Annotated in this window: 128 protein-coding genes, 1 tRNA gene and 3 pseudogenes (2 of these 132 only partly in view); 85 read left to right on the forward strand and 47 right to left on the reverse strand. The window is 71.5% G+C overall.

The window, feature by feature from the left end:
- Positions 1-220: the 5' portion of a GlcG/HbpS family heme-binding protein gene (locus tag GPA10_RS24770; RefSeq protein ID WP_157167543.1), read on the reverse strand. 338 nt of this gene lie to the left of the window's left edge; the window shows 220 of its 558 coding nt (coding positions 1-220); the start codon lies at positions 218-220; the stop codon falls past the left edge of the window.
- A 381-nt stretch (positions 221-601) separates the two neighbouring features.
- Here GPA10_RS24770 and GPA10_RS44080 point away from each other — a divergent pair.
- The 6 genes and pseudogenes from GPA10_RS44080 to GPA10_RS24805 all read left to right on the forward strand — a co-directional run.
- A pseudogene (locus GPA10_RS44080) lies at positions 602-1,726 on the forward strand (sensor histidine kinase); the annotation flags it as partial.
- A 601-nt stretch (positions 1,727-2,327) separates the two neighbouring features.
- Positions 2,328-3,089: a response regulator gene (locus GPA10_RS24785; RefSeq protein ID WP_058846297.1), complete on the forward strand. Its 762-nt coding sequence runs from the start codon at positions 2,328-2,330 to the stop codon at positions 3,087-3,089.
- 49 nt (positions 3,090-3,138) lie between these two features.
- Positions 3,139-3,639, forward strand: a complete 501-nt coding sequence (locus GPA10_RS24790) for a hypothetical protein (protein ID WP_058846440.1) — start codon at positions 3,139-3,141, stop codon at positions 3,637-3,639.
- 134 nt (positions 3,640-3,773) lie between these two features.
- Positions 3,774-4,967 (forward strand): annotated as a pseudogene (locus tag GPA10_RS24795) (NAD(P)-binding protein); the annotation flags it as partial.
- Positions 4,968-5,333: 366 nt separating this feature from the next.
- Positions 5,334-6,425 carry a zinc-binding dehydrogenase gene (locus tag GPA10_RS24800; RefSeq protein ID WP_157167437.1) on the forward strand — a complete coding sequence of 364 codons (1,092 nt, stop codon included), beginning with the start codon at positions 5,334-5,336 and terminating at the stop codon, positions 6,423-6,425.
- Positions 6,426-6,639: 214 nt separating this feature from the next.
- On the forward strand, positions 6,640-8,046 hold the full coding sequence (locus GPA10_RS24805; protein ID WP_157167438.1) for a GNAT family N-acetyltransferase: 1,407 nt from the start codon (positions 6,640-6,642) through the stop codon (positions 8,044-8,046).
- Between the two features lie 49 nt (positions 8,047-8,095).
- Here GPA10_RS24805 and GPA10_RS24810 read toward each other — a convergent pair whose 3' ends face one another.
- A complete protein-coding gene (locus GPA10_RS24810) occupies positions 8,096-8,581 on the reverse strand; it encodes a GNAT family N-acetyltransferase (protein WP_058846300.1) in 486 nt (161 codons plus the stop codon).
- Between GPA10_RS24810 and GPA10_RS42730 the strand changes: the two genes are divergently transcribed.
- A complete protein-coding gene (locus tag GPA10_RS42730; RefSeq protein ID WP_198351694.1) occupies positions 8,540-9,877 on the forward strand; it encodes an endo alpha-1,4 polygalactosaminidase in 1,338 nt (445 codons plus the stop codon). The two genes, GPA10_RS24810 and GPA10_RS42730, sit on opposite strands and share 42 nt — an antisense overlap.
- Before the next feature lie 188 nt (positions 9,878-10,065).
- On the opposite strand, the gene GPA10_RS24820 is transcribed toward GPA10_RS42730, so the two are convergent.
- From GPA10_RS24820 to GPA10_RS24840, 5 genes are all read right to left on the reverse strand, one after another.
- Entirely contained in the window at positions 10,066-10,923 is an 858-nt protein-coding gene (locus GPA10_RS24820; protein ID WP_058846441.1) for an aminoglycoside phosphotransferase family protein, read from the reverse strand.
- Between the two features lie 247 nt (positions 10,924-11,170).
- Positions 11,171-12,001, reverse strand: coding sequence for a DsbA family protein (locus GPA10_RS24825; protein ID WP_343041293.1), 831 nt, complete (start codon positions 11,999-12,001; stop codon positions 11,171-11,173).
- A 235-nt stretch (positions 12,002-12,236) separates the two neighbouring features.
- The gene (locus GPA10_RS24830; protein ID WP_198351695.1) at positions 12,237-13,073 is read right to left on the reverse strand and encodes an endonuclease/exonuclease/phosphatase family protein; all 837 of its coding nucleotides are present in this window, start codon (positions 13,071-13,073) and stop codon (positions 12,237-12,239) included.
- Positions 13,061-13,618 carry a YceI family protein gene (locus GPA10_RS24835; protein ID WP_157167440.1) on the reverse strand — a complete coding sequence of 186 codons (558 nt, stop codon included), beginning with the start codon at positions 13,616-13,618 and terminating at the stop codon, positions 13,061-13,063. Before GPA10_RS24835 ends, GPA10_RS24830 begins: the two co-directional genes overlap by 13 nt.
- Positions 13,619-13,822: 204 nt before the next feature.
- The gene (locus GPA10_RS24840) at positions 13,823-14,296 is read right to left on the reverse strand and encodes a carboxymuconolactone decarboxylase family protein (RefSeq protein ID WP_157167441.1); all 474 of its coding nucleotides are present in this window, start codon (positions 14,294-14,296) and stop codon (positions 13,823-13,825) included.
- A 190-nt stretch (positions 14,297-14,486) separates the two neighbouring features.
- On the opposite strand from GPA10_RS24840, the gene sigJ reads away from it, so the two are divergent.
- Complete coding sequence (gene sigJ, locus GPA10_RS24845; protein ID WP_157167442.1) at positions 14,487-15,542, forward strand: RNA polymerase sigma factor SigJ; 1,056 nt, start codon at positions 14,487-14,489, stop codon at positions 15,540-15,542.
- Between the two features lie 207 nt (positions 15,543-15,749).
- On the opposite strand, the gene GPA10_RS24850 is transcribed toward sigJ, so the two are convergent.
- The 3 genes from GPA10_RS24850 to GPA10_RS24860 all read right to left on the reverse strand — a co-directional run bounded on the left by GPA10_RS24850 (position 15,750) and on the right by GPA10_RS24860 (position 18,163).
- The gene (locus GPA10_RS24850) at positions 15,750-17,066 is read right to left on the reverse strand and encodes a site-specific integrase (protein ID WP_157167443.1); all 1,317 of its coding nucleotides are present in this window, start codon (positions 17,064-17,066) and stop codon (positions 15,750-15,752) included.
- A 28-nt stretch (positions 17,067-17,094) separates the two neighbouring features.
- Positions 17,095-17,514, reverse strand: coding sequence for a hypothetical protein (locus tag GPA10_RS24855; RefSeq protein ID WP_157167444.1), 420 nt, complete (start codon positions 17,512-17,514; stop codon positions 17,095-17,097).
- 100 nt (positions 17,515-17,614) lie between these two features.
- The gene (locus tag GPA10_RS24860; protein ID WP_157167445.1) at positions 17,615-18,163 is read right to left on the reverse strand and encodes a helix-turn-helix domain-containing protein; all 549 of its coding nucleotides are present in this window, start codon (positions 18,161-18,163) and stop codon (positions 17,615-17,617) included.
- Positions 18,164-18,315: 152 nt separating this feature from the next.
- Between GPA10_RS24860 and GPA10_RS44085 the strand changes: the two genes are divergently transcribed.
- From GPA10_RS44085 to GPA10_RS25120, 54 genes and pseudogenes are all read left to right on the forward strand, one after another.
- Positions 18,316-18,573 (forward strand): helix-turn-helix domain-containing protein, encoded by a 258-nt coding sequence (locus GPA10_RS44085; RefSeq protein WP_425505812.1) that lies wholly within the window; start codon positions 18,316-18,318, stop codon positions 18,571-18,573.
- Positions 18,570-18,821, forward strand: coding sequence for a hypothetical protein (locus GPA10_RS24870; protein WP_157167447.1), 252 nt, complete (start codon positions 18,570-18,572; stop codon positions 18,819-18,821). The genes GPA10_RS44085 and GPA10_RS24870 overlap by 4 nt, the downstream gene beginning before the upstream one ends.
- 79 nt (positions 18,822-18,900) lie before the next feature.
- Positions 18,901-19,272 (forward strand): hypothetical protein, encoded by a 372-nt coding sequence (locus tag GPA10_RS24875; protein ID WP_157167448.1) that lies wholly within the window; start codon positions 18,901-18,903, stop codon positions 19,270-19,272.
- Complete coding sequence (locus GPA10_RS24880; RefSeq protein ID WP_157167449.1) at positions 19,269-19,688, forward strand: hypothetical protein; 420 nt, start codon at positions 19,269-19,271, stop codon at positions 19,686-19,688. Before GPA10_RS24875 ends, GPA10_RS24880 begins: the two co-directional genes overlap by 4 nt.
- On the forward strand, positions 19,685-19,954 hold the full coding sequence (locus GPA10_RS24885) for a hypothetical protein (RefSeq protein WP_157167450.1): 270 nt from the start codon (positions 19,685-19,687) through the stop codon (positions 19,952-19,954). The genes GPA10_RS24880 and GPA10_RS24885 overlap by 4 nt, the downstream gene beginning before the upstream one ends.
- Positions 19,947-20,180: a hypothetical protein gene (locus tag GPA10_RS24890; RefSeq protein ID WP_157167451.1), complete on the forward strand. Its 234-nt coding sequence runs from the start codon at positions 19,947-19,949 to the stop codon at positions 20,178-20,180. Before GPA10_RS24885 ends, GPA10_RS24890 begins: the two co-directional genes overlap by 8 nt.
- Positions 20,177-20,440 (forward strand): WhiB family transcriptional regulator, encoded by a 264-nt coding sequence (locus GPA10_RS24895; protein ID WP_157167452.1) that lies wholly within the window; start codon positions 20,177-20,179, stop codon positions 20,438-20,440. Before GPA10_RS24890 ends, GPA10_RS24895 begins: the two co-directional genes overlap by 4 nt.
- 88 nt (positions 20,441-20,528) lie before the next feature.
- On the forward strand, positions 20,529-20,780 hold the full coding sequence (locus GPA10_RS24900) for a hypothetical protein (protein WP_157167453.1): 252 nt from the start codon (positions 20,529-20,531) through the stop codon (positions 20,778-20,780).
- Between the two features lie 62 nt (positions 20,781-20,842).
- On the forward strand, positions 20,843-23,434 hold the full coding sequence (locus GPA10_RS24905) for a bifunctional DNA primase/polymerase (RefSeq protein WP_157167454.1): 2,592 nt from the start codon (positions 20,843-20,845) through the stop codon (positions 23,432-23,434).
- A 358-nt stretch (positions 23,435-23,792) separates the two neighbouring features.
- Positions 23,793-25,403: a DEAD/DEAH box helicase gene (locus GPA10_RS24910; RefSeq protein ID WP_157167455.1), complete on the forward strand. Its 1,611-nt coding sequence runs from the start codon at positions 23,793-23,795 to the stop codon at positions 25,401-25,403.
- 58 nt (positions 25,404-25,461) lie between these two features.
- Complete coding sequence (locus GPA10_RS24915) at positions 25,462-25,653, forward strand: hypothetical protein (protein WP_157167456.1); 192 nt, start codon at positions 25,462-25,464, stop codon at positions 25,651-25,653.
- Positions 25,650-25,955 (forward strand): hypothetical protein, encoded by a 306-nt coding sequence (locus GPA10_RS24920; protein WP_157167457.1) that lies wholly within the window; start codon positions 25,650-25,652, stop codon positions 25,953-25,955. Before GPA10_RS24915 ends, GPA10_RS24920 begins: the two co-directional genes overlap by 4 nt.
- Positions 25,952-26,215: a hypothetical protein gene (locus GPA10_RS24925; protein WP_157167458.1), complete on the forward strand. Its 264-nt coding sequence runs from the start codon at positions 25,952-25,954 to the stop codon at positions 26,213-26,215. Before GPA10_RS24920 ends, GPA10_RS24925 begins: the two co-directional genes overlap by 4 nt.
- Positions 26,212-26,838 (forward strand): hypothetical protein, encoded by a 627-nt coding sequence (locus tag GPA10_RS24930; protein ID WP_157167459.1) that lies wholly within the window; start codon positions 26,212-26,214, stop codon positions 26,836-26,838. The genes GPA10_RS24925 and GPA10_RS24930 overlap by 4 nt, the downstream gene beginning before the upstream one ends.
- A 41-nt stretch (positions 26,839-26,879) precedes the next feature.
- The gene (locus GPA10_RS24935) at positions 26,880-27,119 is read left to right on the forward strand and encodes a hypothetical protein (protein ID WP_157167460.1); all 240 of its coding nucleotides are present in this window, start codon (positions 26,880-26,882) and stop codon (positions 27,117-27,119) included.
- A 93-nt stretch (positions 27,120-27,212) separates the two neighbouring features.
- Positions 27,213-27,443: a hypothetical protein gene (locus GPA10_RS24940; RefSeq protein ID WP_157167461.1), complete on the forward strand. Its 231-nt coding sequence runs from the start codon at positions 27,213-27,215 to the stop codon at positions 27,441-27,443.
- Positions 27,440-28,558, forward strand: a complete 1,119-nt coding sequence (locus GPA10_RS24945; RefSeq protein WP_157167462.1) for a hypothetical protein — start codon at positions 27,440-27,442, stop codon at positions 28,556-28,558. The genes GPA10_RS24940 and GPA10_RS24945 overlap by 4 nt, the downstream gene beginning before the upstream one ends.
- Positions 28,555-28,731 (forward strand): hypothetical protein, encoded by a 177-nt coding sequence (locus GPA10_RS41780; RefSeq protein ID WP_198351696.1) that lies wholly within the window; start codon positions 28,555-28,557, stop codon positions 28,729-28,731. Before GPA10_RS24945 ends, GPA10_RS41780 begins: the two co-directional genes overlap by 4 nt.
- Positions 28,719-29,069 (forward strand): hypothetical protein, encoded by a 351-nt coding sequence (locus GPA10_RS24950; protein ID WP_246259689.1) that lies wholly within the window; start codon positions 28,719-28,721, stop codon positions 29,067-29,069. The genes GPA10_RS41780 and GPA10_RS24950 overlap by 13 nt, the downstream gene beginning before the upstream one ends.
- A 92-nt stretch (positions 29,070-29,161) precedes the next feature.
- Positions 29,162-29,329: a hypothetical protein gene (locus tag GPA10_RS24955; RefSeq protein ID WP_157167463.1), complete on the forward strand. Its 168-nt coding sequence runs from the start codon at positions 29,162-29,164 to the stop codon at positions 29,327-29,329.
- A gap of 14 nt (positions 29,330-29,343) precedes the next feature.
- Positions 29,344-29,574 carry a hypothetical protein gene (locus GPA10_RS24960; protein ID WP_157167464.1) on the forward strand — a complete coding sequence of 77 codons (231 nt, stop codon included), beginning with the start codon at positions 29,344-29,346 and terminating at the stop codon, positions 29,572-29,574.
- Positions 29,567-29,731 carry a hypothetical protein gene (locus tag GPA10_RS24965; RefSeq protein WP_157167465.1) on the forward strand — a complete coding sequence of 55 codons (165 nt, stop codon included), beginning with the start codon at positions 29,567-29,569 and terminating at the stop codon, positions 29,729-29,731. Before GPA10_RS24960 ends, GPA10_RS24965 begins: the two co-directional genes overlap by 8 nt.
- A gap of 24 nt (positions 29,732-29,755) precedes the next feature.
- Entirely contained in the window at positions 29,756-30,187 is a 432-nt protein-coding gene (locus GPA10_RS24970; protein ID WP_157167466.1) for an NUDIX domain-containing protein, read from the forward strand.
- Positions 30,188-30,274: 87 nt separating this feature from the next.
- Positions 30,275-32,395, forward strand: coding sequence for a cell division protein FtsK (locus tag GPA10_RS24975; RefSeq protein ID WP_157167467.1), 2,121 nt, complete (start codon positions 30,275-30,277; stop codon positions 32,393-32,395).
- A 165-nt stretch (positions 32,396-32,560) separates the two neighbouring features.
- Positions 32,561-32,773: a hypothetical protein gene (locus GPA10_RS24980; RefSeq protein ID WP_343041294.1), complete on the forward strand. Its 213-nt coding sequence runs from the start codon at positions 32,561-32,563 to the stop codon at positions 32,771-32,773.
- 29 nt (positions 32,774-32,802) lie between these two features.
- The gene (locus GPA10_RS24985) at positions 32,803-33,060 is read left to right on the forward strand and encodes a hypothetical protein (RefSeq protein WP_157167469.1); all 258 of its coding nucleotides are present in this window, start codon (positions 32,803-32,805) and stop codon (positions 33,058-33,060) included.
- Positions 33,061-33,075: 15 nt separating this feature from the next.
- A complete protein-coding gene (locus GPA10_RS24990) occupies positions 33,076-33,276 on the forward strand; it encodes a hypothetical protein (RefSeq protein WP_157167470.1) in 201 nt (66 codons plus the stop codon).
- 843 nt (positions 33,277-34,119) lie between these two features.
- A complete protein-coding gene (locus tag GPA10_RS24995) occupies positions 34,120-34,449 on the forward strand; it encodes a hypothetical protein (RefSeq protein ID WP_246259691.1) in 330 nt (109 codons plus the stop codon).
- Complete coding sequence (locus tag GPA10_RS25000; protein ID WP_343041295.1) at positions 34,433-36,070, forward strand: hypothetical protein; 1,638 nt, start codon at positions 34,433-34,435, stop codon at positions 36,068-36,070. Before GPA10_RS24995 ends, GPA10_RS25000 begins: the two co-directional genes overlap by 17 nt.
- Positions 36,071-36,081: 11 nt before the next feature.
- Positions 36,082-37,599, forward strand: coding sequence for a phage portal protein (locus tag GPA10_RS25005; RefSeq protein WP_343041296.1), 1,518 nt, complete (start codon positions 36,082-36,084; stop codon positions 37,597-37,599).
- The gene (locus GPA10_RS25010; protein ID WP_157167471.1) at positions 37,596-38,555 is read left to right on the forward strand and encodes a VG15 protein; all 960 of its coding nucleotides are present in this window, start codon (positions 37,596-37,598) and stop codon (positions 38,553-38,555) included. The genes GPA10_RS25005 and GPA10_RS25010 overlap by 4 nt, the downstream gene beginning before the upstream one ends.
- Positions 38,556-38,598: 43 nt before the next feature.
- Positions 38,599-39,357 carry a hypothetical protein gene (locus GPA10_RS25015; protein WP_157167472.1) on the forward strand — a complete coding sequence of 253 codons (759 nt, stop codon included), beginning with the start codon at positions 38,599-38,601 and terminating at the stop codon, positions 39,355-39,357.
- Between the two features lie 14 nt (positions 39,358-39,371).
- Positions 39,372-40,235 carry a major capsid protein gene (locus GPA10_RS25020; protein WP_157167473.1) on the forward strand — a complete coding sequence of 288 codons (864 nt, stop codon included), beginning with the start codon at positions 39,372-39,374 and terminating at the stop codon, positions 40,233-40,235.
- A 16-nt stretch (positions 40,236-40,251) separates the two neighbouring features.
- Positions 40,252-40,641: a hypothetical protein gene (locus GPA10_RS25025; protein ID WP_157167474.1), complete on the forward strand. Its 390-nt coding sequence runs from the start codon at positions 40,252-40,254 to the stop codon at positions 40,639-40,641.
- Between the two features lies 1 nt (position 40,642).
- On the forward strand, positions 40,643-41,161 hold the full coding sequence (locus tag GPA10_RS41785) for a hypothetical protein (protein ID WP_198351703.1): 519 nt from the start codon (positions 40,643-40,645) through the stop codon (positions 41,159-41,161).
- Positions 41,162-41,173: 12 nt separating this feature from the next.
- Positions 41,174-41,767, forward strand: coding sequence for a head-tail connector protein (locus GPA10_RS25035; RefSeq protein WP_343041297.1), 594 nt, complete (start codon positions 41,174-41,176; stop codon positions 41,765-41,767).
- Positions 41,764-42,096, forward strand: coding sequence for a head-tail adaptor protein (locus tag GPA10_RS25040; protein WP_343041298.1), 333 nt, complete (start codon positions 41,764-41,766; stop codon positions 42,094-42,096). Before GPA10_RS25035 ends, GPA10_RS25040 begins: the two co-directional genes overlap by 4 nt.
- A 12-nt stretch (positions 42,097-42,108) precedes the next feature.
- Positions 42,109-42,435 carry a hypothetical protein gene (locus tag GPA10_RS25045; RefSeq protein ID WP_157167475.1) on the forward strand — a complete coding sequence of 109 codons (327 nt, stop codon included), beginning with the start codon at positions 42,109-42,111 and terminating at the stop codon, positions 42,433-42,435.
- Entirely contained in the window at positions 42,435-42,812 is a 378-nt protein-coding gene (locus GPA10_RS25050) for an HK97-gp10 family putative phage morphogenesis protein (protein WP_157167476.1), read from the forward strand. The genes GPA10_RS25045 and GPA10_RS25050 overlap by 1 nt, the downstream gene beginning before the upstream one ends.
- Positions 42,809-42,937 (forward strand): hypothetical protein, encoded by a 129-nt coding sequence (locus GPA10_RS43450; protein ID WP_281364831.1) that lies wholly within the window; start codon positions 42,809-42,811, stop codon positions 42,935-42,937. The genes GPA10_RS25050 and GPA10_RS43450 overlap by 4 nt, the downstream gene beginning before the upstream one ends.
- A gap of 5 nt (positions 42,938-42,942) precedes the next feature.
- A complete protein-coding gene (locus GPA10_RS25055; protein WP_157167477.1) occupies positions 42,943-43,155 on the forward strand; it encodes a hypothetical protein in 213 nt (70 codons plus the stop codon).
- Entirely contained in the window at positions 43,152-43,553 is a 402-nt protein-coding gene (locus GPA10_RS25060; RefSeq protein ID WP_343041299.1) for a DUF3168 domain-containing protein, read from the forward strand. The genes GPA10_RS25055 and GPA10_RS25060 overlap by 4 nt, the downstream gene beginning before the upstream one ends.
- Positions 43,554-43,564: 11 nt before the next feature.
- The gene (locus GPA10_RS25065) at positions 43,565-43,987 is read left to right on the forward strand and encodes a phage tail tube protein (protein WP_157167478.1); all 423 of its coding nucleotides are present in this window, start codon (positions 43,565-43,567) and stop codon (positions 43,985-43,987) included.
- Positions 43,988-43,989: 2 nt separating this feature from the next.
- Positions 43,990-44,355 (forward strand): hypothetical protein, encoded by a 366-nt coding sequence (locus GPA10_RS25070; protein ID WP_157167479.1) that lies wholly within the window; start codon positions 43,990-43,992, stop codon positions 44,353-44,355.
- Between the two features lie 59 nt (positions 44,356-44,414).
- Positions 44,415-44,699, forward strand: coding sequence for a phage tail assembly protein T (locus tag GPA10_RS25075; protein WP_157167480.1), 285 nt, complete (start codon positions 44,415-44,417; stop codon positions 44,697-44,699).
- A 43-nt stretch (positions 44,700-44,742) separates the two neighbouring features.
- The gene (locus GPA10_RS25080; RefSeq protein ID WP_157167481.1) at positions 44,743-46,860 is read left to right on the forward strand and encodes a phage tail family protein; all 2,118 of its coding nucleotides are present in this window, start codon (positions 44,743-44,745) and stop codon (positions 46,858-46,860) included.
- Positions 46,861-46,870: 10 nt separating this feature from the next.
- Complete coding sequence (locus tag GPA10_RS25085; RefSeq protein WP_157167482.1) at positions 46,871-49,606, forward strand: hypothetical protein; 2,736 nt, start codon at positions 46,871-46,873, stop codon at positions 49,604-49,606.
- Between the two features lies 1 nt (position 49,607).
- Positions 49,608-50,828 carry a poly-gamma-glutamate hydrolase family protein gene (locus tag GPA10_RS25090; RefSeq protein WP_157167483.1) on the forward strand — a complete coding sequence of 407 codons (1,221 nt, stop codon included), beginning with the start codon at positions 49,608-49,610 and terminating at the stop codon, positions 50,826-50,828.
- A 10-nt stretch (positions 50,829-50,838) separates the two neighbouring features.
- Entirely contained in the window at positions 50,839-52,455 is a 1,617-nt protein-coding gene (locus tag GPA10_RS25095) for a right-handed parallel beta-helix repeat-containing protein (protein ID WP_157167484.1), read from the forward strand.
- 64 nt (positions 52,456-52,519) lie between these two features.
- A pseudogene (locus GPA10_RS25100) lies at positions 52,520-53,104 on the forward strand (N-acetylmuramoyl-L-alanine amidase); the annotation flags it as partial.
- Between the two features lie 172 nt (positions 53,105-53,276).
- Entirely contained in the window at positions 53,277-53,507 is a 231-nt protein-coding gene (locus GPA10_RS25105; protein ID WP_157167486.1) for a hypothetical protein, read from the forward strand.
- 2 nt (positions 53,508-53,509) lie between these two features.
- The gene (locus tag GPA10_RS25110) at positions 53,510-53,695 is read left to right on the forward strand and encodes a hypothetical protein (protein ID WP_157167487.1); all 186 of its coding nucleotides are present in this window, start codon (positions 53,510-53,512) and stop codon (positions 53,693-53,695) included.
- The gene (locus GPA10_RS25115; RefSeq protein ID WP_157167552.1) at positions 53,695-54,126 is read left to right on the forward strand and encodes a hypothetical protein; all 432 of its coding nucleotides are present in this window, start codon (positions 53,695-53,697) and stop codon (positions 54,124-54,126) included. The genes GPA10_RS25110 and GPA10_RS25115 overlap by 1 nt, the downstream gene beginning before the upstream one ends.
- Positions 54,126-54,395 carry a hypothetical protein gene (locus GPA10_RS25120; RefSeq protein WP_157167488.1) on the forward strand — a complete coding sequence of 90 codons (270 nt, stop codon included), beginning with the start codon at positions 54,126-54,128 and terminating at the stop codon, positions 54,393-54,395. Before GPA10_RS25115 ends, GPA10_RS25120 begins: the two co-directional genes overlap by 1 nt.
- A gap of 55 nt (positions 54,396-54,450) precedes the next feature.
- On the opposite strand, the gene GPA10_RS25125 is transcribed toward GPA10_RS25120, so the two are convergent.
- Positions 54,451-54,633 (reverse strand): hypothetical protein, encoded by a 183-nt coding sequence (locus GPA10_RS25125; protein ID WP_157167489.1) that lies wholly within the window; start codon positions 54,631-54,633, stop codon positions 54,451-54,453.
- A 108-nt stretch (positions 54,634-54,741) separates the two neighbouring features.
- Here GPA10_RS25125 and GPA10_RS25130 point away from each other — a divergent pair, with 108 nt between their 5' ends.
- The 4 genes from GPA10_RS25130 to GPA10_RS25145 all read left to right on the forward strand — a co-directional run bounded on the left by GPA10_RS25130 (position 54,742) and on the right by GPA10_RS25145 (position 57,206).
- Positions 54,742-56,001 (forward strand): helix-turn-helix domain-containing protein, encoded by a 1,260-nt coding sequence (locus tag GPA10_RS25130; protein ID WP_246259693.1) that lies wholly within the window; start codon positions 54,742-54,744, stop codon positions 55,999-56,001.
- 106 nt (positions 56,002-56,107) lie between these two features.
- On the forward strand, positions 56,108-56,569 hold the full coding sequence (locus GPA10_RS25135) for a hypothetical protein (RefSeq protein ID WP_157167490.1): 462 nt from the start codon (positions 56,108-56,110) through the stop codon (positions 56,567-56,569).
- Positions 56,566-56,760, forward strand: a complete 195-nt coding sequence (locus tag GPA10_RS25140; protein WP_157167491.1) for a hypothetical protein — start codon at positions 56,566-56,568, stop codon at positions 56,758-56,760. The genes GPA10_RS25135 and GPA10_RS25140 overlap by 4 nt, the downstream gene beginning before the upstream one ends.
- Positions 56,757-57,206: a hypothetical protein gene (locus GPA10_RS25145; protein ID WP_157167492.1), complete on the forward strand. Its 450-nt coding sequence runs from the start codon at positions 56,757-56,759 to the stop codon at positions 57,204-57,206. Before GPA10_RS25140 ends, GPA10_RS25145 begins: the two co-directional genes overlap by 4 nt.
- A 3-nt stretch (positions 57,207-57,209) precedes the next feature.
- On the opposite strand, the gene GPA10_RS42740 is transcribed toward GPA10_RS25145, so the two are convergent.
- Both GPA10_RS42740 and GPA10_RS25155 read right to left on the reverse strand, forming a co-directional pair.
- On the reverse strand, positions 57,210-57,416 hold the full coding sequence (locus GPA10_RS42740; RefSeq protein ID WP_343041300.1) for a helix-turn-helix domain-containing protein: 207 nt from the start codon (positions 57,414-57,416) through the stop codon (positions 57,210-57,212).
- A gap of 508 nt (positions 57,417-57,924) precedes the next feature.
- Positions 57,925-57,998: transfer RNA gene (locus GPA10_RS25155), tRNA-Thr, on the reverse strand.
- Between the two features lie 261 nt (positions 57,999-58,259).
- Here GPA10_RS25155 and GPA10_RS25160 point away from each other — a divergent pair.
- From GPA10_RS25160 to GPA10_RS25170, 3 genes are all read left to right on the forward strand, one after another.
- Positions 58,260-59,396 (forward strand): ABC transporter ATP-binding protein, encoded by a 1,137-nt coding sequence (locus GPA10_RS25160; protein ID WP_157167493.1) that lies wholly within the window; start codon positions 58,260-58,262, stop codon positions 59,394-59,396.
- A 448-nt stretch (positions 59,397-59,844) separates the two neighbouring features.
- Positions 59,845-60,306 carry a hypothetical protein gene (locus tag GPA10_RS25165; protein ID WP_058846307.1) on the forward strand — a complete coding sequence of 154 codons (462 nt, stop codon included), beginning with the start codon at positions 59,845-59,847 and terminating at the stop codon, positions 60,304-60,306.
- Between the two features lie 58 nt (positions 60,307-60,364).
- A complete protein-coding gene (locus tag GPA10_RS25170) occupies positions 60,365-61,099 on the forward strand; it encodes a nucleotidyltransferase family protein (RefSeq protein ID WP_058846308.1) in 735 nt (244 codons plus the stop codon).
- A 91-nt stretch (positions 61,100-61,190) separates the two neighbouring features.
- Here GPA10_RS25170 and GPA10_RS25175 read toward each other — a convergent pair whose 3' ends face one another.
- From GPA10_RS25175 to GPA10_RS25205, 7 genes are all read right to left on the reverse strand, one after another.
- On the reverse strand, positions 61,191-63,035 hold the full coding sequence (locus tag GPA10_RS25175) for a DoxX family membrane protein (RefSeq protein ID WP_343041316.1): 1,845 nt from the start codon (positions 63,033-63,035) through the stop codon (positions 61,191-61,193).
- A gap of 125 nt (positions 63,036-63,160) precedes the next feature.
- Positions 63,161-64,102, reverse strand: coding sequence for a 23S rRNA (guanosine(2251)-2'-O)-methyltransferase RlmB (gene rlmB, locus GPA10_RS25180; protein WP_058846310.1), 942 nt, complete (start codon positions 64,100-64,102; stop codon positions 63,161-63,163).
- A 176-nt stretch (positions 64,103-64,278) separates the two neighbouring features.
- A complete protein-coding gene (gene cysS / locus GPA10_RS25185) occupies positions 64,279-65,682 on the reverse strand; it encodes a cysteine--tRNA ligase (protein ID WP_058846311.1) in 1,404 nt (467 codons plus the stop codon).
- Positions 65,683-65,785: 103 nt separating this feature from the next.
- Positions 65,786-66,190 (reverse strand): PPOX class F420-dependent oxidoreductase, encoded by a 405-nt coding sequence (locus GPA10_RS25190; RefSeq protein ID WP_058846312.1) that lies wholly within the window; start codon positions 66,188-66,190, stop codon positions 65,786-65,788.
- 244 nt (positions 66,191-66,434) lie between these two features.
- The gene (ispF, locus tag GPA10_RS25195) at positions 66,435-66,977 is read right to left on the reverse strand and encodes a 2-C-methyl-D-erythritol 2,4-cyclodiphosphate synthase (RefSeq protein WP_079085995.1); all 543 of its coding nucleotides are present in this window, start codon (positions 66,975-66,977) and stop codon (positions 66,435-66,437) included.
- Complete coding sequence (ispD, locus tag GPA10_RS25200) at positions 66,967-67,851, reverse strand: 2-C-methyl-D-erythritol 4-phosphate cytidylyltransferase (RefSeq protein ID WP_157167496.1); 885 nt, start codon at positions 67,849-67,851, stop codon at positions 66,967-66,969. The genes ispF and ispD overlap by 11 nt, the downstream gene beginning before the upstream one ends.
- A gap of 431 nt (positions 67,852-68,282) precedes the next feature.
- Positions 68,283-68,765 carry a CarD family transcriptional regulator gene (locus tag GPA10_RS25205; protein WP_003953493.1) on the reverse strand — a complete coding sequence of 161 codons (483 nt, stop codon included), beginning with the start codon at positions 68,763-68,765 and terminating at the stop codon, positions 68,283-68,285.
- Between the two features lie 727 nt (positions 68,766-69,492).
- On the opposite strand from GPA10_RS25205, the gene GPA10_RS25215 reads away from it, so the two are divergent.
- Positions 69,493-70,281 carry a copper chaperone PCu(A)C domain-containing protein gene (locus GPA10_RS25215; RefSeq protein WP_343041301.1) on the forward strand — a complete coding sequence of 263 codons (789 nt, stop codon included), beginning with the start codon at positions 69,493-69,495 and terminating at the stop codon, positions 70,279-70,281.
- Positions 70,282-70,368: 87 nt separating this feature from the next.
- Here the strand turns inward: GPA10_RS25215 and phoP are convergent, their stop codons facing one another.
- Complete coding sequence (phoP, locus tag GPA10_RS25220) at positions 70,369-71,049, reverse strand: two-component system response regulator PhoP (RefSeq protein WP_030362171.1); 681 nt, start codon at positions 71,047-71,049, stop codon at positions 70,369-70,371.
- A complete protein-coding gene (gene phoR, locus GPA10_RS25225; RefSeq protein WP_058846315.1) occupies positions 71,046-72,311 on the reverse strand; it encodes a two-component system sensor histidine kinase PhoR in 1,266 nt (421 codons plus the stop codon). Before phoR ends, phoP begins: the two co-directional genes overlap by 4 nt.
- Before the next feature lie 349 nt (positions 72,312-72,660).
- Here phoR and phoU point away from each other — a divergent pair, with 349 nt between their 5' ends.
- Together phoU and GPA10_RS25235 are read left to right on the forward strand one after the other, a co-directional pair.
- Positions 72,661-73,341 carry a phosphate signaling complex protein PhoU gene (gene phoU / locus GPA10_RS25230; protein WP_058846316.1) on the forward strand — a complete coding sequence of 227 codons (681 nt, stop codon included), beginning with the start codon at positions 72,661-72,663 and terminating at the stop codon, positions 73,339-73,341.
- A 771-nt stretch (positions 73,342-74,112) separates the two neighbouring features.
- Complete coding sequence (locus GPA10_RS25235) at positions 74,113-74,742, forward strand: phage tail protein (RefSeq protein WP_157167497.1); 630 nt, start codon at positions 74,113-74,115, stop codon at positions 74,740-74,742.
- Positions 74,743-74,860: 118 nt separating this feature from the next.
- Here GPA10_RS25235 and GPA10_RS25240 read toward each other — a convergent pair whose 3' ends face one another.
- On the reverse strand, positions 74,861-75,622 hold the full coding sequence (locus GPA10_RS25240) for a phosphoglyceromutase (RefSeq protein ID WP_058846318.1): 762 nt from the start codon (positions 75,620-75,622) through the stop codon (positions 74,861-74,863).
- A 191-nt stretch (positions 75,623-75,813) separates the two neighbouring features.
- On the opposite strand from GPA10_RS25240, the gene GPA10_RS25245 reads away from it, so the two are divergent.
- From GPA10_RS25245 to GPA10_RS25255, 3 genes are all read left to right on the forward strand, one after another.
- On the forward strand, positions 75,814-77,298 hold the full coding sequence (locus GPA10_RS25245) for an MDR family MFS transporter (protein ID WP_157167498.1): 1,485 nt from the start codon (positions 75,814-75,816) through the stop codon (positions 77,296-77,298).
- Between the two features lie 7 nt (positions 77,299-77,305).
- Positions 77,306-77,554: a hypothetical protein gene (locus GPA10_RS25250; RefSeq protein WP_058846319.1), complete on the forward strand. Its 249-nt coding sequence runs from the start codon at positions 77,306-77,308 to the stop codon at positions 77,552-77,554.
- A 68-nt stretch (positions 77,555-77,622) separates the two neighbouring features.
- Positions 77,623-77,823 (forward strand): hypothetical protein, encoded by a 201-nt coding sequence (locus GPA10_RS25255; RefSeq protein WP_157167555.1) that lies wholly within the window; start codon positions 77,623-77,625, stop codon positions 77,821-77,823.
- A 111-nt stretch (positions 77,824-77,934) separates the two neighbouring features.
- Here the strand turns inward: GPA10_RS25255 and GPA10_RS25260 are convergent, their stop codons facing one another.
- The gene (locus tag GPA10_RS25260) at positions 77,935-78,438 is read right to left on the reverse strand and encodes a type III secretion system chaperone family protein (protein WP_157167499.1); all 504 of its coding nucleotides are present in this window, start codon (positions 78,436-78,438) and stop codon (positions 77,935-77,937) included.
- The gene (gene mshA / locus GPA10_RS25265) at positions 78,431-79,777 is read right to left on the reverse strand and encodes a D-inositol-3-phosphate glycosyltransferase (protein ID WP_343041302.1); all 1,347 of its coding nucleotides are present in this window, start codon (positions 79,775-79,777) and stop codon (positions 78,431-78,433) included. The genes GPA10_RS25260 and mshA overlap by 8 nt, the downstream gene beginning before the upstream one ends.
- Positions 79,778-79,934: 157 nt before the next feature.
- Between mshA and GPA10_RS25270 the strand changes: the two genes are divergently transcribed.
- The 3 genes from GPA10_RS25270 (at position 79,935) to GPA10_RS25280 (ending at position 84,003) form a co-directional block, all read left to right on the forward strand.
- On the forward strand, positions 79,935-80,741 hold the full coding sequence (locus GPA10_RS25270; protein WP_157167500.1) for a class I SAM-dependent methyltransferase: 807 nt from the start codon (positions 79,935-79,937) through the stop codon (positions 80,739-80,741).
- 209 nt (positions 80,742-80,950) lie between these two features.
- Complete coding sequence (locus GPA10_RS25275) at positions 80,951-82,018, forward strand: C40 family peptidase (RefSeq protein WP_343041303.1); 1,068 nt, start codon at positions 80,951-80,953, stop codon at positions 82,016-82,018.
- Positions 82,019-82,338: 320 nt separating this feature from the next.
- On the forward strand, positions 82,339-84,003 hold the full coding sequence (locus tag GPA10_RS25280; protein ID WP_246259696.1) for a PP2C family protein-serine/threonine phosphatase: 1,665 nt from the start codon (positions 82,339-82,341) through the stop codon (positions 84,001-84,003).
- A 22-nt stretch (positions 84,004-84,025) separates the two neighbouring features.
- Here GPA10_RS25280 and GPA10_RS25285 read toward each other — a convergent pair whose 3' ends face one another.
- From GPA10_RS25285 to GPA10_RS25315, 7 genes are all read right to left on the reverse strand, one after another.
- The gene (locus GPA10_RS25285; protein WP_241844819.1) at positions 84,026-84,376 is read right to left on the reverse strand and encodes a DUF2516 family protein; all 351 of its coding nucleotides are present in this window, start codon (positions 84,374-84,376) and stop codon (positions 84,026-84,028) included.
- A 137-nt stretch (positions 84,377-84,513) separates the two neighbouring features.
- Positions 84,514-85,245, reverse strand: a complete 732-nt coding sequence (locus GPA10_RS25290) for a hypothetical protein (RefSeq protein ID WP_157167502.1) — start codon at positions 85,243-85,245, stop codon at positions 84,514-84,516.
- 56 nt (positions 85,246-85,301) lie between these two features.
- Positions 85,302-85,934 (reverse strand): helix-turn-helix domain-containing protein, encoded by a 633-nt coding sequence (locus GPA10_RS42745; protein ID WP_246259698.1) that lies wholly within the window; start codon positions 85,932-85,934, stop codon positions 85,302-85,304.
- Between the two features lie 97 nt (positions 85,935-86,031).
- Entirely contained in the window at positions 86,032-86,835 is an 804-nt protein-coding gene (locus GPA10_RS25300) for an ABC transporter permease (RefSeq protein ID WP_058846324.1), read from the reverse strand.
- A complete protein-coding gene (locus GPA10_RS25305) occupies positions 86,832-87,869 on the reverse strand; it encodes an ATP-binding cassette domain-containing protein (protein WP_157167503.1) in 1,038 nt (345 codons plus the stop codon). Before GPA10_RS25305 ends, GPA10_RS25300 begins: the two co-directional genes overlap by 4 nt.
- Before the next feature lie 124 nt (positions 87,870-87,993).
- Positions 87,994-88,836 carry a DUF4097 family beta strand repeat-containing protein gene (locus GPA10_RS25310; protein WP_157167557.1) on the reverse strand — a complete coding sequence of 281 codons (843 nt, stop codon included), beginning with the start codon at positions 88,834-88,836 and terminating at the stop codon, positions 87,994-87,996.
- Between the two features lie 356 nt (positions 88,837-89,192).
- Entirely contained in the window at positions 89,193-89,789 is a 597-nt protein-coding gene (locus GPA10_RS25315) for a TetR/AcrR family transcriptional regulator (protein WP_343041304.1), read from the reverse strand.
- A gap of 250 nt (positions 89,790-90,039) precedes the next feature.
- Here GPA10_RS25315 and GPA10_RS25320 point away from each other — a divergent pair, with 250 nt between their 5' ends.
- Together GPA10_RS25320 and GPA10_RS42750 are read left to right on the forward strand one after the other, a co-directional pair.
- Complete coding sequence (locus GPA10_RS25320; protein ID WP_157167504.1) at positions 90,040-90,759, forward strand: peroxiredoxin-like family protein; 720 nt, start codon at positions 90,040-90,042, stop codon at positions 90,757-90,759.
- A gap of 29 nt (positions 90,760-90,788) precedes the next feature.
- Positions 90,789-92,051 (forward strand): pyridoxal-phosphate dependent enzyme, encoded by a 1,263-nt coding sequence (locus GPA10_RS42750; RefSeq protein ID WP_157167505.1) that lies wholly within the window; start codon positions 90,789-90,791, stop codon positions 92,049-92,051.
- A 217-nt stretch (positions 92,052-92,268) separates the two neighbouring features.
- Here the strand turns inward: GPA10_RS42750 and GPA10_RS25330 are convergent, their stop codons facing one another.
- Positions 92,269-94,326 (reverse strand): HelD family protein, encoded by a 2,058-nt coding sequence (locus tag GPA10_RS25330; RefSeq protein WP_157167506.1) that lies wholly within the window; start codon positions 94,324-94,326, stop codon positions 92,269-92,271.
- Positions 94,327-94,401: 75 nt separating this feature from the next.
- Between GPA10_RS25330 and GPA10_RS25335 the strand changes: the two genes are divergently transcribed.
- Positions 94,402-95,070: a TetR/AcrR family transcriptional regulator gene (locus tag GPA10_RS25335; protein WP_157167507.1), complete on the forward strand. Its 669-nt coding sequence runs from the start codon at positions 94,402-94,404 to the stop codon at positions 95,068-95,070.
- Here GPA10_RS25335 and GPA10_RS25340 read toward each other — a convergent pair.
- The 3 genes from GPA10_RS25340 to GPA10_RS25350 form a co-directional block, all read right to left on the reverse strand.
- Positions 95,051-95,266 (reverse strand): DUF397 domain-containing protein, encoded by a 216-nt coding sequence (locus tag GPA10_RS25340; RefSeq protein WP_157167508.1) that lies wholly within the window; start codon positions 95,264-95,266, stop codon positions 95,051-95,053. The genes GPA10_RS25335 and GPA10_RS25340 overlap by 20 nt on opposite strands.
- A complete protein-coding gene (locus tag GPA10_RS25345; RefSeq protein ID WP_157167509.1) occupies positions 95,259-96,056 on the reverse strand; it encodes a helix-turn-helix domain-containing protein in 798 nt (265 codons plus the stop codon). The genes GPA10_RS25340 and GPA10_RS25345 overlap by 8 nt, the downstream gene beginning before the upstream one ends.
- 105 nt (positions 96,057-96,161) lie before the next feature.
- Positions 96,162-97,259, reverse strand: coding sequence for an aminoglycoside phosphotransferase family protein (locus GPA10_RS25350; protein ID WP_157167510.1), 1,098 nt, complete (start codon positions 97,257-97,259; stop codon positions 96,162-96,164).
- A 223-nt stretch (positions 97,260-97,482) separates the two neighbouring features.
- On the opposite strand from GPA10_RS25350, the gene GPA10_RS25355 reads away from it, so the two are divergent.
- Positions 97,483-98,463: a hypothetical protein gene (locus GPA10_RS25355; protein ID WP_157167511.1), complete on the forward strand. Its 981-nt coding sequence runs from the start codon at positions 97,483-97,485 to the stop codon at positions 98,461-98,463.
- Positions 98,464-98,473: 10 nt separating this feature from the next.
- On the opposite strand, the gene GPA10_RS25360 is transcribed toward GPA10_RS25355, so the two are convergent.
- Together GPA10_RS25360 and GPA10_RS25365 are read right to left on the reverse strand one after the other, a co-directional pair.
- A complete protein-coding gene (locus GPA10_RS25360; protein WP_343041305.1) occupies positions 98,474-99,244 on the reverse strand; it encodes an HAD family hydrolase in 771 nt (256 codons plus the stop codon).
- Positions 99,245-100,183, reverse strand: a complete 939-nt coding sequence (locus GPA10_RS25365) for a winged helix-turn-helix domain-containing protein (RefSeq protein ID WP_157167560.1) — start codon at positions 100,181-100,183, stop codon at positions 99,245-99,247.
- Positions 100,184-100,318: 135 nt separating this feature from the next.
- Between GPA10_RS25365 and GPA10_RS25370 the strand changes: the two genes are divergently transcribed.
- The gene (locus tag GPA10_RS25370) at positions 100,319-100,507 is read left to right on the forward strand and encodes a hypothetical protein (protein WP_058846333.1); all 189 of its coding nucleotides are present in this window, start codon (positions 100,319-100,321) and stop codon (positions 100,505-100,507) included.
- 55 nt (positions 100,508-100,562) lie between these two features.
- On the opposite strand, the gene GPA10_RS25375 is transcribed toward GPA10_RS25370, so the two are convergent.
- Positions 100,563-101,477 (reverse strand): GntR family transcriptional regulator, encoded by a 915-nt coding sequence (locus GPA10_RS25375; protein WP_157167512.1) that lies wholly within the window; start codon positions 101,475-101,477, stop codon positions 100,563-100,565.
- Positions 101,478-101,703: 226 nt separating this feature from the next.
- Here GPA10_RS25375 and GPA10_RS25380 point away from each other — a divergent pair, with 226 nt between their 5' ends.
- On the forward strand, positions 101,704-101,889 hold the full coding sequence (locus tag GPA10_RS25380) for a hypothetical protein (protein ID WP_058846335.1): 186 nt from the start codon (positions 101,704-101,706) through the stop codon (positions 101,887-101,889).
- A gap of 356 nt (positions 101,890-102,245) precedes the next feature.
- On the opposite strand, the gene GPA10_RS25385 is transcribed toward GPA10_RS25380, so the two are convergent.
- Positions 102,246-103,229, reverse strand: a complete 984-nt coding sequence (locus GPA10_RS25385) for an asparaginase (protein ID WP_157167513.1) — start codon at positions 103,227-103,229, stop codon at positions 102,246-102,248.
- A gap of 337 nt (positions 103,230-103,566) precedes the next feature.
- Entirely contained in the window at positions 103,567-104,283 is a 717-nt protein-coding gene (locus GPA10_RS25390; RefSeq protein WP_425505815.1) for an RsiG family protein, read from the reverse strand.
- Between the two features lie 199 nt (positions 104,284-104,482).
- On the opposite strand from GPA10_RS25390, the gene dtd reads away from it, so the two are divergent.
- Positions 104,483-104,908 (forward strand): D-aminoacyl-tRNA deacylase, encoded by a 426-nt coding sequence (gene dtd / locus GPA10_RS25395; RefSeq protein ID WP_058846453.1) that lies wholly within the window; start codon positions 104,483-104,485, stop codon positions 104,906-104,908.
- A gap of 249 nt (positions 104,909-105,157) precedes the next feature.
- On the opposite strand, the gene ygfZ is transcribed toward dtd, so the two are convergent.
- The 6 genes from ygfZ to GPA10_RS25430 form a co-directional block, all read right to left on the reverse strand.
- A complete protein-coding gene (gene ygfZ, locus GPA10_RS25400) occupies positions 105,158-106,123 on the reverse strand; it encodes a CAF17-like 4Fe-4S cluster assembly/insertion protein YgfZ (protein ID WP_157167514.1) in 966 nt (321 codons plus the stop codon).
- Positions 106,124-106,157: 34 nt separating this feature from the next.
- Positions 106,158-106,631 (reverse strand): Fur family transcriptional regulator, encoded by a 474-nt coding sequence (locus GPA10_RS25405; RefSeq protein ID WP_058846338.1) that lies wholly within the window; start codon positions 106,629-106,631, stop codon positions 106,158-106,160.
- Positions 106,632-106,647: 16 nt separating this feature from the next.
- Complete coding sequence (locus tag GPA10_RS25410; protein WP_058846339.1) at positions 106,648-107,220, reverse strand: heme-binding beta-barrel domain-containing protein; 573 nt, start codon at positions 107,218-107,220, stop codon at positions 106,648-106,650.
- Positions 107,221-107,483: 263 nt separating this feature from the next.
- On the reverse strand, positions 107,484-107,741 hold the full coding sequence (locus tag GPA10_RS25420; protein WP_157167515.1) for a DUF3099 domain-containing protein: 258 nt from the start codon (positions 107,739-107,741) through the stop codon (positions 107,484-107,486).
- A gap of 119 nt (positions 107,742-107,860) precedes the next feature.
- Complete coding sequence (locus GPA10_RS25425; protein ID WP_030362227.1) at positions 107,861-108,148, reverse strand: DUF1416 domain-containing protein; 288 nt, start codon at positions 108,146-108,148, stop codon at positions 107,861-107,863.
- A gap of 43 nt (positions 108,149-108,191) precedes the next feature.
- Positions 108,192-108,432, reverse strand: the end of a protein-coding gene (locus GPA10_RS25430; RefSeq protein WP_058846341.1) for a sulfurtransferase. It continues 605 nt past the right edge of the window; 241 of the gene's 846 nt are visible here — the last part of the coding sequence; its start codon lies beyond the right edge, outside the window — the gene reads right to left on this strand; its stop codon occupies positions 108,192-108,194.

The following is a 108,432-nucleotide window of genomic DNA, read 5'->3' on the forward strand; positions in this document are numbered from 1 at the left end:
CGGCGTCCAGCGCAGCTTGGGCGGCCTTGGTCGCCGCGGCCACCGAGAGGTGCGTGGAGGCGGTGAGGTTCCGGCTGCCCGCGTCCGCGGTCACTGCGGCCTTGGCGGCAGCGTCCGGCGTACCCGCCGTGGCGGAGACCGTGCCGAACGTGGCCGCGCCTACCGTGGCAAGGGCGGCGGCCATGGTCACGAAACGGGCGCGCGGGGAGAACTGCTTCATCGACTTCATGTCCGTTGACTCCTGTACGAGTGCGCTCTGTCACGAGCAAGCGGCGAGCTGATCCCGCCACGCAATCCATCGTCCGGCCCTCGCCCGGCCCTTCCCGTCGGCGTTCCGGCTGCCTGCCGGGCGCGCTTCGGATGACGGCCGTGTCAACCGATTGGATGACCCGGTTGCGCGACGCCGAGGGCCAGAATGGAGGAGTCTTCCCAGTTCAAGCGCGTGTGTCCGCACGTTCGAGCAAGAGAGCGGGCCGGAAAGGAGGCCAGCATGGACCAGCACAACGGCAGCCCCGGATCCGTGGGCGGCTTCAGCTCCAAGGACACCCATGGCCGAGCTGACAGCCCCAGCAGCACGGCCGACCTCCGCGCCCACGCCCCCATGTCCCGCTGGCTCGGCACCGTCATGCACACGGCGTTCTTCCTCCTTCTCGGCGCCTCCCTCGCCCGTTTCCTCCTCCGTCACCCGGGCGAGCCCCGCACCCCTGGCATCATCGCCCTCTCCATCACCCTCGCCGTCCTCTATGTCCTGGCCCCGGCGCCCGGCGCCGCCCCCAGCACCCGGCGCCCTGTCTGGCTCGGCGCGGTGGTCGGTGCCTGGGTGGTCCTGGTCGTCCTCGCGCCAAGCTTCGCGTGGTGCGCGGTGCCCCTGTTCTATACGGGGCTGCGCACACTTCCGACACGAGCGGCGCTGGCCCTGGTCGCGGTCCTCACCGCCCTCGTCGTAGGCGCTCAGCTCAGACTCGCCGACAGCTTCGACCCGAACCTGGCCTTCGCGCCCCCCGCCGTCGCGGCTGTGGCGACCGCAGTGTTCATTCACATGCAGCGACAGACCGAGTACCAACGCGCCCTGATCGACGACCTGATCCGCACCCGCCGCGAACTGGCCGCCACCGAACGCCGCGAAGGCACGCTCGCCGAGCGACAGCGCCTGTCGATGGAGATCCACGACACCCTGGCCCAGGGCTTGTCCAGCCAGCAGATGCTGCTGCAGGCCGCCGACCGAGTGTGGGACGCCGATCCGGCGACGGCGCGTGCCCACGTCCGATCAGCGGTGTCGATCACTGAGCGCGGGTTGGTGGAAGCCCGCCGCTTCGTCCACGACCTGGCGCCCGCCGACCTGGCGGAAGCCGGCGCCGACGACGGTGAGGCCTTGCCGTCGGCCCTCAGCACGCTGGCGGAACGGGAGACGACGGCAAGGCTGGAGATCCGCTTCCACGCCGAAGGAAAGCCCGTGCCACTGCCCGGCAGAACGCAGTCGGCGCTGCTCCGCATCGCACAGGGCGCCCTGGCGAATGTCCGCGAACACGCGGATGCGAGCGCGGCGGCATTGACGCTGACGTACCTGGGCGACCAAGTGGTCCTCGACATCGCGGACGACGGGAAGGGCTTCGTCGTTACGGGAGAGGGACGAGGGATTGCCGCAGCACGGGGGGACCAGGATCCGACCGACGCTCGCAGCGAGGGAACGACGGGCACCGCCTCCGGGGAGGGTGCCCACGGCGATAGGGAAGAGGCCTACGCCGAGGAGGGTGCCTACGTCGGCAGGGAAGAGGCCTACGTCGAGGAGGGTGCCTATATCGGCAGGGAAGACACTCCCGTCGGGAGGGAGGAGGCTTCTCTCAGGACGGGGGAGGTTTTCAGGACGGAGGAGGTTGCCAGGGAGGCCTTCAGAACTCGGGAGGTCGAGGCGGGAGAGCGTGGCGGCGGGGCGCGTGGGCCCTCCGGTGGCGGCGACGGGTCTGTAAGGTCCGCCGCACACGACGGGCATGGAGCCGCCAGCCAGGTCCCGGCCAGCGCGGCTGCCAGCCGAGGTGCCGGCTCCGACGCTGACCTCCGCCTCATCACCGATGCCGGACGAAGACCGGCCACTGCACGCGACCTCGGCTCCGGGGTGCGGCGCGGGCACGGGCTGCCGGCGATACATGCTCGGGCCCGCCAACTCGGCGGGACGCTGACGGTGGAGTCGACACCCGGCGAGGGCACGGTGCTGTCGGTCCTCATCCCCCTGGCAGCCGAACCGTCTCGTCCGTCCAAGCCGTCACCGCCCGCTGCACCGCCTCAGTCCGCACCGTCGCCCGAAGGGTGGCCTCCGTCAGGGAGTACGCATGAGCAGTGAAAAGTCTCCGATTGGGCCGATTGAGTCGGTGCGGCTGGTGGTGTGTGACGACCATGTGGTGGTGCGGGCGGGGTTGATGGCGTTGCTGGCCAGTGCGCCGGGGATCGAGGTGATCGGGGAAGCCGGGTCGGGGGAGGAAGCGGTGGCGTTGGCGGGGAAGCTGGCGCCGGACGTGGTGCTGATGGATTTGCAGTTGGGGCCGGGTATCGACGGGGTGGAAGCGACTCGTCGGATCACGGGGTGGGGGCGCGAGGACGGTGGCGGCGGCAATGGCAGTGGCGGCGGTAGCGGAAGTGGTGGGGACGGTGGCAGTGGTGGGGGCGTAGGTGAGGAGGGTGATGGCCAGGGTGGTGGAGCGCCGCGGGTGCTGGTGCTCACTACGTATGACACGGATGCCGACATCACGAGGGCCATCGAGGCGGGGGCGACGGGGTATCTGCTGAAGGCCGAGCGGCCCGAGGAATTGTTTGCAGCGATTCATGCGGCGGCGCAAGGGCGTACGGCGTTGTCGCCGCCGGTCGCGTCCCGGGTGATGGCGCGGATGCGGGAGCCGCAGCCCACGCTCACGCCGCGGGAGCTGGACATTCTCGGGCGGCTTGCGCAGGGGATGGGGAATCGGGAGATCGCCAGGACGCTGTTCATCAGTGAGGCGACGGTGAAGACGCACCTGGGGCGGATGTACGAAAAATTGGGGGTGGATACGCGGGCGGGGGCGGTGGCTGTGGCCAAGGAGCGGCGGTTGCTTCCCTGAGGGCGTGCGGAGTGTGGTGGTGAGGGGAGGGCGTGGCACCATCGGGCGCGTGCTCGATATTGGTTATGCCCTTTCCCGCCGGTTTCCGGATCCGCCGCAGATGAACTATCGCGAAGCGGATGTGCGTGCGCTGCGGCACGACCTGTTCTGCGGGGACGTGTATCTCGCGGACACCAAGGCGGACCGGGAGGTGGGGACTGCCTGGGGGTGGGTGCCGGTGCTCGACTTCGCGTGGGCGCTGTGCGACATCGTGGAGCAGTTGGACACGGATCCGCTGGGGAGCAGGGCGTCGCGGCCGCAGTACGCGGAGTTGGACTTCACGGAGTCGACGGACCGGATGTTGTTCGCGCGGCGGTTCGGGTGGGTGGACATCGAGGCGGACTGGATGAGGGCGGAGGAGGAGCCGCTCACGTTCTCGCACGGGGAGTTGCGGAAGGAGGCGCGGGACTTTCTGCACGACCTGGTGGCGGACCTCATCGACCTGCATGAGGGGCTGGGGGCGAATCCGGTGATCTGGACGTTGCAGGCGCGGTATCCGCGGGTGGGTTGAGCAGGCCCTCCGGGCGGGGCAGTGGGCGCTGTTCGGAGGCGGGGCGGGATGGTGTCACGTTTGGTGGGGGGTGGCTCGTCGTATCGGTGAACGTGTTCCCGTGCCCGTGAGGGCCGACAGAGACGGAGGCCGCCATGGCCCGCGCCCAAGCCACCCGCGCACCCCACTCCTCCGGCCGTCCGCAACCGCACCTCACGGTGGTCGGCGGCGGCTTCGCCGGGCTGACTGCCGCGATCACGGCGGCGGAGGCCGGGGCGCGTGTGACGTTGTACGAGTCGCATCACACATTGGGTGGGCGGGCTCGTACGGCGGATGAGGAGTACCGGACCAATGAGGGGCCGCACGCGTTGTACAACGGTGGGCCGCACTGGACGTGGTTGAAGCAGCGGGGGCTCATCGGGGACCTCGCGCCGATCCCGCCGATGGAGGGCACACGGCTGCGTCTGCATCACCATGGGGCGTTGCGGCGTATGCCGCCGCTGGCGATGCTCAGGTTGTTGCGGAGGGCTCCGGAGCAGGCGCCCGTGGATGTGGACTTTGCGACCTGGGCGGGCGCGCTGGTGGGTGAAGAGGGCGCGCGGGCTGCGGCGCACTACTCGGCGGTGGCGTTGTTCCACCATGACCCCGGTTCGCTGTCGGCGCGGTTTGTGCACACGCGGTTGCGGAGGGCGGCGAAGTTGCCGCCGGAGGCGCACTATCCGGTGGGTGGTTGGGGGGCGGTCATCGATCGGATGGCGGCCATGGCGTGGAACCTGGGGGTGCGGGTGGAGACGCTCGCCAGGGTGGACGACGTCACGGAGTTCGCGGACCGGGGCCCGGTGGTGGTGGCGACGTCGCTCGACGCGGCGCGGCGGCTGTTGGGGGACGACACGTTGCGCTGGGAGAGCGGTCGTACGGCGCTGGTGGATGTGGCGTTGCGGACCCGGCGGGGTGATTTGTTCGCGTTGTCGGACCTGGATGCCACGGGGTGGGTCGAGCGGTTCACCGCTCAGGACCGCACGCTCGCCCCCGCAGGTGAGCAGCTCATTCAGGCGCAGATTCCCATCGGTCCCGAGGAGTCGAAGGCGGACGGGGTGGCGCGGGCCGAGTATCTGCTCGATCTCGGTTTCCGTGACTGGCGTGAGCGTGTGACGTGGCGGCGTGCGGCGGTGGCGAACGGCCGTACGGGGGCGCTCGACCGGCCCGGCACCACCTGGCGCGACCGGCCGTCCGTGAACCGTGGCGAGGGCGTGTATCTCGCGGGCGACCAGGTGGCGGCGCCAGGGTTGCTCTCGGAGGTGTCGTTCAACAGCGCCATCGAGGCGGTGACGCTGGCACTCACCTCGCGGGGTGGCTTCGGCGGCCTCGGCGGCTCCAACGACACCGACGACACCGGCGCCCACACCCGGACCGGCTCCCACACCCAGGCCGACTCCCGCGCCCCCGCCCACGCCCACGCCGCGGCCGACGCCAAGGCCGGGGCCGGGGCCGAGGCCGGGGCCGAGGCCGACGGCAAGGACGTGGCTGGGCGGTCGTCTGACGGAAAGCCCGCTCCATGGATTGACCTCAAGTCTGCTTGAGGTTGGAGAGTGGGTGCGGTCCCGAGCCGACTGGTCGGGCCCGCCGGCCGGTCGCGCCCACCCCGGTGCGCTCGACCGCGCCCGACCGCGTCCGACTGCGCTCGACCGCGCCCGCCCCACTCACAAGGAGCCCCCATGCACGCCATCCGCCTCCACGCCTTCGGCCCCGCCGAGAACCTCGTACACGAGACGGTCGAGGACCCGAAGCCGGAGGCGGGCCAGGTGCGGATCGCCGTCGCCGCGGCCGGGGTCCACCTCCTCGACACGGCGATACGCCAGGGCGACAAGGGCCCCGCACCGGAGCTGCCCGCGCTGCCGACGATCCCCGGCCGCGAGGTCGCCGGGACCGTCGAGTCCGTCGGCGCGGGCGTGGACGCCGACTGGCTGGGCAAGCGCGTCGTCGCGCACATCGGCTTCGCACCCGGTGGATACGCGGAGCTGACCGTGACGGACGTGGCCCGGCTGCACGAACTGCCCGAGGACCTGGACTTCGCGGAGGCGGTGGCGTTGATCGGGACGGGACGTACGACGATGGGCATCCTGCAGTTCGTGGAGCTCGACGGGCGCTCGGTGGTGGTGGTCCCGGCGGCGGCGGGCGGGATCGGGACGCTGCTGGTGCAGTACGCGAAGCACGCCGAGGCGACGGTCGTGGGGCTCGCGGGCGGGGAGGCGAAGGTGGCGCGGGTGCGGGCCGGAGGGGCGGACCTGGCGGTGGACTACACCGAGGCGGGGTGGCCGGAGGTGGTGCGTACGTTCCTCAAGGGACTTGAGGGGCCTACAGGGGTCAAGGAGCATGGGGGACCTGAGGGACCTGAGGGACCTGAGGGACCTGAGGGGCCTGAGGGGCTCGGTGCTGGCCAGCAGGTGTCAGCGACGCACGTGCTCGACGGGGTCGGCGGGGCGACGGGCCGGGCCGCCGTTGAGCTGCTGGGGGCAGGCGGCGTCCACGTGACGTTCGGCTGGTCGGCGAAGGAGGGACCCGTGGAACTCGGCGAGGAGGAGCGCGCGGCGCGCGGCATCACGCAGATCAACCCGCTGGGCCCGGCGATGCTGGCGAAGGCGGGCGGCGAGAACCCCATACGGGTCCTGGAACTCGCGGCGCTGCGGGCGTACGCCGGTGGGTACTTCACGCCCACCGTGCAACGCTTCCCGTTGGCCGAGGCGGCGTCCGCGCACCGGGCGCTGGAATCCCGGGGAACCTCCGGGAAGGTGGTCCTGATCCCTTGAGGAGGCAGGCACAGGGCGACACAAGGCGGCACAGGCCGAGCAAAGGGCAGGCGCAGGACCGGCGAAGGGCAGGCGCAGGACCGGCGAAGGGTGGGCGCAGGACGGGCGCAGGACGCCCCAGGGGGGGGCCGAAGGGCGGACCTGGCCGGGAACCGCCGCACGGCATGCAGAAAACCAGATGCCCGTGCGACATAAGCGAACTACCGTCCGTTATATGGACTCCGCCCACCCTGCACGCCCCGCACCCCCTGCCGGTTCCGTCACCGTCCGCCCCATCCCCGAAGCCGACATCGACCGCGCTCTCGATCTGGCGTACCTCGTCTTCCACGAGACGCCGGAGGAGGAGAAGCGCAAGCACCACCACGATCTGCTGCGCGACTGCGATCGTATCGGCGCGTACGACGGGGACGTCCTCGTCGGCCTGTTGGTCGCCCACCCGTTCACCGTCTCCGTGCCCGGCGGCGAACTCCGCTGCCCCGGCCTGACCTTCGTCTCCGTGGCGCCGACGCACCGGCGCCGCGGGGTGCTCTCCGGGATGATCGCGAAGCTGTACGAGCAGTGCGCGGCGGACGATGTCCCGGTGGCGGCGTTGTGGGCTTCCGAGGATGTGATCTACGGCCGGTTCGGCTTCGGCACGGCCACGCACGGGAACACGGTCGAGGTCCACACCGAGCGTCCGCTGGCGCTGCGCATCACTCCGGACGACGGTCTGCTGCGGCTCGTCGACCCGGCGGACGCCCCGGCCCTGATCGGCCCGTACTACGACCGTACGCGGGCCGAGCGCGGCGGGCGCATCGCCCGTGACCAGGCGTGGTGGAGCGAGGAGTGGCTGGTCACGGAGGACGAGGACGACGACGAGCTGTCGCCGCCACGCATCGTCGTCCTCGAACCACGGACCGACCGCCCACAGGCCGACGTCCGACACGCCGACACCGCCAACACCCAGCAGGGCATCACCGGCTACGCCGTCTACCGCACCAAGTCCCGTGACGACGCCCCCGGCCTCGTACGCCTCGACGAGTTGGAGGCCGACACCCCGCAGGCCGCCGCCACCCTGTGGCGCTACCTCGCGGACATCGACCTCACGGGCCTGATCCGGGCCTGGGGCCGCCCCCTGGACGACCCGCTGCTCCTGTTCGCCGCGGACCGCGATCAGGTCCGGGTGACAGGACAGTTCCCGGCGCTGTGGCTGCGGCTCGTCGACGTGGGGGCCGCGCTCCGTGCCCGTTCCTGGGCCGCGCCCGCCGACCTCGTCCTGGAGGTACGGGACGCGCACCTCCCGGCGAACGACGGCCGCTTCCGCCTGACGGTGCCACGGGCCGCCACGCCCAACACCCCGGCCGGCACATCCGTAGCCCCGGCCGACACAGCCGCAGCCCCTGTCGGCACAGCCGCAGCCCCGGCGGCCGACCCCGCCACCACGACGTACGAGCGCACCACCGCCCCCGCCGACCTCACCGTCGACGTACGCGACCTCGCCGCCGCCTATCTGGGCGGCACCACCCGGCTGACCTCGGTGGTCCGGGCGGGCCTGGCCACGGAGCACACCCCGGGCGCGGCGGCGGCCCTGGACGCGGCGCTGTGGACGGAGCGCCTTCCGCACACGGTGGACGAGTTCTGACGGCCGCCCGAACCCGCCACCGCGCGGCCGACGGACGGTCGGCGCGCCCTCACGCGCCCGGCTTCCGTCCGAGCTCCCCCAGCGCACCGTCCGTCAGCCGGTACACCGTCCACCCGTCCTGCGGGCGCGCCCCCAACGCCTCGTAGAACGCGATGGACGGAGCGTTCCAGTCCAGTACGGACCATTCGAGACGCTCGTATCCCCGCTCGACGCAGATCCGGGCCAGCTCCCGCAGCAGCGCCTTCCCGTGGCCGCCGCCGCGCGCCTCGGGGCGTACGTACAGGTCCTCCAGATAGATGCCGTGCACGCCGCGCCAGGTGGAGAAGTTCAGGAACCACAGGGCGAAACCGACTGCCCGGCCCGTCGCGTCGTCCACAGCGATGTGGGCGTACGCGGCGGGCCGCTCGCCGAACAGCGCGTCGTGCAGCTGCTCCTGGGTGGCGCGGGCCTCGTGCGGCTCCTTCTCGTACTCGGCGAGCTCACGGACCATGGTGTGGATGAGGGGGATGTCATCGGGAGTGGCGCTACGAATCATGAGCGCAGCAAGCCACAGGCCGCTGCGCCCGGTCAACCGCGCCACCGCAGCCCAACCCGTCCCACGACCTCCCGCCCCACCACCTCCCGCCCCACCGCCCCTCGTCCGACCTCCCCTCGCCCCACCGCCCCTCGTCCGACCTCCCCTCGCCCCACCACCCCTCGTCCGACCGCTCAACGTCCGACCGCCCCTCGTCCGACCGGCACGCGTCCCACCTCCCCCCGCCCGACAGTCGCCCGTCTCACCGCCGCCCTGCTCCTCCTGGCCGCACTCGCCACCCCCGGCTGCTCGACGGGAGACACCGCCCCCGACGCCCCTGCGGCGAACAGCACCTCCGCCGACCCCACCCCGGACACCCCCGCCGACTCCACCCCGGACAGTTCCACCGCCCCCACCCCGGACGACTCCACCGACCCCGCCTGGTGGGCCCCCGAGCCAGGAGAGATCACGGACTGGGACTGGCAGATCAGCGAGCCCTACGACCTCTCCGCGCACCGCCAGATGTACGACATCGACCTCTTCGACCTGGCGCCGGAGGGCTCCGAGCTCCGTTACGACGACGGCACGGTCATCGACGTACCCGCGGGACCGCTCGCCGGGAGGATCGACGAGTTGCACGCGCGCCGTCCGCGTCCGGTGGTGATCTGCTATGTCGACACGGGCGCGTACGAGCACTACCGCCCGGACGCGGCCCGCTTCCCCGGTCACGAGGAGCGGCGGGGCGCGATCCCGAACAGGCCGCACGCCCCGGCGGCGGGTTCCGTGGTCGGCTGGGACACCGGGTGGGAGGGCGAGCGGTGGCTGGACATCCGCAAGGGCTCGCGGGGCGCGTTCGCGGAGGCGGTGTGGGCGCGGTTCGACCTGGCGGAACGGATGGGCTGCGACGGGGTGGAACCGGACCAGAACAATCCGCGCGGCAACGACCCGGGCTTCCGGGTACCGCTCGCGGACCAGCTCTCCTGGTACCGCGAGGTCGCGCGGCAGGCACACGCGCGCGGGCTGTCCGTCGGCATGAAGAACGGCCACAACGAACCGGGGACGGCCGCGCGGCTGGTGGACTCCTTCGACTGGGCGCTGCCCGAGGAGTGCGTGGAGTTCGACGAGTGCGGTGAGCTGGAACCGTTCGTCGCGGCGGGCAAGGCGGTGTTCGCCGTCGACTACCGGGGGTCGGTGGGCAGTCCGGCGGCGGCGTGCCGTACGCAGGCGCGGCACGGACTCGACGGCCTGATCAAGGGCGAGCCGCCAACGGGTTCGTACCGCAGGGCGTGCGGCCAGAAGCCGCCCCGCACCCGCTAGAAGCCGCACACCCTAGGGACCGCACCCGCCAGAAACCTCCCCGCACCGCCCGAGCATCCGTACCGCGAAGCACGCGGCCCGAAGCAGCCCGCTCCGCCCAAGCATCCGTACCGCGGAACATGCGGCCCGAAGCCGCCCCTCACCGCCCGAGCATCCGTACCGCGGAACATGCGGCCCGAAGCCGCCCCTCACCGCCCGAGCAACCGCCGAGCCACCTCCACATGGTCCGCGGCCGGCGCCCGCCCGTCCTCGATGTCCCACAGGGCGTTCTGCAGCACCCGGCCGAGGGTCCAGGCCTTGGCCCGCTCCCGGTCCAGGCCGAGGATCTCGGTCATGGCGTCGAACCGCCAGCACACCTCGTCGGCGTCGAAGAGGTTGTCCAGGGCGGGCCACAGGTCGAAGCCGGGGTCGCCGGCGAGGGGTTTGGGATCGATGGCGAGCCACGGTTCGCGGTCGGACGCGAGGACGTTGTCGAAGTGCAGGTCCCAGTGGAGCATCCGGTCACCGGGTTCGCCGACGACCTCGCGGACGGCGTCGGCGCACCGCGCGATCAGGGCCCGCTCGGCCGGGTCGGTCAGGGCGCGCAGGGCGGCCGGGGTGTCGTCGAGCATCTGCCCGGCGATGTCACCGAGGGTGCGCATACCGGGTGGGGCGGGCACGGAGGTGAGACGGGCGAGGAGTTCGGCGAGGAGGACGACGGCCTTGCGGGTCTCGTCGCGTCCCGGCTCGGCGACCGTGGTCATCACCGCGCCGGGCAGCGCGCGTTCGAGGAGCATCGTGCCGGTGGCGTCGTCGTAGTCGAGCAGCCGGACCGCGCCGTCGCCGTTCCACACGCGCAGCGCGACGGGCTCGCCCTCCGTCTCCTCGTCGAGGATCTGGAACTTCACCACGGCGGGGCTCCCGTCGCCGCGCTCGACGGGCAGCACCAGCGCCGCCATGCCGTACATGGAGTCCCCGACGACCTTCAGCTCCCAGCGGTCGACGAACTCGGCGACGCGCGCGGGCAGTGCGGCGATGAACTCGCGGCCCGGTTCGCCCGCGTACATGTACTGCGACTTGATCAGCTCGTCCGGGATCTGGATGTCGATCACGCGGGCGACCCTATCCACGGGCCGCCGCCCGCACCTCCGATTAATTCCGGCCACGGGGCGGCGGGGCGCGTCCGCCACTCCGTACGTCGTCCGGCCACCGGGCGAGGGGCGACCGGCACCCCGTACGTCGTCCGGCCACCGGCCAGGGGCGCATCCGGGGCCCCGTACGTCGTCCCCTCCCCCTCCCCGGAACGGTCGAGGCCTAGGAGATCTCCGCCTCGTCGAGCACCTTCCCGAACGACGTCTCGCTGTACAGCGAGTCGCTCGGCGCCTTCTTGCCGTCGACGACGACGGTCGGCGTCCCGGAGATGCCGTCGGAGGTGAAGGCGTCCATGGCGGTGCGGACCCAGCTCTTGTACCTGTTGCCGTTGACCGCGTCCAGGAACGCGGTCTCGCGCAGACCGACCGTGTCGGCGATCTTCAGCAGGAAGGCGGGCGTGAACGCGTCCTCGCTCTCCTCCGGCTGGTTGGTGAAGACGGCGGAGTGGAAGGCCGCGAACTTGCCCGTGCCGACGGCGGCACGCAGGGCGTTCGCGGCGTTCGCCGAGCCGCTGCCGCCGAAGTTCCGGTCGAGGAACGAGGCGATCGTGTACTCGACCTTCACGTTCCCCGCGGCCAGCGGCCGCACGAGGGCCTGTGCGCCGCCCTCCTCGAACTTCTTGCAGAAGGGGCAGCGCGGGTCCTCGTACACCTTGACGGTGTGCTTCGCCCCCGCCTTGCCGAGCGTGATCACGCCGCCCCGCACCGACGCGGGCACCCCGGCGAGCAGGCCCACGGAGGCGGGCGGAGCCTTCGCTTCCGGTACGTCGGCGGGGTCCTGGGAGGGCGAAGGAGCCCCGGAACCGTCCGAGGAGCCGGAGGAACCCGAGGAGCCCGAAGACTCCCCCGGAGCGGCCCCGTCCACCGACGCCGACCCCTTCGGCAACCCCGTCCAGTCCTTGCCGTCGTCGCCGCCCCCACCGCACCCGGCCACCAGCGCTCCGAGCAGCACGACGGCCGCCGAGGCCGCGCCGCCCCGCCCGGTCCTGCTCACGGATACAGACCTGCGTACGGACCTGCGTACGGACCTACCTACAGACCTGCGTACGGACCTGCGTACGACCATGAACCGTCCTCCACACTTCCCGTCCCCCACCCGGCTTTCCGCCGCGTACAGCTCAAAGTAACGTCCGGCCCCATGAGCACAGGAAGCGGTGGGGGCACTCTCATCGGCGGCCGCTCGGGCCGCGGCGCCTGAAGCCCCGCGCACGGCCCCGGGCGACGGCGGCCTACCCGGCCGGAAGGGCCGGAAGCAGCCCCATCTCCAGGTCCACGACAACCCCGTAATGGTCGCTCGCCCACACCCCGTCGACGGGCTTGTCGAAGGCGGTCCCGGCGCCGCGCACCCGCGCGAAGGCCGTCGGGTGGGCGTGCGGGGAGCCGACGAAGACGTAGTCGATCCGGCGCCGGTGGCCGGGTTGGCGTACGAGCCGCTCGATGTCCTCGGCCGCGTTCGGGTTGTCGGCGGACCAGGTGTGCCCCGGCCCCTCGCCCGCGATCTCCCACGCGTCGTGGAAGTGCGTGCTGCGCCCCGACAGGGACTGCCTGCCGGTCAGATAGCGGATGCCGGCCGTGTCGGGGTCCGCGTTGAAGTCCCCGGCCATGATCGTGGGCAGGGCCGTCCGGTGCCGGGCGTCGAGGTCGCTCAGGGCGAGCACCTGCCGCTCCCGCTGTGCCTCCGCGTCGAGCCTGAACGATGTCGTGGGCGCGACGAACAGCACGTCGCCGAGGTCCGGCAGCGGCACGTGCACCGCCAGCGTGAGCCATGGGAGGTCGGGCGCGTCGACGCCCCGCTGGTCGAGGGCCTCGGCTACGCGGTGCGGCCACCGGGTCGCGACGGCCGTCCCGCCGTACCGGTCCTCGTACGGCGGCTGGGTCGCCGCCGTCTGCGCCTGGTGGGTGCCGTGCAGTCCGGTGCCGTCGAGCAGTTCGGGAAGCTGGTCGGGCAGGACTTCCTGGAGGGCGACGAGGTCGGGCTCGTACTGCCGCAGCCCTTCGTTGATCACCGCGGTCCGCGCGGCGGCGTCGCCGCGGCTGTTCCACACGTTCAGGGTCAGGACGCGCACGTGGCCCCCCGGATGGCGGTGACGTCGAACTCAAGGAGCACCTTCGAGGCGATCATGAGCGTGGTCGCGGCGTTCCAGTCCACGCCCCAGTCCTTGCGGTGGACGGTGACACCGCCCCTGAAGTCGACCCGCAGCCCGCCGTGCGCGTCGCTCTCGCTGCCGGTCAGCACGGCGTCCAGGGTGACCTGCCGGTTCACCTCGCGTACGGAGAGATCACCGGTGACTTTGTAGTGGGCGTCGTCGACCTGCGCCACCTCCGTCGAGGTGAAGCCGAGCGTGGGGTGCGCGTCCGTGTCGAGGAACTTGCCGCGCAGCAGTGCGTCGCGCTGCCGGTTGCCCGTCCGGATGCTCGCGGCCTGGACCGTGAGCCACACGTGGGACGCCGACGGCTGGTCGCCGTCCAGGTGGGCGCCGCCCGTGAACGCGTCGAACTGCCCGCGCACCCTGGTGGACAGGGTGTGCCGGGCGACGAACGCGATCCGGGTACGGGCGGTGTCGAAGACGTAGTCGCCGGTCAGCTCGCTGAGTCTGGAGGCGGTGGACATGGGGGTCACTCCTGGAGGGACGCGTGCAGACGAGAGCGGAGAGGGACAGAGAGGGATAGAGAGGGACAGGGGGCAAAGGGGGGCCAGAGGGGGGCCCGGGGGGGGCAAAGGGAGGCCCGAGGGGGGCGCGGAACTCCGTCGGGTGCCCGGGGCGGGCGGGCGGCCGCGGCACGCGGTCCCGCCCGCCCCGGGCCGGGGGGCCGGTCAGCCGAACTGGCCGGGCTGGTAGTCGCCCGCGGGCCGCTGTGTCATGACGTTCAAACGGTTGAAGGCGTTGAGGACGGCGATGGCCGTCACCAGGGCGCCGAGCTGGGTCTCGTCGTAGTGCTTGGCCGCGTCGGCCCAGACCTCGTCGGGGACGCCCCCGGCGGCGTCGGCGATGCGGGTGCCCTGCTCGGCGAGCGCCAGGGCGGCCCGCTCGGCGTCGGTGAAGACGGTGGCCTCGCGCCAGACGGCGACCAGGTTCAGGCGCTGCTGGTCCTCGCCGGCGTGCACGGCGTTCTTGGTGTGCATGTCGACGCAGTAGCCGCAGCCGTTGATCTGGCTGATGCGGAGGGCCGCGAGCTCCAGCGTGGCGGCGGGCACGGTGGACTCGGCGACCGTCCTGCCCGCCGCGGCGAGGTGCTTCAGGGCGCTGCCCGACACGGGACTGCTGGCGAAGTCGAGGCGGTGGTCCATGGCGATCTCCTTGCGGTGACGGTGAAAGTGGTGAATGCGGTGAAAGTGCTGAGAAACGCGCGTCTGGAAGGTCGACGAGACAGCCCGCCGGAATGTGAGGCGCCCCGCCCGCGGCCCGGCGACATCACATTCCGGCGGGCTGTCTCGTCGTACGGGTGACGGCAGCCGCAGCCAAGGGAGCACCCGCACCATGACCACCCCGAACCGGCCGGAACGAGCCGACGCCCCGAACCCGCCGCAGCAGACCGACGGCCACGAGGACCGGCCCCTGAGCCACCAGGACGGGCCCCTGAGCCGGGACCGGCCCCAAAGCCGCCAGGACCAGACCCTGAGCATCCTCAGGACCGAGCGGCCCCGGCTGATCGACCTCGCCTACCGCCTCCTCGGCTCCCTGGCCGACGCCGAGGACGTCGTACAGGAGGCCTATGTCCGCTGGTACGCCATGTCCCCGCAGGCGCGGCAGGCCATCGAGGTCCCCGGCGCCTGGCTGTCACGGGTGACCAGCCGCATCTGTCTCGACCAGCTCCGCTCGGCGCGGATGCGGCGCGAGAACTACGTGGGCGAGTGGCTCCCCGAGCCGCTGCCCGACCGCACGGAGTGGACCGGGGGGCGGCCGGGCGGCCGGTCCGTCGAACCGGCGGACCCGGCCGACCGCGTCACGCTCGACGAGTCGGTCAACATGGCGTTCCTCGTCGTCCTGGACTCGATGACCCCGGCCGAGCGGGTGGCGTTCATCCTGCACGACGTCTTCCGCTACTCGTTCGCCGAAGTGGGCGAGATCGTCGGCCGGACCCCGGCGGCCTGCCGTCAGCTCGCGTCGTCGGCCCGCCGCCGCATGCGCGCGTCCCACTCCCCGGCAGGTCCGGCGGCGCCCGCCGCCACGGCGTCCCGGCGCGCGGCCCTCGTCAGGGACTTCAAGCAGGCGTGGCAGGCCATGGACATCGAGGCCCTGATCGGTCTCCTCGACCCCGGGGCGACGGCGCTCGCGGACGGCGGGGGCCTGGCCGCCGCCGTGCCCCACCCCATCGAGGGCAGCACGGAGATCGTGCGCTACATGAGCGCGCTCGCCGCGAAGCTCAGCCACCAGAAGGTCCTGGAGCGCACGGTCAACGGCCAGCCCGGCCTGGTGATCCAGGAGGACGGCGTCACCGTGTCGGTGCTGGCGTTCGACTTCTCCGGCGAGAAGATCACCCGCCTCTGGGCGGTGCGGAACCCGGAGAAGCTCCGGACCTGGACGGCGGGCTGAGACAACCGGCGGCGTGGCGAACGCCGCGAACGCCAACAACACCGAAGGCCCTGTCGTCCGCACGGACGGCAGGGCCTTCGGTCGTGTACTGCTCCGAGCCCCCTGTCGGATTCGAACCGACGACCTTCGCTTTACAAGAGCGTGGCTACGGGGCCCTCTTCGTGTTCTCTACCTGGCAACTGCTCCGTGATCTCGGCTAACTGGAGATCATTTAGGAGCTATTTGGGAGATCGCGTCTGCCGGGTGCTTCTTCAGGTCCACGCGGCCCCACAGGGTCCGCCATCCCAGGGTACGCATCGCCCGCTCGTAGATCTCCTGCAATCCGTCGAGCCTTTCCTTGCGCATCTCCACGGTCGGATGCTGATAGATCCGTTTGATGCCCGGCCGCTTGTGGCCGGCCTGCTCGAACTCCAGCGCCGGGCGCACGCCGATCTGGTCCTGGTAGGTGTCGTGGCTGTGCCGCAGGGCCCGCATCGTCAGCCCGGTCTGGATCGGCTCCCACTTCTCCCGCGGGGCGTGCCCCCGCACGGCGGGCAGGGCGTCCCGCCCGTCAGCCGCGGGCCGCAGCTGGCGCCGGGAGAAGTTGCTGTTACGCCAGAACTTCCCGTCGGGCGTGGAGAAGACGAAGTCGTGCGGCCAGTCGTCCAGGTGCGCGCGCAGCAGCTCGGCGAGGAACGGCGGCACGTCGATGTCGCGCTCCCGGTATTCGTTCTTCGGCGGCTCGAGGCCGAGGACCTGGCCCAGCTTCGTCCCGTCGGGAGCCCGTTTGGTGTACTCGGCCAGCTCCTGCACCACGCGGATGACCGGGCACTCCCACGTCCCGCCCTCGTGCTCCTGGCGGCGCGTGAGCAGCACGTAGTCCCGGTGCAGTCCAGTGGACTCCCCCCAGTTGAGCCCGGTGAACGCCGTTGTCAGGACGTGCAGGCCGACGGCGGGCCCGAGTCGGTCGGCGACCCTCAAGACCACCTCGGCCCTGGCCCATTTCTCCTCGTCGGACCGCTGCGGCCTCGCGCTCGGGACCGTGACCGTGGGGCGTGTCCGGCGCCGCCCCGCCAGAGGGTTCATGACGAGGTACCTGGCATCGACTGCGCCCGTGAGGATCGTGCTCATCAGGGACACGCAGTGGCCCGCCTTGGTGCTGTCCTTGATGCCCATCTGCCAGGTGTCGACGTCGAACCAGGTGACGGTCATGAGCGGCGTGTGCTCCCACTTCGGGAAGATGTGCCCCTCGAGGAGATCCCACCGGGTGCCGTTCGTCCGGCCCCGCTTCTGCCGCGCGGCCATGAAGATCCTCGCGAACTCCCCGAACGGAGTCCGCATCTTCTTCGGATCGATCCAGACACCCGCCCGGATGGCCGCCTCTTGCTCGGCCCCCCACTCCTCCGCCGTTCGCTTCGTCGGAAAACCAGGCTCCGTCAGCCAGGCCGGAGTGTGACCGACTGGGGCTTTGTACTTGCACCGCCACGTGAACTGCTTGGTCTGCTTCCCGCCGCGGACCTTGTAGACCTTCTCTGCGTACGCCATGAGACCCCCCTCCGGCTACGCGTCGCTGTCAGCTGACCTTGGCGTGCACGACGTACCGTGCGGGCGTCCGCATCCAGTCCGGCGACCGCTCGGACTGGCTGCGCGTAATGACGTCCCCCGCGTGCTTCTTGATTAGATCGGCGCGCACAACGTACTGAATGCCGTCGGCCCGGTCGTTAACCACGATCGCTTCGCGCTCGTCGTCCATGTGCTCGCGCAGCTCCATGGTGATGGGGATGCGCGGGCCGCGTGGCGCGTCCGGCGGACGCGGCCGCCACCGACGAGCCTGCTGCGTAAGTGCGTCCGCGAACGCAGGCGCGCCCGCCTCCGTGATGTCTGTTTCGTGCATGTGGAACACGCACCCCGCCTCGACATCGTTGGCGAAGTCCGTGATGTACGGCGCGAAGTAGCGCCCGCCGTATCGTTTCACTTTGATCGTTAGTTCCATGCGTCGTACCCCGATCCGCCGTGCGGTGCCCCCCTCACGGTGACGGTCTGTGCATCGAACCACACGCACAGGATTTGCGCACGGGTCGTGCGCGAACTGCTTATAAGTCTGCAACCTCGTCAGCATCCGTGGCCACGACCTGAAGGTGCCGACGCACCCGGCGGTAACGCTCTGCTACGCGCTGCACCTCTTCAGGGGTGGCACCCTTCTTCCCCTGCAGAACCACGATGATGTGGCCATCGTCTTCGTCGGGGCCAAGATTGATCACCGTGGATTCGAGCGTCTCGCTGGACCGCAGCTCGTACTCGACGGTGGGCGACAAGCCAAGCCCCGCCCTCGGGCTCGCCTCTTCCTCAAGCAGGTCGCTTGCGGCCTGCTCGACTGAAGTCTGCTGTCCGCCGTCCACGGGCGTTGGATCCCCACCCGCCAAGACGCGCTCGTACGAGTCGTCGGTCCACCCCACGAAGCGCACGTACGCGCGCACTGTCGTGACGAAAACCTGTGCGGCATTGCCATTCTCGATCTTCTGAATGGTGCTGCGGCTGACACCCAAGGCCTCAGCGGCTCCTGGCTGCGAGACGCGCGGCCGCATGCGCTCGCGCGCTTCCTTCAGCTCGGCACCTAGCCGCACGAAGTCCTGTGTGGTCATAGCTCACCATCATGCCGCATGGGTTGCACGCCGGTAGCTCGGATTCAAGGCACTGACCTGCGACTCAACCCTCACATTACGGCCATCTGGTTGCACGTCGCCCCCTCCGTCACGGTACGTACGCTCACGCCTGCTTGCGAAACAAGCAGTAAATGCAAGCAGAGTGCTTGCACTGGTCCTCAAAGTGCGCTTGCATTGCAAGCGTGAGACCCAAAGGACAAGCAATTCGGGCCATTCGCGAGGCTCGCGGGATGAGCATCCGCGCCCTCCAGTCCGAGACCGGCCTCAACCGGGGCTACCTCTCCCGCCTGGAGAGGGGGCTCGTTCGCGAGCCCGGTGAGCAGCAGGTCCGACGGGTTGCCACAGCGCTACGCGTACCTGTCGACGTCATCACTGAGGAGACGCCGTGACCGCCAAGGCCACGAAGACGCCGCCCCCGAGGCGCCGCACCCACTCCGACATCGAGGCCGAAATGCGTCGGTGGTCGCCGGAGGAGGTCGTCGCAAAGAAGCTGCTGCCGTACACGAGCGCCCGCGTTCTGCGGCGGAAGTGCAACCAGCGCCAGATTTGGCACCACCTGGACGGCGGGCGCATCACGTTCACCGCCGACGACTTGCGCCGGGAGAACGAGCGCAACGCCGTCGCCCCCATCGCCTGACACGACGCGGGGCCGCGTCGGCTCCACCCGATCGCGACCCCTCGGCCCACCTCAACCAACCAGAGAGATCGAGGTCACCGTGAACGAACACACTACCCAGCCCGCCCGCAGCATCCCGCCGTTGAGCGAGCAGCGTCCCGCCGTCGAGGCCCTGGCCACGCTCGTCGAGATGTTCGGCTCCCTGCCCGGCGGCTACATCACGATCCACACCCGGCCGTTCGGCGGGCCCGTCCGCTTGGAGCTGCAGTTCGACTCCCCGCAGGACTTCGAGCAGTGGCGCACCTGCTTGCGCATCGCGCCCGCCGACGTGGTCCTCGTAGCATCCCCCGGGTACACGTGGCTGTCGGCCGTCGGCCGGTGCCGCGGTGTCGACGTCGAGATCACCGGCTTCGGTGTGCCGCTGACGTACAAGCAGGCCACCACGCAGCAGGTTGCCGGGGTGACCGCGTGAACACGCGCCTCGTGACCGCCGCGGCGGACGTCATCCACGCCGCGCAGACGGCCGGCACCCAGACCGCGACCGGCCTCGCCTGCGCCCTCGACGCCGCCCAGCTCCTCCAGTCGCCCTGCCCCGCCGCCCTGCCCGCGCCCGTCGGTGAGGGCAGGGAGCCGTTCTACGCGATGGTCGACGCCCTCGGCCCCGACGTGACGGCCGCCCTCGACCAGCGACTCGACACCTTCCGCGCCCTCGTGCTCGCCGAGGCGCAGGCCGAAGTCGTCGCCTGGCTCCGCCAGAAGGCGCGCGAGATCCGGGGCCTCGGCGGTACGGAGCGCTCGGACCAGGCGGACGTCGTCGAGGCCCTCGCCTCCACGGTCCAGCGCGGCGCAGTCCGGATCTTCGTCACCGGGAAGGACCGCCGCTCATGAGCGACTACGACGGCATGACCAACGCCGACGTCATGAGCGCCGACGAACTCGCCGAGTACGAGCGCGACGCCGAGCTGCGCCTGGACGCGGCCGACGAGGAGCGCGCCCTCGAGGAGGAGCGGGCCCGCGCGGCCGAGCACGGCGCCGACGAGGACGGCGACGGCGACTGCCACGCCGAGTTCATCGACGGCTCGTGGACCTACTGCGGCTGCCCGGACTGCGAGCAGCGCGAGGCCGACGACGCCGAGGAGGAACTCGATGCCTGAGCAGATCACCCGCCGCGGCTGGCTCCTCCTCGCCATACAGGGCGAGCCCGGCCCCATCTCCACCGGCCGCGCCGAGCAGCTCCTGGCCACCACGCCGTGGAGCTGCCACCGCAACACCGCGAGGAAGGACCTGCGCGCCTTGCACCGGCGCGGGCTCCTCCGCGCGGTCGAGGCCAACGGCCGCCGCACCTACACGCCCACGATCACCGGTGGTGGTGCGGGATGAAGACGACCGTGCGCGCCGGGGCTTCGGCCCCGGCCGCCGGGCCCCGCCCCGGCTGGCAGACCGACGCCCTGTGCGCCCAGACCGACCCCGACCTCTTCCACCCGGCCGTCGACAAGCCCGTTCGCGAAGCCAAGCGCATCTGCGCCGCCTGCCCCGTCCGTGACGACTGCCTCGCCTACGCCCTCGCGCGGCCCGACATCCAGGGCATCTGGGGCGGCACCACCGCCCGCGACCGCGGCCGCCTCCGCAAGCACGAGTAGCCCCTACGCACCGCCCGCCGCCGCGACGACTCCCGCGGCGGCGGGCGGACCACCTCACCACCCGTTCCGCGACAGAAAGGGCGCCACCGTGGCGGACGCCACCGACACCAGGCCCCTCGCCGCTCCTCGGGCCCGGGACACCCCGGGGCCCACAGCCGCGCCCCAGCAGATCGACGGCTTGTTGGTCGTCGACTTCGACAACCGCCGTGCCCGCTACGACTGCTATCGCACCGGCTGCCCCCAGCGCCGCGAGGGTCCCGTACACGACGGCGGCATCCCCGAGTTCGTCCGCACCATCAAGACCGAGCACCTCGCCCGGTACCACGGGGAGCAGCGTTGACCGACACACGGACTCCAGATCTCCGGGCGGCAGCCCGCGAGCTACACGACGCTGGCCTGTGCGTGCTGCCCATCAAGGCCGACGGCAGCAAGAAGCCGGCCCTGCCCTGGCTCCGGTACAAAGTCACCCGCAGCACCCCCGAAGAACACGACCAGTGGTTCGACGGCTCCCCCTCCCGCGGCATCGCCGTGGTCTACGGCGGCGTCTCCGGAGCCGTCGAGATGCTGGAGTTCGAGGGCCTCGCCGTTCGTGACGGCGTCCTCGACGAGGTCACCGAGATCATGGAGGGCTCCGGCCTCGGCGAGGTCTGGCAGAGCATCACCACCGGGTGGGCGAGCCAGTCTCCCTCCGGTGGTGTGCACTACCGGGTCCGCGTCGAGGGCGGTGTCGCCGGAAACAAGAAGCTGGCCAGTCGCCTCGCCCGCGAGGACGAGTACACCGCGGAAGAGCGGCAGCGCCTCGCCGAGAAGCCCAACTCGAAGATCGTGCGCGTCCTCATCGAGACGCGCGGCGAGGGCGGCTACGGACTGGTGGAGCCGTCGGGCGGCTCCGTCCACGCCTCCGGGCGCCCGTACGTCCGCCTGGCCGGTGGGCCCGAGAGCATCCCGACCATCAACGCCGAGATGCTCGAAGCGGTGCACGCCGTCTGTCACATGGTCGACGCGATGCCCCGCGAGGAGAAGGCGAAGACCGCACCCCGCCCGAAGCGCGAGCTTCCCGAGGGCGGCGTCCGGCCGGGCGATGACTACGAGGCCCGCACGGACTGGCCGGAGATCATCGGCGACGAGTTCGACCCGCTCTTCACGCGCGGCAACACGACGTACTGGCGCCGCAAGGGCAAGAACCAAGGAATCTCAGCGACGACCGGCCACGCCGCAGACCGCGACCGGCTGTACGTCTTCACCACCTCGACAACGTTCGAAGCAGAGACGCCCTACGACAAGTTCGCCGCGTACACCCACCTGACCCAGGGCGGCACCAGCGCCGAGCACTTCAAGCGGGCCGCCGCCGAGCTGCGCGGGCGCGGCTACGGCACCGAGGCTCCCCGCCGACGCCTGTCCTCCGTCCCCGCCCAGCACTTCGCCGACGGCTCCTCCGCGCTCGACGCCGAGCACGCGCCGGACACGCAGGAGGGGTTCGAGGGTGGACCGCAGCTGCGCTCTGTCTCCTCGCGCCCTGAGCTGGACATCACCAACGAGGCCGACGGCATCGACGGCGTCCTGCAGCTCATGAAGGACGGCCGCCTGCCCGACCTGTACAAGCGGTCCGGCGGCCCCTGCTGGGTCTACCGCGACGACAACGACGACCCCGTGGTGAAGCAGCTGGCCGCCGACAACCTGCGCGCCTACCTCGCCGACCACGTCACGTCGTTCGTCGTGAAGCGCAACCCGCTCACCGAGCGGGAGGAAGAGGAGCGGGAACTGCTCATGCCCAAGAGCTGCTCCACGATCCTCGGCCGCAAGGACTGGCCGTTGCCGGTACTGCGCGGCGTCGTCACCTCCCCTGTGATCCGCCCCGACGGAAGCCTGCTCGACTCCCTGGGCTACGACCGCGCGACGGGCCTCTACCTCGAGCCGCGCGTGCCCCTGCGGCGCCTCGCTCCGCAGGTCACGAAGGACAGTCTGGAGCGGGCAAAGAGCATCGTCCTCGAGCAGGTGCTGCAGGACTTCCCCTGGGTCGCCGCCAGCGACCGCGCTCACTACGTCGGCGCCCTGCTCACGCCCATCCTGCGGCCGTACTTCCACGGCCCCACCCCGATGTTCGTCATCACCGCCACGGCGGCCGGGTCTGGAAAGTCCCTGCTCAAAGACATCTTCCGACACTGCTACGGCATCGCCGACACCGCCTGGCCCGAGAACGACACCGAACTGCGCAAGAGCATCACGACCCAGTTGTACGGCACCGGCCAACCCGTCGTGGTCCTCGACAACCTGCCCAACGGCTCGGTCATCAAGTCCCCCGTGCTGAGCGCACTGCTCACCTCGGAGGTATGGGGCGACCGCGTCCTGGGCGCCACCTCCAAGGTCACCATGCCCAACGACCGGCTCTGGATCGTCACCGGCAACGCGCTGCGCACCGGCGGGGACAACAGGCGCCGCGTGATGTGGGTCCGTCTCGACCCCGACTGCCCTGACCCGGATCAGCGCGACGGGTTCACCGTCGGCGACCTCCGCCCGTGGCTGCGCCACAACGCCTCCACGCTGGTCGCCGCACTCGTCACCCTCGTCCGGTCCTGGATCGCGGCAGGCGCCCCCGCCGTCCGCGTCCGCAAGGGTGACTACAGCGAGTGGGCCAGCATCATCGCTGGGCTGCTCGGCTTCCTCGGCGTCGAGGGCTGGATGGCCGACCGCAACGAAGCCCTGGACCAGGACGACGAGCTGCAGGAGTGGGCTCTCTTCCTGGAGATGTGGCGCCAGACCTACGGCGCCGAACCCCTGGCCACCGGCGCACTCATCCAGGGCCTGCCCAACCACGTGCCGCGCAAGGGCGACGAGCTGCCGAGCGCCAACCAGCTCGGCATCTGGCTGAAGGCCCGCCAGGGCCGCTACTTCGGCACACACAAGGTCGTCATGGTCGTCGACAGCCACCGCAAGCAGAAGCTGTGGCGCGTCGACGTCCACGAGGACCGCGGCACCGGAAGGCACGAATCGTGACCGGGCCGTTTGCGGGGACTGCGGGGAGTCCGCGGGGACCTGTGCGGGGAGTCCCGCAGGTCCCCGCACCCGGGACCACCTGCGCTGATGCGGGGAGGCGGGGAGGTGCGGGCGGTCGCCTCTCCCCCACACATAGCGCGCGCCTCCCACGTGCATCGCGTGTCACATGCACCGCACGTCATCGCACGACGTTCCAGCAGTCCTCCGACATCAAGGGATTTCCAAAGTCCCCGCAAGTCCCCGCGTCCCCGCAAACCCGCTGATCAGCACCACCCCAAGACCGCTGGGAAGTCCCCGCAGGGCTCCCGCCAAGTCCCCGCACTCCCCGCAACAGCCCAGCAACCGAATCGAGGTGACCATGTCCTTCACGCCACGCCCCTACCAGCTCGAGGCCATCGAGGCGCTACGCCAGGGATGGGCGGACGGCCGGACCCGTCTGGCCGTCGTCCTGCCGACCGGCGCGGGCAAGACCGTCGTTTTCTCCCACCTGGCCCACCAGATGCTCGACAGCCTCGGCGGCCGCCGCGTGCTCGTCATCGCCCACCGCGAGGAGCTGATCGAGCAGGCCGCTTCCAAGCTGCTGGCCGTGGACCCGATGCTGCGCGTCGGCATCGTGAAGGCGCAGCGCGACCAGCACCATGACGCCGACGTGATCGTGGCCTCAGTGCAGACCCTGGCTGTGCCGCGCCGCCGCGAGGCCATCCGCGACGTTGGCCTGATCATCGTGGACGAGTGCCACCACGCCGCCGCCCGCTCCTACATGGACGTGCTCGCCCACTTCGGCGCCTGGGACGGCACCCCCGTCGCAGGCTTCACAGCGACCATGACGCGCACCGACGGCGGCCTCGCCGAGGTCTGGCAGGACGTCGTCTTCCGCCTCGACATCCTCGACATGATCAGCGACGGCTACCTGTGCGACGTCCGCGGCAAGGCCATCACCGTCGACACCCTCGACCTCAACAAGGTGCGCACCCGCGGCGGCGACCTCGTCGACGGCCAGCTGGGGAAAGCCCTCGAGGAGTCGGGCGCCCTCGACGCCATCGCCAAGGCCTACGTCGACCACGCCAGCGAGCGGCCCGGCGTCGTCTTCACCCCGACCGTCGCCACCGCGCAGGCCGCCGCCGAATCGCTGCGCACGGTCGGCATCACCGCCGCCCCCGTGTGGGGCGACATGGCCAAGGAGGGCCGCCGGGACACACTCGCCCGGTACCAAGCTGGCGAGATCCAGGTCCTTACGAACGCGATGCTCTTGACCGAGGGCTTCGACGCCCCGCACACCAGCTGCGTCGTGGTCGCTCGCCCCACCAAGTCGCCCGGCCTGTACGTGCAGATGGTCGGCCGTGGTCTGCGGCCGGCCCCCGGCAAGACGGACGCGCTGCTGCTCGACGTGATGGGCGCTGCGTCCCGCCACAAGCTGGCGTCGATGGTGGACCTCACCGCACGCGAGATCGGCCAGGCCGAGGAGGGCAAGACGCTCAAGCAGGTGGCCGAGGAGCACGTGGCCTCCGAGAAGCGCCGCGCGCTCGCCGCCCGAGTCGAGGCCGAGGAGATCAACCTGTTCGGCAGCAGCGCGATCCGGTGGCTGCGCACCGAGGACGGCACCTGGTTCATCCGTCTCACCGGCGCCATGTTCCTGTTCCTCGTCCGCGACCCCGGCACCCGCCTGTACCGGATGCGCCGGTGGACGCAGACGCACGGCGTGCACGGGCCGACGGAAGACGTGGCCCGGCCCCTGCCGGAGGCACTCGCGTGGCTGGAGCAGCAGGCCAAGGTCTTGGCGCCCCAGGCGTTCGTCGCGCGGGAGGCCCGGTGGAGGCGTAGCCAGCCCAGCGCGAAGCAACTCGGCCTATGTCGTCGCCTCGGCATCGCGGTGCCGCGCGGCAGCACGGCCGGGGACGTCGCCGATCTCATCGACCAGGGCCGCGTCGGCCAAGTCCTCGGCCAGCTCATCCTTCCTGCCGCCGCGTGACGGCCGGGCCTGTTGCTACCAGGACCGGCCCTCCACCCATCAGATCACGGAGGAACTCGTGAAGACCCGAACCCGCCGTTGCGTGCGCGGGCACTTCATCCCCGCCACCGCCGAGACCGACGCCTGCCGGTGCACGCTCTGGCCGCGCCGTCTGCGCAGGTACCGCTTCAGCAGCGACACCTACGGGCAGAGCCTCGCCATCCGCCGCAAGATCATCCGCACCGTCTGGCCTGTAGGGAGCTACCTGTGACCAGCCGCCGCTACGTCACCCTCTGCCGCGCCGCAGGCCTGCTCCTCGGCGCCGCCGCCATCCCCGTCCTCTTCACCCGCTACAGCCCGATGGCCGTACTCCTGGGCACCGCCAGCGCCTGCCTCTTCTGGCGGGCCCGCGAGGAAGCCGCCGCCGACCGGCGCGCCCGCGTCGCCGCCCGCCGCGCCGAGCTGGCCGCCCGCCCGTGCCCGCCCCCGCCGGACGGCCGCCCGCTCGACGCCCGCGAGCGCGCCGCCCTCGCCGACATCGCCGCCCACTACGACCACGGGACTGCAGCATGACCAACCGCATCCGCCTCGACGACCTGACCGACGACGCCCTCGACGCCCTGTACGACAACGCCACGCGGGGGTGGCGACGCGGGGACCGCTGGAAGGAGCGCGCGCTGGAGGCCGAGGCCGCCCTCGCGCGGGTGTACGAATGGGCCGACGAACTCGACGAGACCGCCCGACGGGTGCACCCGGACGCTGTGCACCCCGTGGCGGCAGGACTCCGGCACCGGATCAACTACGACCCGATCAAGGAGAGCACCCGCCGATGAGCGCCACCTGCGGCCTGTGCCAGCGCGACCTGGCCGACGGCTATCTGTGCCGCCGCCACACCGAGGAGCTGGCCGCGACGCTGCAGCAGTTGCCCGTCTTCCATGACGAGCTGCTGCAGTGCCTGGTGCCGCGCAGCCGCGGCTTCGGCGACATCGTGCCGACGCGGGGATCGGCCGGCCCCCGCTCGCCGCTCGACGAGGACGTCCTCGACGAGATCGTCACCGCGGGCATGGCGCAGGTCGTGCACCTGTGGCGGGTGGACGTGCAGCGCGTCCGCTGGCCGCACCACGGGCCGCCGCCTCCGGCCGATCTGGCGGCGGACTGCCGGTGGCTGGGCATGGAACTCGACTGGATCGCCGCCGAGTACGTCGCGGCCGGCGACCTGGCCCGCGAACTCCGCGAACTCGAGACGTCCGCGCGCTCCATCGTCGGCGACCCCAGGCCGCGCTCGCAGCGGCTCGGCACCTGCGTGGCCATCGACACCGCAGGCGTGGTGTGCGGGGCCGTCATCCGGCGGATGCCGGGCCAGACCCGGATCCAGTGCCGGTGGTGCGGCTACGCCTACGAGACTGCCCTCGACTGGGCGCGGCTCCAGCACTTCCAGCCCGACGAGGCGGCGTGAAGGCCTTGTGTCAAACCCCCCAGTTGGATACCGTGGTGGGGATGGACCCGAAGCCCTGGCGGGACCGGATCAGCGACGAGGACAGGCTGTTGGAGCAGCTCAACCAACTCGCATCCGCATCCGCCGACCGACGCGCACAAGCGCTTCTCGACGGCGTGAACGAACTCGGCACGATCGCCGACGTCGCCCGCGACCGTGGAGTGAGCTGGACTGCCGTCGATAAGTCGATCAAGAAGTACGAGCGCAAGAAGGCGTCCCAGAAGGACGCCACAACCGAATAGACGAGGGCCGGGACAGCAGCTCGGGTGTTGGAGCACCCGGCGCGCGCACCGCCCGACCCTCTACCGAACTACCTGATCAGAGCAGGAGTCGGCATGACCGATCATGTCGCGCGTCTCGACGCGCCCGCAAGTTCCCCCGTTCCTGACCCGAGCAATCTCGCCGTCGCCGCGAGCGTCGGCCAGCAGATGCTCAACACCTACGGCAACAGCAGCCGCGACGGCTTCACCTACCCCGAGGCCTACGGCGCGCTCCGCGAGTCCCTCCGCATCCTCCTGCGCGCCATCGGCACCGCAGCCGCGGTCCACGGGGGTGAGGCCCTGTGAGCACGCGTAAGGAACTCACCGGCCCCCAGAAGTGGATGCTCGCCTGCGCCGCCGCGCCGATGGCCGCCGTCGGCATCGCCGGAGGCTTCGGCACCTACAGCAACGTGATCGCCGAGTTCGGCCGGGCAGCGACCGCCATTGGCGTCGTCGCCGCAGGAGAGGGCCTCACCCTCGTCCTCGCCCTGACCATGCTCGCCCTCACCCTCCTCGGCCAGGCCACCCCCCGCGTCGTCCGCGCAGGGCTGTGGCTGGCCCCGGCCGCCGCCGCCCTGGTCGGCGTCGCCGTCGCCGACGGCCTCACCGAACAGATCGTGTACGCGGCCACCCCCCTCGCCATGTGCGGCGCCGCCGAGGGCCTCGGCCTCATCGCCCGCCGCATCGTCATCTACACCACCGGCGTCGACGCCGAAGCCCGCCGCCGTACCGCCACCGCCGTGCAGCGCCTCGCCTACCAGCGGGCGGTCGCCGACCGGCACCCCGACGAGGGCCGCCGCGAGGACGCGCTGCGCAAGTCCTGGAGGCTGGCCGAGCAGATCGGCGTCGACGACCCCGAGCTGGCCGCCGGCCTCATCGAGGACCAGCGCAAGCGGCTGCGGCAGGGCGCCGACGAAGCCCTGGCGGGCATGCTCACCGCGGCGCCGGAGCCTGCCCGCCCGGAGCCGGTGCCCGTGCGAACGGAGACCGCCGAGGAGATCCTGGCCCGCAAGCTCGCCGCCATGAGCCAAGACGATGCGGTACGCCTGGCAGCGGATGCGCACCCCGATGCGCACCCGGCCGAACTCGCCGCGATCCTCGGCCACTACGGCATCACCGTGGACGCCGTCCAGGTGGCCCTCATCCTCGCCCGGCAGCCCGAGCAACACGACGTGTATCGACCGGATACGGCAGATGCGCCCAAGGTCAGCGGCCTGCACCCGGTCACCGTCGAGGCCGCCGTCGTCGAGGCCGCATCCGCTCTGGGACCGGATGCGAAAGCCCGCGAGATCGCCGAGCATCTCGCCCGGCACCGGCGCCTGGTCGTCACCGAGCCGTACATCCGCACCGCTCTGTCCCGCGAGGCGAAGCGGCAGCAGGGCACGGCCCCGGCCACGCCGATGGAAGGCGGATACGCATGATGCGCTTCCTGTTCGGCGCCCTCCTCGGTCTCTTGGTCGCCGTCCCCACGCTCCTCGACCTGGTCCTCGGTATCGCCATCCTCGCCCTCGCGCAGCCCCCGCTCGTCGTCGCCGTCGGCGGTGTCCTCGCCTGGCCGCGGCTCACCCGCACCGTGCGGGGGTGGACGTTGTGAGCGAAGCCCTCGACAAGGCCGAGGCCGCGGCCCGCGAGGCCGCCCAGGACACCGACGTCCTGCGGATCGTGGCCGCCGTCCTCGCCACCCAGCAGGCCGCACAGCAGCAGGACCCCGCCCCGGCCGCGCAGCAGCCGATCAAGGCGCACCCGTGGGGCACCTACGCGGCGGCCGGATGCTTCGGCCTGCTCGCCCTCGTCCTGGTCGTCGTCCTGGTGATGTTCGTGGTGTTCGGCCTGACGATCCTCGCCGCCGTCCTCGGCCTGGTCGTCGTCGCCCTGACGATCTGCGTCCTCGTCCTGCGCGGCATGTGGCGCGACTACCAGAAGGGCCACTGACCGGCCCTTCCGTCCTCCGCAGCATCGTTCCAAATGGAACGTTGCCGTGGGGGTGCGGTGGGGCCGGAGAGACCGGCCCTGAAAGGAGCACCATGTCTGACCCGCAGAGCACCGTGGACGCGTCGAAGCTCGTCGCGCAGGCCATCGGCGATTACGGCCTGGAGTCCGATGAGGCCGTCGGCGCGATGGACGCCGCACTCGGCGCCGCCGAGCAGGCCCGCGCCAACGGCTACACCGCCGACGACATCCGCAACGGCTGACCCGGAGGGACACCATGGAGACCCCCGAGATCAAGCCCCGCAGCGAGTGCCAGGTACAGGCCGAGGAGTACATGTACCTGGCGGCCCGCCTGGCGCGCCGCGCCGAAATGATGAGCCAGCGCGAGGACCGCCACAAGGTCCCCGCGACGGCCGCCGTCGGCGCCCTGTACGCCGACATCGCCCGCACGTGGGCCACCCTCGCCGCCACCGCCCCGCAGGGCGACGAGGAGACCGACCGTGGCTGACCTCAAGTACACGGCCTGGGAAAGGGCGCAGATCGCCGCCGTCGAGGTGCGCAGCCTCAAGCGGGCCGCCGCGATCGGCTACGACGCCCACACCGAGCGCCTGCGGGCGCTGAAGCGCATCGAGGACAAGGCCCGCCGCCGGGCCAACCGTAAGTAGCCCCCCGACCAGGAAGAAGAGGACATGACCGAGACCGAGACGTTCGAGACCATCCGCTTCACCGCCGATGTGGTCGTGACCACGACGGACGGGTACGTCCTGCTGATCGAGCGCGGCTGGGACCCCCACCAGGGCCAGTGGGCCCTCCCGGGCGGGCACGTCGACCCGGGCGAGACGAGCCGCGCCGCCGCCGCCCGTGAACTGGCCGAAGAGGCAGGCGTGCACGCGGCACTGGAAGAGCTTGACCAGGTCGGCGTGTTCGACGCCCCCGACCGTGATCCCCGCGGCCGGTACGTCACCGTCGCCTACCAGCTGACCGTCCTCCCCGGAACGACCATCGAGCCGGGAGACGACGCCGTCCGCGCCCAGTGGTGGCCCCTGAGCGACTTGCCACCGCTCGCGTTCGACCACGCCGACATCATCCGCGCCGCCACGGAACCCACCGACCGCCCCTGAATACGCCCCGGGGGCGGCGCACCACGACCAAGAAGTAGAGCCGCCCCCGGGCCCCGGACCGCCCAACAGAACGACCGGAAGGCCAGCATGACCGACATCCTGATCAAGCCGCCACAGGACGCCCCCGAGGACGCGCAGGACGCGCAGGACGCGCAGGACGCGCAGGACGCGCACCAGGACGGCCAGGACGCCCCCGCCGTTCCGAGCGTCCCCGTCGACAACCCCAAGCTCCCCGCCCCCGGCGTCACCACCGAGAAGCGGCGGCCGGTCATCGCCCCATGGCTGCGCTCGAAGCGGGACTTCCTCGCCACCGTCGAGCGCGCGGCCGGCCACGCCGGATACGCCACCGCCTACCACGGCCTCCGCGCCCCCTGGTACGGCACACAGCTCACCCTCATGTCCCCACGCGGCACCGCCCGCCTGATCGCCTCCACCAACCGGTGGATCTGGGACCGCGAGGCCGCGCCCCTGCGGGACTACGCCGTCCGCACCGAGGACGCCGAGGAGTACATGCGCCTCTCCCGCCTGAGGGCCGGACGCGTGCGCCTGCGCGGCTTCGTCACCGTCATCGCCGCGGTGTTCGGCCTCGGCTTCGCCCTGTTCCTGTACGTCATGGCCCCCGCCTACCTGTGGGTGTTCGCCGCCGGAGGGGTCCTGACCCTCGGCTACTTCGGTCAGCAGCCCGACGCCCCGGTCATCGGCCCGGCCGTGGTGCGCACCGAGTTGCAGAAGCTCACCGGCACGATCGTGCTGCGTGCCCTGGACGCGATCGGCAACGCGAAGATCTCCGCCGCGGTGAAGAAGGGCGGCGACATGAACGGCATGCGCTTCACCAGCGAGATCACCCGCGACGGGCCCGGCTACAGGGCCGACCTGGACCTGCCCTACGGCGTGGTCCCGGAGGACGTGATGGAGGAGCGCCAGGCCCTCGCTTCCGGTCTGCGCCGCAAGCTGGGCTGCGTGTGGCCCTCCGGCGACCCGGAGGAGCACGAGGGCCGCCTGATCCTGTGGGTGGGCGACAAGCCGATGAACGAGACGACCAAGCCCCCGTGGCCGCTGCTGAAGGACGGGCAGGTCGACCTTTTCAAGCCCGTCGTGTTCGGTAACGACCAGCGCATGCGGGACATCGTCGTGTGCCTGATGTTCGTGTCCGTCGTCATCGGCTCCGTGCCCCGCATGGGCAAGACGTTCCTGCTCAGGCTGCTGCTGCTCATCGCCGCTCTCGACCCGCGGGCGTGGATCCTCGGCTTCGACTTCAAGGGCACCGGCGACCTCGGCCCGCTGGAGCCGGTCTGCCACCGCTACCGCTCCGGCGAGGAAGACGAGGACCTGCTGTACGTCCTGCACGCCATGCGGGAGCTGAAGGAGGAACTGCGCCGCCGGGCGAAGGTGATCCGTCACCTGCCCAAGTCCCGCTGCCCCGAGTCAAAGGTCACCCCGGCCCTGGCCAACGACAAGACCCTGGGACTGCACCCGATCGTGGTCGGCTTCGACGAGTGCCAGGTGCCGTTCGAGCACGAGAAGTACGGCGCTGAGCTGGAGTCCATCTGCACGGACATCGCCAAGCGCGGGCCCGCCCTCGGAATCATCGGGATCTTCGCCACCCAGCGCCCCGACGCCAAGAGCCTGCCGCCCGGCATCTCCGCGAACGCCATCCTGCGCTTCTGCCTGAAGGTGATGAACCACCAGGCCAACGACATGGTGCTGGGCACCGGCGCCTACAAGGCCGGCATCCGCGCCACCATGTTCTCCCGCTCCGACCGCGGCATCTGCTGGATGTCCGGCGAAGGCGACGATCCGGTCATCGCCGCGTCCGCGTTCGTCGACGGCCCCGCCGCAGAAGCCGTCGTCGTCCGCGCCCGCCAGCTGCGCGAGGACTACGGCAACATCACCGGCCACGCCCTCGGCCAAGGACCCTCCGCCACCGTCGGCATGGACCTGCTCGGCGACATCCTCAAGTCCGTCAGCGCCAGCGAAGAGCAGGTGTGGAACGAGCGCATCGCCGCCCGCCTCACCGAACTGCGTCCCGACGTCTACGGAGGATGGACCGCCGAGAACGTCACGGCCGCGCTCAAGCCCTGGGGCATCAAGGTCGGGCAGGTGTGGGGCACCGCCGACGACGGCGGAGGCAAGAACCGGCGCGGCATCAAGCGCGCCGACATCGTGGCCGCCGTCGCCCGCCGGGACGCCGACCGGGCCGCCGCGTAGCCCAGAACGGGCCGCTAGACCTAGCACCCCAACCCGCTAGGTCTAGCAGCCCCGCTAGCACCCGAAACGGCCCCTGAACAGGCACCTAGCGTCTAGCAGGGGCCCGCCCAGACCCCCGGAAACACCCCGGAACAGCGAGAGGACACCCACCCCATGCTGCTCGCTATGACTGCCCTGCCTGCCGTCCTCCTGGCCTACGCCGCGCTGTGCTGGGCCCGCCCTTTCGGGCCCTGCCGCAGATGCAAGGGCACCGGCAAGACCACGCGCTTCCGCAAGGAACGCCCCTGCCCGCGCTGCCGCGGCAAGAGGCTCCGGCTGCGCGTCGGCCGCCGCGCCCACAACGCCTGGCGACGCGCCCACGAAGCAGGCACCCGCTGACGCGCGGGCGCCTCACGGCAGGAGCAGACTTGAAGTTCCACAGAGAGGACGGCGCAATGGCAGATCACTGGAACGTGGACAGGTTCGACCAAGCGATCAGCACAGGAGACCGTGTTTGCTTTGCCTCCAGCGACTGCCTCGCGGACGGGCAGATCGTCTATCTGGCCTCTCCTGAGATCTCGGAGCTAGCCATTGAGAGCGAGGAGCACGGCCTCTGGGTCGTCAGGGGCGAAAGAGATCCCAGTGGGAAGGGAAGCCGTTACGCCGACGTCATCTTGCGCGAGTAGCCGCATCATGGGGGCATGGAGCCGCAGATCATCCGCCCCGGACAGCTCACCGCCGCCCAGACCCGCCACGTCCTCGGCATCACCGCCGGAGCCCTCCGCAACCTCGTCTACCGCGGCCAGCTCCGGCGCTCCGGCGGCACCGACCGGCACCCGTACTACGCCGTCACCGATGTCACCGCCCTCGCCGTCAAGCGCCAGCAGCGCGCCGCCGCTTGACCGCAGGTCAGACACTGTGTGACGATCCCGGTGTACAACTGTGCCCTCAACCGGCACACGCAGACACCCAAGGCCCCGCCCCGTGCGGGGCCTTTGTCGTACCCGGAGGCGCGTATGCCGCGTCGAGCGATGCAGATCTGCCCCACCCCTGGATGCCCCACCCTCACCCCTGCGGGGCGCTGTGAGACCTGCCAGACGCGCGCCGCACGCGCCCGTCCCAGTGCTGCGTCCAAGGGCTACGACGCACGATGGGCCCGCACGCGCGCGGCCTACCTGCGAGCACACCCCTACTGCGAATGCGATGAGTGCGAGGCTCTGTCTCCCCTGCTCAGGCCTAGGGCCACAGAGGTCAACCACAGGGATGGCCTAGGTCCATTGGGGCCAAGGGGCCACGACTGGGCGAACCTTCAGGCCATGACCAAGGCTCATCACTCGCGTGAGACAGCGAGGCATCAGCCCGGAGGCTGGAACGACCGGCCACCGTCACCGTGAGGCATACATGCAGGCCAGAGGCCCCATGGGATGTGAACGCGCAGGTCAGGGGATCGCGCGGGGGTGGGGGGTGACCCCTGCTGACTAGGGGTTCTGGAACGCCGGGGAGGGCTCTCGGAGGTCCGTCAGGTTCAGAAGGTCGTGACCGTCACGCAAGGTGACGGCGGTCGGTGCTGCGCAACGCAGCGGCGAGGAGTGATCGTTATGCCCCGTGGGGGAGCCCGTGTTGTCTCCGGTCCGCCGCCAGACCCCAACGCGCTGCGCCGCAACCGGCCTGCGGACAAGGCCGGATGGACCACGCTCCCCGCTGAGGGGCGCCAGGGTGATGCGCCGGCCTTTCCGCTGCAGCTGATGACGCCGCGCGAGGACGCGCTGTGGGCCGATCTGTGGTCGCGCCCCCAGGCGGTCGCGTGGGAGGCCCTCAACCAGGAGTACGAGGTGGCGCTGTTCGTGCGCACCCTGGCCCTGGTCGAGCAGCCCGAGGCCAAGACCGACCTGCAGCGCGTCGTGCGCGGCTACCTGGACAGCCTCGGCCTGTCCGTGCAGGGCATGCTGCGCAACCGGTGGAAGGTGGCCCCCGCCGACGAGGTCGAGGAGAGCTCGGCCCCGGCACCGGAGGCGCCGCGCCGTCGCAGCGCGCGCGACCGGCTCAAGGTCGTGCCCCGTGACGAAGGCGCCTGATCTCGGGTTCGTCGTCGATTTCCCGACCCTGTGGGTCGTCCCGGACTGGATCGAAGCGCACTGCCCGGTGCCCGACGGCTTCCGCGCCGGTGAGGACATGGAGCTGTACCCGTGGCAGCTGTGGTGCACGGTCAACCACTACCGCGTGAAGCCGACCGCGACCGTGGGCCAGCTGGCGCCCGCGTTCCACTACCGGCGTTCGCAGGTCGTGGCACCCCAGAAGACCGGCAAGGGCCCGTGGTCGGCGACCATCGTCCTGGCCGAAGCCGCGGGCCCGGTCGTGTTCGACGGCTGGGCGCGCGGCAGCGAACGCTTCCGCTGCAAGGACCACGGCTGCGCGTGCGGCTGGTGGTACGAGTACGAGCCCGGCGAGCCCATGGGCACCCCGTGGCCTACCCCGCTGATCCAGTTGACCGCGACGTCCGAGGACCAGGTGGCCAACGTCTACCGGCCGCTGCAGAACATGGTGCGGCAGGGCCCGCTCGTCGAGCAGCTGCGCGTAGGCGAGGAGTTCGTGCGCATCGGCGACCGCGGCCGCATCGACGTCGTCACCAGCTCGGCTCTGTCCCGCCTCGGCAACCCCATCACCACGGCCGTGCAGGACGAGACCGGCACGTGGAACGAGGCGAACAAGCTGCGCAAGGTCGCCGAGACGCAGCGCCGCGGCCTGGCCGGCATGGGCGGCCGTGCCCTGGAGACGACGAACAGCTGGGACCCGTCCGAGGACTCAGTGGCGCAGCGCACCAGCGAGTCCAAGGCGCGCGACATCTTCCGGTATCACCCGCAGGCGCCCAAGACGCTGTCCTACGGCAACAAGCGTGACCGCCGGAAGATCCACACCATCGTTTACGCGGGCTCGGATCACGTGGACCTGGACGCGATCGAGGCCGAGGCCAGCGAGCTGCTGGAGAAGGACCCGGCGCAGGCCGAGCGGTTCTTCGGCAACCGGTGCGTCGCCGGTTCCGCGGGGTGGCTGGACGGCTCGAAGTGGGCGGCGAAGGCGAAGCTGCGGCGGGTGCGCGCGTACACGCGGATCGTGCTCGGCTTCGACGGCTCGGACATGGACGACTGGACCGCGATCCGCGCCGAGACGATGGACGGCTACCAGTTCACGCCGGTGTTCGGCGCGAACGACGAGCCGACGATCTGGAACCCGGCCGATTACGGGGGGCAGGTGCCGCGCGCGGAGGTGCGCGCGGCGATGGACCAGCTCATGCGCCGCTACGACGTGGTGCGCCTGTACGCGGATCCGCCGTACTGGGACACCGAGGTGGATGAGTGGGTGGACCTGTACGGGGAGGAGCGGGTGGTGCGCTGGTACACGCGCCGCATGATCCAGATGCATGCGGCGGCCGAGCGGCTGAAGACCGATGTGGTGAAGCGGAACACCGAGGGGTCGCGCGCGGCCGCGTTCACGCACGACGGGTGTGCGGTGACGCAGTCGCACGTGGAGAACACGCGCATGGCCGAGCGGCCCTCGGGGCTGTACGTGCTGCGCAAGGCCAGCCCGGCTCAGAAGATCGATGTCTGTGTGGCCTCGGTCCTCGCCCACGAGGCCCTCGGCGATGTGATCGCCGCAGGGTTGGCGGAGCAGGAAGTGTCCTACTACTACGGCAAGTGAGAGGGGGTCTGGTGGCCACCCTTGAGCAGGCCTTGGAGCTGGTCAGCTTGCTGGAAGGCGAGCTGATCCGCCGCCGTGCGGACATCGACCGGCACAACGACTACTACCGCGGCAAGCATCCGCTGCGGTTCGCGTCCGAGGAGTTCGCCAAGTTCCATGGCGAGCGCTACCGCGATTTCAGCGACAACTGGGTGCAGGTGGTCGGGGACTCGCCGATCGAGCGCCTGGCGGTGACTGGCTTCAAGGCGGCCGGGGAGCTGGAGGCGGACAAGGATCTGTGGGAGGTGTGGCAGGTCAACGGGCTGGACGCCGACAGCCAACTGGGGTTCCTGGGCTCGGTGCTGTCGGGCCGCTCCTTCGTCCTGGTGTGGGGCGACCCGGATGATCCGGACATGCCGGTGGTCACGTTCGAGGACGCGGGGCAGTGCATCGTCGCCTACGAGCCCGGCTCGCGCCGGCACCGTCGGGCCGCGCTGAAACGGTGGCAGGACGGGAACGCCGACTTCGCCACCCTCTATCTGCCGGATGAGGTGTGGAAGTTCACCCGGCCGCTGTCCCGTCAGGACAAGTCGCCGCAGCTGGCGGACGTGGACGAGGCGATGCGGCTGTGGCTTCCGCCCGGGGAGGAGCGGCGGCGCAGCGTCTGGGAGCCGCGGGAGCTGGACACCGAGCCGAATCCGCAGCCCAACCCGATGCGTGTGGTGCCGATGGTGGAGCTGCCGAACAAGCCCATGCTGGTCGACGAGCCGATCAGCGATGTCGCTGGGGTCGTGCCCATGCAGGACGCGATCAACTTGGTCTGGGCGCAGCTCTTCACCGCTTCGGATGCCGCGTCGTTCCCGCAGCGCGTCATCATGGGTGCCGAGCGGCCGATGATTCCCAAGCTGAATGCGGCCGGGGAGATCATCGGCAAGCAGCCTGTGGACCTGGACAAGTTCCAGGTGGACCGGGTGGCGTGGATCACCGGCAAGGACGCCCGGATCGCCGAGTGGTCCGCCGCCAACCTGGCCATGTACACCGAGATCATCGAGGTCGCGGTTGGCCACCTCGCCGCGCAGACCCGCACCCCGCAGCACTACTTGATCGGGAAGATGGCCAACCTGGCCGAGGGCGCCCTGCTGGCCGCCGAGACGGGTCTGGTCAAGCGGGTGGACGAGAAGAAGCTGTGGTCCGGGCAGGGGTTGCGGGAGGTTGCACGCCTGATCGCGCTCGCGCGCGACGAGAAGGCCAAGGCCAAGGCGATGCGCGCCGGAGCGGTGCTGTGGGCGGACTCCGAGTCCCGCTCGCACGCGCAGCTGGCGGACTCCCTGGTCAAGCTGAAGGACATCGGGTTCCCCTTCGAGTGGCTGGCCCTGCGCTACGGGCTCACCCCCACCGAGGTCGCCGACGTGGCGGAGATGCGCGAGCGGGAGATGGAGCTCGACCCGGTGGCCGCCGCTTCCCGGCTCCTGGGCCAGGGCGCGCCCCCGGGGGAGGGCGGCGGGCCGGAGCTGGAGGAGGAGCCGGTACCCGATGAGGACGCGGCGTGACGCCGCCTGCGTCCGCGCAGCAGCACCAGGAGCAGCGGGCGGCGCAGGCCGCGGCGACGGCGGCCGCGGTGCGCGCGGTGTGGTCGGGCGTCGACGAGGAGCACCTGGAGGCGTCCTGGCTGGCGCGGGCGCCCCTGGCCGCCGAGCTGATCCGCGCCGGGCAGCTGGCCGCGGCCTCGAGCGCGGAGCCGTGGCTGACGGGCGAGGCCGGCGAGGGCGAGGGCACCGTGGACGCCGGGGCCGCGGTGGCGGCCACCGGCGACCTGCCCCTGCTGTATCCGCTGCTGATCGCTTTCAACCGGCTGCGCCGCGGTTTCTCCACCGCCCTGTCGATCCTGTCGGGGGCCGCGTTCCTGGAGATGGTGACGCGCTCGCTGATCGCGGACGCGGGCCGTATCGCCGACATGGCCGGGATGATCGCCCGCCCGCGCGTCGTGTCCTACGTGCGGGTGGTGGAGATGCCCGCGTGCGCGCGCTGCCTGATCCTGGCCGGACGCGAGTACTCGCTGTCGGAGGGGTTCCTGCGGCATCCGCGGTGCGACTGCACGATGGCCCCCAAGCGGCCCGGTGATCTGTGGGTGCCCGATCTGCCCGAGGACCTGGCCGCGCGCATGGACCCCGAGCAGCTGCGCCGGACGTTCGGCGCGGCCGGCGCGCAGGCCATCGCCGACGGCGCGGACATCGCCCAGCTGGTCAACGCCCGCCGCGGCATGAGTAGCGGCACCTACTACAGGCGCCGCGTGCAGACCACCTCCGAGGGCACCACGCGACGCGGCCTGTACGGGCGCCAGCGCGCGCGGTTCGCCAAGGCCGCCGGGGTCCGCTTCGGCGAAGCCACCAGCGGCCGCACGCGGGCCGTCTCCCCGCGGCTGATGCCCGAGGAGATCTATCGGCTGGCCGACGGCGACCGGGCGCACGCGATCCGGCTGCTGAAGAAGAACGGCTACATCGTCTGACCGCGCGCAACGCGCGGCCCCCACCCCGCAACGGGAGTTCACCATGCCTGCATCCCTGCCCCTTCACCCGCACACCGGCGCCCGCGCGCTGGGCTGGCGCAAGGCCCGCCCCGGCGAGGACGAGGGCGAGCTGTACCCGATCTGGCCGATCCTCGGTGCCGCCGAGGACCCCGAGGGTGAGGGCGACCCCGAAGGGGAGGGCGAGGAGGACCCCGAGGGCGACCCCGAGGGCGGGGGCGAGGAGGACCCCGAGGGCGAGGAGGACCCCGAGGGCGAGGGCGACCCAGAGGGCGCCGACAAGCTCGGCGATCCGGGCAAGCGGGCCCTGGCCTCGATGAAGGGCAAGTGGCGCAGCGAGCGCGACAAGCGCCGCGCGCTGGAACAGCAGCTCGCCGACAAGAGCGGCGGGGACGACGACGCGGTACAGAAGGCGGCCGCGGCCGCGACCGCCGCCGCCAACGCGCGCATCCTCAAGGCCGAGGTTCGCGCCGCGGCCAAGGGCCGCCTGGCCGACCCCAAGGACGCTCTGACCTTCCTGGACCTCTCGGCATTCGAGGTGGACGAGGACGGCCAGGTCGACGAGGACGAGATCACTGAAGCGATCGAGGACCTGATCAAGACCAAGCCCTACCTGGCAGCCGCAACGGCCAAGAGGTTCCAGGGCACTGGCGACGGCGGAGCGGCGCGCAAGGCGTCCAGGCCCAAGCAGCTCACCCAGAGCGACCTCAAGAAGATGACCCCCCAGCAGATCGTCAAGGCGCAGGACGACGGACGCCTGGACGACCTGCTGGGCACTGGCTGACAGGAGCACACCCCATGTCCATCCGCCGTTTCGTGCCGGAAGTCTGGTCGGCACGCCTGCTCGTCGCCTGGCGCACCGAGCTGGTCTATGCCGGGCCCACGGTCGTCAACCGGGACTACGAGGGCGAGATCTCCGACGCGGGCGACACCGTCCGCATCACCTCGATCTCCCGCCCGACCATCGGCACCTACGTGCCGAACAGCACGGTGATCGTGCCCGAGGAGCTCACCGATGCCCAGCGGACCCTGGTCGTGGACCAGTCCAAGTACTGGGCGTTCAAGGTCGACGACGTCGACAAGCGGCAGGCCAAGGGCAGCGTGATGCCGCAGGCCATGAACGAGGCCGCGCACGCGCTCGCCGACGACACCGACCGCTACGTGGCCGGGTTCTACACCGGCGCCGTCCCGGCCAACACCCTCGGCAGCACGGGCGCCCCGATCAACGTGCACACCACGCCCGGCGACTTCTACGCCAAGATCCTGGTGCCGCTGCGCACCAAGCTGAAGCGGGCGAACGCCCCCACCGCGGGCCGGTACTGCATCGTCCCGCCCGAGGGTTACGCCTCCCTGCTCCTGGACGAGCGGTTCACCGACTACGGCAAGTCCGGCCAGACCGAGGCCCTGCGCAACGGCGCCGTGGGCCGTGCGGCCGGGTTCGAGATCTACGAGTCCAACAACGCCCCCGAGCCGACCGCGGGCGTGCACGTCGTGCAGGCCGGGGTGAACGGCGCCATCTCCTTCGCCGAGCAGATCAACAAGACCGAGGCCTACCGGCCCGAGTCCTCCTTCAGCGACGCCGTCAAGGGCCTGGCCCTGTACGGGGCGAAGCTGGTCCGCCCCGACGGCATCGCCGTCGCCTACATCGACGCCACCCCCTGATCGGAGGCTGAACGCCATGGCACGCACCGCTGTTGCGTACTCCAACCTGCTGCCCAACGCCGACATCGCCGACCCCGCCGGGACGGCGACCAACGCCGGTGTCGGCAACGGGCACGTCATCCCGGCGGCCGGCCCCAACGGGCGGGCCGTCCCGGAACTGACCCTGCTGCGGGTGACCGCCGGATCCACCGGCGGCAACGTCACCGTGCTGGCCGGGGACAACCCGCCCGCGATCGCCGCGGGCATGGGCAACCTCGTGGTCGCCGTCGGCAACAACGCCACCCGCTGGATCGGCCCGTTCGAGTCGGGCCGCTTCCTGCAGAACGACGGCACGCTCCTGGTCGACATCGCCGCCGGCTTCGTCGCCGGGACCATCACCGCCTTCCGTATCCCGAGGAACACCTGACATGAGCGAGCACATCCACGTCCGCGGCGAGGGCGGGCAGATCATCAAGATGGACCTGCCGCTGCCCGAGCCGATCGCCGATCGGCTCACCAAGGGACTCCTGCGGCGCGTCAACGCCGACGGCTCCCCCTACACCGGCACCGGCCCCGCCACGCCCGACAGCGGCGGCGACCCCAGCACGCGGGCGGGCAGTGCGCTCACCGAGGGGCGCACGCCGCGCCCGGCGCAGAACGCGCGCAAGGCCGAGTGGGTCGGGTGGGCGGTCGGCGTGCACGGCATGGATCCCGAACAGGCCGACGCGCTGAGCAAGGCCGACCTGATGGACCTGCCCGAGCAGCCCGAGCAGCCGGTGGTGGCCGGCCATCCCGGCGCCCGGACGACCGCCGCGGACGGGCGCCCGAGCGAGGACGCGGACAAGTCCGAGTGGATCTCCTACGTGGTCGCGCAGGGGCACCTGTCCGCCGAGGACGCGGCGAACCTGACCAAGGACGACCTGATCGACCTTGCCGACGCCCGCTGAGGGGAGGCCACCGTGGCACTGGACCCGCTGGCGACGGTGGCCGACCTGGAGGCCCGCGGCCTGGCCATCGCCCCCGAAGAGGTGGCGCTGGTCGGGGTGTTCCTCGAGGAGGCATCGGCCGCGGTCCGCGAAGCGGCCGGCGTCCCGATCAGCCAGACCACCTCCACGCTCGTCCTGGAAGGCGCCGCCGGGCCGTGGCTGACCCTGCCCGGCCCGCCCATCCAGTCCGTGAGCGCGGTCGAAGCCGACGGACAGCCGGTGACCGGCTGGCGGCTGCGCTCGAACCGGCTGTGGCTGGCGGGCGGCTGGTCCACTGGCGGCGAGCCGTCCGAGGTCACCGTCACCCAGACCCACGGCCTGCCCGCCGTCCCCGCCGACCTGGTGGGCCTGGTGTGCCGGATCGCGGCCGCCGTCCTGGTGCACCTTCGGGCGCAGCCCGACGGGGAGGGCCTGGCCGCCAAGGACATCCGCTCCGAGCGCATCGGCGACTACGCAGTGACCTACGGCGACAGCGGCCGCATCACCGAGATCGAGCTCCCGCAGTACCTGCGCGAGCAGCTGGCCGCCCGCTTCGGCGGCGGCACCTCCATGGTGAGGTTCCGGTGAGCCGCGCCGCACACCTGCTGAACACGCGCGTGCAGGTGTGGCGGCACGTCACCGTCGACGACGAGGGCGGCGGGCAGGACACTACGTGGGTGGTGCAGTCCACGCAGCGGGCCCGGCTCTCGCAGCCCTCGGCGCGCGAGCGGCAGACCGCCGACCAGGCCGAGGCCGACCTCACCCACATCGTCTACCTGCTGCCCGGCGCGGACGTGCGCCGCGGCGACGAACTGCGCCGCACGGCCGGGCCCGCCCTGGAGGTGACGGCCGTCTTCGAGCCGTCCGAGCCGGGCACCTACCTGCGGGCCGACTGCGCCGCCCGCCAGCACCAGTAAGGAGTTCTGCTCATGGCCCTTCTGTCCGCGCAGGCCGTCGCCCTCGGCGGCCTGCAGCCCACCTACGCCAACGCCGCGGGCGGCGGCGACCAGGCGCCCACCGGCGAGAAGCTGGTTTTGCACGTCCGCAACGACGACGCCTCGTCCAAGACCGTCACCCTCACCACCCCGGGCACGGTCGGCGGTCTGGCCATCGCCGACGCCGCCCAGACCATCCCCGCGGGCGGGGACGCGTTCGTACCGCTGAAGCCGACCTACCGGGACCCCGCGACGGGCCGCGCTGCGATCACCTACAGCGCCGCCACCTCCGTCACCGTCGCCGTCCTGCAGCTGCCCTGATGGCCCGCCGCGCCCGCCTGGACGGCCTCGGTCGCGCGCTGCGGGCCGTCTCACGCGTGCCCGAGGCGATGCGCGAGGCCCGCACCGAGACCCTCCACGAGTGGGCCGAAAACGTCCAGGACTCCGCCGAGGACCGGGTGCCGCGCGACCAGGGCGACCTGTGGCAGGCCCTGGACCACCGGATCAGCGAGCAGTACGGACGCGCCGAGGTCGGCGTGTGGGAGTCCGACCAGCTCGAGTACGCCCTGTACGTGGAGAAGGGCACCTCGAGCATGGCCGATCAGCCCTACCTGGTGCCCGCGTTCACCGAGCACCGCCGCCAGGTCGTGCGCACCTACCGCGCCGCGGTCCGCCGGCGCCTGGGCGGGGGTGCGTGATGCCGCTGCTCGACGCCTGGCGCCGCCAGCTGGCGCGCGCCCGGGAGAAGAAGGCCGAAGCCGAGCGGGACATCGCCCGCCTGGAACGCAAGATCGCCCGCGCCGAGGCACGGGAAGGGAGGTGAACGTCGTGGCTGACACCCCCCGCGAGATCCGTCTGCCCGTCTACATGCGGCTCGGCGACCAGGGCCGCGAGCAGCTGGTGGGCTACGTGGCCTGGGACCTCGACAACGGCGAGGGGCACTCAGACCTGGCCCGCCTGCAAGCGGTCTACCCGCAGATGATGGACGACAGCCCCGAGCTGCAGGCCCTGGGCATCGTGCGCGCGGACGCCGCCCCGTGACGTCCGCGCTGTGGCCGCTGCAGACGGCCCTGTACGCCAAGCTGACCGGCCACGGCCCGCTCATGGCCCTCGTCTCCGGGGTGTATGACGAGGTACCGGAGCAGGCCGCCCACCCCTACGTGTCGTTCGGGTCGATCACCGAGACCGCCGACGACGCCCACAACCAGCGCGGCCTGGAAGTGGCGGTGGTGCTGCACGTGTGGTCGAAGTACCGGGGCTTTCGTGAGGCCGCCGCGGTCCTGACCGCTCTGGACGTGGCCCTGGACCGCCAGCCGCTGACCGTCACCGGCTACCGGGACGTGTCCATCGCGCACACCCAGCACACCGAAGTACGCGACCCCGACCCCGACATCCGGCACGTCAACGTGTCCTACCGGGTCTGGCTCACCAGGATCTGAAGGAGGAAGCCATGGCTGGACTCGACGCGTTCGGCACGCAGCTGCAGCGCGGTGACGGCGCCACCCCCACCGAGACGTTCTCGCCGATCGCGGCCGTCACCGAGATCACCCCGCCCGGGGTGGAGCGGGAGACCTACGACGTCACCGCCCACGACAGCCCGGAGGGGTGGCGGGAGTTCATCGGCGGCCTGAAGGACGGCGGCGAGGTCGAGATCGAGGTCAACTACGACCCGCGCGAACACGACGCGCTGTTCGCCGACTTCGCCGACGCCCTGCCCCGCTCCTACAAGGTGGTGTGGCCGGGCACGCTCGGCTCCTGGGCGTTCGCGGCGATCCTGACGAACTTCGAGCCCGAGGCGCCGCACGACGACAAGCTGGCCGCGTCTCTCACCTTCAAGGTGTCGGGCAAGCCGACCATCACCACGGGAGCCTGAGCATGGGATACCTGTCCGCAGAGCAGATCCTGACCGCCGACGACCTCAAGTACGAGGACGTGGACGTGCCTGAGTGGGGCGGCACCGTGCGCGTGCGGGAGATGCCGGGCACCGAGCGCGACAAGTTCGAGTCCGCCTTCCTCGGCAAGGACGGCGCCTCCGTGCGCATGGAAGGGCTGGAGGGGTTCAGGGCCCGGCTCGCCGCGGCCACGATCGTCGACGAGCACGGCAAGCCCCTGTTCCGGTCGGTCGCCGAAGCCAAGCGGCTCGGCGAGAAGAGCGCCACAGCCCTTCAGCGGGTGTGCGACGTGGCCACGCGGCTGTCGAGGATGAGCGAGGCCGACGTGAAGGAACTCGCGGGAAACTGAGAGCGCGGCCCGCCCGGCAGTTCTACTTCCGGCTGGCCGCGCACCTCGGCGCCCGCTCCGTGCGGCACCTCCTGGCCGACATGGGCGCGGCCGAGCTGGCCGAGTGGCGCGCCTATGAGCAGATCACCGGTCCCCTCGGCGGGGCCCGCGGCGACTACCAGGCCGCGGTGGTCGCCGCTGCGATCGTCGCGGTGAACCGCGGCAAGAACCAGAAGGCGCCGCCGCTGGGCGACTTCATCCCGCGCTGGGACCGCACCCGCGTGCGCAAGAGCCCGGAAGAGCTGTTCCGGCAGGCCATGGCCGCGAACGTCGCCCTGGGCGGGCAGGTGATCACCAACAACTGAACAACGGGCGAGGGGGTGATGGCCGGTGGCCACCCTCGCCTCGATGACGGTGCGCCTGGGCATCGACACCGACCAGCTGCGCGCCGGCGCCGACCGGGCCAAGGGCATCCTCGGCGGCCTCGGCAAGACCGTCGCAGGGCTGGGCATCGGCGTGCCCGCCGCGGCCGCCGTCGCCGCCGGTGTGGGCGGCATGGCGGCCGCGTTCGCCACCGCGGGCATCGCCGCCAAGGCCTTCCAGATGGCGGTCGGCCCGCAGATGGAATCGGTGGCCGAGGCCGCCACGCTCGCCGAGGAGGCCGAGAAGGCGGCGGCCGCGGGCGCCGAGGACGCGGCGGAGAAGCAGAAGGCCTACACCGACGCCCTGGCCGCGATGCCCCCGCACACGCGGGCGATGGCCAAGGAGTTCATCGGCCTGAAGAAGGACTACTCGGCGTGGTCCGACAGCCTGTCCTCGAGCACCATGCCGGTGTTCACCAAGGGACTGCAGGTCGCCCGGCGTCTGCTGCCGCTGCTCACTCCCTTCGTCAAGGAAGCCTCGAAGGTGTTCGGGGAGTTCGTCGACGAGATCGACCGGGGCACCCGCGGCAAGGGCCTGCAGGCGTTCGCCGAGTCCATGGCCAAGGTCGCCGGCCGCAACCTGAAGTCCTTCCTGTCCGGGCTGAAGAACATCGCGGTCGGTATCGGCGGGATCATCGAGGCGTTCCTGCCGCTGTCGGACGAGATGTCCGGCGGGTTCGAGGAAGCGACCGCCGCGTTCGCCCGCTGGGGGCAGGGCCTGAGCGACTCCCAGGGGTTCGCCGACTTCATCGCCCTGGCCCGCCAGGGCGGGCAGACCCTGGGCACCCTCGCGCAGGCCGCCCTGCGCCTGGTCGTGGCGCTCGCCCCGCTGATCAGCGTCACCGCCACCGTCGCGATGGCCCTGGCGCGGATCATCAACGCGCTTCCGCCCGAGGCCGTGACCGCGCTGGCCACCGCCATCCTCACCGGCGTCATCGCCTTTAAGGCTTTCCGGGCCGCCTCCTCGGCGGTCGACACCGCCAGCGACCTGCTGAATTCCCGCCTGGGCACGCTGGCCCGCAGCTGGGTGCGCACCGCGGCCACCAGCATCGCCGCGCAGACCCGCATCGCCGCCCGCGCCGTCGCCTCCGCCGCCCGGACCGCGGCGGCGTGGGCGATGGCGGCCGCGCGGACCACCGCGACGTGGCTGGCCACGATGATCCGCGTCGCCGCCGTCACCATCGCCCGGTACGTGGCGATGGCCGCGATGGCGATGGTGTCCGCCGCCCGCATCGCCGCTTCCTGGCTCATCGCCATGGGCCCGATCGGCTGGGTCATCGCCGCCGTGATCGCCCTGGTCGCCCTCGTCATCGCCAACTGGGACCGCGTCAAGGCCTGGACCTTGATGGCGTGGACGGCCGTGCGCACGGCCGTGTCCGCCGCGATCCAGGCCGTCCTGGCCGCCGTCGCCTGGCTCGGCCAGGTACCCGGCATGATCGGCGGCTGGTTCACCCGCGCCAAGGACCTCGCCATCGCGACCATGCGCGCCATGGTGTCGTGGCTGGCCGGACTGCCCGGCCGGGTCCGCTCGGCCATCGCCGCCCTCCTCGGCGTCCTGCGCACTACCGCGTTCACCGCGTTCACCGCCTTCCGGTCCGCAGCGTCCGCGCGCGTGTCGTCCTTCCTCGGCTTCATCCGCGCCGTGCCGGGCCGGATCTCCTCGGCGATCGGCTCCCTGAAGAACCTGCTGCTGGGCAAGGGCAAGGACCTGATCAGGGGCCTGATGGCCGGAGTGCGCTCAATGGGCGGCTGGCTGAAGTCGAGCCTCACCAGCTTCGCCAAGTCGATCATTCCGGGGCCGATCGCCAAGGCCCTGCGGATCGGCTCGCCCTCCAAGCTCATGGCCGACCAGATCGGCCGGTGGATTCCGCCCGGCATCGCCCGGGGCGCCGAGGACGCCGCCCCGGCCATGAACCGCTCCCTGGCCGGACTCGTCGACGTGCCCGGCCTGAACGCCGTGTCCCGGCCGTCCGCGGCCGGAGCTGTCCGGCAGGCCGTGGACGTGCGCATCACCGTCGACGGCCCCGAAGCCGTCAAGCGGCTCATCCGCTCCATCGTCGCCAACGACGGCCGCGGCAACGTACAGACCGCCTTCGGCAAGTAAGGAGAACACGGTGGCGTTCCCCAGCACCCCGCTGGACATCCGCACCGACCTGCAGCTGGCAGGCGTGTGGACCACCATCAGCGGTGACGTGTACGTGCGCGACCCCAAGGTGATCGACGTGGGCCGCCGGGACCAGGGCACGCGCACCGACCCCGGCAAGCTGTCCCTGACGATCAACAACGCGGGCGGGAAGTACAGCCCGCGCAACCCGATGTCGCCGCTGTACGGGCTGATCGGCCGCAACACCCGCGTGCGGGTGTCCGTGCCCGGCACCGTCACCTACCTCGAGCTCACCGGCGCCTCCGACTCCTACGCCTCCACCCCCGACACCGCCGCCCTGGACATCACCGGCGACCTCGACCTGCGCATCGAGGCGGAAGCCTCCTGGTACGCCCCCGGCGCCCACACCCTGATCGGCAAGTGGGAGACGTCCGGCGACCAGCGCTCCTACCTGCTGCAGCTCGTCGACGGCCTGCTGTACTTCACGTACTCCACCGGGGGAGGTCTCTCCAGCGACTCCTTCCACTCCCGGGCGCTGCCCGCGCTGCCGCGCCGCGCCGCCCTGCGCGCCACCCTGGACACCGACAACGGCGCCGGCGGCCGTGACGTGCGCTTCTACTGGGCGCCCACGCTCGCCGGACCGTGGACGCAGTTCGGCACCACCTCCACCCTGTCCGGCACCATCACCCTCCACTCCGGGACCGCGCCGCTCACCATGGGCCCCACCGACCTGACCCTGACCGCACCCCGGCGCCCCATCGAGGGCCGCGTGTACGCCGCGGAGGTGCGCTCCGGCATCGACGGCACGGTGGTAGCCAGCCCGGATTTCACCGCGCAGACGGCGGGAGCCACCGGGTTCACGGACGCGGCCGGCCGGACGTGGGCGCTCACCGCGGCGGCGGCGATCAGCGACCGTGAGCCGCGCTTCGTCGGGGAGATCGCCTCCTGGCCCACCGAATGGCAGCCCGACGGATCCGATGTGTGGACCCCGGTGGAAGCCGCGGGCATCCTGCGCCGCTACGGCCAGGGCGCCAAGCCCCTCGACTCCACCCTCCGGCGCCGGATCCCCTCAGGCACCCCGCGCGCGTACTGGCCGATGGAGGAAGACCGCGAGGCCTCCCGCGCCTACTCGCCCATCCCCGGCGTCACCCCCGCCGCCCTGACCGGCGTGGAGTTCGCAGCGGTCGACACGCTGCCCTCTTCGCGCGCCCTGCCCCGGCTCGGCCCGGCCGGGACCCTGGCGGCGGTCGTGCCCGCTCACACCAGCACCGGGCAGTGGCAGATGGAGCTCGTCTACAACGCCGACGACAAGATCCCCAGCGGCACGGGCCCGTGGGCCGAGGTGATCGGGGTGTCGACGACGGGCACCGTGCGCCGATGGGTGATCGCCATGCGCGCCGGCGCCGCCCGCATCTACGGCTACGACGCCACCGGCACGGACATCATCTTCCGCGTCGTCGGCCTCGGCAGCGACATCTTCCACGGCTGGGTGCGCCTGCGCCTGTGGGCGCGCGAGACCGGCAGCAGCACCGACTGGCGAATCGCGGTCCAGGACGTCGGCGGCGACGCCGCCAGCCTCAGCGGCAGCTTCACCGGCACCGCCGGAGCCGTCACCGCCGTCACCGCCACCTGGGGGCCGCTCACCGAAGGGTGGGCGCTCGGGCACCTGTCCGTGCTCCGCACCGCCAACAGCGCCCTGTACACCGGCTCCGACAAGGGCTACGCGGGCGAGACCGCGTGGGCGAGGATGCTGCGCCTGGCCACCGAGGAGAACCTTCCCATCGGCCGCATCGCGGGCCCGCTCACCCCCGAACGCGTGGGCGCCCAGCGCTCCGAGACGCTGCTGTCCCTCCTCGAGGCCGCCGCCGACGTCGACGGCGGCCTGCTGCTGGAGGACCACTCCCGGATCGGCCTGATCTACCGTGACCGCTCCACCCTCTACACCCAGGAACCCGCGCTCACCCTCGACTACACCGCCGCGGGCCTGGCCCACCCGCTCGTTCCCGTCGACGACGACGAAGCCGTGCGCAACGACGTCACGATCTCCCGCGAAGGGGGGTCCTCGGCGCGTGCCGCCCTCGAGGCGGGCCCGCTGTCCGTGCAGGACCCGCCGGACGGCATCGGCCTGTACGACACCGCCGAGACCCTCGCGCTCGACGATGACGTGCAGCCCGAGGCGCACGCGCACTGGCACCTGCACCTGGGCACCTACGACGGAGCCCGCTTCCCCGCGGTGTCCGTCATGCTCCACAAGGCACCCCACCTCATCCCCGCCGTCCTCGCCCTGCGCGAGGGCGACATGATCCGGCTCACCGGCCTCCCGCCGTGGGTGTCCTACAACGACATCGACCTGATCGTGCAGGGCTGGCAGGAGACCCTCGACCTGCAGCGGTGGGACATCACCTTCAACTGCTCGCCCGCAGGCCCGTGGATGACCGCCCAGGCCGACCACACCGTGTACGGCAAGGTCGGCACCGACGGCTCCGCCCTGGCGAGCAGCGTGGACGCGGCCGCCACCACGCTGTCCGTCGCCACCACGCAGGGCCCGGCGTGGACCACGGACCCCGTCGAGATGCCCATCCTCATCGACGTCGGCGGGGAGCGCATCAGCGTGACCGCGATCGGCAGCGCGGTACAGGACACCTACGGCCGCAACGTGGCGAACGGCTGGGGCGTCGCGGACTCCGGGCAGACGTGGACGACGTCCGGCGGCTCCTCCTCCGACTACAGCGTGGAGGGGGCCTGAGATGCCGGACCTGTACGACAACTGGGCGGAACTCAGTGCGGCCGAGACGGCCGGTGTCGACTACCAGATCCGCTCCGCCAGCCCGGCCGGCGCCACGTGGGCGTCCATCGCCATCCACGGCGGCGGCATCGAAATCGGCTCCGGGGAGATGGCCCGCGAGGTTGCCGGGACCCGCATGCGGTACTACGAGCTCGACGGGATGAAGCCGATCGACAACGGGGATTTGCACATCACGTCGACGAACTACGACGAGCCTGGCGCGCTGGCCATGGTCACCGCGTCCCGTCGCTGCCTCTCCTTCCACGGCTACGTGGGCACCGACGGGGAGCCGACGACGGCGCTCGGCGGCCTGGACGCGCAGCTGGTGGCCCGCGTGCACCGCAACCTCACCGCGGCCGGTTTCACGGTGACCAACGCCCCCAGCGAGATCGCGGGCACCAACCCCGCGAACATCTGCAACATCGGCCCTCATGGCGGCGTGCAGCTGGAGATGAGCCGCACCCTGCGCCGCAGCTTCTTCCCCGGTGACGACTGGTCCCGGCCGGTACGCGAGTCCGGCGCCCGCACGGAGACGTTCTACCGGTACGCCACCGCGGTGAAGGCGGCCTACGGCGGGCAGGCCCTCGTCTCCATGGGCACCATCAACGTCTCCCGGTACGCCCTGATCCCGGCGCCGTCCGCCGACATCGACATGAAGATGACCGTCGGCACCGACCGCTACGCCAGCGGGGGCAGCCAGTTCCTGGCCCTGGTCGGCCGCTACGCCGACGCCAGCAACGCCTACCTCGCGCGCTTGGAGTTCAACACCGGCCGGGCCGTGAACCTCACCCTCCGCAAACGGCTCGCGGGGACGGAAACGCTGCTGGGCATCACCTACCCGACCGGGCTCACGCACAGCCCCGGCACCCGCTTCGCGCTCCGCTTCCAGATCGCCGGGAGCACCCTGCGCGCGAAAGCCTGGCTGGCCGAGGGGATCGAGCCGACGGCGTGGCAGCAGGAGGTCACCGACACGTCTCTGACGGCGGCCGGGTCGCTCGGCGCCCGCTCGATTCTGTCGTCGAGCACGACGGGCACCCTGCCCGTCATCGCCTCGTGGGCCGAGCTGAGCACCCCGGGCGGGGGGCAGACCTTCGCCGTGGCCAGGGCCGTCAACGGCGTGACCAAGCCCCACGCCGCGGGGGCGCCGGTGCGGCTGGCGCATCCGGCGATCGCATCACTCTAGGAGGGGCGCGTTGACGACACCTGTGGGGCAGTGGCAGCCGGGCATGGACGTGACCGCCGGGCGCCTCAACTCGATGCAGCAGGCGGCGAGTCTGCTGGTGACGAACTACGGGGCCGACGCCTCGGGGACGGCGGACGCGGCGGCGGGCATCCAGCTCGCCCTCAACGTGGCGCGGGATCTCGGCGGCGCGCAGGTCGTCGTCCCGCCGGGCATCTACCTGATCAACCAGACCCTGCGCATCTACAACAACACCAGGCTGTCCCTCATGGCGGGCGCGGAGTTCCGGCGCAACTACTCCGGCACCATGATCATCAATGGGGATGCCGGGCAGGACTTCGGCGGCTACACCGGGCACTCCCGCATCACGATCGAGGGCGGCCTGTGGAACATGCGCGGGACCACGTCGGGGCTCACCGGCTCGGCGATGTGCATCTCCATCGGGCACGCCACGGACATCGTCATCCAGGACCTGGAGATCCGGGACACCCCCGGCTTCCATGCCATCGAGCTGAACTCGACGTCGCACGGCGTGATCCGGAACTGCAAGTTCAGGGGGTACGTCGACCCCGGCGGCCGGGACTTCTCCGAAGCCATCCAGCTCGACCTCGCCAAGAGCGTAGGTGTCTTCGGTGGCTTCGGCCCCTACGACCACACCCCGTGCGAGGACGTCCTGATCCTGGGCTGCCACTTCGGTGCTTCCGGGACCGCGGGCACCACCGCGTGGCCGCGCGGCATCGGCAGCCACTCCGCGACGATCACGAAGTACCACCGGCGCGTGCGCGTGATCGGCAACAGCTTCGAGGGCCTCCTGCAGTACGCCGTGTCGGCGTACAACTGGGAAGACGCCGTGATCAACTCGAACACCTTCGTGAGCTGCGGCAGCGGTGTCCGCCTGCGCTCCGTGATCGTGGCGGACACCGAGGACACCAAGGACCCCAACGGCAACCAGACCTCCGCGTCGCAGGTGATGCGGAACCTGGCCGTGGTCGGCAACACGATGCGCTCCGGCGGCGGATACGACAACGCCATCATCGCCCTGGGGGAAGCCACGGGGACGATCCTCAACCTGACGATCGTCGGCAACAGCATCGACGGCACGTCCGGCGGGCAGGCCGGTATCCGCCTGGAACGGGTCTCGCGCTGCACGGTGGCGGACAACATCGTCGCCAACGTCGCCGGGACCGGCATCAGCACCGAGAACCAGAACAACACGGTGCTGAACGGCAACGTCGTGTGGACCGCCGGGGCCAACGGGATCACGATGGTCACCAGCGACAACAGCGAGATCCTCGCCAACCACATCAGGGACCCCGCCAACTCCGGGATCCTCGTCCAGGGCGGATCGGACGTGCAGATCCGCAGCAACTTCGTGGACGGCGCCAACAGGGTCGCCAGCTCCTCCTACGGCATCCGCGTGTCCACCAGCCCGACAGCCGTGGCGATCTCCGGCAACAAGTGCCGTCCCGGCTCCTCGACGACCAAGGCCGTCCGCGGCCTGTCCATCAGCTCCGGCACCGGGATCCACCGGTTCGGCAACGACATGCGCGGCACCTGGTCCGGCTCCGGCGGCACCGGCATCGACGACTCCTCGACCACGCCGAACACCACCGCCACCGACATCCAGTAGATCCGCTTCATCCCCGCCTCGCCGCCGCTCTGGCCGCGGGGCTTCGTCATGTCTGGAGGCCCGTATGGCCACACCCCTGTCCGCCGCCCGCTTCCTCGAGGCTCTCCGCGCCGAGGGCCTGACCGTGAAGGAGGTCGGCACCTGGACACGCCACAACCGCAACCACAAGGGTCCCTGGGGGCCCGTGCACGGCGTGATGATCCACCACACGGTGACGTCCGGCACGGACTCGTCGGTGCGCCTGTGCCGCGACGGGCACTCGGCGCTGCCTGGCCCGCTGTGTCACGGGGTCATCGACAAGAAGGGCGTCGTGCACCTCGTCGGGTACGGGCGCGCGAACCACGCGGGCCTCGGCGACGACGACGTCCTGCGCGCGGTCATCGACGAGCGCGCGCTGCCCGCCGACAACGAGGCGTCCACGGACGGCAACCGGCACTTCTACGGCTTCGAGTGCGTGAACTTGGGCGACGGCCGCGACCCGTGGCCCGACGCCCAGCTCGAAGCGATCGAGCGCGTCTCGGCCGCCCTGTGCCGGGCGCACCGGTGGGGCGAGCGGTCCGTGATCGGCCATCTGGAGTGGCAGCCCGGGAAGATCGACCCCAAGGGCTTCGGCATGGACTGGATGCGCGGCCAGGTTCGCGACCGCCTCACGCCGACGAGCACGTACACCGTCCGCAAGGGCGACACCCTCACCTCGATCGCCAAGGCCCAGCTCGGCGACGCCGGGCGCTGGCGGGAGATCGCCGACCTGAACGTCCTCAAGAACCCCGACGCCATCACCCCTGGTCAGAAGCTCAAGCTCCCCAAGAAGTGAGGCAAGCATGGCAGCACCCCGGCTCTTCACCCTCGAACGAGACACCGACATCACCGGCATCTCCGGCACCGGCACCGTCGCCGACGGAGTCGTGTGGCCCGACGGCACCGTATCGATCCGCTGGCGCGGCGAGCGCCCGTCGACCGTGTTCTGGGAGTCCCTGGAGCACGCAGAACACGTCCACGGCCACCAGGGCGCGACGCGCTTCGTGTGGACCGACGCCCCGAAGGAGTCCTGACCATGCGTATCTCCAGCTTCGCCAAGTCCCTCGTCGCCGGTGTGGCCGCGGGCTCCGCCGCCGCCGTCACGGCCGCGCAGGACGGCACCCTCGCCACGGGTGAGGTCGTCACGATCGTCCTCGCCGTCCTCGGCGCGTGGGGCATCACCTACGCCGTGCCCAACAAGCCCAGCACCCCGGGCTTCTGATGTGGGGTGCGGCGGCGCGACGGTGGGAGGTCTCCCGCCGCCGCGCCTTCCTCGTCGTCGTCGGCGCGGGCTGGGCCCTCTACGGAGGACTCGGCATCGTCGGCAACCCCCGCTACGGCACCGCCCGCAGCCTCGACCACATCACCCGGTACGTGCCGCTGGACCTGCTCGGCTGGATGTGGGTGGTGTGCGGCCTCGCCGCCGCCGCGGCCGGCCTGGTTGTCCGCTGCCCGCGCATCCAGTCCGCCGGGTACACGGCGCTCGGCTTCCCCGCGGGCCTGTGGTCAGGGGCGTTCACCGTGGCGGCGGCGAGCACCTATCCCGAAGCGGTGGGCAGCGCGTGCGGGTGGGGGGCGTTCACGATCGGCGTCGTCCTCGTCTCCGGCATGGCCGACCCGCCGCCGGCGCACCCGAGAAAGAGAGGCCGCTGATGGATGTCGGGGCACTCGCAGCGGCCGGAGTCGCCCTGATCGTCGGCCTGCTGACGTGGACGCAGTCCCGCGCCACGAACCGCCGATCGGACTTCCAGACGATCACCGACCGGCTCGACCGGGAAGTCACCGAGGAACGCACACAGCGCAAGCTGTTGACGCGCGCCTACCTGGACCTGCACGGATGGGCCCGCCGCGTCGGCCCCGACACCCCCGCCGGGCCCGCGCCCGAACCACCCGCCGAACTCGACCTCACCCCCTGGCGCTGAACACCACGGCCCCGCCCTCCTCCGGGAGAGCGGGGCCGCTTCGTCATGTCCAGGGTCAGGCGGCGATGACGATCTGTGCGGCGCGGGTGGCGGTGATCCACTCGACGAGCAAGTGCTCGTATCTGGCGCGCTGCTCGTGGGTGAGTCCGATGCGGGGGTCGGTCCAGAGTGCGCGGATGTCCTCGTTCACGGCCGCAGCAGGCCGCACGGGGCCACGGTGCTGGGAGTTGGGGGACATGGGGCAAGCGTAGAGGGCGCCGCCGACAGACGGCCCCGGCCCCGCTCCCCTTCGGCTCGTTGCTCGGCCGCTACCCGCTGTCCGAATGCCGCCCGTACGCTGGCGACGATGGCGGACGCACAGGAGGTCGACATGGCAGGCATGCACCACGTCGGGAAGCGGATCCGCGAGCTGCGGAAGATGCGGCAGCTCACCACGCGGGCCCTGGCCAGCCGCGTAGCGATCTCACCCAGTCTGCTGGAGAAGGTCGAGGCAGGCAGTCGCACTCCGGCCCCCGGTCTGATCGCGCAGCTTGCCACGGCTCTGAGCGTGGGCCCTGACAGGATCACCGGCCAGCCGTACATGAACGGCGCGGAGACTGAAGATCAAGTGCAAGCGGTCATCCCGGACTTGCGGCGGATACTGCTGACCTACGACAACCCCGATGACCTGACGGTGGCGCCCCGCCCGCTGTCGGACTTGGCAGCGGAGATGGGCCGTGTCAGCCAGATGCGTCAGGCCGGGCAGTACGTCCCGATGGGGCCGCTCCTGCCCGGCCTGCTGTCGGAACTGACGCACCGGGCCCTGATGGCCGAGACCGATCGGGAGCGCCGTGAGGCGTACACGTGGCTTGCGCGCGGGTACCGGGCGACGAACAGCCTCGCGCACAAGATGGGGTACCACGATCTCAGCCTGACGGCCGTCGAGCGGGTGCACTGGGCTGCCGACAGGTCAGGGGACCCCCTTCTTCAGATCACCGCCGCCTACCTCAAGGCCGGTGCGATGCTGCGCATGGGCAGCTTCAACTCCGCCCGGCGCCTGCTTGAGGGGCTCCTGGCTGAAGTCGAGCGCCTGTCTCCGGAGGACTCCATGAGCGAGGCGGGATCCGCTGTCTACGGCGCGCTGCTGCTGAAGATCGCCATGGTGGAGGCCCGGAGCGGCCGCCCGGAAGCGGCATGGGCCCGGCTGGACGAGGCGCGAGCGGCGACGGGAATGCTGGGCGGCCGGGATGTCGGGTACTACGAGATGGCGTTCGGGCCTACCAATGTGCGGATCCACGAGGTCGCCGCGCTGATCGATTCGGGGGACACCGAGCAGGCTCTTGCGCGACTGCGGGGGTGGGGCGAGGAGCAGGACCAGGCCGAGTGGGTGCTGCCTGCTGGCCTTCCGGCGGAGCGTGCGAGTCACCACCACATCGATGTGGCTGCGGCGCGTCTGGCGGAGGGCGATCGGCATGGGGCGTTCAGGGATCTGGCCGAGGCTCGGCGGTTGTCTCCCGTGCACACCCGCTTCCACCCGACGACGCGCCATCTGGCTGCGGCTTTGGTGCGGCAGGACCGTGCTGCCGACGACTCGATCGCTGGTTTCGCCCGTTGGGTAGGCATCTAATCCAGAAGTCAAGCGGATTCGCAAAGAATCATGCTCACAATCTGTGAGTCCTCACAGCTCACAGAGAGAGACGATCCCCTCACGTACTGATCAACGTGAGGGGATCATGATGCCCGGTGCACAGGTCACCGACTGGCTAGCGGCAACGCATCCTGTGCCCCGCCAAGCCCACGCGGAATGGGCGAACCACGGGGTCGCACTCCTGCCCCTCGGCGTCCGCTTCGACGCCATCCGCGTACCCGGCCAGCTCCTCCACGACGCCCTCGGCAGCGCCGACCCGCAAACCGTGGCCGCAGCGCTGGACGGCTGGCTGCACGGACCCGTCATACGCGACAGCCGTACCGGCAGCGGCCAGTACTACGTACTCGTCGCACCGGACGCCGAGTGGCAGGGCGACGCCGTCCGGCTCAGCTCGGGCACCTACCTGGCCGTACCGCGCGTCGGCGAGCAGGTCTCCCCCGTGACGCGATGGACCGTGCCCCCGCAGCGCTACGGGCAACTGTGCGACCCCGCCCACCTCGCAGCGCTCCTCGCGACGGCCGAGCCGCTGAAGGCGATCGAGTCATGAGCGCCACCACCGCAGAGCTGAACGCGACAGCGACGCGGGTCTACGCGACGTACACAGGACACCTGAACTGCTGCCCGCCCTGCCAGCGCACGGACTACTGCCCGAAGGGGACCCGTCTGCGTCTCTCCTGGAAGCGAGCCCAGGGCGCCGCCATCCGAGCTCTCCGGGAGCGCACGGGAGACACGCGGTGATCCGCATCGCCCGCGCGGACCTGGACTGGCTGCTCCCGGCCGGCGCCGACCTCGACGTCGTCACCGCCGCGTGGGACAACGGCACCCTCGCCCCGATCCCCGTGGGCCGCCTCTGGGACGCCATCCAGCTACCCAAGCATCTGGGCTGGCCCACCCTGAACTGCTTACACAGGGCCCGGCACAGCGTCGGCGCCTCACTACAGGGGTCGTCCTACTTCTACGTCCTCGTACCACCCGGCGGCGCCGCGATCTGGAAGGCACCCGCCACGGTGGCACTCAGCTGGGGCGACAACCTGGCCGTGCCGGACCCCGCGCAACAGGTACCGCTCACGCCGTCGTCCCGCACGTGGGTCATCCCGCCCCGCCTGCCCCTCGCCCTCTCCAACCCCACCGCCCTGAGAGCCGCGTACCAGGCTGCCCGGCGCGAGGCGCAGCCAGGCATATAGAGGTCAGCGGACTAGGTCAGCCAGGGGGACGCCGAGGGCGTCGGCGATGCGCACCAAGTTGTCCAGGAGCGGGCTGGCGTGACCCAGCTCGATCCGTCCGATCGCCTGCCGATCCATACCCGCGCGCTCGGCCAGCTTCTCCTGGGAGAGGCCCGCGTGGACGCGGGCGATGCGGATGCGCTCACCGACGGCGCGGCGAGCAGCGAGCACTCGCTCGGACGGTGGGGCTGGCACTCAGCCAACGGTTGCCGGATCATGCAGGAGTGTCTGCATAGTCGACCGTTCATTTTTGGATCATGGAATACGGGCCCTGCCGCTCTGGCATATGCCGCAGGGCTAGATGTACGGTCCAGTAATAGAACATGTGTTCACTCGTACGGGCGATGACCTCGGCAGCCGGTGGCTGTTACACATGAGGTACCGCCCGCACCCCCAGGGCGTGTCGGGCCGCACCGGTTGAGTCCCCCCTCACGGTGATGGCCCGGCACTTGGGACTGCCCCCGCACGCTTCGGCCGCGGGGGCAGTCTGGCGTTTGCGGGCCAGTGACCAGCACGAACGCAATGATCGTTTAGGGGATATTTAGGGGACGGACCCCAGCATCAGGGGTGCAGTCAGAGTGTCGTGAGGGTGTAGCCAGAGTGCACTCACTAGGCAAGGAAGAGGCCCCGGATACCGCTTCACCTGCGGAAACCGGGGCCTATGCCCTGCTCAGAACAGAGCCCCCTGTCGGATTCGAACCGACGACCTTCGCTTTACAAGAGCGGCGCTCTGACCAGCTGAGCTAAGGAGGCACGCACGGTCCCGCCCGGGAGCGTGCCCGTGAAGTGTAACCAACGCGACCGGCCCGGTAGTCGAAAATTTCCTCGAAGCTCATGACCCCTGGGCTACTGACAGACCAACGACCTGCGGGGTAGCGTCACGGGCAGTTCACTCACGTGGACTAGACCCATCCTGCTCGACCACTCTGCTCGACTGCTGCTCGACCACTCTGGTCGACCCATCCTTTACTCGGATCGTCCGGCACGTTCCTGCCGGTGAAGGGGGCCCTCACCATGGCCACTGTTACGTTCGACAAGGCAACCCGTGTCTACCCGGGTTCCGACAAGCCCGCCGTCGACGGTCTCGACATCGAGATCGAGGACGGCGAGTTCCTCGTCCTGGTCGGCCCGTCCGGCTGCGGCAAGTCCACCTCCCTGCGCATGCTCGCGGGCCTGGAGGACGTGAACGGCGGCGCGATCCGCATCGGCGAGCGCGACGTCACGCACCTGCCGCCCAAGGACCGGGACATCGCCATGGTGTTCCAGAACTACGCGCTGTACCCGCACATGACGGTCGCCGCGAACATGGGCTTCGCCCTGAAGATCGCGGGCGTCGACAAGGCCACCATCCGGCAGAAGGTCGAGGAGGCCGCGAAGATCCTCGACCTCACGCAGTACCTGGACCGCAAGCCCAAGGCCCTGTCCGGCGGTCAGCGCCAGCGCGTCGCGATGGGCCGCGCGATCGTCCGTGAGCCGCAGGTCTTCCTCATGGACGAGCCGCTGTCGAACCTCGACGCCAAGCTCCGCGTCTCCACGCGTACGCAGATCGCCTCGCTCCAGCGCCGCCTCGGCATCACCACGGTGTACGTCACCCACGACCAGGTCGAGGCCATGACGATGGGCGACCGCGTCGCCGTCCTGAAGGACGGCCTGCTCCAGCAGGTCGACTCGCCGCGCAACATGTACGACCGCCCGGCGAACCTCTTCGTGGCCGGCTTCATCGGCTCCCCGGCGATGAACCTCGTCGAGGTCCCGATCACCGACGGCGGCGTGAAGTTCGGCAACTCGGTGGTCCCGGTGAACCGCGAGGCCCTCGCCGCCGCGTCCGACAAGGGCGACCGCACCGTCACGGTCGGCGTCCGCCCGGAGCACTTCGACGTGGTCGAGCAGAACGGCGAGACCGCGAAGACGCTGTCGAAGGAGACCGAGGACGCCCCGGCGGGCCTCGCCGTGTCCGTGAACGTGGTCGAGGAGCTCGGCGCCGACGGCTACGTCTACGGCACCGCCGAGGTCGGCGGCGAGCAGAAGGACCTCGTGGTCCGCGTGAACGGCCGCCGGGTGCCGGAGAAGGGCGCGCAGCTGCACGTCGTGCCGCGTCCGGGCGAGATCCACGTGTTCTCGACGTCGACGGGCGAGCGCCTCAGCGACTGACGCGGCAAGCCCGACAGGCGACCGCCTCAGCGACTGACGCGGCAAGCCCGACAGGCGACCGCCTCAGCGACTGACGCGGCAAGCCCGACGAGCGAGCACCGCAGCGACTGACGCGGCACGCGCACGCGTCGCACCACCGCCTCCTCCCAAGGGCCCCGCACCCCGGTGCGGGGCCCTTCGGCCGCCCGGCGCGCGTCCACCCCCGCCCGTCCCCCTCACGGGCGTCACGGGTGCCACGGGCGCCACGGGTGCCACGGGTGCCACGGGCGCCACGGGCGCCACGGGCGCCACGGGTGTCGCCCCCCTTCGAGGGTGTCGACAAATACCCCGGCACAACGGTCATTTCGATCCGCGTACGTCAACACATAACGGCCCGGACACTTTTGCGGGTCGCTCGACCGGGTGACTAAATGTCGCCAAATCATCACGTGGCGCTACTCTCACTCGCGTGACGCACTCCGCCAACCACACCCAGAAGCCGCGCCCAGGCCACCACCGCGGCCCCGGCCGCCGCATCGGGCGCACGCTCGCCCTCGTCCTGCCCGTCGTCCTGGTGCTGTCCGGCACGCTCGCGGTCACCCGGGTCAACTGGTCCGGATCCTCATCGGACTCGGTCCTCACCGCCTCCGCGGGCGACCTGTCCGCACCGGCCAAGTCCCGTGCCCCGCAGGACGTCCTGCGCGACCGGCTGCTCCTGGAGCTCCAGGAGAAGAACCCGGGCGTCGCCCTCACGCAGTTGCAGCAGGAGGTCGACCGGCACCCCTCGCTCGCCAAGCACTGCGTGTCCATCGCCCGCGCGCTGGGCCGCGCGGCCGTCCGGGCGTACGGCCCGAGCCGCGCCCAGTCCTACGCGCGACCGGTCTGCGACACGTCCTTCGCGACGGGCGTGGCAGCCCACCACAACGGCTGACGCGGCAGCGGCGAGGGCAGCACGGCACCCTGCGCGCAGCGCCGCGTAGGGTGCCGTCATGACCTCCGGTGCCCACCACTCCGCACGCCCCACGCAGGCCGTCGTCCTGGCCGGTGGCCAGGGTTCGCGCCTGCGCCCGTACACCGACGACCGGCCCAAGCCCATGGTCGAGATCCCCGGCACGGGGGTGCCGATCATCGGCCACCAGCTGGCGTGGCTCGCCGCCGAGGGCGTCACGGACGCGGTCGTCTCCTGCGGCCACCTCGCCGAGGTGCTCCAGGAGTGGCTGGAGTCCGCGGACCTGCCGCTGAAGGTCAGCACCGTCGTGGAGACGGAGCCGCTCGGCCGCGGCGGCGGACTCAAGTACGCCGCCGCGCACCTGCCGCACGCCGATGAGCCCTGGTACGCGACCAACGGCGACATCTGGACCCGCTTCTCGCTGCGGGACATGGCGGCCTTCCACGCCGAGCGCGACGCCACCGCCACCCTCGCCCTGGCCCGCCCCCGCATCCCCTGGGGCGCCGTGGAGACCGACGCCTTCGGCCACATCACGGACTTCATCGAGGCCCCGCCGTCGCCGTACCTCATCAACGCGGGCGTGTACGTCTTCTCGGCGTCCTTCACGGAACTGCTGCCGGACCGCGGCGACCACGAGCGCACCACGTTCCCGCGCCTCGCCCGTGAGCGGCGCCTCGCTGGATATCCGCTGCCGCAGGGCGCGTACTGGCGCGCGATCGACACCGCCAAGGACCTGACGGAGGCCGCGAAGGAACTGGCGTCCCCGGCGCACTGAAACGGGGCCCCGCACACAGCTCGTGTGCGGGGCCCCGTCTCGTACGGAAGGCCTGAACAGCCCTAAGGGCACGAAAGGTACGGAGAGCGCCTCAGCCGAGGACACCGCCGAGCAGGCCGCGGGGCTTGTCGCCGTTGCCGCCGGTGCCGCTGCCGCCGCTGGTGCCATTGCCGGTGGTGCCGCTGCTGCTGGTGGCGCCGCCGCTCGCGGTGCCGCCCGTACCACCCGTGCCGCCGCCCGTCGTGGCCGCCGGGCCGCTGGTGGCCGCGGGCTGCTGCTGATCGGGGGGCGCCTGCTGCTGCTGTTGCGACGAGGGCGCCTGACCGCCGCCGGTGCCCTGGGTCGCGCTCGGCCGGCCCTCGCTCGCTCCGCCGGTCTCCGGGGCGGCCCCGGGGGTGCCTGCCGCGCCCTGGGTGGGGCTGGCGGAGCTGCCCTGGGTGGGCGCGTCGGCGGCGGGCGCCGTGGGGCTCTGCCGGTCGCGGCGCACCTTGCGCTCGCCGTCCTCGTCCCGCGGCAGCGGCGATCCGGGCAGTTCGTTGCGCGGGGCCTCGCCGGGCCCCGGCACGGTGACGCGGTCCGCGTCCCGCACGGCGCCGCCGAGCACCGAGCCGACGATCAGCGTGAGACCGACGACGACGGCACCGACGAGCGCGCCGCGCCGCAGCACCCGGCGCCGCAGCTCCCACAGCTCGGCGCGCGGCCCGAGCGTGCGCCAGGCCTCGCTCCCGAGCCTGCCGTCGACCGAGTACACCGGCGCACCCGCGATGATCAGCGGGGACCAGGCGGCCAGATAGATGATGTCCGGCGCGTCGTAGGCGGGCACGGTCTTCCAGCTGACCGTCACCAGGAGCGCGGCCGAGAGCAGCACCCCGAGGGACGCCGCGACCCGCTGCCACAGGCCGAGCACCGTGAGCACGCCCACGATGACCTGGGCGAAGGCGATGACGAGCCCCGCACCCACCGGATGCTGGAGCGCCCAGTCCCGCAGCGGCTCGGCGAGCGCCCACGGGTGCAGGGAGTTCAGCCACTTCATCATCGAGCCGCGCTCGCCGCCGTCGAAGTAGACGGGGTCGCACAGCTTGCCCATGCCGGCGTAGATGGAGATGAAGCCGAGGAAGACGCGCAGCGGGAGCAGCACGACGCCCAGGTTCATGCGCCGGCCCGGGAAGTAGGCGTACCGCTGTCCGGCGCCCGTCCCGGCGCCGGTGCGCCGCCCGGTCGCCTCGCCGCGGTCGTCGTACGCGTCGGGACCGGCACCGCGGTCGTCGTGGCCGCCGTGCCGGTCGTCGTAGTCGTCCCCGTCGCCGTCGTCGTCGTACGGGACGGCGGCCGCGGCCGCCGCGCGGTGCTCGTCGTCGGCGCTGCCCGGCAGGCGCATCTGCGGCAGCAGCCGGGTGCCCTCGGCGGGCATCCGGGGCGGGGCGAAGGCGGCCGTCTCCGCGGGGTCGCGGGGCGGGATGAAGGCGGCGGTCTCGGCCGGGTCGCCGTAGGGGTCGTCGAGGTCGACGCGCGGGATGGTCTGGGTGGAGCCGCCGTCGTCGAAGGGGTCGCGGCCGCCGAGCGCCGTGCCGGCGTCACCGTCGCGACCGGCCCCTTCGGCCGAACGGCGCACACCGCTCGCGCGGGCGGCCTGCAACAGCCCGCCCGCGTCGAGGTCGCCCGGCGCGGACTTGCCGCTCCACACGACGGGCGCGCGCCTGCGCGCCGGTGCGGCGCCGACGGCGGGGATGCGCGCGGTCTCGTCCGCGGTGTTCAAGTTGCGTGCGATGCGCGGAGATTGGGTCCGCCCGGCGGTGGGGAGCTGCACGCGGAAGCTCGCGTGATTGACGATGACCTGCGCCGGGTCGCAGGGCACCTTCACCATGCTCAGCGCGGGAGTGTCGTCGAACCCTGACGAGCGTCCCCCCGTGGGTGTGCGGGGTGTTCTGGTGTCCACACTCATCTAACCGAGTGATGTGTGGTTTGGACACTGCCTTGACCCACGCGAAATGTCCGGACCCCGTCAAGCACCTGTTAGCGGGCGGATGACGGGTGCTTGCCGGGGTCCGGCGGACGACTCCGTCAGCGCCTGCGGCGCGCCGCCTCGTACAGCACGACACCCGCGGCGACACCGGCGTTCAGCGACTCGGCGCCACCGGGCATGGGGATGCGCACCCGGAAGTCGCAGGTCTCGCCGACGAGCCGGGACAGGCCCTTGCCCTCGCTGCCCACGACGATGACGACGGGGCCCTCCAGGGCGTCGAGCTCGCCGATCTCGTGCTCGCCGTCGGCGGCGAGGCCGACGATCGCGATGCCCGCCTTCTTGTACGCCTCCAGGGCGCGGGTGAGGTTGGTGGCGCGCGCGACCGGCGTGCGCGCCGCCGTGCCCGCCGACGTCTTCCAGGCGCTGGCCGTCATCCCGGCGGCCCGGCGCTCGGGCACCAGGACGCCGTGGCCCGCGAAGGCGGAGACGGAGCGGACGACGGCGCCGAGGTTGCGCGGGTCGGTCACGCCGTCCAGGGCGACGATGAGCGGGTCCTCGCCCTGGTCGTAGGCGGCCGCGGCGAGGTCCTCGGGGTGCGCGTACTCGTACGGCGGCACCTGGAGCACGAGGCCCTGGTGGTTGAGGCCGTTCGTCATCCGGTCGAGTTCAGGGCGCGGGGCCTCCATCAGGTGGATGTCGCCGCGCTCCCCGGCGAGCTGGAGGGCCTCGCGGACGCGCTCGTCGTTGTCGATGAACTGCTGGACGTACAGCGTCGTCGCGGGTACGCCCTCGCGCAGGGCCTCGTAGACGGGGTTGCGGCCGACGACCATCTCGGACGCCGACTTGCCGCCCCGGCCGCGCGGCGCCTGCCGTCCGGCGGCGCGGCGCGCCTTGGCCTGGGCGGCGCGCTGCTTCTGGTGCCCCTTGCGCATCTCGGCGGGCGGCGTGGGCCCCTTGCCCTCGAGGGCGCGGCGCCGCTTGCCGCCGCTGCCGACCTGCGCGCCCTTCTTGCCGGACATGCGGCGGTTGTTAGCGGCCATGACCTACCTGTCTGTGTGAAGCGGGTGTGCGTCCGCGCGCGGGGCGTGCGGACGCATTTGACTGGCGTACGTATGTGACGTGCGTACGTGTGGGACGTGCGCACGCGTGTGACGTGTGTACGTATATGCAGTGTGCCGCCCGTGTCCGCCGGCGGCACATCAGCATGCGTACGGGGTCAGCGCGGCCCGAGCGTCCAGCGCGGTCCCGAGGGGCTGTCCTCGATGACGAGGCCCGACTGGCCGAGCTGGTCGCGGATGGCGTCGGCGGTGCCCCAGTCCTTGCGGGCGCGGGCGGACTCGCGCTGTTCCAGTACGAGGCGTACGAGGGTGTCGACGACGCCGTGCAGATCCTCGCCGCTGTCGCCCTCGCCGCCCGCCCAGTGCGGGTCGAGCGGGTCGAGGCCGAGGACGCCGAGCATGGCCCGCACCTCGGCGAGGCGCGCCACGGCGGCTTCCTTGTCGTCGGCGGCGAGCGCGGAGTTGCCCTGCCGGACCGTGGTGTGGACGATCGCGAGCGCCTGCGGGACGCCGAGGTCGTCGTCCATGGCGTCGGCGAACGCGGGCGGCACCTCGCCCGCGGGGTCGACGACGCCGCCGGCCTTCTCCACCACGCGCTGCACGAAGCCCTCGATGCGCGCGAACGCGGACTCGGCCTCGCGCAGGGCCTCCTCGCTGTACTCGATCATCGAGCGGTAGTGCGGGGTGCCCAGGTAGTAGCGCAGGACGATCGGGCGCCACTGCTTGACCATCTCGCTCACGAGCACCGAGTTGCCGAGCGACTTCGACATCTTCTCGCCGCTCATGGTGACCCAGCCGTTGTGCACCCAGTACCGCGCGAAGGCGTCGCCGAAGGCCTTGGCCTGGGCGATCTCGTTCTCGTGGTGCGGGAAGATCAGGTCGATGCCGCCGCCGTGGATGTCGAACTCTTCGCCCAGGTACTTGTGGGCCATGGCCGAGCACTCCAGGTGCCAGCCGGGGCGGCCGCGGCCCCAGGGCGTCTCCCAGCTCGGCTCCCCCGGCTTCGCCGCCTTCCACATGGCGAAGTCGCGCGGGTCGCGCTTGCCGGTCTCGCCCTCGCCCTCGGGCTGGAGGAGGTTGTCCAGCTCCTGGTTGGAGAGCTCCAGGTAGCCGGGGAAGGACCGCACGTCGAAGTAGACGTTGCCGTCGGCCTCGTAGGCGTGGCCGCGCTCGATCAGGCCGCGCATCATCTCGATCATCTCGGTGATGTGGCCGGTGGCGCGGGGCTCGTAGGTGGGGGGCAGGCAGCCGAGGACGTCGTAGCCGCTGTTGAAGGCGCGCTCGTTCTCGTACCCGATCGACCACCAGGGGCGGCCCTGCTCCGCGGACTTCTTGATGATCTTGTCGTCGATGTCCGTGACATTGCGGATGAACGTCACGTCATAGCCGCGGTGGGCGAACCAGCGACGCATGATGTCGAAGTTGAGGCCCGACCGGATGTGTCCGATGTGCGGGGCTGCCTGCACCGTGGCGCCGCACAGGTAGATCGAGACACAGCCTTCGACGAGGGGGCTGAAGTCACGGATCTGCCGGGCGCTGGTGTCGTACAGGCGAATCGTCACCACTCCAGGGTAGTGGGCCAAGGGCAGTGCCCCGCGCCCCCTGGGGGACACAGGGCACACAACTGTGACGTGCCGGTGCCGTGCCGGTGGCCCGCGGGTGCCGTCAGAGCCTTCCGGTCACCTTGCGGGGCGTGACGCGGACGACCACGCGCGGGGCGTCCTGGCCGGCCTGCGGATTGAACTCGGCGTACCGCTGGCCGGTGTACTTGAGCGCCAGCTCGTCGATGAGCTCCTGGCCGCCCTCGGAGGAGAGGGTGGCGGTGCCGCGGATCTCCGCGTACGTGTAGGGCGCGTCGAAGGGCTGGAGGAGCACCGTCACGCGCGGGTCGCGGCGCAGGTTCTTCTCCTTCTGGCGGCCCACGGTGGTGGAGAAGATGACGTCGTCGCCGTCCCGCTTCACCCAGACCGGTGACATCTGGGGGCTGCCGTCGGGCTGGAGGGTGCCGACGATGATGAAGACCGGGTTGTCGAGGTGCGCCTTGAGGGCGTCGGAGAGTGTTGCGGTCACGGTGTCTCCTTGCGGGGTGCCCGTCCGGGTGGGTGCGGTCGGATATGTCCTGCTGGGTACCCGATCTTCCAGGAGCACACGTGACTGCTCGGGGATATCCACGCCGCGATGCGCCTGTCGCTGCGGCGCGCTTGTCGCTGCGGCGCGCTGATGCTCGCACGCCGGACGGGCGGGCGGGAATCAGCCCGTCCGGCGTTTGAGGACGAGGCGCGGAGCGCCGACAAGGGGGGAGCCCCCGCTCCCGCTAACCGGCCGCCCGAACAACGAGCGCTGTGGCCACGGCCGCAAGCCCGTCCCCCCGCCCGGGGAAGCCGAGCCCGTCGGTGGTCGCACCGGACACCGAGACGGGGGCGCCCGCCGCCTCGGAGAGAACCTTCTGCGCTTCCGCGCGCCGCTTGCCGATCTTCGGGCGGTCCCCGACGACCTGCACGGCCACATTGCCGATCACGAACCCGGCGTCCCGCACGATCCGCGCCGCCTCGGTGAGCAGCGCGAGCCCGGAGGCGCCGGCCCACTCGGGGCGCCCGGTGCCGAAGTGCGCGCCGAGGTCGCCGAGCCCGGCGGCGGAGAACAGCGCGTTGCACGCCGCGTGCGCGACGACGTCCGCGTCGGAGTGCCCGGCGAGGCCGGGCCCCTCCCCCTCCCACTTGAGACCGGCGCACCACAGCTCGCGGCCCTCTTCGAAGGCGTGGATGTCGGTGCCGATGCCGACCTGCGGCAGCGGAAACGGCGACGTGGGGGTCGCGGAGGTGTGCGCGGTGATGGTGCGCGGTGCGTCAGAAGCCATCGTTGGCCCTCCTGCGGGCGAGTACGGCCTCGGCGAGCACGAGGTCGAGCGGCCGGGTCACCTTGAAGGCCTCTTCGTGGCCGGGTACGAGCACGACGGGCTCGCCGAGCCGTTCCACGAGCCCGGCGTCGTCCGTGGCGCCGTCGCCGACGACGACGGCTTCATGCGCGCGCAGCAGGGTGGCGTGGTCGAATCCCTGCGGCGTCTGCACGGCGCGCAGCCGGGACCGGTCGGGGGTGGCGACGACGGGTTCGGGGGCGACCGGGGCGGCGGATCCCGCGGGGGCGGGTTCCGCGGCGGCGGGGGCGACTTCCTTGACCGTGTCGGTGACCGGCAGCGCGGGGACCACGGCGGGCGCCCCGTCGCGGACGGCCTCGATGACGCCGTCGACGGTGTCGACGGGGACCAGGGGGCGGGCCGCGTCGTGCACGAGCACGATGTCGATGCCGGGCGGCAGCGCGTCCAGACCGAGACGCACGGACTCCTGGCGGGTCGCGCCGCCGGGCACGACGAGGACGTCGGTGCGCTCGGGCAGGGCGTGGTCGGTGAGGAGGGTCTTGACCTCGGCGGCGCCGTCGGGCGGGGCCACGACCACGACGACCGAGACGGCGCGCGAGGCGGCCATGGCGCGCACCGCGTGGACGAGCATGGGCGTGCCGTTCAGCGCGCGCAGCGCCTTGGGGGCTCCCGGGCCGAGCCGTACGCCGCGCCCCGCGGCGGGGATCACTGCCGCGGTGCGGTGCCGGGGGGCCTGGGGCTGCCTTGACTGCTCGGACTGCGCTGGCTGTGCGGGCTGCGCTGGCTGCGCGGACGGGGTGGTCTTGGCGGCGTTTCCGGGGCCGTGCGGGCCCGCCGCGGTAGATGCGTCAGACATCGGTTCCGTTCAGGTTTGTGTGCTCGGGCGACGTGGGTATGGCCTGGGGGTACCCCCTGCTTGAGAGCAGTACGAGGGCTGGGGGAGTGCCGGGCGAGAGCCTTGACCGGACCCTTCCGTGACATCTGGTCGAGCCAGCTGCCCGAGCCCGGCACGCCAAAGTACCGGGGGATGATTGTCCGTATCGGGGGCAGACCACCCGGAGAACCGTCGGCGAACCGGGGGTGGACCTCCCGGAAAGAGCCGGGGGCGGACCCTCCGGAAATGAGCATGCCGCAGTGCCCGGCAACACCTTTCGGAGTCATCGGGCACCGCGGCAATGTGTCCTTCTCGGATCGCACGCCTCGGCTCATACGTCACGCCTGGTCGTGCACTGCTTGATCACGTCGATCAGGCACTGTTCGACCACGTCGGTCACGCAGCTGCGTCGGTCAGGACGCGAGAACCTCGTCGAGCAGGGCCTCGGCCTTGTCCTCGTTGGTGTTCTCCGCGAGGGCGAGTTCGCTCACCAGGATCTGGCGGGCCTTGGCGAGCATGCGCTTCTCACCTGCGGACAGTCCGCGCTCGCGCTCCCGACGCCACAGGTCACGGACCACTTCCGCGACCTTGATGACATCGCCGGAGGCGAGCTTCTCGAGATTTGCCTTGTAACGGCGCGACCAGTTCGTGGGCTCTTCGGCGTACGGCGCGCGCAGTACTTCGAAGACCCGGTCGAGACCGTCCTGCCCGACCACATCACGCACACCGACGAACTCCGCATTGTCCGCTGGCACACGTACCGTCAAGTCGCCCTGGGCGACCTTCAGCACCAAGTAGGTCTTGTCCACGCCTTTGATCTGGCGAGTTTCGATGGCCTCGATCAGCGCGGCCCCGTGATGGGGATAGACCACGGTGTCGCCAACCTTGAACGTCATGTGACAGGTACCCCTTCCGTGGCTATCCAGGGTAACACGGATACGGCGTCTTCTGAATGGCGTTTTCGCAGGTCAGGGCATATCTCGGGGCTTGACAACAGCGACAGGAACGTGCTGCGAGAGGGGTGCGGAAGGGGGTATTCGCAGGTGGGAGCGGCTGCCGGGTGGAGGTGAAACGTCCACGTTACGCACCCCGGGAGGGCGCCCCAAGGGGACGAACGTCCCGGTTTGCCGGGTTCCCGTGGGTGAACTTTCGCTACTCCGTTCGGTGACCGACAACACGTACGAGCCGACTAGGTGAATCCGGAATTGATCAAGAGGCGGCGGGCGCCGGTGCGCCGGAAGCGCGCCCCGATCCACCCCCCGTTAGGCGGTAGTGATCCACCCCCTGTTCCCCCGTCGTTCCCCCCTGATCTCCTGCCCGATCTCGCGCCCGATCTCCCACCCGATCAATTTCCGGAAGGGTGGCGCATTTCTTGCGGAAAAACGTCCGGGCTCCGTTGCCGACGGTTTTCGGAATGAGCGGCGCGGGGTGAACAGGGGGTCGCAGGAGGCCATTGGGGCGGCCGGGGCACAAGGCACCTGGGAGGCTCGCGCGCCGCAGGGGCGGGTCGGGTGCGGTGGCGCGGGAACGGCTCGGTAACCTAAGCCCGCTGACACACCCTTAGGGCGGTCGACCGGCTGCCCGCCATCCGTTACCGCCCTCGTTCTAGGAGTTGCCGCCGCCGTGAGCCGCAGCCTTCGACGCGGCGCCATCGCCGCCACCGCCCTCGCGTTCTCGCTCGCCTCGCTCACCGCCTGCGGTGCCGGAAACAACGCCGAGACGATCGAGATCAAGCCGGACAACGCGGCGACCGCCGTCGGTGACATCAAGATCCAGAACGCCATGATCATCACGCAGCCGGACCGGGAGTCGACGGGCCCGGCCGTGGTCGCAGCGACGGTCTTCAACAACGGCGACACCCCCCAGACCCTCGACGCGATCACCGTCGACGGCGCCGGCAAGAAGGCCGAGCTCACCCCCGCCAAGGGCGAGAAGAAGGGCAAGGGCGGCGGTCTCACCATTCCGGCGGGCGCCTCCGTCACCATCGGCGGCAAGGACAACGCCTCCGCGGTGCTGCCCTCCAGCCGTGAGGCCGTCAAGGACGGCAACGCGCAGCCCGTCACCTTCGCCTTCAGCAAGACCGGCGACGTGAAGCTGAAGACGTTCGTCGTCCCGGCCGAGAGCTACTTCAAGAAGTGGGGCCCGAGCGAGCTTCCCGAGGCCCCGGACGGCAAGCCGTCGAAGGGCGCCTCCGGCAAGCCCTCGGGCAAGCCGTCCGGCTCCCCCACCGGGAACCCGTCGAACACCCCGGACGCGGACACCGAGGGCGGCGACGACGCGCAGCGCGCGAACGGCGACGACCGCACGGACGGCGCGAACGGCGCCGGCGACGGCGCCGAGGGCGCGCAGAGCCCGGGGACCACGCCCGGTGCGGACGGGCACGACGACGGCGGCAGCGGCGCCCAGCACTGAGCCCCGTACTCGAACCACTGAGTGTGTAAGCCGAAGGGCGGGAACCTTCTCAGGTTCCCGCCCTTCGGCTTACACACTCAGTCCGGTTTACGGCTCGAACTTGTAGCCGAGGCCGCGGACCGTCACCAGGTAGCGCGGGGCCCCCGGGTCCGGCTCGATCTTGGCGCGCAGGCGCTTGACGTGCACGTCCAGGGTCTTGGTGTCGCCCACGTAGTCGGCGCCCCAGACGCGGTCGATGAGCTGCATGCGGGTGAGGACGCGGCCCGCGTTGCGCAGCAGCATCTCCAGGAGGTCGAACTCCTTCAGGGGCAGGTCGACCTTGGAGCCGGAGACGGTGACCACGTGGCGGTCGACGTCCATGCGGACCGGGCCGGCCTCCAGGGCCTGCGGGGCGACCTCCTCCGGCTCGCCCCGGCGGCGCAGCACGGCGCGGATGCGGGCGACCAGTTCGCGGGAGGAGAAGGGCTTGGTGACGTAGTCGTCGGCTCCTATTTCCAGACCGACGACCTTGTCGATCTCACTGTCCTTGGCGGTGACCATGATCACCGGCACGTTCGAGCGGCTGCGCAGCTGGCGGCAGACCTCGGTGCCGGGCAGGCCGGGCAGCATCAGGTCGAGCAGGACGAGGTCGGCGCCGTTGCGCTCGAATTCGTCGAGACCGTCCGGGCCGGTGGCCGCGATCGCGACCTCGAAGCCCTCCTTGCGGAGCATGTACGACAGGGCGTCGCTGAAGGACTCCTCGTCCTCGACGACGAGCACTCGGGTCACGGAAGGACCTCCGGGGCGGCAGGAATGGGTTCGTATGCAGTTGTGTCGTCGGGCCTTGCGCCCTGGTGCGCGCCGTCCGCGGTGAGGCCGTTGCCTGCTCCGCGGTCGCGGGTCGCGGCTGCCTCGGGCAGCCGCAGCGTGAAGGTGGAGCCCTGTCCCTCCGAGCTCCACACGGTGACCTCCCCGCCGTGCGAGGCGGCCACGTGCTTGACGATGGCGAGACCGAGGCCGGTCCCGCCGGTGGCGCGCGAGCGGGCCGGGTCGACGCGGTAGAAGCGCTCGAAGATGCGCTCCTTGTCCTTGTCGGAGATTCCGATGCCCTGGTCGGTGACCGCGACCTCGATGAGGTCTCCGCCCGGTACGGTGACCCGGCGTGCGGCTATGCCGACCCTGGTGCGGGCCGGCGAGTAGTTGACGGCGTTCTCGACGAGGTTGCCGAGGGCCGCGGCGAGCTGGCCCCGGTTGCCCCAGACGTGCAGTTCGGCGGTGCCGCCCGCGGCCATCGTGATCTGCTTGGTGCCGGCCTGGTGGCGGCAGCGGTCGATGGCCTCGCCGACGAGCTCGTCGACGCGGACGGGCTCGGCGTCCTCAAGGGGGTCGTCGTTCTGCACCCGGGAGAGGTCGATGAGCTCCTGCACGAGGTTGGTCAGGCGGGTCGCCTCGTTCTGCATCCGGCCGGCGAAGCGTTCGACGGCCTCGGGGTCGTCGGCGGCGTCCATGACGGCTTCGGAGAGCAGGGAGAGGGCGCCCACCGGGGTCTTCAGCTCGTGGCTGACGTTCGCCACGAAGTCGCGGCGCACGGCCTCGATGCGGCGGGCCTCCGTGAGGTCCTCGACGAGGAGCAGCACGAGGCGGGAGCCGAGCGGTGCCACTCTCGCGGAGACCGCGAGGGCGTCGCCGCGGCCGGTGCCCCGGCGCGGCAGGTCGAGCTCGACCTGCCGTATCTCGCCGTCACGCCGGGTGTCCCTGGCCATCTGCAGCATGGGCTCGACGGCGAGCTTGCCGCCGCGCACCAGTCCGAGGGCGTATGCCGCGGAGCTCGCCTTGACCACGCTGTCCGCCTCGTCGAGGACGACGGCGGAGGAGCGCAGCACGGAGAGGACCGTGTCGACGCCGGGGGGAAGGACCGGGTCCGTGTGCAGGGATGTCCTGGTGGGCCTCTTCTGGTCGCGTTCGCTCCAGCGAAACGCCAGCATGGCGATGACGCCGGTGCACACCCCGGCGATCGCTGCCGCTGCGGCGACCGCCGCGTTCACGTCCATGCCTCCAGGTTATGCGTGTTCGGAGCACCTCCCACAGCCATCCGGGTGGCCGCTCGAACACTCGTCGCTCAGAGTTCACCGTGGGGACGGCAGTGGTTCATTTCGTCGGGACTGCCTGGTGGACCGGCTGTTTCCGGTGCGGGGCCCGCCCTCCGGGTGCGGGGCGCTGGTCGCCTCGCGGGGCCCTGTGTGCAGTGTGGCGCATCCGGGGCGGCGCGGGGCACTGTCGCCCACAGTTCACCTTGACGACAGAGCCGATTCATTTGAGATGACTTAAACGGTCGCGTCCGCCCCGCACCGTGGGAGCGTAGGGGTGACCCCCTGTGACGTACGAGAGAGGGACAGCCACATGCGTGACGCGTACCACGAGGAACTTGACTCGATCGGCGAGGGCCTGGTCGAAATGGCCCGTCTTGTCGGGTCGGCGATCGGGCGCGCCACCACGGCCATGCTCGACGCCGATCTGAAGCTGGCCGAGAGCGTGATCGCCGCCGACCAGAAGGTCGACGACCTCCAGCACGAGCTGGAGGCGCGGGCGATAGCCCTGCTGGCGCGGCAGCAGCCGGTCGCGACGGACCTGCGGATCGTCGTGACCTCGCTGCGGATGAGCGCCGACCTGGAGCGGTCCGGGGACCTGGCCCAGCACGTGGCCAAGCTGGCCCGGCTGCGCTTCCCGGACTCGGCGGTGCCGCGCGACCTGCACGCGACCATCCTGGAGATGGGGCAGCTCGCGCAGCGCCTGATGGCCAAGGCGGCGGAGGTCATCATCACCAAGGACGTCGATCTGGCGCTCCAGCTGGAGCAGGACGACGACGAGATGGACCTGCTGCACCGCACGCTGTTCCAGCACCTGATGGACGACCGCTGGAAGCACGGCATCGAGACGGCGGTCGACGTGACGCTCCTCGGCCGGTACTACGAGCGCTTCGCTGACCACGCGGTGTCCGTGGCCAAGCGCGTCGTGTACCTGGTGACGGGCGAGCACGCGGACGAGATCCAGCCGGGTGCGGCGCCGGTGGAGGGCGCGTAACGCCCACTGCCGCGCTGCTGGGCGCGCCGCGGGGCGGGCCGCTCAGGGGCGCCGGACAGAGGCGCCGGGCAGAGGCGCCAGACACGCCGAAGGGTGGGTGCCGTTCCCTGCGGGGCACGGCACCCACCCTTCGGCGTCCGTCAGCGGCTCAGCCGCAACCGCCGCCGCACTGGCACGGGCCACCGGACTGGCAGCCGCAACTGCAACCGGAACCGCACTGACAACCGCTCGCACAGGTATCGGTCTTGGGGGACTCGGCCATGGGTCTCCTCCTCGAAGGCGTACTGCGAAGACGTACTGCCTGCTTGTCCATTGCATGCCCACAGCGGCGGGGCGCGTCAACGGCGCACATGTGCGCGCACGGCGTTCGGTCTGCTGCCCCGCAGTGGCCACGCCCGCCGCCCCCGACCTACCACCCTGTCGCGCTCCCTCGCTCCCCCGCTCCCCGCTCGCCCGATCCCTGGCTCCCCGACCCCTCGCTCCTCGCTCCCCGCTCCCCGCTCCCCCGCTCCCACCGTGGGCGTCCCGCCCCGGCGGACGCTCCCACCGTGGGCGTCCCGCCCCGGCGTTCCACCCGTGCTTCGTTTCACCTGGTCAGCGGCGAAAGTGCGTTCCAGCTTCCCAACCTGCCCGCGTTCTGTGGTGGTGGGGACCGACGGGCTCGCAGACTCAAGGCGTCCACCACACGCAGCCGTTGACAGATCGGCACCAGGGAAGAGACCCCGGTCAGCCGTCGACGGCGCAAGCGCCGACAGCTCAGGGAGTCTCCCCATGACCCGTTCCCCCATCAGCGCGCGCCGCCGCATGGCCGGGGTGGCTACCGCCGCCTTGCTGTCCCTGGGTCTGCTGACCGCGTGCGGCTCCGGCTCCTCGGACACGGACGCGTCCTCCTCGAACGCCGGCGCGTCGAGCGCCGGTCCCTCCCAGAAGGCCGAGTCGCACCCCGACTCGTCCGACGGCGGCGCGAAAGGCCACACGAAGCCGTCCCCCGGGGCCAAGGGCGGGGCCGAAGGCGGGGAGGTGAAGCTCCTGACGGGCGACACCCTTACCCCCCGCACGTTCCAGTGGAACGTCGACGGCGGCACCGAGGCCCTCAGCGAGGTCTCCGACCTGACGATGGACCAGCCCACGCAGCAGGTCCCCTCCAACACGCTCATCCCCGGCCAGCAGCAGTCGGGCACGATGACCGTGACCCGGGGCTCCGAACGGTCCCAGCAGTTCACGAACCTGATCGACGGCGCCACCCAGCCCCAGACGGCGTCCCTCGACGTGCTGGACCACACGGGCAACGCGACACGGCGGTACACCCTGCAAGAGCCCAGGGTCATCAAGGTCGAGAACCCCCCGACCGGCGACGCCCAGAGCGTCACGATCAAGTTCACGAGCCTGACGATCGGCTAGGGCACAACAATCGGCCAGGACACAGCAGGACACAGCAGCAAGGCCCCCACCGACGGAAAAACCGCAGGTGGGGGCCTTGAACGCGCGACGGCCCCGGGATGGCCTCGCACGTGGGGGCCTACTTCTTCTTGCCCTGGTTCTTGACCGCCTCGATCGCCGCCTTCGCCGCGTCCGGGTCGAGATAGGTGCCGCCCGGGTTCACGGGCTTGAAGTCGGCGTCCAGTTCGTAGGACAGGGGGATGCCGGTGGGGATGTTCAGGCCCGCGATGTCGGCGTCGGAGATGTTGTCCAGGTGCTTGACCAGGGCGCGGAGGCTGTTGCCGTGGGCGGCGACGAGGACGGTGCGGCCCGTGAGGAGGTCGGGGACGATGGCGTCGAACCAGTAGGGGAGCATCCGGACGACGACGTCCTTGAGGCACTCCGTCCGCGGGCGCAGCTCCGGCGGGAGCGTGGCGTAGCGGGGGTCGGAGAACTGGGAGTACTCCGCGTCGCGGTCCAGGGGCGGCGGCGGGGTGTCGTACGAGCGGCGCCACAGCATGAACTGCTCCTCGCCGAACTCGGCGAGGGTCTGGGCCTTGTCCTTGCCCTGGAGCGCGCCGTAGTGGCGCTCGTTCAGGCGCCACGAGCGGTGTACGGGGATCCAGTGGCGGTCGGCCGACTCCAGGGCGAGCTGCGCGGTGCGGATCGCGCGCTTCTGGAGCGAGGTGTGGACCACGTCGGGCAGCAGGCCGGCGTCCTTGAGCAGCTCACCGCCGCGGACCGCCTCCTTCTCGCCCTTCTCGTTCAGGTTGACGTCCACCCAGCCGGTGAACAGGTTCTTCGCGTTCCATTCGCTCTCGCCGTGGCGGAGGAGGATCAGCTTGTACGGTGCGTCGGCCATGCCCCTGAGCGTAATCGAACCCTCCGAGCGGCGGCGCCCGGGAACGATTGACGGTCGGCGTCAATCGGGTGGCGGGACGACGCGACGGAGACGTAACTTGTGCTCGCCGGTTTGGGCACTTACATGTTCGTGTACGGGTGCTCTCCGGACCGGGCTCTCACAGCTACCGTCCGCACCACCTCGGGGGAACCATGTCAGTCACCGCGCTCAGACGTGCCGTCAAGGAGTCCGTCTCGGGCATGCCCCCCGCCTTCTGGTGGCTGTGGACCAGCACCCTGGTCAACCGGCTCGGGGCGTTCGTGGCCACCTTCATGGCGCTGTACCTGACGCTCGACCGGGGCTACTCCGCCACCTACGCCGGGCTCGTCGCCGCCCTGCACGGCCTCGGCGGCGTCATCTCCTCGCTCGGTGCCGGGGTGATGACCGACCGGCTCGGAAGGCGGCCCACGCTACTGATCGCGCAGACCTCGACAGCCGCCTCCGTGGCGCTGCTCGGCTTCATGCAGCACCCGGTCGCGATCGCCGGCGTCGCCTTCCTCGTCGGCATGGCCAGCAACGCCTCGCGGCCCGCCGTGCAGGCGATGATGGCGGACATCGTGCGCCCCGAGGACCGGGTGCGCGCCTTCTCGCTCAACTACTGGGCCATCAACCTGGGCTTCGCCATCTCCTCCGCGGGCGCGGGTTTCATCGCCTCCTACAGCTATCTCGCGGGGTTCCTGATCGAGGCCGCCATGACGTTGGCGTGCGCGATCGTCGTCTACGTGAAGCTGCCGGAGTCGCGGCCGCAGGAGAGTGCGGGCGGCGGCGAGGCGGACGGCGTGGGGCTCGGCACCGTGCTGCGCGACGGGCGGTTCATGGGGGTCGTCGGGCTCTCCTTCCTGGTCGCCCTGATCTTCCAGCAGGGCTCGGTGGGTCTCCCGATCGCGATGGGCGAGGCGGGCTTCTCCCCCAGCGACTACGGCGTGGCCATCGCCGTCAACGGCGTCATGATCGTCGTACTGCAGATCCCGGTGACGCGGTTCATCGAGCACCGGGACCCGCAGAGCCTGCTGGTCCTGTCCTCGCTCCTCGCCGGGATCGGCTTCGGGCTCACCGCGTTCGCCGGTTCGGTCGGGCTCTTCGTGCTGACCGTGATGATCTGGACGCTCGCCGAGATCGTCAACGCGCCCACCCAGACGGGACTGGTCGTGCGGCTCTCGCCGACCCACGGGCGCGGCCGCTACCAGGGCATGTACACGATGTCGTGGGCCGTCGCCGCCCTGGTGGCGCCCCTGATGTCCGGCCTGCTCATCGACCGTCTGGGCGCGCAGTGGCTGTGGGGCGGGTGCGCGGTCGTGGGTACCGTCGCGGCGCTCGGGTACTGGGGGCTGATGCGGGGTCTTTCGGAGGGTACGGGGGCGGTGCCGGAGCCGGAGTCGGGGTTGGGGTCGGAATCGGGGTCGGGGTCGGAATCGGGGTCGGGGTCGGAATCGAGGTCGGAGTCGGGCGTGGAGGTCGCGCCGGTCACCCTGGTTCCCCCGGTCGATCCGGTCTCTCCGGTCGCGCCGGTCACCCCGGCCGCATCGATCGCGTCGGCCACCCCGGCCGCGCCGATCGCACCGGTCACCCCGGCCGCGCCGACCGCCGCCGCTACCGTGAGCCCAGCGCAGGACCCACTGGGACCGCAGGGAGAGTGACCTGACCATGGCCGAACCACTGAAGACCTTCATCGGCGGCGAGGAGGTGGACGTTCCCAACACCATCCCGGACATCCGCGCCGCCCTGCCGGAGGACCGGCGCGCGGAGTTCGACCGGGCCATCAACGAGGCCGGTGTCGACGAGATCCACTCCGTGATGCGGCACTGGATGCTGGAGGCCGTGCCCGATCCCGAGGCCGAGGCCCTGCTCGACCGGCTGGCCGCCGACGAGGCGGAGAGGCGGAGCATCGCGTGAGCCGTCACCGCCGGAGCGGGAGCTATCGCATCACGTACGCGCCGCCCGCCGACGACACCCTCGCCAAGATGGCCGACGCGGACGCCTTCCGGGTCGCCATGGCCCGCACCCTGGGCCGCGACCCCTACGGGCACGGTTCGACCGCCGTGTCCGCGGAACCGGCCGAACCCGACCGCCGTGAGGCGACGGTCGGCGGCGCGATCGTCCTCTACTACGTGTCGGGGTCGGTCCTGACCGTGACGGTGGTCCGGCTGGTCCCGTTCAACTGAACCGGCACCACCGTGGCAACCGGCACCACCGTGGCACTGTACGGAGCGATGCCGTCAAATTTGACCAGTCCGGCCGGGATGTGGGCGGCGGAACACGGGCAGTGGAACGTCTCAGGCTCCAGGCCGGGTCAAGTGGGTGAACGCGTCCAAGTTGCGGGTGGACTCGCCGCGGGACACCCGCCACTCGTACTCCTTGCGGATCGCCGAAGCGAAGCCCAGCTCCAGGAGGGTGTTGAAGGAGCCGTCCGCCGCCTCAAGGACGGAGCCGAGGAGGCGGTCGAGTTCGTCGGGTGTGACGGCGGCGAGCGGCAGCTTGCCGGTGAGGTACACGTCGCCCAGGGAGTCGATGGCGTAACTCACGCCGTACAGGCGCAGATTGCGCTCCAGGAGCCAGCGGTGCACGGCTTCGTGGTTCTCGTCGGGGTGGCGGATCACGAAGGCGTTCAGGGACAGCGAGTGGTTGCCCACGCGCAGCGAGAGGGTCGTGGAGAGCTTGCGCGTACCTGGCAGCTTCACCACGTAGGAGCCGGACTCCGGGGACTCCCACTCGAGATCGGCCTCGTCCAGAGCCCGCTCGATCACCGCACAGGGCGCCCCGCCAGCAACGTCAGCCATGGTGCGAGCGTACGTGACGCCGGTGATCGTGCACGGCGGCGGAGTACACGTCGGCCGTGGCGGACGCGGCGGTCCCCCAGCCGAAGGACTGCGCGTGCCGCGCGGCCGCCGCGCCCATGCGGTCCACAAGCTGTGGACGGTCGGCGAGTTCGCCGAGCATGCGCGCGTAGGGGGCGGGTTCGTGACCGGAGATCAGGAATCCGGTCTCGCCGTCGCGCACGGCCACGGGCAGTCCGCCCACCGCCGCGGCGAGCACGGGCGTCCCCGCGGCCTGCGCCTCGATGGCCACCAGGCCGAAGGACTCGCTGTAGGAGGGCATCACGAGCACGGACGCGGCCCGGAACCAGTCGGCGAGCTGCTCCTGCCCGACGGGCGGCTGGAAGCGGACGACATCCGCGATCCCCAGGCGCGCGGCCAGCTTCTGGAGCCCCTCGGGCTTGGCGAGGCCGCTGCCGCTCGGCCCGCCGACGACCGGCACGACGATCCGCGTACGCAGTTCCGGCCGCTCGTCGAGCAGACAGCCCACGGCGCGCAGCAGCACGTCGGGGGCCTTCAGGGGCTGGATGCGGCCCGCGAAGAGCGGGATCAGGGCGTCCTGGGGCAGGCCGAGGCGGTGGCGGGCGGCAGCGCGGCCGTCGGCCGGGCGGAAGCGGTCCAGGTTCACGCCCGGGTGGACGACTGCGACCTTCCCGGGGTCGGCCTCGTAGTGGCGGACGAGTTCGTCGGCCTCTTCGGCGGTGTTGGCGACGAGCCGGTCGGCGGCGCGCACGATCTGGGTCTCGCCGATGACGCGGGCGGCGGGCTCGGGGGTGTCGCCCGCGGCGAGCGCGGCGTTCTTGACCTTCGCCATGGTGTGCATGGCGTGCACGAGGGGCGTGCCCCAGCGCTCGGCGGCCAGCCAGCCGACGTGGCCGCTGAGCCAGTAGTGGGAGTGGACCAGGTCGTAGTGGCCGGGGCGGTGGCCCGCCCAGGCCTGCATCACGCCGTGCGTGAACGCGCACAGCTGGGCCGGCAGCTCCTCCTTGGCGAGGCCTTCGTAGGGGCCCGCGTCGACGTGGCGCACGAGGACGCCCGGCGCCAGCTCCACGACGGGCGGAAGCGTGCCGGTGGTGGCGCGGGTGAAGATCTCGACCTCGATGTTGAGGGCGGCCAGGCGCCTGGCGAGCTCCACGATGTAGACGTTCATGCCGCCCGCGTCACCGGTGCCGGGCTGGTGCAGCGGCGAGGTGTGCACGCTGAGCATGGCCACCCGGCGGGGGCGCCGCGAGGAGCCGGGCAGCCTGATCCGGGCGGGCGCGGATGGGGAGCGACGCCCGAGCCTGGTCACGTAGTGGCTCACGTGGCGGTCCTCCTTGGCCTTGGCGGCGGGCACGACGAGGGGGAGGCCGGGTGCGCGCCTCCAGAGGGGAGCAACACCGGAAGGGTCGGCTCCATTTCCTCTTTGCCAAAGCATTACCTAGTCATTCTCAACCGATTTCCTTGCTTACGCTTGCCCCATGTCCGCCCGCGCACCCCGTTCACCCCTCCGCCCCGTGGGAACGGTGACGCGCGGCACCACGAATCCCAACCGGCTGCGCCGCATGGACCGGTGGATCGCCGCCGTCCACGGCGCCGCGCTGCGCGGCGCGGAGGCTCCGCTCGCCGTCGACCTCGGCTACGGCGCGGCCCCCTGGACCGCCGTCGAACTGCTCCTGCGGCTGCGTACCGTCGCCCCGCGCGCGTGCGTGACGGGCATCGAGATCGACCCGGAGCGGGTGGCGGCGGCCCGGCCCTACGAGCGCGAGGGCCTCACCTTCCGGCACGGCGGCTTCGAGGTGCCGCTGGCCGCGCGCCCGCTGTTGATCCGTGCGGCGAACGTGCTGCGCCAGTACGACGAGGACCAGGTCGCCGCCGTCTGGGAGCGGCTGTGCGGGCGGCTCGCGCCGGGCGGGCTGCTCGTCGAGGGCACCTGCGACGAGATCGGGCGGCGGCACGTGTGGGTCGCGCTCGGCCCGGAGGGCCCGCGCACGGTGACGTTCGCGGCCCGCCTCGCCTCCCTGGAGCGCCCCTCCGACCTCGCGGAGCGGCTGCCCAAGGCGCTGATCCACCGCAATGTGCCCGGTGAGCCGGTGCACGCGTTCCTGCGGGACTTCGACCGGGCGTGGGCGGCGGCAGCCCCGTACGCGGCGTACGGGGCGCGGCAGCGGTGGGCGCGGGCGGTGCGGGACCTGACGGCGGACTGGCCGGTGGTGGACCGCGGCGCGCGGTGGCGGCAGGGGGAAGTGACGGTGCGGTGGGAGGCGTTGGCGCCGCGCGGGGCCTGACGGCCCGGCTCCGTGTCCCGTAGGGGTGATCTCCGTGCCCCATGGGGGCGATCTCCGGGTCCGCCGATGGAACGATCTCCGCTTTCGGTACGTCACACGAGGCAGACGGGGGATCGGAGTTGCCGCGTGGCTCTGTCGCAATCGGCGGCGACATGGCACCATCCCCGGAAACGCGCGGACAAGTTACTGACGGTAAATCAGCTTTGGGGGTGGCGGGCGTGACCGGCAAGGGGCACTCGACGACGACGGCCGTGGCACTGATCTGCGCGTGCGCTGCCGCGGTGCTGGCCGCGCCGGGCACGGCGTTCGCGCGACCCACGGACCCCACTCCCCCCACGAATAGATCCCTCGAACAGGTCCGCGAGGAGATCGAGCGGCTCTACCGCGAGGCGGGCACGGCCACGGACGCGTACAACGCCGCGGAGGAGAAGGCCGAGAAGCAGTCGCAGGAGATCGTGCGGCTGGCCCGCTCCATCGACAAGGGACAGGCGAGGCTGGAGAGGCTCAGGGCCCGCGCGGCCGCCGCCGCCCGCGCGCAGTACCGCCGCGGCGGAGTGCCCGACGAGGCCAAGCTGCTGCTCAGCGACAACCCGAGCCGGTTCCTCGACGGCGCGGGCCGACTGCGCCGCGGCCAGCACGCGACGAAGTCCATGCTGACCGAAATGGCCCGCACGCAGGAGGACTTGACGACGTACGCCAAGGACGCCTCCGCCCAGTGGAAGCGCCTCGAGGCCAACCGCAAGGCCAAGGCCGAGGCGAAGAAGAAGGTCAAGAAGAAGATCGCCGCCGCCGAGAAGCTGGAGTCGCGCCTGGAGAAGACGGAGCGCGAGCGGCTGCGGAAGCTGGAGGAGGAGGCCGCCCTGAAGCGGCAGTCCGCCTGGGTGGACACCGGCATACTCAAGGACGCGAAGGGCGGCGACGCGACCTCGCCCGGCAAGAAGGCCATCGCCTACGCCACCGCGCAGATCGGCAAGCCGTACGTATGGGGTGCCGAGGGCCCGAAGTCCTTCGACTGCTCGGGGCTGACGTCCCAGGCCTGGGCCGCCGCGGGCAAGGGCATCCCGCGCACCTCGCAGGAGCAGTGGAAGCAGCTCCCCCACGTCGACGTGAAGAACATGCGCCCCGGCGACCTGATCATCTACCACAAGGACGCCAGTCACGTCGGCCTCTATGTGGGCGACGGCGCCATCGTGCACGCTCCCCGCCCCGGGCGGGACGTGACGGTCGCGGGTGCGGGGTCCATGGAGATACTCGGCGTGGTGCGGCCGGACAAGTAAGGGGCCCGGCCCTCTCTCCCCCCGCCAGCCTGCCTGCCGACCTGCCAGCCTGCCAGCCTGCCAGCCTGCCAGCCTGCAAGGACACGGTGGCCTGTGACCCGTGCCGCACGCCCTGGGTCCGGCTCAACCGTCCGGACGTGACGTTCGTCATCACAAGCGGACCGGGTTCGTTCCAAATGCCGTCCAGGATGCGGCATATGCCGTCGGCCGCGTGCCGGACGCCATTCCACACGAGTCCCGGGTACCGCTATGGTCCCCGTCTGGTGGTGCGTGCGACCGTCGCGCCACCATGCCCTCGGGGGGAGGGAAGGAACTCAACGATGCCCGTACCCATACCGCGGCAGAGAGCGATCCCGGCCGCGGAAGGCGGTCAGGCCGGTACCACCCCGGAAGCCGACGGCACCGGCCCCTCGGACCATGACACCGCCGAGGGCGCCAGGTCCGCGGGCCGCGGCCACGCGGACCGCGGCCTCGCGGGCGGTAGCCCCGCTGAGGGCGGTCCCGCCGAGGGCGGCCACGGCGAGGGCGGCCACGGCGACGGCCTCGCGGCCAACGGCACAGACAGCGGCGTACGCGGTGGCGTGGGCAGCGGCAGCGGCGCCAACGGCGGCGCGAGCAGCGGCAGCGGCACAGGCAGCAGCGCGAACGGCGGCACAGGCAGCAGCCCAGGCGGCGACACAGACCACAGCCCAGGCGGCAGCCCAGACGATGCCACAGACCACAGCCCAGGCGGCGGCCCAGACGCCGCCACAGACCACAGCCCACGCAACGGCGCGGGCAGCGGCATCGCCCTCACTCTCCTCGTCATCGAGGACGACCCGACCGGCTCCCTGAGGCTTCCCGAGCTCCTGGACTCCGCGGGCAGGCCGATCCGTATCCGCACCGCCCGCAACCTCACCGAGGCCGAGCGGCTGCTCACGGACGACGTGCACTGCATCCTGCTCGACCTGGCCCTGCCGGGCCGGACCCCCGCGAGCGGCCCCGAGGACACCGACCGCGGCGCCACCGACCCCGACGAGCTCGCCGTGCTCCGGCACGTGCTGCGCCTCGCGCCCCGCCACGCCGTACTCGCGCTCACCGCGTCCGGCGACGCCGAGATCGGCGCCCAGGCCGTGCGGGTCGGCGCCCAGGACTATCTGCTGCGCGAGGAGCTGGACGGCCGCCTGCTGAGCCGCGCCATCCGGTACGCGGTGGAGCGCAAGCGCGCGGACGCCGCGCAGCGCCAGCTCTCGGAGTCCCGTCTGCGCGCCCAGGAGAACGCCCGTCTGGAGCGCGGGCTGCTGCCGACGCCGCTGCTCGACGGCTCCCCGCTGCGCTTCGCCGCCCGCTACCGCCCCGGCCGCTCCCGGGCACTGCTCGGCGGTGACTTCTACGACACGGTGCGCACGCCGGACGGCTCGGTGCACGTGATGATCGGCGACGTGTGCGGGCACGGCCCCGACGAGGCGGCGCTCGGTGTCGAGCTGCGCATCGCCTGGCGCGCGCTGACCTTCGCGGGGCTGTGCGGCGACGAGCTGCTGTCCACCCTCCAGAAGGTCCTGGAGCACGAGCGTGCCGACGAGGAGATCTTCGCGACCCTGTGCACGGTGGACATCGCGCCGGACGGGCGCAGGGCGGGCCTGTGCCTGGCCGGCCACCCGTCACCGCTGATAGCCCGCCCCGGCCGGCCCGCGGAGTTGCTCCCGTACGACGACGGGGGCCCCGCGCTCGGCCTGCTGCCGCGGGCCCGGTGGCCCCGCCGCCAGGTGGAGCTCGGCGGCAGCTGGAGCCTGATGCTGTACACGGACGGCCTGATCGAGGGCCGGATCGGCCAGGGCAACCAGCGGCTCGGGCAGGACGGCATGGTGGAGATGGTCCGCCGCAAGATCGCGGCGGGCCTCGGCGGCGACGAACTCCTGGAGGCCGCGGTGAACGAGGCCCAGGAACTCAACGGCGGCGACCTGACGGACGACGTGGCGGTACTGCTGCTCGACCGGACGCGCTAGCGCCCGCTCCCGGCGTGCCTGCTCAGCGCCCGCCGTTGTACGGCCCGTAGGGGCCGTCGCTGCTGGAGCCGCGGCGGCCGCCGCCCCCGCCGGTGATCTGGCGCAGCGCGGGCCGCACGTCGACCATGTACACGATGGTCGCGATGAGGCCGATGATGGGCAGGAACGACAGGATCGGGAAGAGCAGGTTCACCACGAAGGCGATCCCGAGGATGATCAGCCAGAACGGCTTGGTCTTCTTGTCCGCCGCGCGGTAGGCGTCCTCCCGCCGGATGGCGGCGTCGAGGAGCGCGAAGCCGCTGAACACGATCAGGGCCAGCGACAGCAGCCACATGAGGTTCGCGAACCCCTGCATCAGCACAACGTCCACCACCAGTCTCGGCGTATCCCTACGCGACGTACGAAGCCAACGTCACCGTACCCGCTTACCCGGACAACGGGCCGGGCACTCCGGGAGTGCCCGGCCGGCGCCGCTCCCTCTACTTGGCGGGCGGCGTGGTCTTCTTCGCCCTACTTGGCGGGCGGCGTGGTCTTCTTCGCCGTCGTGGACGTCGACGTGTTCGTCGATGTGGACGCCGTCGACGACGGTGCCGTCTTCTTGGCGGCGGGCTTCTTGGCCGTCGTGGTGCTCTTCTTGGCGGCAGGCTTGTCCGTGGACGTGGACGTGGACGTGGATGTGGACGAGGACGTGGCTGCGGCGGAGGGGCCGCTGTCGGACGCACCCGTGTCCGAGGACGCCGAGTTCGAGCCCGTGCCGGAGGAGGCGGCGCCTTCGCCGTTCGCGGCCTCGTCGGGCTCCACCTGGACAGCGAGGTCGGTCAGGCCCTCGGCGGCCTCGCCGCGCCAGGACCGCACGGTCTGCTCACCGTGCTCGGCGACCTGGTCGTACTTCTCCCGCGCCTGGACCGCGTACTCGACGGCGACGCCGACGCTGCGCAGGGCCAGGTCCTGTGCGCCTTCGCCGAGCTTCTTCAGGTCCGTGTCCAGGGAGCCGAAGAACTCGCCGACCTTGGCCTGGATGACCTCGCGGGCCTCCTTGGCGCGGGCAGCGGCCTTGTCCTGGACGTCCTTGGGGTCGGTGTTGCGGACGGCGTCGATCCGCGCCGGGGCCTCCGCGGCGAGCTGCTCGATGAGGCCGGGCACCTTCTTGGCCTGCTGGTACGCGAGGTCGGCGCCGCCGGCGAAGAAGTAGAGGGGCTTGGGGTCGGTGAGCGTCTTGCGTACGTCGTCGGTGATGGGCATGGCGAATGGTCCTCCCGGATTCGCTTCGGCTTGCGGGCCGCTCGCCCCGGACAGCCCTAGGAGGGCTCGCCCTGGGACTGCTCGCTCTGGGGCGGCTCGCCCGCGGATTGCTTGCGTGTGGGTGGCGCGTCGTCGTCTCCGCCGTCGGCCCGGACGCCGCCGTCCCCCGCCGCGTCCAGGTCGATGTCGTCCGCGTCCGGATCGATGCCGATGCCATGGGCGTCCACACCGACGTCGATGCCGTCGGCACCGTCGATGCCTTCGACGTGCGGGCCGACGCCGTTCGCGTCCAGGCCGACGACGTTCGCGCCCTGGCCTGCGCCGTCGGCGTCCGCCGAGGTCACGAAGCCGTTCTCCTTGCGGAACGACTCGTAGATCTGCAGCAGCACCTGCTTCTGCCGCTCGTTGATGGAGGGGTCGGCGAGGATGACGGCGCGCGTCTCCAGCTCGTCCCGCTCCTTCTCGTCGAGGATCCCCGCCCGGACGTACAACGTCTCGGCCGAGATCCTCAGCGCCTTGGCCACCTGTTGCAGCACCTCGGCGCTCGGCTTGCGCAGCCCGCGCTCGATCTGGCTCAGATACGGATTCGACACCCCGGCGGCATCGGCGAGCTGCCTGAGCGACAGCTGCGCGGTGCGCCGCTGCTCGCGCAGGTACTCCCCGAGATTGCCGACGTTGAGCGATGCCATGAGTCGATGGTGCACCCATCCCGCTAACTATTGCAAGCACGCGCTTGCAAAAGTGCGCCACGCCACGCGCCGCCGCCCTCGACAGGCCGCGGAAGGCCTAACGCTTCACGACCTTGGCGAAGGAAGCCCTCGCCCAGAAGTAGCCGACGGCGGAGAGGCCGAGGAGCCAGGCCAGGGAGGTCCAGGCGTCGTTGCCGATGCCGGTGCCGAGGAGCAGGCCGCGCAGGGTCTCGTTGATCGGGGTGAAGGGCTGGTACTCGGCGAACCAGCGCAGGCCGTCCGGCATCGACTCGGGGGTGACGACCGCGGAGCCGAGGAAGGGCAGGAACGTCAGCGGCATGGGGGCGTTGGAGGCGGTCTCCACGCTCTGCGAGCCGAGGCCCATCGCCGCCGAGACCCAGGCGAGGGCGAAGGCCAGGGCGAGAAGGAGGCCGAACGCGGCCAGCCACTCCACCACGCTCGCGTCCGGCCGGAAGCCCACCGCGACGGCTACGAGGACGACCAGGACCAGGCTGATCATGGTCTGGATGACGTTGCCGACCACATGGCCCACGAGCACCGAGGCCCGGGAGATCGCCATGGTGCGGAAGCGGTTGATGATGCCCTCGGTCATGTCCGAGCAGACCGACACCGCCGTGGAGATGGCGGCCGAGGTCACGGCCATCAGGAGGATGCCGGGCGTGACGTAGTTGGTGTAGTCGCCCCGGTCGCCGCCGCCCGCGGCGCCAGGGATGTCGATGCCGCCGCCGAGCGCGCCGCCGAAGACGTACACGAACAGGAGCAGCATCAGCAGGGGCATGGCGACGACGGAGATCGTCATCGACGGATAGCGCCGGGCGTGCTTGAGGTTGCGGCGCAGCATCGTCATCGAGTCGCGCACGGCGTACGAGTCGGCGCTCATCGCCGGGCCTCCTTGGCTGCGGGGTGCAACGCGTCCGCGCTGTACGCGTCCGCGCTGTACGGGTGCGGGGCGTGGGCCGTCCGGCCCTGGCCGGTCAGGGTCAGGAAGACGTCGTCGAGGTCGGGGGTGTGCACGGTGAGCGTCTCGGCCTGGACGCCCGCGCCCTCCAGGACGTCGAGCACCGCACGCAGGGCGGAGATGCTGCCGTCGCTCGGGACCTGGAGGCTCAGCGTCTCGTCGTCGCGGACGACCGTGGAGAGCGCGAGGCGGTCCACGGCGGCCTCCAGCTGCCCGATGTCGTCGAACCGCAGCCGGATGTGCCCGCCGGGAATGAGGCGCTTGAGCTCGTCCGCCGTGCCCTCGGCGACGATCCTGCCGCCGTCGAGGACCGCTATGCGGTCGGCGAGCTGGTCGGCCTCCTCCAGGTACTGCGTCGTCAGGAAGATGGTGGTGCCGCCCGCGACCAGGTCGCGGATGAGTTCCCACATCGTGCGGCGGCTGCGCGGGTCGAGGCCCGTCGTCGGCTCGTCGAGGAAGATGACGTCGGGCTCGCCGACCAGGGTCATCGCCAGGTCGAGCTTGCGCCGCATGCCCCCGGAGAACGCCGACGCGGTCTTCTTCGCCACGTCGGCGAGGTCGAAGCGGGCCAGGAGCTCGGCGGCGCGGCGCCTGCCCTCGGCCCGGTCGAGGTGGAGCAGGTCCGCGACGAGGAGCATGTTCTCCTCCGCGGTGAGCAGGTCGTCCACCGCGGCGAACTGCCCCGTGACGCCGATGGCGGAGCGCACGGCGTCCGCCTCCCGCTCCAGGGAGCGGCCCGCGACGAGCGCACTGCCCCCGTCGGCGGCGATCAGCGTGGAGAGGATCTGGACGGTGGTGGTCTTGCCGGCTCCGTTGGGGCCGAGGAGGGCGAAGATCGTGCCCGGGGCGACATCCAGGTCGATGCCGTCGAGCACCACCTTCTCGCCGTACGCCTTGCGCAGCCCCTTGGCGGCGATGCCCTGCGGCGGGGCGGTCCCAACGGTGGTGGCAGTCATCGTGCCGCCGCCTCCTCATCCCTTGATGGTCCGGGTGATACGTATGTTCCGCGTTGTCCGTGGGCCCCCTGGCATGCCGGGAGCCTCGCGATGCCGCGTCGTCGTCGGCACTGCCCGGCGGCCGTCAGGCGTTGCGGCGGATCACGATGTCGCCGACGCCCGTGCGGGCGCGGACGGTGACGGACTCGGCGTCCGGGCCGGGGGCCGCGGCGGTGTCGATCGAGTTGTGCACCGTGCCCGCGTGGGACTTGACCTCCAGCTGGGCGACGCTGGTCCTGCGGATGCCGACCTCGACGCCGCCGTCGGACGTCTCCAGGGTGACCATGCCGCGGATCACCTCGTCGACCTTGATCGTGCCGCTGTCCGCCGTGATGTCGACCGCGCCGTGCGCGACGCCCACGGCGACGGCGCCGTACGCGGCGGTGGCGCGCAGTTCGCCGGTGACCTCGCGGATGGTGGTGTCGCCCTTGAAGTTCCTTACGGTGGCGGCGCCCGCGACGTCCCCGAGCTCGACCCGGCCGGCCGCCTCGGCCTCCACGTCGCCGGTGGCCCGGTCCAGGCGGATGTCACCCAAGCTCGTCTTGAGGAAGGCCGCGTCGGCCTCGGCCACCCGGACGTCACCGGACGCGGTCTCCAAGCGGCAGTCGCCGAGGCGTCCTTCGGTGGTGAAGGCGCCCACGGCCGTCAGCGCCCGGACGTCCGATCCCGCGGGCAGCTCGATGGTGACGTCGACCGAACCGGTCTTGCCGCCGAAGAGCGAGCGCTTCTTGGCGCCCTTGATCAGGAGCGTGCCGCCCTTGCAGGAGACCTCGGTCTGCTCGGCCGCCTTCACGTCGGCCTGCTCGGCCCCGTTCGACGGCGTCACCGTGACGACGGTGTCGAGCCGCTTGCTCGCCGAGATGTGCGCGGTGCCCATGTCGAATTCGATGACAGCGGAGATGGGCTCGGGGGTGTCGAAAGAAGGCATGGCCGTCCTGTTCTGACTGTGGTGGCGGAACCCGCTGGAGTCAGCGGGCTCGTCGGTCGTCGTGCGCGTCGTACGTCCCGTCGGCGCGGCCCCCGCGTTCAGCGCGGGCCCCCTCGCCTTCGGTGATGCCAGCATGGCATCACCATGGCACCAATGCAACCCTCGTTGGCACACACATGGTGCCACGGGGGCCATTGAGGAGCGTGCCGTACCGGCACCCACCCACGCGCACACGCCGTGACCTGCGGCTTTCCCAGCATCGGGGAGTTGGCATCGACCATGCCCCCGGGGGCCATTCAGGCGTCAAGAAGGCGTCAAGAAGACGACACGATGCGCCGGGGTGACGCCATGCGGGGTCAGCGCGAGCCGGACGCGAGACCCGCCAGCGCCGCCGCCACCGTCCGGTGCAGCTCGCCCGCCCCGGCCCCCGCCCGTGACCGCACGTTCACCCCGTACGCGAGCAGTACCAGCACCTCCGCACCGTCCCCCGGCACCACGCCCGGCGCGAGCTGCCCCTGGTCGCGCGCGGTCTCCAGGACGGCGCGGAACGCGTCCCGCAGGCTCCGGTGGTGGCCGTCGAGGACGGCGCGGACCTCGGGGTCCGCGGCCTCCTCACCCGCGTACGCGTTGACGAGCATGCAGCCCCACCGGGCGTACTCCCCCTCGCAGCGCGCGTCCACGAGACCGGCGAAGAACTCCCGTACGGCGGGCAGCCCGCGGGGGTCGGCGGCCAGCGCCGCGCAGACGGGCGCGGACCTCAGCCGCACATGGCGGCGCAGCGCGGCGAGGTGCAGTTCCCGCTTGTCCCCGAACGTCGCGTACAGGCTGGAGCGGTTGAGTCCGGTCTCGGCGGTGACGGCCTGGATGGACGTGGTAGCGGCGCCGTGCCGCCAGAAGAGGCGTTCGGCGCGCTCCAGGGCGCGGTCGGGGTCGAAGTGCTTGATGTCGGGCACGGCGCGACTCCTCCTCTGCCCTCGGCCTCAGCCTCGACCTCGACCTCGGCCTCGACCTCTGCCTCTGCCTCTGCCTCTGCCTCTGCCTCTGGCTCTGGCTCTGCCTCTGCCTCTGGCTCTGGCTCTGCCTCGGCCTCGTACGTTCCTGAACTGGGCGTTCCAAGTTACCTCTTGACGCTCCGTCGGTCCCCCCTTCATCCTGAAACGGTCGTTCCAAGTTCCGTACAGACAGACAAGGACGGCTCCACCCATGACGCTTCGCGACGAACTCCGCTTCGTGCACGACAACCGGCACGTCAGGCTCTCCGCCGACCGGATGGAGACGATGGACCGCAACGCCGCCGCCCTGGCGGCGTCCGGCATCGTGGAGCGCGCCGCCCGCGTGGGCGACCGCGCGCCGGACTTCACGCTCGGCTCCGCGACGGGCCGCCCGGTGTCGCTGTCCGCCGTGCTCGCCGACGGCCCTGTCGTCCTCACCTTCTACCGGGGCGCGTGGTGCCCCTTCTGCAACCTCGCCCTGCGCGCCCTCCAGGCCCACCACGAGGCGATCACCGCGCGCGGCGCGCGGCTGCTCGCCGTGTCGCCGCAGATTCCGGACGAGTCGCTGTCCCTGACGCAGAAGGAGGAGCTGGCCTTCGACGTGCTCAGCGACATCGGCTCCGACGTCGCAGAGCGGTACGGCATCGCTTTCGACCTGGGCGAGGAACTGGGTTCTCTGTACGACGAGTTGGGTTTCGAGCTGGAGCGCGTGAACGACGGCCACGCCCGGACGCTGCCGCTGCCCGCGACGTACGTGATCGACCGCGACGGCGTGATCCGCTGGGCGTTCGTGGCGAGCGACTACGCGGTGCGGGCCGAGCCGTCCGACATCCTGGCGGCGCTGGACTCCCTGGACTCCTCGGTCTCTTCGGGCTCCTTGGCCTCCTCGGGCTCTTCGGGCTCCTTGGCCTCTTCGGACTCCTCGGGCTGACCGCGCGGCCTCCCGGGCAGGGTTGCCCCATGACCGACACCACCGCCCCCTCGTCCCCCTGGTACGCGCACCCCGCCGCCCGGCAGTGGAGCTGTCCGCCTCCGCCCGCCGGGGTCCGCGCCTTCCACGAGTCGCTGGCCGAGTACGTGCCCACACCCCTCACGGAGGTCCCGGCCCTCGCCGCGGAACTGGGAGTCGGCCGCGTCTTCGTCAAGGATGAGTCGGTGCGGCTCGGCCTGCCCGCGTTCAAGGCGCTCGGTGCGTTCTGGGCGGTGCACCGGATCCTCGCGCGGCAGCCGCCCGAGGCCCCGCTGGAACTGGTCACCGCGACCGACGGCAACCACGGCCGTGCGGTGGCCCGGATCGCGCGGCGGCTCGGGCAGCGGGCCCATGTGTTCGTGTCGCAGGGGGTGCACCCCGGGGCGGTGTCCGCGATCGAAGGGGAAGGGGCGCGGGTGACCCGGGTCGCGGGGAGCTACGACCTGGCGGTACGGGCGGCGGCGGACGCGGCGCGGGCGCAGGGGTCGGTGCTGGTGCAGGACACGGCCTGGGAGGGGTACGAGGAGGTGCCCGCGTGGATCGTGGAGGGGTACTCCACGCTCTTCGCCGAGGTCGACGCCCAACTCGCCGCAGCGGGCGCGGGAGCGCCGGAACTCGTGGCCGTGCCCGTGGGCGTGGGGTCGCTCGCGCAGGCGGCCGTCACGCACTACCGGAGCCGGGACGGCGGGGGCCGGGACGGCGGGGGCCCGGACGGCGGGGGCCCGAACAGCGGGGGCCCGGACGGCCGCAACCCGAACAGCGGGAGCCAGGACAGCCGCAACCCGAACGGCGGGAGCCAGGACCAGGACGGCCGCAACCCGGAGGACAGGGGCCGGGGAGACCGGGGAGGCCGGGGCCCGGCGCTGCTCTCCGTGGAGCCCACGGCGGCCGCGCCCGCGCTCGCGGGACTCCTGCGCGGCGAGCCGGTGCCCGTGACCACGCGGGAGACGGTGATGGCGGGCCTGAACTGCGGCACCGTGTCCCGGCTCGCCTGGCCGGTCCTCCGGCGGGGCCTGGACGCGGCGGTGTCGGTCACCGACGCGGACGCCCTGGCGGCGGTACGGGACCTGACCGCGCTCGGGGTGTCGTCGGGACCGTGCGGCGCGGCCACCCTGGCCGGTGCGCGGGCCGCGCTCACGGGCGCGGCGGCACCGGCCCGCCGCGCCGACCTCGCCGTCGGCCCGCACTCCACGGTGGTCCTCCTCAACACGGAGGGCAGGGAGGCGAACCCTTACGGGTCCCCGGTTCCGTAGGCCCAGCCGCACAGCAGCCGCACTGTACCCAGCCGCACAGCAGCCGCTCCGTACGGGGGAGCAACACCGCCCTCCAGAGACCGCAGGGACGCCAGAGCCTCCAGGGACTACCGACAGCCCCGGCAGCCCCGACAGGCCCGGCAGCTCCGGCAGCCCCGGAGCCCCCCCGGCAGCCCCGGAGCCCCCGGAGTCCCGGAGCCCCCGGCCCCCAAGGCCCCTACGCCTCCCAAGGAAGCCCCCCCGCCCCCCTCCCGCACACCACATCCAGCCGCGAAACCGCCCGCGTCAGCACCACGTACAACCGATGGGTGCCGCGCGCCTCCGCCGCCACGACGTCGGCGGGTTCGACGGCGATCACGTGGTCGTACTCCAGGCCCTTGGCGACCGTCGCGGGCACGACCGTGACGCGGGCGCCCAGTTCGTCGGGGCCCGCGGCGGCGACGCCCGCGGCCGTCAGGGCCGCGTGCACCCGGTCCGCGGCGGCGTCCGCGACGACGACGCCGACCGAGCCCTCGCGGGTGAGGGCCCGGCGTACCGCGTCGACGGTGCCCGCGTCGACGTCCCGTACCCGGTGCACAGCCACCTCGCCGTCGCCGCGCAGCGACCGGGCGGGCGGCACGTCGACGCCGAGCCCGGCGAGGAGCCGGTTGGCGAGGGCGAGGATCGCCTGCGGGACGCGGAAGCCGGTGGTCAGGGCGGTCACGGCGGTGTCGGGCTTGCCCAGGTGGGCGAGTTGGTCCTGCCAGGTCCTCGCCGCCCACGGCGTGGTGCCCTGGGCGAGGTCGCCGAGGACGGTGAGGGAGCCGAAGCCCGCGCGCCGCGCGATGGCCCGGCACTCCATCGGGGAGAGGTCCTGCGCCTCGTCGACGACGATGTGGCCGTAGCCCGGGGGCCGTTCGACGAGCCCGGCGAGTTCGTCGAGCAGGACGAGGTCGGCGGCGCTCCAGCGCGCGGACTTGTACGAGCGCGGGGGCCGCGCCCACAGCAGGTCCCGCTGTTCCCGCGCGGACAGGATGCCGTCGGCGGCAGCCGCCAGGGCGTCCGCGTCGGCGAGGAGCGCGGCGAGCACGTCCTCGGGGCGGGCCTTCGGCCACACCGCGTCGACGAACGCGGAGACGGGGCGGGCGCGGGAGATCCGCTTCAGCCAGGCGTTGCCGACCGGGCCGGCGCGGCGTTCGGCCTGCTCCTGGATGTGGCGTACGGCCCGGGTGCGCACGCGCTCGCGGCCGGTCTCGTACGGGGGTTCCTCCGCGCGGACGTCCGCGACGATCCGGTCGAGGTCACCGGCGGGCACGCGCCAGCGGTACGAGCCGTCCGGCACCGCGAGGGGCTCGGCGGGGGCCCGCACGCGGGCGTAGAGCGCGCGCCGCAGCACGCGCGCCATCCGGGCGTCGTGCTTGACGGCGGCCGCCGCGTCCGTGTCGAGGGCCCGCACCGGCTGCCGGGCGATCTCGTCGAGGACGGTTGACTGGCGCACCCCGGTCTCGCCGAGGGAGGGCAGCACCTCGGCGATGTAGCGCAGGAAGGTGCGGTTGGGGCCGAGGATCAGGAGGCCCGAGCGCTGGATGCGCTGGGGGTGGGTGTAGAGGAGGTAGGCGGCGCGGTGCAGGCCGACGGCGGTCTTGCCGGTACCGGGGGCGCCCTGTACACAGACGGAGTCGGCGAGTCCGGCCCGTACCAGGTCGTCCTGCTCGGGCTGGATGGTGGCCGCGATGTCCCGCATGGGGCCGACGCGGGGCCGCTCGATCTCACCGGTGAGGATGCGGCTGCGCCCCACAGGGACGGTGTCTCCCTGGTCCGGCTCCGTGAGGTGCTCGTCCTCAAGCCCGGTCAGGTCCGCGGAGTCGCCGCTGCTGCCCGGTGCCCAGCCGAAGCGGCGGCGTACGGCTACGCCCTGCGGGTCGCGGGTGCCCGCCTGGTAGAAGGCGCGGGAGACGGGGGCGCGCCAGTCGACGACGAGGGGCGGGGCGGAGGGGTGCTCGGTGACGCGCAGCCGGCCGACGTGGTAGCGCTGGCCGCGGTGGTCGCCCGCCTCCGGGGCGTGCGCGTCGAAGTCGAGGCGGCCGAAGAACAGCGGCGCGTCGGGGAGTTCGCGCATCTCCTTGGCCCTGCTGCGCAGCTCGTAACCGAGCACTTCGGCGTCCGCCCCGGACGCCGACACCTGCTCGCCGGTGACGACGTGCTCCTGCGCGCCGTCGACCATCGCGGCGAGGGCGGCGCGGCAGGTGTCGTGGTAGCGGCGCTCCTGCCCGAGCGCTTCGTCAAGTGGTGTCATGCCGTCGAGCATACGAGAAAACGTTACCGAGTTACGTTTATAACCGAGACTCGCCATGGGAGTACACTGTCGGGCATGACCGGCAGCAAGGACACGAGGGCGACGCCCGCGCCCGGCGCCCCCACGGGCCTGCGGCAGCTCAAGAAGCAGCGCACCTACGAGGCGGTCTCGGAGGCGGCGATCGCGCTGTTCCTGGAGCGCGGCTTCGACAAGGTGTCGGTGGCGGAGGTCGCCGCGGCGGCGGAGATCTCCAAGCCGACGCTGTTCCGGTACTTCCCGGCCAAGGAGGACCTCGTCCTGCACCGGTTCGCCGACCACGAGGACGAGGCGGCCCGCGTCGTGACCGGCCGCCCCGGGGGCCACTCCCCGCTGGCCGCGCTGCGCGCCCACTTCCTGGCCGGCCTGGACCGCCACGACCCGGTGACGGGCCTCAACGACGCCCCTGGCGTCCTCGCCTTCCACCAGCTCCTCTACACCTCACCGTCGCTGGTCGCCCGCCTCCACACCTACCAGGAGCGATCCGAGCGGGCCCTCGCGGACGCGCTCGGCGAGGGCTCCCTCGACGCCCGCCTCGCCGCCGCGCAGATCCTGGCGGCGCAGCGGGTCCTGGCCCTGGACAACTGGCGCCGCGTCGACGCGGGAGAGCGGGCGCGCGACGTCCACCCGGACGCCGTACGCGCCGCGAACCGGGCTTTCGACCAGTTGGACCGGGGGCTGCCGTCCTTTACAGGGCGCCACTCCTGACGCCGGAGACGAAGGCCGACCAGGCGTCCGCCTCGACGAGCAGGGCGGGGCCGTCGGCCGCCTTGGAGTCACGTACGGGGATGCCTGTGGGGTGACCGTCCAGCACTTCGACGCAACTGCCCTCCGAGGAGCCGCTGTACGACGACTTGCGCCAGCCGCTCAGCGTGGAGGTGTTCGGTATGTGGTGATCAACCATGGTGACCGTAACCCTTCGCCGTCGCCCTCATCAGGGCAAGTGATTCCTTCAGCGGCAGTGCGTCGCCTAGCGCGAGATCGTAGGCGGCTTGGAACCGTTCGACCGAGGCGGGGGAATCGTGCAACTCGCCTGAGTGCATCACTTCCGTATAGGCGACGGGCGGCTGATCCTCGAACCACATCAACGCCGTCATGCCTTCGAGCAACGGATGCGCGCCCAGGCTGAACGGCATCACATGCAAGCGCACGCGCTCGCTCTCAACCAGTCGTACAAGGTGCGTGATCTGCTCCGCCATGGCCTCACGGCCTCCGACCGGGCGGCTGAGCACTGCCTCGTCGAGCAGGGCCCAGACCACGGGCGTCACCGGATCGGTGAGGATCTTCGCGCGCTCAAGCCGGGTGGCAACCGCGTTGCCGCGCTCCTCGCTGCTCAACGGCGGGAAGCCGACCCGCAGTACGGCGTCCGCGTACCTCTTCGTCTGGAGGATTCCCGGCACGTAGGACAGCGCAAACTCACGGATCATCGTGGCCTGTTGCTCCAACACGAGTGCCGACTCGAAGTGCGGGGCCACCGGTCTCCGGTCCTTGCCGGGCCGGAACCGACTCAACACATCCCCCGTGTTCAACGCCCTGTCGAGCCGCAGCGCATCCTCCGCGGACGGCACTCGGCGCCCCGCCTCGATGTGCGCGATATGCGTACGGGACATGATCGCCTCATCGGCGAGCCGCTGCTGCGTGAACCCGGCAGCCTCACGCTGTTCCCTGAGCCAGTCCCCGTAGGTGTCACCCATGGCCAACTCCCTTGGCGTACCGCCGTACCGGGTCATCGAGCGGGGCCAGGCTAGCGGCGGCGCTTCACGCGGAGGGCGGCCTCACCGCTCCGTCACCCTCCCGGGTCATGCCCAGCGCTTGAGGGCGAGTTCGATGTCCGGGCATTCCGGGGGGTCGGGCAGGCCCAGCGCCGGGGCTCCGGCGGTGAGGACCTGGTGGAGCTTGGCCGCCGCGTGGTGGAGGGTGTCGTCGTCACGGTCAGGGGTGGTGCCGAGCACCTCGGCCGTGCGGATGACGTCGGTGAAGACGGATTGCGCCCGCTTGTACGCGAGCAGCAGCTCCAGGTCCTCCTTGCAGCCCGCGGCGCTGCCCGCGCGGACGTCCTCGACCGCCAGGCGCCAGCGGTGTGCCACCTCGTCGGCCTGGTCCTGCGGGTACCGCATCAGGTGCAGATGGGTGGCGAGGTCGTACAGGGGGTCGCCGACCATCGCCAGCTCCCAGTCGATGGTCCACAGCCGGTCGTCCGGGTCGACGATGAAGTTCTCCCGGTGCAGGTCACCGTGCAGCAGGGTGAAGGGGCGGCTCTCCATGCCCTTGACCCGGTCACGCAGGACCTGGAAGGAGTTCCGGTCGATGGCGAACTCCTTGAACAGGCGCCCGAAACGGGGCTCGTTGCGCAGGTAGACGCGCTCCTCGGTGAAGCGGATGAGGCCCTTGAGGAATCCGGCGGTGTCGCCGTCAGGCACCCGGTCCCGCTCCAGGCATCTTCGCTTCACCGTGAGCGTGCCCGGCGCCACGGCCACCAACTGCCGGAAGAGGGTGATGATCTGCTCGACCACGTCGTCCGGCAGAGACGTTCCGGCGGGCGAGGAAGCACCCAGCGTCCGCCCCTCGATGAAGCGCTGGAGCCTGAAGCCGTCCTTCTCCTTGACCTCGGGGATCCACCGGACACGCCCCGCGAGCGCGACGAGAAGCTCCTCCTCGGAGAGGAAGCAGCGCCGGTCGAACCAGAGCAGCGCCGCACGCGGCTCCCTGAACTTCCAGCGCCACGGCTCCGCCTGCTCCGTGCCCTCTGTGCCCTGCCCGTAACCGGCCTCGTCAGGGAGGGGGGCGACGTACGTCTCGTGGTGGTACCCCTGGAGCGGCCCCACGATCGCCGCCACGCCACCGCCCGCCCGCGCGGCGCGATCCCTGGCCGCGGACGTCGTCGACTCGGCTGACATGGCAGTTCTCGGCTCTCACGCGGCGGACCGATTGCACTGATGATGATGGAGCGGGGCAAACGTACTCCTGTGGATTCGGTGAAGCCTGCCCGGCCCCCCTTGAGATCGCCTTGAGGGGTGAACGTGCGCGCATCAGAACGACCGCACATCGCATGTCATGCACGCCTCTGGCACAACAAAGTGCACCCCGGCATCATGGTGCGGCCTACGGGAGGAGTGCTCGTTGACCGCACGCCGCCACGGTTCGGGTCCACGCTTTCCCGCTCTGGCGGCGGCTCGGCGCGACTTCGCGGAGATCCAGCCGCGACTGACCCGGTGGCTCCTCGGCGGTGTGGCGGCGCTCAGTCTGGCGGCGGAGCTGATCGACCCCCTGGGAGACGCCCTCAAGGGCGGTGACTTCCTCAGCACCACGTACTTCTCCGTCATCGCCCTCGTCCTCTTCAACGCCATCAGCGCCTCCGACACCGTTCAGGAGGCGGAGGGCGTGGAGGTCCTCGACACTGTCGACGCCATCGCCGAGCCGATCAAGGAAGCCTTCGAGGCGACGCACGTGCACCTCTACTTCGTCGGGTTCACCACGGAGACGCTGTACGCCGCCGTCAAGGAACCCCTGATACGGCTGCGCGACCGCGGCTCGCAGACCAAGGAGCTGACGCTGCGCATCGTCATCGTCAGCCTGAACTCCCCCATGGGCCTGCCCGGTGCGCTGACGCCGGCACCGGACGACAGCGGCGTCTGCTACTTCTCGGACTCACCCGACAACCGGCGGCGCATGCGCGACGAGTTCGCCAGGAAGTTCTGGCACCAGCTCAAGGTCCTCCTGGACCGTGTGGAACTGGAGAACCCCGACGTGACCATCACCTGCGAGCTGCGCGAGTCCCCGCACACCCCGGTGTCCAAGCTCTACATCCTCAACGAGCAGAAGGTCTACTACGGCACATACGGCATCCGGCGGGACACGGTCCAGGTCGGCAGGCGCGGGCGCACCCTGGACATCCTGGACGCCGAGGGCTTCGGCATCCGGCACGGTCCTGCCCGGCTCATCGGCTGGGACAGGACGGCCCGCACCCGGTCGACGAAGCAGATCGCGGAGTTCCACATGGAGTGGTTCAACAACCTGTGGGTCGTCCTCGGGGGCATACGGCCGCGCAACCCCGTCTTCTCCGACGCGGACCGGGTGTGGCGACCGCCGCCCCTCACCTGAGGCAGTCGCGTCACCGGAGGCAGTCGAGCACCGCCCCCAACGACCGCACCACCACCTCCGCCCCCACCTCTCGCAGCAACTCCTCCTTGTGCTCGTTGCGCGCGTACCCCAAGAACTCCACCCCCGCCGCCCGCGCCGCCTCGTAGTCCGTCGGGCTGTCCCCGATCAGGAGGGCGCTCGACGGGTGCGCCCCCATGGCGGACAGCGCCCGGGTCACGCAGTACGGGTTCGGCTTGAGGAGCTGGAGGTCGTGGGTGCGGCCGTAGATGTGGGGGGCGAAGCAGTCGAGGAGGCCGCGGTCGGAGAGGTAGCTTGCGGCGACGCGCGGGGAGTTGTTGGTGGCGATGGCGAGCCGGACGCCGACGGCCGTCCAGGTCCGGATCAGGGCGTCCGCGTACGGGGTCGGCCACGCCGACACCACCGCCTTCAGCTCCTCACGTGTGAGCCGCTCCTCCAGTTCGACGACGAGGTCGCTGTCGGGGTGGCGATGGTCCACGGCACGCAGGACGCTGTGCGGGTCCGGGTCGTCCCGTACCCCGTCCTCCAGGAGGCCGTGGAGACCCTGTTCCGCCAGCCACTCGACCTGCTGCCGGGCCACCATCGCCGCGGAGTGGCTGGCGAAGAGCCGGCAGACGGGCCCGTCGAAGTCGAAGAGGACGAAGCGGGCGCGGCCGATCAGGTCGCGCAGGCCGTCGGTCGCGTCGGCCCGAGGTTCGGTCGAGGCATCGGTCGAGGCATCGGTCGAGGCATCGGTCGGGAGGTTATTCGCGTCACCGGTCACCTAAGAGAGTGTTAGGTCCGTAGTGATCGTTTCCCAGAGGGCGGCGAACCACTTCTGAGATTCTTCGACGAAGCCGGTGTCGCGCGGGCTGCTGCCGTCGGTGAAGGAGAAGAGCGCCGCGGTGAGCCCGCCCACGTCGTAGGCCTCCACCGGCTCGAGGCGTTCGGCGCCCGCGGCCCGCCCCTCGGTGTCCGCGTCGAACGTCAGCTGCGCCCGCTCAAGGGTGTAGTACGCGAGCAGCGCCTCCGTACCGTTGAGCAGGTACAGCTTCACCGGCGTCGTGAACGGCAGCGCGCGGAACGTGACCCGGACGTCGATGCCGTGCGACTGCCGCAGCGCGCCGAGGTTGTGGCGCAGGACCTGGCCCTGGGCGTTGCGCTGCGCCAGCCAGCGCCGGTGCAGCCGGTCCCGGTCCCGCTCGTCGTCGGACTCCACGGGCACCGGGAAGGCCAGATTGATCTCGCTGCTCGGCAGCAGAATCCTTACGTCGATCGACTCGGGCCGCAGCCGCCCCTCGTGGATCTGCCGGATCGGCTCCATGACGGCGTTCATCAGGGTCTCCGCCGTGTACGAGACCACGTCGACGCGTACGTGCGGCTCGCCGAAGGCCTCGGCGAGGCGCGGGGCGAGCGCCACCATCGACGGCTGCGGCTGGGGCTGGGCGACGGGCGGCACCGGGGCGGCGGAGCCTTCCGCGACCCGCGGCGGGCTGCCCCTGCTGATGTGGTTGAGCAGCCCGTCCCGCTGCAACGAGAGCAGTGCCTGCCGCACCGTGCCGCGTTCCACGCCGAACTCCTCGGCGAGCTTGGCCTGGGTGGGGAGGCGGTCACCCGCCTTGAGGGTGCCGGTACGGATGCGGTCGCGCAGGGCGTCGGCGATGTCCTGGGGGGAGGTCTTTCTGCTGCCGTTCACTGCACCGTTCTCCTTGGTCACGACCAGACGATACAACTCGGAACAACTGGACGCCATCTTGCGGCAGTTGACTCGAAGTTGTTTATGAGCGCTTACCAAGTGGGGACAACTCAAGTGAGTTGGTTGCCAACTCACCATGAGATGGCAGAAGGGGGAACCATCATGCCCGCCATAGCCCTCCTCGCAGCCGTGTTCGCCGTCAGCGTCGAACAGATCGTGCAGTGGAAGTACGGAACCCTCGGCATCATCGGTCTGCTCCTGCTGACCGTGGGCGTCAAGGCGAAGAACCCCACCTGCAGCTCCATCGGGGCGGCCGTACTCGCCCTGATGGTGACGGGCCCCGCCCTGTGACCAGGATCGGGGCCGGGGCCGGGGCCGGGATCACGGCCTCGGGCTGAGCCCCGGTCTACGGGCCGGGGTGCAGCTTCAGGTCCTCGCTGATCGTCTCCCAGAGGGCGTTGAACCACAGATGGGACTGCTCCACGAACGTCGTGTCCCGCAGCCCGTCCCCCTGATGGAACGGGAACAGCATCGACTGCGTTCCCTCCGCGTCCCACATCTCCAGGTACTCCTGGCCGAATTCCTCGTTCCGCTTGGCCAGCGTGTAGTACGCGAACAGCGCCTCCGTGCCGTTGAGCAGGTACAGCTTCACGGGTGGGGTGAAGGGCAGGGCCCGGAACTCCACCCGTACGTCGATGCCGTGCGACTGCCGCAGCGCGGTGAGGTTGTGGCGCAGGACCTGGCCCTGGGCGTTGCGCTGGTCGAGCCAGCGGCGGTGCACATGGCCGCCCTCGTCCTCACCCTCGACCGGTGCCGGGAAGGCCAGATCGATGTCCCGGCTCGGCAGCAGCACCCGCACGTCGACCTTGGCCGGTTTCAGCTGTCCGGCGTGGATCTGCCGCAGCGGTTCGCCGATCGCCATCGTCAGGGAGATCGACGTGAGACAGAGCGCGTCGATCTCCACGTGCGCCGACTCGAAGGCCGCGGCGATGCGCGGGGCGAGCCCGACCATGGTGGGCTCGGGGCGGACCTCGTCGTGGCTCGGCGCCGAGGGGGTCGCGACCGTGGCCGGGCTGCCCTTGGACACGTTGGCGAGCAGTTGCTCGCTCTGGAGGATGCGCAGCGCCTGGCGCACCGTCCCGCGCTCCACGCCGAACTCGACGGCCAACTCCGCCTGCGTGGGCATGCGCTGGCCCGGCCGCAGGCGGCCGGACCTGATCCGGTCGCGCAGCTCGTCTGCCACATCGTGGTGCGAGCGGTGAGGAGGCGCGCTCGGCGCCTTCCGCTCGTTGACGGAGGTGTGGTCCGCACTCACAACCAAACCGTACAACTTCTCGCCATCTTTGGGGAGTTGCTGAGAAGGTGGTTATGAGACGTACCATCGAGGAGATAACTCAGATGGAGTTGGTAGCCAACTTGGGTGACATGGTCGGACTCTTCGGGGGGTTGGCCACCACCCCGGAGTGCCGGGCCGAACCCGGCGCCCGGATCGAACGGTTGGCAGCCGGCTGGGGGTCCGCCGCCCCCGTACCGGAAGGGGGACCGTCATGCCGCTCATCGCCATCGTCGTCGCCGCCCTCGCCCTCGGGTTCGAGCAGCTCGTGCAGTGGAAGTACGGCCCGCTTGGCATCATCGCGTTCGTGCTGATCACCGTGGGGATCAAGGCAAAGAACACCACCTGCGGCGGCATCGGGGCACTGATCCTCGTGCTGCTGCTCACCCAGTCGGGCTGACCCGGCGCGCACCGCGCCGGGCCGTCCCGGCCCGCACACGGGCTGGCCGAGCTCTCATCCGGAGGGGAGCCGGGAGTTCGGTCAGCCGTCCGACCAGGGGCCCGGGCCGCCAACAGGCCCCGCCACGCCGGGCCCGGGCCCCTGAAGAGCCCCTGCAGAGCCCCTGCAGAGCTTTGAAAAGCAGGAAGAGCCGGAAGAGCCAAGGGAAATCGGGCGGGAGCCCCGAGGGGACTGGGCGAGGACCCTCGGGGGACCGGCCGGGAGCCCTGCGGAAAAGGCGGCGGGGTGACCCACACCTGTGGAGCACCCCGCCGCCGACACTCCTGAGGACGGCCCTCCGGCCGCCCACCGTCAGCTCACGGCCCGTATACGGCCCGTATCTCGCCCACCTCGCGCCCCGCCCCCAGGAGCGGCGCGCTGCCGATGCGGTCGAGGACCGGCGCGTCGGTGCCGAGCAGGCGCAGGGCGCGTGCCAGGACGGGGCCGAGCACCCGGGTCGCGCCGTCGTCGATCTTGAAGGCGAGGGCCCGGCCGTCGGGCAGCGCGACTGCCTGCACCGCCTCGGCGCCCATCTTCGACAGCACTCCCGGCACCTCACGCATCAGCCAGGTGTCGGGACGCCGGGTCCCGGCGACGTACTCGGGGTGGGCGCGCATGGCGTCCGCGACCCGGCGCTCGGCGCTTCCGGCGGGGGCCAGGACGAAGTGCCGGTAGGCGCGGGCGAGGCCGGTCAGGGATATGGCCATCAGGGGCGCGCCGCAGCCGTCCGTGCCGACCGCGGCTACGGGCTCGCCCGCGGCCTCCTCGATCACGTCGCGGATCAGGCGCTGGAGCGGGTGCTCGGGGTCGAGGTAGCTCTCCTTGGGCCAGCCGTTGAGGTCGCAGGCCGCGAGCATGGCGGTGTGCTTGCCCGAGCAGTTCATGGTGACCCGGTCACGGACCGCGCCTGCGGCGAGATAGGTCTCGGTCTCGACGGGGTCGAGCGGCAGATCGGGCGGGCACTGCAACTCGGCGGCGGTCAGCCGGTGCTCGGTGAGCATCTTCTGCACGAGATCCCGGTGGAACGTTTCCCCGGAGTGGCTGGCGGCGGCCAGGGCGAGGCGTTCGCCCGAAAGCTCCAGTCCGGCCCGCAGCACCGCCGCGGCCTGCATCGGCTTGTTGGTGGAGCGCGGGAACACGGGCGCCGTGACGTCGCCGAGCGCGAGCTGCACGTCGCCGTCGGCGCCGAGCAGCACCAGGCTGCCCCGGTGGCGGCCCTCGACGAAGCCGGACCTGACGACCTCGGCGAGGACCGGCGGTATGGCGGGGGTGCTGCTGGTGGCGGCTGACGTCGGCGTCATCTTCGGCCTTCCGGGTGCGGGCGGTGCGACGACCGCTCGCGCGGTGGCCCGGCCGGTGCGCGGGCCGCTGCCGGGACCGGGGTCCTGGCCGCCGCCCCTCGCGGGCGCGGCACCGGGACCGTGGTCGCGTCAGCCGCCCGGTGCCGTGGCGCCGGGACCGCGGCCCCTGGGGGGCCGGGTCCGGAGCGGCTCCGCGATCACGGGGTCCGGGATCGTGGTGGCCGCCCGGCGCCGGCGTCCGCCGGGATCGTCGATCGCGGCAGGTGCCGGTCCCCGGACCGGTCCCCGGGAGGTCACCGGGCCCGGCGGGGCGGCGGCGTCCGCCGGGTCGGCGGGGTCACGCGAGCAGGTCGTCTACTTGTGCTTCGCCTTCACGGTACCTGCGTGCGATCTCCGCACTGCAATCGTCCGTGGTGCGCTGCATCTCCTGACGCCGCCGCGACACCTGCTGTTCGTACCGGACCAGGCGCCCCATGGCGGCGTGCAGCTCCTCGTCCGTACGGGCGGCCAGGTCGGAGAGCGCCACCTCGGAGAGCATGTCGGCGGCGAGGCGCCGGTACTCCTCGCTGTGGGGCGTGCCGAGGGTCACGTGCCGGGCCGACGAGCGGTGCCGGGCGGGGCCGTCGGTGAGGATCTCCGGGAGCCGGTCGACGACCAGGGGCGCGTCCGGGGCGCCCGGGGCCGCCGGGGAACCCTGGGCGCGGGCGGCGCCCGCACTCCCCGCCGTGTCCGCGCGCGGGCGGCTGCGGCGCGCGGTCTCGGCCCGCAGGATGTCGATGCGCCCCTGTAGCAGCCTGCGTACGTAACTCAGGTCCGCCTCGTCCTGCTGGGTGGAGCGGCGCAGCTCCCGCAGCGCGGGGAGGCGGAGTGCGGGCAGGTCGTGCGCGGGCGCGTCGGGCAGCAGGGGGCTGCCGGTGCGCTGGGTGGGCGGCCGGGACACCTGCGTCCCTCCTGCTCCGCTCACTCCGGCCGTCCCGCCCGCACCGGCTGCCCCGCCCGTGCCGGCCGTCCCGCTGGTCCCGGCCGCCCGTCTCGCCCCCGGCGACCAGGGCATGTCGGACGCCTTGGGCGTACTGGGCGTACTGGGTGTGCTCATGTGGCTCTACCGTCCCCTCAGCCGGCGCGGTACACCGCGTGGGAGCATCGTGCCACCCCAAGTGGCCGCTCTGTGCGTGATGCCCCCAATCGGCCCCGGATGGGGGGTTCTGGACCGGCGCACTGGCGGCGTGCTCGGGCAGGGCATGATGGTGCGCATGCGTGCGGTGGTGCAGAGGGTGGACGGGGCGAGCGTCGTCGTGGACGGCGAGACGGTCGGCGAGATCGTGGGCGAGGGGCTGTGCGTGCTCGTGGGTGTCACCCACGGCGACACCGCGGAGAAGGCCGGGCAGCTCGCCCGCAAGCTCTGGTCCCTACGGCTGCTCCAGGACGAGAAGTCCTGCTCGGACGTGGGTGCGCCGCTGCTCGTGATCAGTCAGTTCACGCTGTACGGGGACGCGCGCAAGGGGCGGCGGCCCACGTGGAACGCGGCTGCTCCCGGGGAGGTGGCCGAGCCGCTCGTCGAGGAGGTCGTCGCGCGGCTGCGGGCGCTCGGTGCGACCGTGGCGACGGGGCGCTTCGGGGCCCACATGCGCGTGGGCCTGACGAACGACGGCCCGTTCACGGTCCTCCTGGACATGTGACGCCCCCGCCCGCCCTGCCGGGGGCACCCCAACCCCACCCCTTCCCGTAACCAGGGGCGCTGCGCCCCCTGGACCCCAGCCCTGTCGGCGCTCCGCGCCTCGTCCTCAAACGCCGGACGGGCTGAATACTTCGCCGCGCGCGCAAGGACTCTGCCGCACCGGCGACATATCTAGCCCGTCCGGCGATTGAGGACGAGCGCGGAGCGCGATGGAAGGGCGGGTGGGTGGGGGAAAGAGCGGAACAGAGTGCTACGGGGTCACCACGGGCTCCTGGGCGGCTGCGGTCGTGCCGGCAAGGAGTTCCGCGTCGAGGGGCACGTTCCGCTTGATGAGCCCGAGGGCGATGGGCCCCAGCTCGTGGTGGCGCACGGAGGTGGTGATGAAGCCGAGCTTGCGCCCCTCGGGCCCGTCGGCGGCGAGGTGGAGCGGCGTACCGTGCGCCGGCAGGTGCACCTCGCTGCCGTCCAGGTGGAGGAAGACCAGGCGCCGCGGCGGCTTGCCGAGGTTCTGGACGCGGGCGACGGTCTCCTGACCTCGGTAGCAGCCCTTCTGGAGATGGACGGCGCTGCCGATCCAGCCCAGCTCGTGCGGAATGGTGCGGTGGTCGGTCTCGAAGGCGAGCCGGGGCCGGTGCTGCTCGACACGCAGCGCCTCGTGGGCGAGGAGCCCGGCGACGGGCCCGTTCCCCTCGGCGTACGCGGACAGCTCACCGCGCGGCAGGAAGACGTCACGGCCGTGCGGGGTCTCCCGTACGGCGGCCCCCTCGGGCACCGGCGCGATGGACCCGGCGGGCAGGTGCACCACGGCGAACTCGGCGGTGCGGTCGGCGACTTCGACGCGGTAGAAGAACTTCATGCTCTCCAGGTAGGCGACGAGGGCGTCCTGGGTGCCGGGCTCGACGTGGGCCCACATCGTCTCGCCGTCGTCGACGAGGTACAGGGCGTGCTCGATGTGTCCGTTCGCGGACAGGATCAGCGCCTCCGTGGCGCGGCCCGCGGGCAGCTCGCTGACGTGCTGGGTGAGCAGCAGATGCAGCCAGCTCAGCCGGTCGGCGCCGGTGACGGTGACGACACCGCGGTGGGAGAGGTCGACGAGGCCCGCGCCGTCGGCGAGGGCGCGCTGCTCGCGGAACAGATCGCCGTAGTGGGCGGCGACGCCTTCGTCCACGCCCTCCGCGGGGACGGCGCCGGGCAGCGACAGCAAGGGGCTCTTCATGTTCACAAAGGTTACGACCCGTGGGCCCCGCGACTTATTCCGCGTCGGAGACGCGTGCCGCGTCGGGCGCCGCTTCCGCCTCCGCGCCGCCCGCGCACGTCGCGCAGCGGCCGAAGATCGCGAAGTGCTTCAGATCGGTGTCGAACCCGAACTGCTCGCGCAGCTTCGCGGTGAAGTCGGCGGCCACGTCCAGGTCGGCCTCGATCACGCCCGTGCAGTCCCGGCACACCAGGTGGATGTGGTGGTGGCGGTCCGCGAGGTGGTACGTGGGCGCGCCGTGCCCGAGGTGGGCGTGGCTGACCAGGCCCAGCTCCTCAAGGAGCTCCAGGGTCCGGTAGACGGTGGAGATGTTGATCCCCGACGCCGTCCTGCGGACCTCGCAGAGGATGTCGTCGGGGGTCGCGTGCTCCAGGGCGTCCACGGCCTCGAGCACGAGCTGGCGCTGCGGCGTCAGGCGATACCCGCGCTGCCGCAGATCGCTCTTCCAGTCGGAGTCGGCACTCACCACGCCCCCGAGTCTAGGCCTACTTGAAGAACGCGATGCCGTCGTCCGGCAGGTCGCCCAGGTTCCGTGCCATCTCGGCGACGTCCTCGGGTGTGACGACCTTCTTGAGCTGCGCCGACATGTACGGCCGCAGCGGCACATCGGGCGTCTGCTTCTCGCCGACCCACATCAGGTCGCCCTTCACATAGCCGTACAGGCGCTTGCCGCCGGTGTACGGGCCGGAGGCGGCGGTGCGGGCGACGGCGTCGGTGGCCAGGTCGATCTGCGGCTTCTGGTCGGCCAGCTCGCCGTACCAGACCTCGACGACGCCGTCCTGGCGGACCATGACGACCTCGACCTTGCGGTCCGCATCGATGCGCCAGAAGCCCGACTCGGACTCCAGCGGCTCCACCTTGTTGCCCTCGGCGTCGAGCACCCAGGTGTGCGAGTGGAACTCCAGGAAGTCCCGCCCGTCGTGCGTGAAGGAGACCTCCTGGCCGAAATTCGCCTTCGGCGAGCCGGGGAAGTCGGTGACGCCCGCGCCCGCCCAGTTGCCCAGGAGCCAGGCGAGGGGGACGAGGTCACGGTGCAGGTCGGACGGGATCTCGATCATGGGGTGCTCAGGAGTCTCTCGGTGGGGGGTGCGGTCAGCGCTGGCCCTGGTACAGCTTCTTCACGGTCAGACCCGCGAAGGCGAGGACGCCGACGCAGACCAGGACGAGGAGAGCGGAGAAGAAGGCCTCAAGCACGGGGTGCTCCTTGATTCCTTGTGAGGATGCGGGCGGTGGGCACAGAGCCGTACCCCACTGTAGTCGGGCTGTGCGACCGTCTCTCGCCGAGGTGGCCCACCCGCGTCCCGGCCCGTCAGTGCCGTAGTCAGTGCCGTCGTCTTCCGTCCAGCTCGTTCCACCACTCGTCGGACTTGGGGTCTCCCGAGGGATCGTCCCACCAGCGGTCGTCCGGCCCCCGCCGGTTGGCGGTGATGGCGGCGAGCGGCGGTATCACCATGGCGACGACGCACATGCCGACGGCCACGGGCACCGACCAGAGCCGCACGACGCCCCAGGCCAGGACGAACAGGGCCACGCAGGTCCCCATCATGGCGAAGTACACATGGCGCCGTCGCGCGTACATGTCTCCAGCGTAAAACCGAAGGGCCGCACCCCTCCAGCGGCGTCCAACCCCTGGGGTGCGGCCCTGCGGCCCGTGCGCGTGCCGTCGCCGGGCGGCGACGGCACCGGCAGCGAGATCGCTCAGACGGCGATCGCGACCTCCGCGAGGCCGCCGGTCTGCGCGACGACCGTACGGTCCGCCGAGCCGCCCGGGACCAGGGCGCGCACGGTCCACGTGCCCTCGGCCGCGTAGAAGCGGAACTGGCCGGTGGCGGAGGTGGGCACCTCCGCGGTGAACTCGCCGGTCGAGTCCAGGAGGCGCACGTAACCGGTGACGGGCTCGCCGTCGCGGGTCACCTGGCCCTGGATGGTGGTCTCACCGGGCTTGATCGTCGAAGCGTCCGGGCCGCCGGCCTTGGCTCCACACATGTGTACTCCCAGGGGAACTAGGGGGAAGGAAGGTCGGGTGGTCCTACTTGTTGGCGCCGAGCTCGATCGGCACGCCGACGAGGGAGCCGTACTCGGTCCAGGAGCCGTCGTAGTTCTTGACGTTGGTCTGGCCGAGCAGCTCGTGCAGCACGAACCAGGTCAGGGCCGAGCGCTCACCGATGCGGCAGTACGCGATGGTGTCCTTGGCGAGGTCGACCTGCTCGTCCTCGTAGAGGGCCCTGAGCTCGTCGTCCGACTTGAAGGTGCCGTCGTCGTTGGCGTTC

The organism is Streptomyces typhae (assembly GCF_009755605.1).
In the GTDB taxonomy this organism is placed as follows: Bacteria; Actinomycetota; Actinomycetes; order Streptomycetales; family Streptomycetaceae; genus Streptomyces; species Streptomyces typhae.

What these genes read in the sequence shown, in the direction of transcription:
- GPA10_RS24785 (WP_058846297.1), top strand. Translation starts at nt 2,328, where the DNA reads ATGAGCAGTGAAAAGTCTCCGATTGGGCCGATTGAGTCGGTGCGGCTG.
- GPA10_RS24800 (WP_157167437.1), top strand. Translation starts at nt 5,334, where the DNA reads ATGCACGCCATCCGCCTCCACGCCTTCGGCCCCGCCGAGAACCTCGTA.
- GPA10_RS24805 (WP_157167438.1), top strand. Translation starts at nt 6,640, where the DNA reads ATGGACTCCGCCCACCCTGCACGCCCCGCACCCCCTGCCGGTTCCGTC.
- GPA10_RS24810 (WP_058846300.1), bottom strand. Translation starts at nt 8,581, where the DNA reads ATGATTCGTAGCGCCACTCCCGATGACATCCCCCTCATCCACACCATG.
- GPA10_RS24820 (WP_058846441.1), bottom strand. Translation starts at nt 10,923, where the DNA reads ATGTACGCGGGCGAACCGGGCCGCGAGTTCATCGCCGCACTGCCCGCG.
- GPA10_RS24835 (WP_157167440.1), bottom strand. Translation starts at nt 13,618, where the DNA reads ATGTCCACCGCCTCCAGACTCAGCGAGCTGACCGGCGACTACGTCTTC.
- GPA10_RS24840 (WP_157167441.1), bottom strand. Translation starts at nt 14,296, where the DNA reads ATGGACCACCGCCTCGACTTCGCCAGCAGTCCCGTGTCGGGCAGCGCC.
- sigJ (WP_157167442.1), top strand. Translation starts at nt 14,487, where the DNA reads ATGACCACCCCGAACCGGCCGGAACGAGCCGACGCCCCGAACCCGCCG.
- GPA10_RS24850 (WP_157167443.1), bottom strand. Translation starts at nt 17,066, where the DNA reads ATGGCGTACGCAGAGAAGGTCTACAAGGTCCGCGGCGGGAAGCAGACC.
- GPA10_RS24855 (WP_157167444.1), bottom strand. Translation starts at nt 17,514, where the DNA reads ATGGAACTAACGATCAAAGTGAAACGATACGGCGGGCGCTACTTCGCG.
- GPA10_RS24860 (WP_157167445.1), bottom strand. Translation starts at nt 18,163, where the DNA reads ATGACCACACAGGACTTCGTGCGGCTAGGTGCCGAGCTGAAGGAAGCG.
- GPA10_RS44085 (WP_425505812.1), top strand. Translation starts at nt 18,316, where the DNA reads ATGCAAGCAGAGTGCTTGCACTGGTCCTCAAAGTGCGCTTGCATTGCA.
- GPA10_RS24885 (WP_157167450.1), top strand. Translation starts at nt 19,685, where the DNA reads ATGAGCGACTACGACGGCATGACCAACGCCGACGTCATGAGCGCCGAC.
- GPA10_RS24890 (WP_157167451.1), top strand. Translation starts at nt 19,947, where the DNA reads ATGCCTGAGCAGATCACCCGCCGCGGCTGGCTCCTCCTCGCCATACAG.
- GPA10_RS24895 (WP_157167452.1), top strand. Translation starts at nt 20,177, where the DNA reads ATGAAGACGACCGTGCGCGCCGGGGCTTCGGCCCCGGCCGCCGGGCCC.
- GPA10_RS24910 (WP_157167455.1), top strand. Translation starts at nt 23,793, where the DNA reads ATGTCCTTCACGCCACGCCCCTACCAGCTCGAGGCCATCGAGGCGCTA.
- GPA10_RS24925 (WP_157167458.1), top strand. Translation starts at nt 25,952, where the DNA reads ATGACCAACCGCATCCGCCTCGACGACCTGACCGACGACGCCCTCGAC.
- GPA10_RS24930 (WP_157167459.1), top strand. Translation starts at nt 26,212, where the DNA reads ATGAGCGCCACCTGCGGCCTGTGCCAGCGCGACCTGGCCGACGGCTAT.
- GPA10_RS24935 (WP_157167460.1), top strand. Translation starts at nt 26,880, where the DNA reads ATGGACCCGAAGCCCTGGCGGGACCGGATCAGCGACGAGGACAGGCTG.
- GPA10_RS24940 (WP_157167461.1), top strand. Translation starts at nt 27,213, where the DNA reads ATGACCGATCATGTCGCGCGTCTCGACGCGCCCGCAAGTTCCCCCGTT.
- GPA10_RS41780 (WP_198351696.1), top strand. Translation starts at nt 28,555, where the DNA reads ATGATGCGCTTCCTGTTCGGCGCCCTCCTCGGTCTCTTGGTCGCCGTC.
- GPA10_RS24955 (WP_157167463.1), top strand. Translation starts at nt 29,162, where the DNA reads ATGTCTGACCCGCAGAGCACCGTGGACGCGTCGAAGCTCGTCGCGCAG.
- GPA10_RS24960 (WP_157167464.1), top strand. Translation starts at nt 29,344, where the DNA reads ATGGAGACCCCCGAGATCAAGCCCCGCAGCGAGTGCCAGGTACAGGCC.
- GPA10_RS24970 (WP_157167466.1), top strand. Translation starts at nt 29,756, where the DNA reads ATGACCGAGACCGAGACGTTCGAGACCATCCGCTTCACCGCCGATGTG.
- GPA10_RS24975 (WP_157167467.1), top strand. Translation starts at nt 30,275, where the DNA reads ATGACCGACATCCTGATCAAGCCGCCACAGGACGCCCCCGAGGACGCG.
- GPA10_RS24980 (WP_343041294.1), top strand. Translation starts at nt 32,561, where the DNA reads ATGACTGCCCTGCCTGCCGTCCTCCTGGCCTACGCCGCGCTGTGCTGG.
- GPA10_RS24990 (WP_157167470.1), top strand. Translation starts at nt 33,076, where the DNA reads ATGGAGCCGCAGATCATCCGCCCCGGACAGCTCACCGCCGCCCAGACC.
- GPA10_RS24995 (WP_246259691.1), top strand. Translation starts at nt 34,120, where the DNA reads ATGACGCCGCGCGAGGACGCGCTGTGGGCCGATCTGTGGTCGCGCCCC.
- GPA10_RS25015 (WP_157167472.1), top strand. Translation starts at nt 38,599, where the DNA reads ATGCCTGCATCCCTGCCCCTTCACCCGCACACCGGCGCCCGCGCGCTG.
- GPA10_RS25020 (WP_157167473.1), top strand. Translation starts at nt 39,372, where the DNA reads ATGTCCATCCGCCGTTTCGTGCCGGAAGTCTGGTCGGCACGCCTGCTC.
- GPA10_RS25025 (WP_157167474.1), top strand. Translation starts at nt 40,252, where the DNA reads ATGGCACGCACCGCTGTTGCGTACTCCAACCTGCTGCCCAACGCCGAC.
- GPA10_RS41785 (WP_198351703.1), top strand. Translation starts at nt 40,643, where the DNA reads ATGAGCGAGCACATCCACGTCCGCGGCGAGGGCGGGCAGATCATCAAG.
- GPA10_RS25045 (WP_157167475.1), top strand. Translation starts at nt 42,109, where the DNA reads ATGGCCCTTCTGTCCGCGCAGGCCGTCGCCCTCGGCGGCCTGCAGCCC.
- GPA10_RS25050 (WP_157167476.1), top strand. Translation starts at nt 42,435, where the DNA reads ATGGCCCGCCGCGCCCGCCTGGACGGCCTCGGTCGCGCGCTGCGGGCC.
- GPA10_RS25065 (WP_157167478.1), top strand. Translation starts at nt 43,565, where the DNA reads ATGGCTGGACTCGACGCGTTCGGCACGCAGCTGCAGCGCGGTGACGGC.
- GPA10_RS25070 (WP_157167479.1), top strand. Translation starts at nt 43,990, where the DNA reads ATGGGATACCTGTCCGCAGAGCAGATCCTGACCGCCGACGACCTCAAG.
- GPA10_RS25080 (WP_157167481.1), top strand. Translation starts at nt 44,743, where the DNA reads ATGACGGTGCGCCTGGGCATCGACACCGACCAGCTGCGCGCCGGCGCC.
- GPA10_RS25090 (WP_157167483.1), top strand. Translation starts at nt 49,608, where the DNA reads ATGCCGGACCTGTACGACAACTGGGCGGAACTCAGTGCGGCCGAGACG.
- GPA10_RS25105 (WP_157167486.1), top strand. Translation starts at nt 53,277, where the DNA reads ATGGCAGCACCCCGGCTCTTCACCCTCGAACGAGACACCGACATCACC.
- GPA10_RS25110 (WP_157167487.1), top strand. Translation starts at nt 53,510, where the DNA reads ATGCGTATCTCCAGCTTCGCCAAGTCCCTCGTCGCCGGTGTGGCCGCG.
- GPA10_RS25115 (WP_157167552.1), top strand. Translation starts at nt 53,695, where the DNA reads ATGTGGGGTGCGGCGGCGCGACGGTGGGAGGTCTCCCGCCGCCGCGCC.
- GPA10_RS25120 (WP_157167488.1), top strand. Translation starts at nt 54,126, where the DNA reads ATGGATGTCGGGGCACTCGCAGCGGCCGGAGTCGCCCTGATCGTCGGC.
- GPA10_RS25125 (WP_157167489.1), bottom strand. Translation starts at nt 54,633, where the DNA reads ATGTCCCCCAACTCCCAGCACCGTGGCCCCGTGCGGCCTGCTGCGGCC.
- GPA10_RS25130 (WP_246259693.1), top strand. Translation starts at nt 54,742, where the DNA reads ATGGCGGACGCACAGGAGGTCGACATGGCAGGCATGCACCACGTCGGG.
- GPA10_RS25135 (WP_157167490.1), top strand. Translation starts at nt 56,108, where the DNA reads ATGATGCCCGGTGCACAGGTCACCGACTGGCTAGCGGCAACGCATCCT.
- GPA10_RS25140 (WP_157167491.1), top strand. Translation starts at nt 56,566, where the DNA reads ATGAGCGCCACCACCGCAGAGCTGAACGCGACAGCGACGCGGGTCTAC.
- GPA10_RS25160 (WP_157167493.1), top strand. Translation starts at nt 58,260, where the DNA reads ATGGCCACTGTTACGTTCGACAAGGCAACCCGTGTCTACCCGGGTTCC.
- GPA10_RS25170 (WP_058846308.1), top strand. Translation starts at nt 60,365, where the DNA reads ATGACCTCCGGTGCCCACCACTCCGCACGCCCCACGCAGGCCGTCGTC.
- rlmB (WP_058846310.1), bottom strand. Translation starts at nt 64,102, where the DNA reads ATGGCCGCTAACAACCGCCGCATGTCCGGCAAGAAGGGCGCGCAGGTC.
- ispF (WP_079085995.1), bottom strand. Translation starts at nt 66,977, where the DNA reads ATGGCTTCTGACGCACCGCGCACCATCACCGCGCACACCTCCGCGACC.
- ispD (WP_157167496.1), bottom strand. Translation starts at nt 67,851, where the DNA reads ATGTCTGACGCATCTACCGCGGCGGGCCCGCACGGCCCCGGAAACGCC.
- GPA10_RS25205 (WP_003953493.1), bottom strand. Translation starts at nt 68,765, where the DNA reads ATGACGTTCAAGGTTGGCGACACCGTGGTCTATCCCCATCACGGGGCC.
- phoR (WP_058846315.1), bottom strand. Translation starts at nt 72,311, where the DNA reads ATGGACGTGAACGCGGCGGTCGCCGCAGCGGCAGCGATCGCCGGGGTG.
- phoU (WP_058846316.1), top strand. Translation starts at nt 72,661, where the DNA reads ATGCGTGACGCGTACCACGAGGAACTTGACTCGATCGGCGAGGGCCTG.
- GPA10_RS25235 (WP_157167497.1), top strand. Translation starts at nt 74,113, where the DNA reads ATGACCCGTTCCCCCATCAGCGCGCGCCGCCGCATGGCCGGGGTGGCT.
- GPA10_RS25240 (WP_058846318.1), bottom strand. Translation starts at nt 75,622, where the DNA reads ATGGCCGACGCACCGTACAAGCTGATCCTCCTCCGCCACGGCGAGAGC.
- GPA10_RS25245 (WP_157167498.1), top strand. Translation starts at nt 75,814, where the DNA reads ATGTCAGTCACCGCGCTCAGACGTGCCGTCAAGGAGTCCGTCTCGGGC.
- GPA10_RS25250 (WP_058846319.1), top strand. Translation starts at nt 77,306, where the DNA reads ATGGCCGAACCACTGAAGACCTTCATCGGCGGCGAGGAGGTGGACGTT.
- GPA10_RS25255 (WP_157167555.1), top strand. Translation starts at nt 77,623, where the DNA reads ATGGCCGACGCGGACGCCTTCCGGGTCGCCATGGCCCGCACCCTGGGC.
- GPA10_RS25260 (WP_157167499.1), bottom strand. Translation starts at nt 78,438, where the DNA reads ATGGCTGACGTTGCTGGCGGGGCGCCCTGTGCGGTGATCGAGCGGGCT.
- GPA10_RS25270 (WP_157167500.1), top strand. Translation starts at nt 79,935, where the DNA reads ATGTCCGCCCGCGCACCCCGTTCACCCCTCCGCCCCGTGGGAACGGTG.
- GPA10_RS25280 (WP_246259696.1), top strand. Translation starts at nt 82,339, where the DNA reads ATGCCCGTACCCATACCGCGGCAGAGAGCGATCCCGGCCGCGGAAGGC.
- GPA10_RS25290 (WP_157167502.1), bottom strand. Translation starts at nt 85,245, where the DNA reads ATGCCCATCACCGACGACGTACGCAAGACGCTCACCGACCCCAAGCCC.
- GPA10_RS42745 (WP_246259698.1), bottom strand. Translation starts at nt 85,934, where the DNA reads ATGGCATCGCTCAACGTCGGCAATCTCGGGGAGTACCTGCGCGAGCAG.
- GPA10_RS25300 (WP_058846324.1), bottom strand. Translation starts at nt 86,835, where the DNA reads ATGAGCGCCGACTCGTACGCCGTGCGCGACTCGATGACGATGCTGCGC.
- GPA10_RS25305 (WP_157167503.1), bottom strand. Translation starts at nt 87,869, where the DNA reads ATGACTGCCACCACCGTTGGGACCGCCCCGCCGCAGGGCATCGCCGCC.
- GPA10_RS25310 (WP_157167557.1), bottom strand. Translation starts at nt 88,836, where the DNA reads ATGCCTTCTTTCGACACCCCCGAGCCCATCTCCGCTGTCATCGAATTC.
- GPA10_RS25320 (WP_157167504.1), top strand. Translation starts at nt 90,040, where the DNA reads ATGACGCTTCGCGACGAACTCCGCTTCGTGCACGACAACCGGCACGTC.
- GPA10_RS42750 (WP_157167505.1), top strand. Translation starts at nt 90,789, where the DNA reads ATGACCGACACCACCGCCCCCTCGTCCCCCTGGTACGCGCACCCCGCC.
- GPA10_RS25330 (WP_157167506.1), bottom strand. Translation starts at nt 94,326, where the DNA reads ATGACACCACTTGACGAAGCGCTCGGGCAGGAGCGCCGCTACCACGAC.
- GPA10_RS25335 (WP_157167507.1), top strand. Translation starts at nt 94,402, where the DNA reads ATGACCGGCAGCAAGGACACGAGGGCGACGCCCGCGCCCGGCGCCCCC.
- GPA10_RS25340 (WP_157167508.1), bottom strand. Translation starts at nt 95,266, where the DNA reads ATGGTTGATCACCACATACCGAACACCTCCACGCTGAGCGGCTGGCGC.
- GPA10_RS25345 (WP_157167509.1), bottom strand. Translation starts at nt 96,056, where the DNA reads ATGGGTGACACCTACGGGGACTGGCTCAGGGAACAGCGTGAGGCTGCC.
- GPA10_RS25350 (WP_157167510.1), bottom strand. Translation starts at nt 97,259, where the DNA reads ATGTCAGCCGAGTCGACGACGTCCGCGGCCAGGGATCGCGCCGCGCGG.
- GPA10_RS25370 (WP_058846333.1), top strand. Translation starts at nt 100,319, where the DNA reads ATGCCCGCCATAGCCCTCCTCGCAGCCGTGTTCGCCGTCAGCGTCGAA.
- GPA10_RS25380 (WP_058846335.1), top strand. Translation starts at nt 101,704, where the DNA reads ATGCCGCTCATCGCCATCGTCGTCGCCGCCCTCGCCCTCGGGTTCGAG.
- GPA10_RS25385 (WP_157167513.1), bottom strand. Translation starts at nt 103,229, where the DNA reads ATGACGCCGACGTCAGCCGCCACCAGCAGCACCCCCGCCATACCGCCG.
- GPA10_RS25390 (WP_425505815.1), bottom strand. Translation starts at nt 104,283, where the DNA reads ATGCCCTGGTCGCCGGGGGCGAGACGGGCGGCCGGGACCAGCGGGACG.
- dtd (WP_058846453.1), top strand. Translation starts at nt 104,483, where the DNA reads ATGCGTGCGGTGGTGCAGAGGGTGGACGGGGCGAGCGTCGTCGTGGAC.
- ygfZ (WP_157167514.1), bottom strand. Translation starts at nt 106,123, where the DNA reads ATGAAGAGCCCCTTGCTGTCGCTGCCCGGCGCCGTCCCCGCGGAGGGC.
- GPA10_RS25410 (WP_058846339.1), bottom strand. Translation starts at nt 107,220, where the DNA reads ATGATCGAGATCCCGTCCGACCTGCACCGTGACCTCGTCCCCCTCGCC.
- GPA10_RS25420 (WP_157167515.1), bottom strand. Translation starts at nt 107,741, where the DNA reads ATGTACGCGCGACGGCGCCATGTGTACTTCGCCATGATGGGGACCTGC.
- GPA10_RS25425 (WP_030362227.1), bottom strand. Translation starts at nt 108,148, where the DNA reads ATGTGTGGAGCCAAGGCCGGCGGCCCGGACGCTTCGACGATCAAGCCC.